Here is a 115,343-nt window from a genome sequence, read left to right on the forward strand (position 1 = left end):
CGGGGCTACGTCCAGCGACGGCGCGCGATCTCGGCGGCCGACGTCGACGAGATGGAGGACCACCTCCGCGGCCAGGTCAACGACCTGACCGCGAGCGGGCTCGACGACGACGAGGCGTTCCTCGTCGCGGTCAAGCGCATGGGCAACCTCGACGAGGTGTCGCGTGAGTTCGCCCGCGAGCACTCCGAACGGCTCTGGAAGCAGCTCGTGCTGGTCCCGGAGGAGCCCGGCGAGGGCGGACGCTGGCGTGAGCTAGGCGTCGTCCTGGCCCTCGCGATCACCGCCGGCATCTGGGTCAAGATCCTGCTCGACACCGCGGGGGACAACGAGCTGGTGCTCGTGCGCAACGGGGTCTTCGCCGTCCTGCCGTTCCTCGCGGGCTACTTCGTGTGGAAGCGCCGCGTCCCGTGGCGGATCGCGGCGACCCTGCTGGCCATCACCGCGGCGCTCGCGCTGGTGGTGAACCTCTACCCGTTCGAGTCGGGGCCCTTCGACGAACCCGGCATGACCATGTTCCTCGCCATCAGCCACACCCCGGTGGTGCTCTGGCTGCTCCTGGGGGTCGTGTACTCGGGCGGCGCATGGCGGTCGAGCGCACGGCGGATGGACTTCGTCCGGTTCACCGGCGAGCTACTGATCTACCTTGTGCTGATCATGCTCGGCGGCGGCCTGCTCATCGGCCTCACGTTCGGCTCGCTCGACCTGGTCGGCGTGGACTTCGAACCGTTCCTGGGCGACTGGCTCCTGCCGTTCGCGATACCGGGCGCGCTGCTGGTCGGTGCCTGGCTCGTCGAGGCCAAGAAGAACGTCGTCGAGAACATCGCGCCGGTGCTCACCCGCGTGTTCACGCCCTTGACGATCGTGATGCTGCTGGCCATCTTCGTCGCGCTGGTTGTCAACGGCCCGCTCACCTCGGTGGACCGGGACCTGCTGATCCTGATGGACGCGATCCTGGTGCTCGTCCTGTTCCTGCTCCTGTACTCCATCTCGGCCCGCGACCCGCTGGCCCCACCCGGAGTCTTCGACTGGATGCAGCTCGTGCTGCTCGGCGCGGCGCTAGCGGTCGACGCCGTGGCGTTGGTCGCGATGCTCACTCGCATCGCCGAGTTCGGGTTCACCGCGAACAAGGTCGCCGCGCTCGGCCTCAACCTTGTGCTTCTTGTGCACCTGGTCTGGGCTGCCTGGCTCGCCACCGGCTTTGTGCGCGGCCAGCGCTCGTTCGGCGCGATCGAGCGCTGGCAGACCCAGTACCTGCCGGTCTACGCCGCGTGGGCGGCGATAGTCGTGGTCGCGTTCGGCCCGATCTTCGGCTTCGTGTAGACGAGCCGCCCGTCGGGGCCGACGCCGCATCCCTGTCGGGGAACGGCTACGTCAGCGGGGTGTGTTGCGCAGCGTAGACATCGTCTACTCAGCGCAACACACCCCGCTCGCGTGATCTCTCCCCGGACCCGCCTTTTGCCCCGGGCCGGCACTCAGCGTGCTTCGGGGTACGTCTCCTTCAGCACACGCGCCAGATGGCGCACGATCTCCCGCGGGCCCGACTTCGCGGTGCGTTGTTCGACGTCGCTGTTGTAGTTCGTGTTGGTGTTCACGCCGTAGGTGAGCACCCGGCCGTCTGCGGTCCGGATGTTCTCGATGCCCGCCACCTCGATGCCGTGCCGCCGCGTGAACTCGAGATACTGGGCGACCACCGGGTCGTCGTAGCCCTCGCGCTCCGAGAACAGCAGAGCTGGAACCCGCCGCGTTCGGTGTCACCGCGCACGGCGTAGACCATCTCGCCGCCGACGATCTCCACGCCGGCGGCACGCAGCGCGGTGAGCTGCTCCACCTTGCTCATCTCTATCTCGAGCACGCGGCGGCCGTTGACCGTGCGGCGGCCGTAGGCCTCCAGCCACGACAGCACGGCGCGCGAGTAGTCCTTGGACAGGCCGTGGTCGCGGGTATGGCTGCTCGCTGAGATGCGGGACCAGAAGATCCCCTCGGGAGGCGCCTCGTCGAGATCGAGGACACCGTCCGTCAGCACCCACTCCACGTAGCTCAGGCCCTCGGCCTCCCTATGGGACGCATCGATCCTCGCACGCAAACAGCGGCGGCCGAGTGTGCCGTCCGGCACTTGATCGGCCGCCGCTGTCCCTGGCTCGCCAGGCGTGCGATGCGTTCCGGGGACTACCGGCCGTCGGCCCCGGCCGTCCGGGCGGGCTCAGCCTGTTCGGACGGTCCAGCAGGCCCACCCGGCTCGTTCGGCTCCGCCTCGTCGGCGGCCTGCTCCGGTGCCGCGTCGACCTGCGCGAGCGACCGCCGCGCCCCGGGGACGGCGAGGATCGCGGCCAGCACGCCGACCAGCAGCACGCCGGCCAGGATCAGGAGGGACTCCACGGAGAACCGGTCGGCCAGCGGGCCGAACACGACCATGGACAGCGGCATGGCCACCGACATGACGATCCCGACGAAGCCGAACACCCGGCCCTGCATCTCGGGCTCGACCCGCTCCTGGATGATCGTGAACGCCGGCGTGTTCAGGGTGGCGAAGGTGATGCCGATCAGCAGCCCGAGCGCGAAGAACACCCACATGTTCGTCGACAGGCCCAGGCCGGCGACGAGCACACCCGTGGTGATGACCGAGCCCACCATGAGCCGCACCCGGCGCTTGATCTTGGGCCCGACGGTGGCCATGACGATGCCGCCCAGCAGCATCCCGGCTCCCCAGAAGAGCTCGTTGGCGGTCAGCTTCCACACCTCCTCGCCGAACGTGCGGGTGACCATGAGCGGGGTGAGGAAGCTCGGCGCCCCGACGAGGAACATCACCAGCGCGAACAGCGAGACCAGCCACTTGATGGGGCCGTTGGAGCCGATGTACCGCACGCCTGCCGCGAGGTCGCCGAAGTAGCTGACGGGCTCGGTCGACCGCACGAGCCGCGGCACCGCGACCAGCGCGAGCATCCCCACACCGAGCAGAGCGGTCACCACGTCCACGAAGAACACGGTGACTATGTCGAAGGACGCGTAGATGACGGCGGCCAGGGCCGGGGCGAGCAGCATCATTGCCGACTGGATGGTCTGGAACATCCCGTTGACCCGCATCAGCTGATCCGCGGGTGCGATCTGCGGGATCATCGCGCTCACAGCAGGCGTCTGGATGCCCGCGAAGACGGACCGCACGGCGAGTGCGGCGTAGATGACCCAGAGCGAGTCGACACCGCTGAGCATGAGCAGCGCCAGGCCGAGCGTGGCCAGGGCGATGACGGTGTCCGAGCCCATGATCAGGAACTTGCGGTGGTGCCGGTCGGCCCACACCCCGCCGAAGATCGACACGAACGCCTGCGGCAGCATGCCGAACACGATGCTCAGCATCAGCACCGAGCCGGACCGTGTCTCGATCGTCAGGTGCCACATGACCGCGTACATCACCACCATGGACCCGAACAGGGAGATCGTCTGGCCGGCCAGGAACAGCCCGACGTTGCGCTTCCAGTGGGCTGTGTCGACGTCGCTCATGACTCGATCCTCCCCGACGAGGCGGCGGTACGCAGAGCCTTTTTGGTATCCATGCAACGTTCGACGACGACGCGCCCCGGAACTCATCTGTGGATATCCGCGCGAGCCCACCACCGCCGTCGGGCAGACTATGACCCGGGGGAACTCACTACGAAGACCCCCACCCCAAACTCACTAAGGAGCAACAACGGTGACCCACATCCTCGACGAGCTGCAATGGCGGGGCCTGGTGGCACAGTCCACCGACGAGGCCGCGCTGCGTTCTGCACTGTCGGAGGGCACCGTGAGCTATTACGTGGGCTTTGACCCCACCGCGCCGTCGCTGCACATCGGCAACCTGGTGCAGGTCCTCACCGCCCGGCGACTGCAGGAGGCCGGCCACCGGGCGCACCTCCTGGTCGGTGGCGCGACGGGCCTCATCGGCGACCCCCGCGACTCGGGGGAGCGCACGCTCAACTCGCCCGAGCTCGTCGCGGGCTGGGTGGAGCGCATCCGCGCCCAGATCGAGCCGCACCTGTCGTTCGACGGCGACAACCCCGCGCGCATGGTGAACAACCTGGACTGGACCGCCCCGATGACGGCGATCGAGTTCCTGCGCGACATCGGCAAGCACTTCCGCCTCGGCACCATGCTGTCCAAGGACATCGTGGCGCGGCGGCTCGCCTCCGACGAGGGCATCAGCTTCACCGAGTTCAGCTACCAGGTGCTGCAGGGCATGGACTACCGCGAGCTGTACCGGCTGCACGGTGTCACCCTGCAGCTCGGCGGTAACGACCAGTGGGGCAACCTGCTGGCCGGCGTCGAGCTGATCCGCAAGGCCGAGGGCGTGCAGGCCCACGCCCTCACTACACCGCTGATCACCAAGGCGGACGGCACCAAGTTCGGCAAGTCCGAGGGCGGTTCCATCTGGCTCGACCCGGAGATGACCAGTCCGTACGCCTTCTACCAGTTCTGGCTCAACCAGGCCGACGCCGACGTCGTGAACTACCTCAAGGTGTTCACGTTCCGCTCGCGCGACGAGATCGCGGAGCTCGAACGCGAGGTCGCCGAACGGCCCTTCGCACGTGAAGCCCAGAAGGCGCTCGCGGGCGACGTCACGACCCTCGTCCACGGCGCCGCCGCGACGGAGGCCGTGATCGAGGCCAGCCAGGCGCTCTTCGGCCGGGGCGAGCTTGTCGGCCTGGACGAGAGGACCCTGGCGGGTGCCGTCGGTGAGCTGCCGCGGGTCACGGCCAAGGCCGGGGACCTGATCGTCGACCTGTTCGCCGGCTCGGGGATCGTCGCGTCCAAGGGCGAGGCACGCCGCGCGCTCAAGGAAGGCGGCGCCTACGTGAACAACGTCAAGGTCACGGCCGAGGACCAGGCTCTGACGACCGAGGACCTGCTGCACGGCAGGTTCGCGGTGCTGCGCCGCGGCAAGAAGACGCTGGCGGTCGCGGCGGCGGAGTAGCTCCAGCCGCAAGGTGGTACGAGGGCGGGTCGGGCTCCTGGATGGAGCCCGACCCGCCCTTGCGTCGCCTTCTGAGCCCTTTGTGCGAGATCTTGCCCGAATCCGGGCAAAAAGTTGCTCCTCGCGCCGCACATGAGTCAGTCTCTCCGGCATGACGACGCCAGCCGACCTCGTCGCCCACGTAGCGGCGACCACCGGGCTCACACCCGCCGAGGCGGCGCGCGTCATCGGTGACGTCGTGGCATACCTCGACACTCCGGTGGAGGAGGTCGTGCGACGTCGGCACGCCGAGCTGAAGACCCACGGGGCGAAGAACCCGGAGATCTTCGCGCGTATCGCCGCCGAGCTGGAGCACCGGGTCGTCGCCGCGCCGCGGCTCAGCGAGCGGCAGCTGCGCCGCATGATCTACGGCTGAGCCAGCGCCGGCGTCCGAACGCAGCAACATCTCGAAGAAACTCTCGAAGGAGCGACACCATGTGCGGAATCGTCGGTTACGTCGGCGGCCAGAACGCCGCCCCCTTGCTCGTGGAGGCGCTGGGCCGGCTGGAGCACCGGGGGTACGACTCGGCAGGTGTCGCCGTCGTCGGCTCCCGGATGCGGGTGACCAAGCGGGCCGGACGGGTGCGTGACCTCGCGGAGGTCCTGCCCAAGCGGATGACCGGTCACGTCGGCATCGGCCACACTCGGTGGGCCACGCACGGCCCCGCTACCGACGCGAATGCCCACCCGCACACCGACACGAGCGGCGACGTAGCGGTGGTGCACAACGGCATAGTCGACAACGCCGCAGCGCTGCGCGCGCGCCTCGCCGACCAGGGCGTCCCGCTCGTCAGCGACACCGACACCGAGGTGTTCGCCCATCTCATCGCCCTGTCCGACGCCGACACGCTGGAGGGCAAGGTCGTCGACGCCCTGGACGCCGTGGAGGGCACCTACGGGCTGGCCGTGGTCCACGCCGACTTTCCGGACCGGATGGTCGTCGCCCGCAACGGCAGCCCGCTGCTGGTAGGTGTGGGGGACAAGGAGATGTTCGTCGCCTCCGACCTGGCGGCCCTCGTACGCCACACCACCACCGTCGCGCACCTGGCCGATGGCGAGCTGGCAACCGTCACGGCCTCGGGCTTCACGACGTTCCGCCGCGACCTGACGCGCACCCAGACCACCGCCCGCGAGGTCGACGTCGACCCCAGTGCCTACGAGCACGGCCCGATCAACGGCCGGCCGCGCATGTACACCGAGATGCTCGAACAGCCGGCCAGTGTGGAGCGCGCACTGCGTGGGCGGCTGGACGAACGCTTCGCCACGGCGCACCTGGGCGGGCTCGAGATGGACGCCCGCGAGCTGCGGGCCGTCCGCCGGGTCAAGATCCTCGGCTGCGGGTCCGCGTACTACGTGGGACAGATGGGCGCATCGCTCATCGAGGAGCTCGCCCGCATCCCCGCCGACGCCGAGGCCGCCAGCGAATTCCGCTACCGCGGGCCGGTCATCGAGCCGGACACCCTGTACGTGGCGGTGAGCCAGTCCGGCGAGACCATCGACACGCTCCTGGCGGTGGAGGAGATCCGGCGCAAGGGTGGCCGCGTCATCGGACTGGTCAACGTCGTCGGCTCCGCGATCGCCCGGGCCTGCGAGGGGGGCATCTACCTGCACGCGGGACCCGAGATCGCTGTCGCCTCCACCAAGGCGCTCACCACCATGTTCGTGGGCTTCGCGCTCCTCGCCCTCCAGCTCGGTCGGGTGCGCGACCTCTCCGTGGCCGACGGGCGCCGGCTCGTGGCCGGTCTGCAGGCCCTGCCCGCACAGATCGAGCAGGTGCTCGACGGCGAGGAGCGGATCGCGCAGGCCGCCAAGGCGCTCGCGGCAGCTGAGAGCCTGTTCTTCGTGGGCAGGGTCCGGGGATTCCCGGTAGCGCGTGAGGGCGCGCAGAAGTTCAAGGAGATCAGCTACCGGCACGCCGAGGCCTACCAGATGTCCGAGCTGAAGCACGGGCCGCTGGCCCTCATCTCACCTGAGGTACCCACCGTGGCGATCGTGCCCGACGACGAGCTGACCGACCGCAACGTGGCCGCTCTCCACGAGATCAACGCCCGTGGCGGACCGCTCGTGGTCGTGACGCACGCCGGTGTCGACCTGGGGGAGCTGCGGGTGGAGCGGATCGACGTCCCCCGCAGCGAGCGGGAGCTTGACCCACTGCTCCTCACGGTGCCGCTGCAGCTGCTGGCCTACCACGCGGCTCTCGCGCTAGGACACGACGTCGACAAGCCGCGGAACCTGGCGAAGTCGGTCACCGTGGAGTGATGCCGGAGCTGGCGGGGGCGACCTGGGCAACCTGCGCGCGACCCCGTGTCTGAGCGCCCGCGGGCCGGTTCACAGCCGGATTTTGCGTGTGCGCCAGTGGCTGTGTACTGTTCCCGTTGTTCGCCCGGCAGGGAGATACGGACAGGGAGCGCGAAAGCGTGACTGGCCGGTCCCGGGGCGGAAACCAACTCAGATCTGACAGTGGCCTCGTGCGCTCCAGAACTGGGGAGGGCTTGCCGGACAGGCACCCCGTTGAAGGATCCTGACCAGGGTTCTTGCACCGGGGAGCGTGGTAGGGTAAGTTACAGAGGTTGCCTCCGAGCGAAGATCATGCGGTTCACACCGCGATCGACGGGGAGGCGTCCCTACCTCTGCAGATCGTCGGAGTTCATTCTCCTGACGGTGGCGAAAATGGGAACCAGAATTCACTCGGATTACCGAAGAATTCTCCCGGCCGACTGGCTGGCGAGGATTTGGAAAAGTCCGAATGGCCCTGGTAAGTTTGCGGAGCTGCCCCGGGCAGAGAAGCGATCGAATGGTTGCGACTCTGGCGGTGTGCGTCGGTTGTTTGAGAACTCAACAGTGTGCTTGATAGTCAATGCCAATGTTTTATGCCCTGTGTGGGTGTGGCTTTGCTGACTTTTCGGTTGGTGGAGTGACGCTTGTAGGGGTTTTGTTTGGTTGGACTGAATCTAGCCAGGTTTAGTCTGGTCGGTATCATTGTTCATGCCTCGTCTTTGGGTGGGGTGTGGATGTTTCTCTTTTACGGAGAGTTTGATCCTGGCTCAGGACGAACGCTGGTGGCGTGCTTAACACATGCAAGTCGAACGGTGAAGCTCAGCTTGCTGGGTGGATCAGTGGCGAACGGGTGAGTAACACGTGAGCAACCTGCCCCCTACTTCGGGATAAGCCTTGGAAACGAGGTCTAATACCGGATATGAACACTTGCCGCATGGTGGGTGTTGGAAAGTTTTTCGGTGGGGGATGGGCTCGCGGCCTATCAGCTTGTTGGTGGGGTAATGGCCTACCAAGGCGTCGACGGGTAGCCGGCCTGAGAGGGCGACCGGCCACACTGGGACTGAGACACGGCCCAGACTCCTACGGGAGGCAGCAGTGGGGAATATTGCACAATGGGCGAAAGCCTGATGCAGCGACGCCACGTGAGGGATGACGGCCTTCGGGTTGTAAACCTCTTTCAGCAGGGAAGAAGCGAGAGTGACGGTACCTGCAGAAGAAGCGCCGGCTAACTACGTGCCAGCAGCCGCGGTAATACGTAGGGCGCAAGCGTTGTCCGGAATTATTGGGCGTAAAGAGCTCGTAGGCGGTCTGTCGCGTCTGGTGTGAAATCCCATGGCTCAACTGTGGGCTTGCATCGGGTACGGGCAGACTAGAGTGCTGTAGGGGAGACTGGAATTCCTGGTGTAGCGGTGGAATGCGCAGATATCAGGAGGAACACCGATGGCGAAGGCAGGTCTCTGGGCAGTTACTGACGCTGAGGAGCGAAAGCATGGGGAGCGAACAGGATTAGATACCCTGGTAGTCCATGCCGTAAACGTTGGGCACTAGGTGTGGGGCGGGTTCCACTCGTTCTGTGCCGTAGCTAACGCATTAAGTGCCCCGCCTGGGGAGTACGGCCGCAAGGCTAAAACTCAAAGGAATTGACGGGGGCCCGCACAAGCGGCGGAGCATGCGGATTAATTCGATGCAACGCGAAGAACCTTACCAAGGCTTGACATGTACGAGAACGCGTCAGAGATGACGAACTCTTTGGACACTCGTACACAGGTGGTGCATGGTTGTCGTCAGCTCGTGTCGTGAGATGTTGGGTTAAGTCCCGCAACGAGCGCAACCCTTATCCTATGTTGCCAGCGGGTTATGCCGGGGACTCATGGGAGACTGCCGGGGTCAACTCGGAGGAAGGTGGGGATGACGTCAAATCATCATGCCCCTTATGTCTTGGGCTTCACGCATGCTACAATGGCCGGTACAGAGGGCTGCGATACCGTGAGGTGGAGCGAATCCCAAAAAGCCGGTCTCAGTTCGGATCGGGGTCTGCAACTCGACCCCGTGAAGTCGGAGTCGCTAGTAATCGCAGATCAGCAACGCTGCGGTGAATACGTTCCCGGGCCTTGTACACACCGCCCGTCAAGTCACGAAAGTTGGTAACACCCGAAGCTCACGGCCCAACCCGCAAGGGAGGGAGTGGTCGAAGGTGGGACTGGCGATTGGGACTAAGTCGTAACAAGGTAGCCGTACCGGAAGGTGCGGCTGGATCACCTCCTTTCTAAGGAGCTCATCTCCATCAGGCCCCCGGACACCGGGGGACGCCAACCGCTGCCAGGTCTTCGGACTGACAGGTCTTCGGATCTGGGTGGCATGGTGCTGGTGGCAGAGGCCAGGCCCAGGCCGTACGCGTCTGGGGTGGTTGCTCATGGGTGGAACATTGACGAAGAGTCCCTGTCCGGGGTGCTCGACGCTAGTACGCCCCTTGTGGGTTGGAACGCGCAGGGTCGCCGGGTAGGGCTTGCCAAGCACACTGTTGGGTCCTGAGACAACCGGCCCGCTTCCCTGACTGTCCCTCGTGGATGGTGTGGGGGGTGTGTGGGTGTTTCTGGATTGAGGTACGGGTCACTGGGTCGTACGCAGATCAGCCGGCTTGCCGGTGTTGGTGTGTGCGGGTTGCTTGGTGGGTTCGTCCGTTGCTTGAGAACTGCATAGTGGACGCGAGCATCTTTGATTTTTTCCAAGACTGCGACCGTGATGTGTGACCATGGATCTCCCAGGTTTCCTGGGTGGGTTTGTGGTTGTTGTCATGGTTTGTTTCTTGGTTTCTGTGATTGTTGGTTTGTTGAAGTTTTTTAGGGCACATTGGTGGATGCCTTGGCACTAGGAGCCGAAGAAGGACGTTGTAGCCTGCGATAATCCTCGGGGAGTTGGCAGACGAGCTGTGATCCGAGGGTCTCCGAATGGGGGAACCCAGCCGAAGTCATGTTCGGTTACCCGCGCCTGAATGTATAGGGTGTGTGGAGGGAACGTCGGGAAGTGAAACATCTCAGTACCGACAGGAAGAGATATTCCGTGAGTAGTGGCGAGCGAAAGCGGATGAGGCCAAACCGTATGCGTGTCAAGCTGTCAGGCGTTGCGTGTGCGGGGTTGTGGGACCTTCTGGGAGAATCTGACAGTTCTTCAGCCAGTAAGAAAGTCGTGTCATAGTCGAACCGGGTTGAATACCGGACCGTAGTGGGTGGGAGTCCCGTAGACGAAATGGTGCGGCCTGGTGGAGGGGATCCCAAGTAGCACGGGGCCCGTGAAATCTCGTGTGAATCTGGCAAGACCACTTGCTAAGCCTAAATACTACCTAGTGACCGATAGCGGACAAGTACCGTGAGGGAAAGGTGAAAAGTACCCCGGGAGGGGAGTGAAATAGTACCTGAAACCGTGTGCCTACAATCCGTCGGAGCCTTCTTAGCAGGGGTGACGGCGTGCCTTTTGAAGAATGAGCCTGCGAGTTAGTGCTCGGTGGCGAGGTTAACCCGTGTGGGGTATCCGTAGCGAAAGCGAGTCCGAATAGGGCGTCCATAGTCGCCGGGTCTAGACCCGAAGCGAAGTGATCTAGCCATGGGCAGGTTGAAGCGCCGGTAAGACGGCGTGGAGGACCGAACCCACCAGGGTTGAAAACCTGGGGGATGACCTGTGGTTAGGGGTGAAAGGCCAATCAAACTTCGTGATAGCTGGTTCTCCCCGAAATGCATTTAGGTGCAGCGTCGCGTGTTTCTTGCCGGAGGTAGAGCTACTGGATGGCTAATGGGCCTCACCAGGTTACTGACGTCAGCCAAACTCCGAATGCCGGTAAGTGCAAGCGCGGCAGTGAGACTGCGGGGGATAAGCTCCGTGGTCGAGAGGGAAACAGCCCAGATCACCGGCTAAGGCCCCTAAGCGTGTGCTCAGTGGGAAAGGATGTGGAGTTGCACAGACAACCAGGAGGTTGGCTTAGAAGCAGCCACCCTTGAAAGAGTGCGTAATAGCTCACTGGTCAAGTGATTCCGCGCCGACAATGTAGCGGGGCTCAAGCACACCGCCGAAGCCGTGGCACTCATACGTTAGCCCAGCATGCATCCTTGTGGTGTGTGTTCAGGTGTGTGGGTGGGTAGGGGAGCGTCGTGTGGGCAGTGAAGTCGCAGGGTGACCTAGCGGTGGAGCCTACACGAGTGAGAATGCAGGCATGAGTAGCGAATGACGGGTGTGAATCCCGTCCGCCGAATGACCAAGGGTTCCAGGGCCAGGTTCATCCGCCCTGGGTAAGTCGGGACCTAAGGCGAGGCCGACAGGCGTAGTCGATGGACAAGGAGTTGATATTCTCCTACCGGCGAAGTACCGCCCATACCGAGCCCGGTGATACTAACCACCCCAACCTCACACCGTCACCTTCGGGTGACATCGTGAGTAAGGCGTGGGACCTGATCCGGTAGTAGGTAAGCGTGTTAACAGGGGTGACGCAGGAAGGTAGCCAGGCGTGGCGATGGTTGTCCATGTCCAAGGTCGTAGCCCGTTCCATAGGTAAATCCGTGGAACACATAGGGTGAGAGCTGATAGAGACCACTTTGGTGGGAATCTGGTGATCCTATGCTGCCTAGAAAAGCCTCGACGCGAGGGACTAGCCGCCCGTACCCTAAACCGACTCAGGTGGTCAGGTAGAGAATACTAAGGCGATCGAGTGAATCGTGGTTAAGGAACTCGGCAAAATGCCCCCGTAACTTCGGGAGAAGGGGGGCCTGAACTGTTAACCCACTTGCTGGGGGACGCGGGGAGGGCCGCAGAGACCAGGGAGAAGCGACTGTTTACTAAAAACACAGGTCCGTGCGAAGTCGCAAGACGATGTATACGGACTGACGCCTGCCCGGTGCTGGAAGGTTAAGAGGACGAGTCAGCCCTTGGGCGAAGCTCAGAATTTAAGCCCCAGTAAACGGCGGTGGTAACTATAACCATCCTAAGGTAGCGAAATTCCTTGTCGGGTAAGTTCCGACCTGCACGAATGGCGTAACGACTTCTCCGCTGTCTCAACCGCGAACTCGGCGAAATTGCACTACGAGTAAAGATGCTCGTTACGCGCAGCAGGACGGAAAGACCCCGGGACCTTTACTATAGCTTGGTATTGGTGTTCGGTGCGGTTTGTGTAGGATAGGTGGGAGACTGTGAAGTCCGGGCGCCAGCTCGGGTGGAGTCATTGTTGAAATACCACTCTGATCGCTTCGGATGTCTAACCTCGGACCATGATCTGGTTCAGGGACAGTGCCTGGTGGGTAGTTTAACTGGGGCGGTTGCCTCCTAAAATGTAACGGAGGCGCTCAAAGGTTCCCTCAGCCTGGTTGGTAATCAGGTATCGAGTGCAAGTGCACAAGGGAGCTTGACTGTGAGACCGACAGGTCGAGCAGGGACGAAAGTCGGAACTAGTGATCCGGCGGTGGCTTGTGGAAGCGCCGTCGCTCAACGGATAAAAGGTACCCCGGGGATAACAGGCTGATCTTGCCCAAGAGTCCATATCGACGGCATGGTTTGGCACCTCGATGTCGGCTCGTCGCATCCTGGGGCTGGAGTAGGTCCCAAGGGTTGGGCTGTTCGCCCATTAAAGCGGTACGCGAGCTGGGTTTAGAACGTCGTGAGACAGTTCGGTCCCTATCCGCTGCGCGCGCAGGAAACTTGAGAAGGGCTGTCCCTAGTACGAGAGGACCGGGACGGACGAACCTCTGGTGTGCCAGTTGTTCCGCCAGGAGCATGGCTGGTTGGCTACGTTCGGAAGGGATAACCGCTGAAAGCATCTAAGCGGGAAGCCTGCTTCGAGATGAGGTTTCCATACACCCTTGTGGTGTGAGAGGCACCCAGCAGACCACTGGGTTGATAGGCCGGATGTGGAAGCAGGGACTAAAGACCTGTGGAGCTGACCGGTACTAACTGCCAACAACTTCAACACCACCCAACACGGGTAATAATCATCAAATGTTTTGCGACGCGTCCACTATGCGGTTCCCGAGTCACGGGCACCACCCCCACCCCGCCACAACCCCCTTCTCGAAGGGGCGCCTGGTGAGGGCAAAAAGGGGTTGCCTTGTTCTCGATAGCGTTACGGTGGTCTTAGCGTAGGGGAAACGCCCGGTCCCATTCCGAACCCGGAAGCTTAGCCCTACAGCGCCGATGGTACTGCCTTGGAGACGGGGTGGGAGAGTAGGACGCCGCCGGACAACCATTCCCGTAAGGGGGTGGGAGGCTCTTCTCTTGCGATCGTGTGATCGCTCGAGAAGAGACTCCCACCCCCTTACGGCATTTCTACCCTGAGTCGGTCCCCTCGCCGGCCGCTTCGGGTGCCCCGTGCTTCCGCCTTGTGGAATGCTGCTTCCGTCGGTCGGTAGGTCCGGCGTTCCGACGGGGAGGGTGACGTGGCAGAGCCTGGCGTGCAATCGGTCGAGCGTGCGCTCGACCTGCTCGAGATTCTGGCCGACGTCGGCGGTGATGCCGGCCTGAGTGAGCTCTCGGAACAGTCCGGGCTGCCGCTGCCGACCATTCACCGGCTGATGCGCACTCTTGTCGCCCGCGGCTACGCGAGGCGCCTTCCCTCGCGACGTTACGCGTTGGGTGCGCGGATGATCCGCCTGGGTGAGGCGGCCGGCCGCCACCTCGGGGCCGGCGCCGCCGGCACCTGACACGGCTCGCGCGCGAGCTGGGCGAGACGGCGAACCTTGCCATGCTCGACGGAGAGATGGCGGTGTACGTGGCGCAGGCGTCGTCGTCGCACTCCATGCGGATGTTTACCGAGGTGGGGCGGCGCGTGCACCTGCACAGCACGGGTGTGGGCAAGGCGCTCCTGGGAGAGCTTCCCGACGCGGCGGTGCGTGACATCGTGACGCGCGCGGGCCTCGCGCCCGCAACCGATAGGACCCTCACCGACGTCGACGCCCTGCTGGCAGCCCTGAGCGAGATTCGCGAGCGCGGCTATGCCGTGGACGACGGCGAGCAGGAGATCGGGGTGCGGTGCTTCGCCGTCGCAGTGCCGGGGGCTCCCGTGCCGACCGCCTTGTCCGTCTCGGGTCCGGCCGCGCGGGTCTCGTTCGAGTTCGGTGACCGAGCCGTGCCGGTGCTCCACGAGGTGGCCCGCGCGGTCGCGGCGGAGCTGTCCGGGACCTGAGGGCCGCGTTGACCCGGCGACGTCGGGCACATAGTGTTTCCACTAGGAAGTATTTGGTTTCCGTATCGTGGAATATGAGCGAACGGGATCTAGACCAGCTCAACCGAGGGAAGACACGTGGACACTCCAGACGGCCTCACTATCAACGGTGACATCGCGGCGCGCGCGGAGGAGGTGCTCACCCCGCAGGCGCTAGAGCTGATCGTCGCTCTCCACCGGGCTCTGGACGACCGCCGGCTCGAGCTCCTCGACGCGCGACGGCGCAGGGTCGCGGACCTCGCGGTGGGCGGCACGCTCGACTTCCTGCCCGAGACCAAGCACATCCGCGACGACCCGACCTGGCGTGTCGCCCCGCCGGCGCCCGGCATCGTGGACCGGCGCTGCGAGATCACCGGCCCCACGGACCGGAAGATGACGATCAACGCCCTGAACTCGGGCGCGAAGGCGTGGCTCGCGGACCACGAGGACGCGAACACCCCGCAGTGGAGCGCCGTCGTCGGCGGGCAGATCAACCTGCTCGACGCGATCAACCGCACCATCGACTTCACGGGTGAGAACGGTAAGCAGTACGCCCTGAAGCCGGACGAGGAGCTGGCGACGATCATCGTGCGCCCCCGCGGCTGGCACCTGCCGGAGAAGCACATCCTGGTGGACGGCCGCGCGGTGTCGGGCAGCCTGGTGGACTTTGCGCTCTACCTGGCCACCGCCGGTCTGCGGCAGATCGAGAAGGGGCAGGGGCCTTACTTCTACCTGCCCAAGATGGAGTCGCACCTCGAGGCGCGGCTCTGGAACGACGCGTTCGTGCTGGCCCAGGACCTGCTCGGGATCCCGCAGGGCACCATCCGCGCCACCGTCCTGATCGAGACCTACCCCGCGGCGTTCGAGATGGAGGAGATCCTCTACGAGCTGCGGGACCACAGCTCAGGCCTGAACGCCGGCCGCTGGGACTTCATGTTCTCGGTGATCAAGTCGTTCCGGACGCGCGGCACCGAGTTCATGCTGCCCGACCGCAACGCCGTCACCATGACCGTGCCATTCATGCGCGCCTACACCGAGCTGCTGGTCAAGACCTGCCACACCCGCGGCGCGCACGCGATCGGCGGCATGGCCGCGTTCATCCCGAGCCGGGACGAGGCGGTCAACGAGGCGGCGTTCACCAAGGTGCGGGACGACAAGACCCGCGAGGCGAACGACGGGTTCGACGGGTCCTGGGTGGCGCACCCCGGGATGGTCGAGCTCTGCAAGGAGGTCTTCACGTCGGTGCTGGGTGACAAGCCGAACCAGATCGACCGTACCCGTTCGGAGGTGCAGGTCACCGCGGCGCAGCTGCTCGACGTCGCCGCCACGCCCGGGGACGTGACCGAGGCCGGGCTGCGGAACAACATCTCGGTGGGCATCCAGTACCTCAAGGCGTGGCTGGGCGGGCTCGGCGCCGTCGCGATCTTCAACCTCATGGAGGACGCCGCGACCGCTGAGATCTCCCGGTCCCAGGTGTGGCAGTGGCTGCACAACGACGTGACGCTCGCCGACACCGGCCGCCAGGTCACGCGCGAGCTGATCGACCAGATCGTCGAGGAGGAGATCGCCAAGCTGCCCGGCGAAGCGGCAGACTACGCGGAGGCGAAGCAGACGTTCCTCGAGGTGGCGGTGGCCGACGAATACGCGGACTTCCTGACGCTGCCCGCGTACGAACGTATGCCCTGACCTGTGTCGTTGAGTGCTGGATGTTCGCCCCAGGGACGTCCCCGGAGGGCGAACATCCAGCACTCAAGGTGAGACTGGACGCAACGAGGAGGTTGCCTCATGGCCGCTAGCGTCCGGACGCCGCTGAACAGCGTGATCAGTGAGCTTGTCGACCTGCTCGGGGGTGAGCAGGTGATCACGGACTGGCAGCGGCGTCGTACCTATGAGTGCGACGGGCTTTCGGTCTATCGGGTGGTTCCGGGCGTGGTGGTCCTGGCCCGCGGGCCGGACGACGTCGCGGCGGTCGTGCGAGCCTGTGCGCGGCACACCGTGCCGTTCGTCGCGCGCGGGTCGGGCACCGGGCTGTCGGGCGGGGCGCTGCCGCATGCCGAGGGGGTGCTCGTGGTCATGTCGCAGATGCGGGCGATCCGGGAGGTGGACGTCGCGGACCAGCGCGCCGTCGTCGACCCAGGGGTGATCAACCTGCAGCTCACCGCCGCTACCAGCCCGGACGGGTACTACTTCGCGCCCGACCCGTCGAGCCAGTCGGTGTGCTCGATCGGCGGGAACGTCGCCGAGAACTCGGGCGGCGCGCACTGCCTCAAGTACGGGTTCACCACCAACCACGTCACTGGTCTCGACCTGGTGACACCGAGCGGTGAACAGGTCGAGATCGGCGGCAAGGCGCCGGACGCGCCCGGGTACGACCTGCTCGGCGCGCTGGTCGGCAGCGAGGGCACGCTCGGCATCGTCACCGCGGCCACGGTGCGCCTCACGCGCCTTCCGCAGGAGGTCCGGACGCTTCTGGCCGCCTTTCATTCCATGGACGACGCCGGGGCGGCCACCTCCGCGATCATCACCGCCGGGGTGATCCCCGCCGCCATCGAGATGATGGACGCCCTGGCGATCGAGGCCGCGGAGGCGGCCGTGCACTGCAACTACCCGGCCGGTGCCGGCGCGGTGCTCGTGGTCGAGCTGGACGGTCCGTCGCCCGACGTCGCGGGGGAGTTCGACGACGTGGTGCGGCTGTGCGAGGCCGCAGGAGCGTTCGAGGTGCGGGTGGCGGCCGACGACGAAGAGCGCGCCCTGATCTGGAAGGGCCGCAAGTCCGCGTTCGCGGCGGTGGGCCGGATCAGCCCGGACTACATAGTGCAGGACGGCGTGATCCCGCGGACGGCGCTGCCGCTGGTGCTGCGGCAGATCGCCGAGCTCGGTGAGAGCGCGGGCTTGCGGGTCGCGAACGTGTTCCACGCCGGCGACGGCAACCTGCACCCGCTGGTGTTGTTCGACGGCGCGGTCGAGGGCGCCGTCGAACGCGCCGAGGCCGTGGCGGGCGGGATCCTCGACCTGTGCCTGGAGCACGGCGGCTCCATCACGGGCGAGCACGGGGTCGGCGCCGACAAGGCCAACCACATGCCGCGCATGTTCACCGCCGACGACCTCGACACCATGCAGGCCGTGCGCTGCGCGTTCGACCCGGACGGCATCGCCAACCCGGGCAAGGTGTTCCCCACGCCCCGCCTGTGCGGGGAACAGCCCGGCAGACACAAGGGCGCGCACCCACTGGCGGAGTCCGGTGTGGCGGAGATCTTCTGATGGCGGACCTGCAGCGGCTCGCGGACGCACTCAAGGAGGACGACGGCGAGGTCTGGGAGGCCGGCCCTCGGGACGTCGTGGACGGGGTGCGCGCGACGGCGGTCGCGCGGCCGGCGTCGGTGGACGGGGTGGGCGCCGTGCTGCGCGAGGCAACCGCCCAGGGACTGGTGACCGTGGCGCGCGGGGCCGGGACGGCCCTCGACTGGGGTGCGCCGCCCGAGCGGGTCGACCTCATCCTGGACACCACCGGCCTGGACCGGCTCGTGGAGCACAGCGCGGGCGACCTCGTGGTCGTGGCTGAGGCCGGGCTGCCGGTCGCCGCCCTGTCGGGGACCGTGCGGGCCGCCGCGCAGGAGCTGGTGGTGGACCTGCCGCCGGAGCGGCTGGCGGGCGGCTCCACCGTGGGCGGCGCGCTGTCTACGGGCGCGTCCGGTCCGCGGCGCCTGCAGCGCGGCGGGATCCGGGACCTGGTGCTCGGCGCCACGGTGGTGCTCGCGGACGGCACCATCGCCTCGTCGGGCGGCAAGGTGGTCAAGAACGTAGCCGGCTACGACCTGGCCAAGCTGCTGACCGGCGCTTACGGCACTCTCGGGATCGTGGTGCGGGCCGCGTTCCGGCTGCACCCGGCCCGGCCGGACCGGGCGTTCGTCGTCGCGACGGGTCCGCTGGCCGACGTCGCCGCGCGGGCCCGCGACGTGGTCGCCTCGCAGCTGGCGCCCGCAGCGGTCGAGATCGACCGGCCCTCCGGGAGTGATGACGCCGAGGTGGCCGTGCTGCTGGAGGGCACGGGGAGCGCCGTCGGGCAGCGGGCTGCCGCGGCGGCCGAGGTGCTGGGCGGGCGGGTCCAGGCCGAGGCGCCCGAGTGGTGGGGGGCGCTGCCGGGGGACCCTGCTGGCTCCGGGGGTTCGGGCGGTTCGTCCGGAGCGGGCGACGCCGTCGGACCGGTAGGGACCCTTGCCAAGGCGACCGCCACGCTTACCGGGGTGGCCGACCTGCTGGTTGCCGCGCGCGACGCCGAGCAGCGGTACGGCGTCGGCGTGGCGTTGCGAGGTACCGCCGCCGGAGTGCTGCACCTAGTGGTGACGGGTACACCCGAGGCGACCGCGTCCGCCGTCGGGCATCTGCGGGGAGCCGCGCCCAGCCCGCGGGACGGGACCGTGACCGTGCTGCGCGCGTCGCGCGACGTGCGTGCCGTGCTGGACGCATGGGGGTCGGTGGGCGGGCTCGACCTGATGCGCGCGGTCAAGCGACAGCTCGATCCCGGGCGTAATCTCGCGCCCGGCCGATTTGTGGGAGGCATCTGATGACCGAGGCGAAGCCGGACGTGCTCGGTGCGTTCGACGAGCATCATCCGCCCGCCCGCGAGCTGATCGACGACTGCGTGCACTGCGGGTTCTGCCTGCCGGCCTGCCCCACGTACTCGCTGTGGGGCGAGGAGATGGACTCGCCGCGCGGGCGGATCTACCTGATGAAGGAGGGGCTCGAGGGCGAGCCCATGTCGCCGGCGCTGGTCCAGCACGTCGACGCGTGCCTCGGGTGCATGGCGTGCGTGACGGCATGCCCGTCGGGCGTGCAGTACGACAAGCTGGTCGAGGCGACCCGGCAGCAGGTCGAGCGGCGCGGCGCCGAGCACCGCACGCGCGGGCAGCGGCTGCTGCGGTCGGCGATCTTCGCGCTGTTCCCGCGGCCCGAGCGGCTGCGGCGCGTGCTGCCGATGCTCGCGCTGTACCAGCGCAGCGGGCTGTCCCGGCTGGTCCGGCCCGTGCTGGCCCGGCTCTCGCCGACCCTGGCGACGATGGAGGCCATCGCGCCGCCCGTGGGTCCGCGCATCCCGGTGCCGGCGCTCGTGCCGGCCGTCGGTGCAAAGCGGATGACGGTTGGGCTGCTGCTGGGCTGCGTGCAGCGGGAGTTCTACCCGGGGGTCAACGCGGCGACGGCGCGGGTGCTGGCTGCGGAGGGCTGTGACGTCGTCGTACCGCCCGATCAGGGGTGCTGCGGTGCGCTGTCCGTGCATGCGGGGCGCGAGGCCGAGGGGCTCGACTACGCGCGGGCGCTCATCGACACGTTCGCCGACGCCGGTGTGGAGCTGATCGTGGCCAACTCGGCCGGGTGCGGGTCCACGATGAAGGACTACGCGGACCTGCTGGCCGACGACCCTGACTACGCGGAGCGGGCGGCTGCCTTTGCAGCGAAGACCCGCGACATCTCGGAGGTGCTGGCGGAGCTCGAGCCAGTGGCGCCGCGGCATCCGCTGCCGATGACGGTCGCCTACCACGACGCCTGCCACCTGCGGCACGCGCAGGGTGTGAAGGCGCAGCCGCGCGCTGTGCTCGCGACCATCCCGGGGCTGGTGGTCAAGGAGATCGCCGACGGCGACATGTGCTGCGGGTCGGCCGGCATCTACAACCTGACCAACCCGGAGCCCGCGCGGGAGCTGGGGGACCGGAAGGCCGTGAACGTGGCGGCTACCGGGGCTTCGCTGCTCGTGACGTCCAACCCGGGGTGCCTGCTGCAAATTACGGATGCGTTGCGGAGGCAGGGGCGCGAGATGCCGACGGCGCATATGGTGCTCGTTCTGGATGCGTCGTTGCGTGGTGCTGGGCCGGGGGAGCTGCTGGGCTAGTTGCTGGGCTCGGCCTGACGAACTGGAGCCACCATGGACAGCCTCGGCGTCCTCGCCCTGCTCGCACTCCTCCCGATCCTCGTCGTAGGAACCCTGCTGCTCGGGTTTCGCTGGCCCGCCCGGACGGCGATGCCCGTCGGCCTGGCGGTGGTCGTGGTCGTCGCCCTGTTCGCGTGGAAGATGTCGCTGGTTGCCATCGGCGCGTCCGTCGTGCAGGGCCTGCTGATCGCTGTCGGCCTGCTCTGGATCATCTTCGGCGCGCTGCTCATGCTGGAGACCCTGACCAAGAGCGGCGCACTGCAGACGATCCGCGCAGGCTTCACCACCATCAGCCCCGACCGGCGGGTGCAGGTGATCATCATCGCCTGGCTGTTCGGTTCGTTCATCGAGGGTGCGGCCGGGTTCGGCACACCGGCCGCCGTCGTCGCGCCACTGCTGTTGGCGCTCGGCTTTCCCGCCGCTGCCGCCGTCATGGCGGGCCTCATCATCCAGTCCACCCCGGTGAGCTTTGGCGCGGTCGGCACGCCGATGCTGACCGGGCTGGGGACGGGGCTGGCGGACACCTCGGGCGCGCTGGCTCCCGAGGTCCAGGCGCGGGCCGACGTGCTGGGGCTGGACCACCTGGGCTTCATCGCCCACACCGCGACACAGGTAGCGACCATCCACGCGATCGTCGGCATCCTGGTGCCGCTCATCCTGGTCACCCTCATGTGCGGGTTCTACGGCGAGAAGCGGTCCTTCCGGGCGGGCCTGGCGGTGGCGCCGTTCGCGATCTACGCCGCGCTCGCGATGATCGTGCCGTACGTGACCGTGGCCTACGTGCTGGGCCCGGAGTTCCCGTCGATGCTCGGCGGGTTCCTCGGGCTGGTGCTTGTGATGTTCACGTCCTCGAAGGGCTTCCTCATGCCCAAGGACGTCTGGGACTTCCCGCCCCGCGAGCGCTGGAGCGACCGCTGGATGGGCACGGTCGACCCGACGAAGGAAGCCGCGACGCTGACCCGCAGCATGTCGATGGTGCGGGCCTGGTCGCCGTACGTGATCGTGGCGGCGCTGCTGCTCATCACCCGGACCATCCCGGCGGTCAAGGAGTTCCTCACGGGCCCCGCGGTGATCGAGGTGTCGAACATCTTCGGCACCGGGATCAGCCAGAACATGGACCTCCTGTACTCGCCGGGCGCGATCTTCCTGCTCGCGTGCCTCGTCACCTACGTGCTGCACGGCATGAAGCGCGAACAGATCAGGGAGTCGTGGAAGGTGGCCGGCGGGCAGCTCGGCGGGGCGGCGTTCGCACTGCTGTGCGCGGTGCCGCTGGTGCGCATCTTCATCAACTCCGGACCCGACTTCAACGCCGCGGGGCTCGACTCGATGCCGATCACACTCGCTCAGGAAGCCGCCGACCTGGCCGGGCAGGGCTGGCCGATCGTGTCGCCGTTCATCGGTGCGCTCGGTGCGTTCGTGGCCGGCTCGAACACGGTGTCCAACATGATGTTCGCGCTGTTCCAGTTCAACACCGGGCTCGGCATCGGGGCGGCGTCGCCGGAGACGGTGGCCGCGCTGCAGGCCGTCGGTGGCGCCGCGGGCAACATGGTGGCCGTGCACAACGTGGTCGCCGCCGCAGCGACCGTGGGCCTGCTCGGGCGTGAGGGTGACCTGATCCGCAAGACGATCCTGCCGATGACCTACTACTGCCTCGCGGCCGGCGGGATCGGCTACCTGTGGATCTTCGGGTTCGGGCTCAACGCGGGGTTGATCCTGCTGCTGGCCCTGGTGGTGACGCTCGTCGTCTCGGGTGTGTGGATGCTGCGCAAGACCGATGCCTACAACCCGGAGGTGGCGCCGGTGCGGGTGTGATGGGACTAAGGGTGCCGGCGCGGCACATCGGGCGGCCCTGGCCGCGCACGTCACAGCCCTTCGACCCCAGGGGATGGCTGCCCGCATGGGAGAATGTTCGGGCATCTGTCATCGAAGGGAACACCGTGAACGAAACGCCCCGTGACCAGGGGAACGACCGCGGCGGCGAACGCCGCGGCGAACGCAAGGGCGGCAATCGCAGCGAGGGCCATGGGCCGCGCCGCGACGACCGCGGCGGGGAGCGCGGTGGTGACCGGGGACGCCGGACGGACGGCGCCCGTGGCAGTGAAAGCCCTCGGCGCGACGACGACCGCCCGCGCCGGACATACGAGGACCGCGGAGCTGCTGGTCCGCGTCGTGATGACCGTGGAACCGCTGGTCCGCGTCGTGATGACCGGGGTGCCGGAGACCGTTCGCCCCGTCGCGACGACGACCGGCCCCGCAGCACGTATGGGGACCGCGACAACCGGGGTGGCCGCGACGACCGCGGCGCGCGCCCCGACCGCCCGTACCGCGGGAACGACGGCGGTCGGCCGAGCCGACCGTACGAGTCCCGGGACAGCCGGGGCGGCGAGCGCCCCGCGCGTCGGGACGACGACCGTCCCGCGCGTCGCGATGACGCTCCCCGTCGTTCGTTCGGTGATCGGGACGACCGTCCCCGTCGCAGCTTCGAGGAACGCGGTGGGAACAGCCCGGCGCGCCGGGATGACGACCGTCCGCGTCGTTCGTTCGGTGATCGGGACGAGCGCCCGCGCCGCAGCTTTGAGGACCGTGGCGGGAACGCTCCGGCACGCCGGGACGATGGTCCCGCGCGCCGTTCGTTCGAGGACCGTGGTGCCGAGCGTCCGCGTCGTTCGTTCGGCGACCGGGATGACCGCGGTGCCCAGGACAGCCGCGGTCGGGACGACCGTCCGCGTCGTTCCTTCGAGGACCGCGGTGCTGACCGTCCGCGCAACGACGACCGGGGCAGCGGCCGTCCGGTGCGCCGGGACGATGACCGTCCCGCCCGCCGCGACGACGGTCCCCGTCGTTCCTTCGGTGACCGGGACGACCGTCCGCGTCGCTCCTTTGAGGACCGCGGTGGGAACAGCCCGGCACGCAGCGGCGACGACCGCCCGCGCCGTTCGTTCGGTGATCGCGACGACCGTGGTGCTCGGGACAGCCGTGGCGGCAACGACCGTGGTGCTCGGCCGTTCCGCGGGAACGACACCGACCGGCCGCGCCGTGACGACCGGGGTGCCGGTGCTGGTGGTCCGCGCGGGGACAGCCGCGGCAGTGGCGGTCCTCGTCGGGACGACCGTGGTGCTGGTCCACGCGGAGACAGCCGCGGAACCGGCGGACCTCGCCGTGATGACCGGGGTACCGGCGGTCCCCGTCGGGACGACCGTGGCCCCAGCGGTCCGCGTCGTTCGTTCGGTGACCGCGACGACCGGCCGCGTCCGGACAAGCGGGAAGAGCGCGAGGAGCGCGCTCCCCGGGCTCCGGATCCGGAGATCGCCGAGGACGTCTCGTTCAGCCAGCTCGACCGCGACGTGCGTTCGCGCCTGCGCGGGCTGACCAAGGACCACGCCGAGTTCGTCGGGATGCACCTGGTGATGGCCGGCCGGATGCTCGACGTCGACCCGGAGCGCGCTTACGAGCACGCCATGGCGGCGGTACGCGGCGCGGGCCGGATCGACATCGTGCACGAGGCGGCAGGCCTGGCCGCGTACCACACCAACCGCTTCGCGGAGGCGCTGCGCGAGCTGCGCACGGTGCGCCGGCTGAACGGTTCGTCGGAGCACCTGCCGATCATGGCCGACGCCGAACGCGGCCTCGGCCGCCCGGAGCGTGCTCTGGCGCTCGCCGCGTCTGACGAGGCCGCGTCGCTCGACGCGACCGGACGCGTCGAGCTCGCGATCGTCGCGAGCGGCGCCCGTTCCGACCTGGGCGAGCACGACGCCGCCCTGGCAGTGCTCGACAAGATCGCAGCCGAGGACGCCAAGGGTGATCTCGGGCTGCGGGTCGTGCAGGCGCGCGCCGTGGCACTCGAGGTCGCGGGCCGGGACGACGAGGCGGCAGCCTTGCTGGCGTCCGTCGACAGCAAGGCCCTCGAGCGGGCCATCGGCGCGAACGCTCCGGACGAGGACATCACCGTCTTCGACGTCGAGGACGACGCGGCGCTCGCCGAAGAGGAGTACGTCGCCGACCACCCCGAGGAGTTCGCGAAGGACGAGCCTGCTGAGGACGGGGACGAGGACGACGAGTCGGAGGGTTCGGACAGCGAGCCGGAGGACTCGGACGACGAGGACTCGGGTGAGGTCTCGGACGACGACTCCGACGATGAAGGTGACGACGAGGACGGCGAGGACGGCGACTCGCCCGATTCCCCGGACTCCGCCGACTCGGCTGACTCCGCAGATTCGGCTGATTCGGCTGATTCGGCCGACTCCGCTGACTCGCCCGACGAGCTGGACGATGACGAGTCCGACGAGTCTGACGACGACTCCGACGAGCCGGACGACACCGACGAGTCCGTCTCCGACGAGCCGAAGGTCGACGAGTCAGACGACGGCGTGCCCAACGACGGCGTGCCCAACGACCAGGACGAGCCCGAGGCGGACGCCGTCGACGAGCCGAGCGACCCCGATTCGGACGTAGAGCCTCCGGACTCGGAGCCTGCGGACGAGCCGACCGAGGCGCCTGCCGAGGTCAGCGAGCACGGCCCGGATGTCGACGAGGCGGCCGCCGTACCCGAGGTGAGCACCACCGAGGGTGAGCCGGAAGCCGAGGGCGACCGGTCCGACGTCGGGCAGGAGAAGGCGTGATCGCGAGCGCCGGGCTGCTGGCGAGCGACGTCCCGCTCGCCGCGGCCTACGATCTCGCGCTCGTCGACCTGGACGGGGTGGCGTACAAGGGGCACCTGCCGATCGACCACGCGTCGGCGAGCCTGGCGGCGGCGCGGTCGGGCGGGATGCGCCTGCTGTTCGTGACCAACAATGCGTCGCGCGAGCCGGAGGAGGTCGCGAGCCAGCTCACAGGCCTGGACATCCCGACGGACCCGGACGAGGTGATGACCGCCGCGCAGGCGTGTGCCGCGCTCCTCACCACACGGTTGGACCCGGGTGCGAAGGTGCTCGTCGTGGGTGGCAAGGGCCTGGTGACGGCGGTGCGTTCGGCGGGCTTCACCGTGGTGGAGTCGGCGGACGACAAGCCGGACGCCGTCGCGCAGGGCTACACGCCGGAGCTGGGCTGGACGCAGCTCGCCGAGGCCGCGTACGCCGTGGAGGGTGGCGCGTGGCATGTGGCGAGCAACCTGGACCTGTCGCTGCCGACGGCGCGCGGGTTCGCGCCGGGGAACGGCGCGCTGGTGGGTGCCGTGGTGTCGGCGACGGGGATCACGCCGGACAGTGCCGGCAAGCCGTCGCCCACGATGTACCGGCTGGCGATCGAGCGGGTCGGGGCGAGCCGGCCGCTGGTGATCGGGGACCGGCTGGACACGGATCTGGGCGGTGCCCGCGAGGGCGGCTACCCGGGTCTGCACGTGCTGACCGGCGTCTCGACGGCGCGCGACGCCGTGCTTGCCGTTGCGGGACAGCGCCCGACGTTCGTGGGTGCGGACCTGCGTGCGCTGCTCGAACCGCATCCGGTGCCGGTCCTGGCCGACGGCTGGCACGTGTGCAACGGCGCTGCGGCGCAGGTGGCCGACGGCGGGCTACGGCTCGACGGTTCCGGGATCGACCTGGTTCGCGCGGCGTGCGCCGCGTCCTGGGCCGCCGTTGACGCGGGGGAGACCCTGGATCCGACGTCGGTCCCGGCCCTGTCCGCCTGAGGTGCGGGCCCCTGGCCGCGGCGGGCTGGGTCGGGGGCAGTGTGACCGTAGGTAGGTACTTTCCGGGCCGCCCCGACAGAACCCTGCCGGTTTCTCCAGGGTTCTGTCGGAGGCGGCAGGTACCGTGTTTTCAGCAGGCCGACGGCCCGCAGCGGCGGGCGGTAGGTGGCCGACGAGCACGGACGAGCACAGTGGAGCGTTGACGCACGATGGACGAGTTCTACGAGATCGAGGAACCCGCGAGTGGCCCGGCTGACCCCGAGTCGGGTGTCCGGCATGCGCTCGACGCGCTCGACGGGCTCGACGACCTGCCCCCGGCCGAGCACGTCGCGCGGTTCGAGGCCGTCCATGACGCTCTGCGGGTGCACCTGAGCGGTGACGCCTGACGGTGGTGACGATGACTGCGAGCACCCGGGTGGACGCGGAGCTGGTCCGCCGTGGGCTGGCCCGTTCGCGGCGGCACGCCGCTGAGCTCGTCGCGTCCGGTCGCGTGGCGGTGGCTGGCCGGGTGGTGGCCAAGCCGTCGTCGGCGGTGTCGGACGGCGAGGAGGTGTCCGTCGCGCCCGGCCCCGACCCGGAGCATGAGTTTGCCTCGCGCGCTGCCCTCAAGCTGGCCGGTGCGCTGGACGCCCTGGCCCGCGTGCCGGGCGGGCCGGTGGTCGAGGGCGCGTTCTGCGCGGATCTCGGGGCGTCGACGGGTGGCTTCACGGACGTGCTGCTACGCCGGGGTGCTGCCCACGTGATCGCGGTCGACGTGGGGCACGACCAGCTTGTGCCCGCGCTGCGCGGCGACGACCGGGTGACGGTCGTCGAGGGCTTCAACGTTCGTGACCTGACCCCGGGTGACCTCGCCCGGCTCCCGGATCTTGTTGTTGCCGACCTCTCGTTCATCTCCCTGACCGTGGTGCTGCCCGCGGTGGCGGGTGTGCTGCGCCCGGGCGCGCAGGCGCTGCTGATGGTCAAGCCGCAGTTCGAGGTCGGGCGCGAGCGACTGGGCAGCGGCGGCGTGGTGCGCGACTCGGCGCTGCACGCTGAGGCGGTGACGACGGTGGTGCGCGCGGCGGAGCGCCTGGGCCTGCGGGTGCGCGCGGTGGTGCCGAGCCCGCTGCCGGGGCCGAGCGGCAACCGCGAGTTCTTCGTGTGGCTGACGCCCGGCGCCGGCGCACCGTCGGTCGGTGCGCACGAGCAGGCGCTCGCGGACGCCGTCGCCGCCGCGGTGGCCTGGGACCCCACGCAGGGCGAGCCCGCGGACCGGCCTGGCCACCCGCCCGAGCCGCCGGCCGTCGTCGTGCAGGAACCGCAGCGCACTGCGGTGCAGGAACCGCAGAGCACCGAGTTGGACAACGGGCATAGCGGCGGGCAGTACACCGAGCAGATCAACGAGCACAAGGAGCGGCAACCGTGACCCGGCACGTCCTGATCGTGACCCATGGCGGACGCCCCCAGGCGGTCGCGGCGCTGGCGGAGGCCCTGCGCGAGCTGAAGGCGGCGGGCTTCGAGTACACGCTGCACGACGACGCGCTGGCCGAGGAATTCGGCGACCACATGGCGGCCAAGCGGGTCGCGGAGGGTGTGCACAACGCCGAGGCCGTGATGGTGCTCGGCGGCGACGGCACGATCCTGCGCGCCGCGGAGCTGACCCGCGGCACGGACGTGCCGCTGCTCGGCGTCAACCTGGGGCACGTCGGCTTTCTCGCCGAGTCGGAGCGGGAGGATCTGCGTGCCGCCGTGCAGCGGCTGGCCGCCCGCGACTACACGGTCGAGGAGCGCGCCACGGTCGAGGTGGCGGTCCACCTGCCCGGCACGGCGGAGCCCGTTGTGGGCTGGGCACTCAACGAGGCCACGGTCGAGAAGGCCACGCGTGACCGCATGCTCGAGGTGGCGATCGGGGTGGACGGCCGTCCGCTGCTGTCGTTCGGCTGCGACGGGGTGGTGATGTCGACTGCGACTGGCTCGACGGCGCACGCCTTCTCCGGGGGTGGCCCCGTGATCTGGCCCGACGTCGACGCCGTGCTCATGGTGCCGCTGTCGGCGCACGCGCTGTTCGCGCGGCCGCTCGTGATCGGCCCGCGGTCGCACTACACGGTCGACGTGCTGCCCCAGTCGACGGTCGAGGGAGTGCTGACCTGCGACGGGCGGCGGGAGATCAGGCTGCCCCGCGGTTCTCGCGTGGTGGTGCGCCAGGGCGGTACGGTGCGGCTCGCGCGACTGTCGAACGCGCCGTTCGGGGACCGCCTCGTGTCCAAGTTCAATCTGCCCGTATCGGGCTGGCGGGACCGTGTCGGGTCGGGGCATCCAGCTGCGCAGGATGTACGTTCTGACCCAGCCGACACCACACCAGAGAATTAAGGAGTCAGGTGCTCGAGGAGATCGCTATCGAGAACCTGGGCGTCATCCGCTCGGCCCGGGTACCCCTGTCGGACGGCCTGACCGTCATCACGGGTGAGACCGGAGCGGGCAAGACGATGGTGCTCACGGGGCTGAACCTGCTGATGGGGGCCAAGGCGGACCCGCAGTCGGTGCGCCCGGGTGCGTCGTCGGCGGCGGTCGAGGGCCGGGTGCGGGTCTCCGGTCGCGACGCCGTGCTGGACCGGGTCGACGAGGCGGGCGGCGAGGTGGAGGACGACGGGACCATCGTGATCCTGCGCACCATCGCCGACGGCCGCTCGCGTGCCCACCTGGGCGGCCGCGCCGTGCCGCAGGGTGTGCTCGCCGAGATCGCCGAGGACCTGTTCACCGTGCACGGCCAGTCCGACCAGCTGCGGCTGCGCACGTCGGCCAAGCAGCGCGACGCCCTGGACACGTTCGTCGGACCGGCTCACCAGCGGGTGCTGGCCGGCTACCGCGCGTCGTGGGGCGAACGCGGCGGTCTGCTGGCCGAGATCGCGGACCTGGAGGCGCGCAGCGCCGAACGGTCACGGGAGGTGGAGCTGCTGCGCATCGGCCTCGAAGAGATCGAGCGGGTCGACCCGGTGCCGGGTGAGGACGCCGAGCTGCTGGCCCTGATCGAGCGGCTCTCCAACGCGGAGGGGCTGCGTACCGCGGCCACCGAGGCGCACGAGGCGGTGGCCGGCGAGGACGCCGACGGCGCACGGGAGAACGCGATAGCGCTCGTGGAGCGGGCGCGGCGTGCCCTGGACTCCGCCGCGCAGTCCGACGCAGCGCTCGGTGTGCTCGCCACCCGGTTCGCCGAGGTGGGCTACCTGCTGTCCGACGTCGCTACCGACGTCGCGGCGTACGTGGACGACCTGCAGGCGGACCCGGCCGGGCTGGAGACGGCACACAACCGCATGGCGGAGCTGAACGCCCTGACCCGCTCCTACGGCGAGACCATCGACGACGTGCTGCAGTGGGCCAGCGACGCGGGCCTGCGCCTGCTCGACCTGGACGACGGCGGAGACCGCCTCGTCTCGATGCGCGACCGTGTGGCGGAGCTGGACGGCGAGCTGTCCCGGCTGGCGGAGATCCTCACCGCCGAGCGCACCCGCGGGGCGTCCCAGCTGGCCGACGCCGTGACCAACGAGCTGCACGGCCTTGCGATGGCCGGCGCTCACCTCGTGGTCTCGGTCGAACGGCTCGACCAGCCGGGCCCGTTCGGCGCGGACCAGGTCACGTTCCTGCTCGTGCCGCACCCGGGCGCGCCGGAGCGGCCGCTCGGCAAGGGCGCGTCCGGCGGTGAGCTCTCGCGCGTGATGCTCGCGCTCGAGGTCGCCCTGGCGACGTCGGGCGGCGCGGCGGCGGCCCGCACCGCCGACACCCCGCGCAGCACGTTCGTGTTCGACGAGGTCGACGCCGGTGTCGGCGGGCGGGCCGCCGTCGAGGTGGGCCGCCGGCTGGCGCAGCTGGGCCGCAGCACGCAGGTGGTAGTGGTGACGCACCTGGCCCAGGTCGCGGCGTTCGCGGACGCCCACCTCGTGGTCACCAAGAGCTCCGACGGCGACGACGGGTCCGCCGACGGCGAGGACGGCATGATCACGGTGACCGGCGTGCGCGAGGTCACTGCGGACGCCCGGGTCCGCGAGCTGGCGCGCATGCTGTCCGGCCAGGACGACTCGGAGACCGCCCGTACCCACGCGCTGGAGCTCCTGGAGTCCTCGGTCGTGGGACGATAGACGGGATGAAACTGATCTCCCGACCCGAGAAGCGCGCCGAGAGGGGCGCGGCGAAGGCTGCCGCAGCGCAGTCCCTGGCGCTCACGCCGGCCGTTGCGCACGGCCCTGCCCGGATCGGGGCGCGCACCAAGGAGCTCACGTCCAGGCTCAACCACGGCGACGTCGCCGTGATCGACCACGTGGACATCGACCGGGTCGCCGCGGACGCGCTCGTGTCCGCAGCGCCGGTCGCGGTGCTGAACGCCGCCCCGTCCACCTCCGGCCGGTACCCGAACACGGGCCCGAACATCCTGGTCGACGCCGGGATCCTCCTGGTGGACGACCTCGGTCCGTCGGTCATGACGATCGACGAGCACTCCGACATCGAGATCGTGGGCGGCGAGATCGTCGTCGACGGCGTGGTCGTGGCCAAGGGCACGTTCCAGACGCCGGCGACGGTGGCCGAGAACATGGCCGCCGCGCGCGAGGGGCTGTCCGCCGAGATCGAGCGGTTCGCCGAGAACACCATGACGTACCTGCGCCGCGAGCGGGACCTCCTGCTCGACGGCGTGGGTGTGCCCGACATCCGCACCCCCATCGACGGCAGGCACGTGCTGATCGTGGTGCGCGGCTACCACTACCGGGAGGACCTGGCGCAGCTGCGGTCCTACATCCGGGAGAACTCGCCGGTGCTGATCGGTGTGGACGGCGGCGCGGACGCGATCATCGACGCCGGCTGGCAGCCCGACATGATCGTGGGCGACATGGACTCCGTGTCCGACCGCGCGCTGGCCTGCGGCGCGGAGATCGTGGTGCACGCCTACCGCGACGGCAAGGCGCCCGGGCTGGAACGCGTCAAGGCGCTCGGCGTGGACCCCGTCGTCTTTCCCGCCACCGGGACCAGCGAGGACATCACGATGCTGCTGGCCGACGACAAGGGCGCCGAGCTCATCGTCGCCGTCGGCACCCACGCCACGCTCGTGGAGTTCCTCGACAAGGGGCGCTCGGGCATGGCCTCGACCTTCCTCACCCGGCTGCGGGTCGGTGGCAAGCTCGTGGACGCCAAGGGTGTGTCGCGGCTGTACCGTACTCGGATCTCGAACACCCAGCTCACGCTGCTGTCGGGCGCGGGCGTCGCGGCGGTGCTCGCGGCACTCGCCTCGACATCGGCCGGGCAGACCTTCTTCGGACTGATCGGGGCGCGCTTCGACGACGTCGTGTCCTGGATCAGCAACCTGTTCGGCGGCTGAGGGCTTCAGGACGCTCCTGGACCTTCCTGCCGCCCCGACCTGATGCCGGGCTCTCACTGCCCGGGACATGCTTAAGGACTCCTCCGTACCGTGATCGACTTCCGATACCACCTCGTCTCGCTCATCTCTGTCTTCCTCGCCCTCGCCGTCGGCATCATCCTCGGTGCCGGGCCCCTGCAGGGCGCGATCGGGGAGACGCTGACGGAACAGGTGGACGCGCTGCGTGCCGAGCGCACCGATCTGCGCACCGAGCTGGACGCCACGCAGAGCGCGCTCGACGGCGACGAGCTCTACATCGAGGCCGTGGGCACGGGGTTGGTGACCGGGTCGCTCGAGGGCACCCGTGTCGCAGTCGTGCAGCTCGGTGAGGTCTCGGCCGACGTGCACGACGGCGTGATGAGCCAGCTCGGCACCGCCGGCGCGACGATAGTGGCCGAGCCCACCCTCACGGAGGCCTGGAACGACCCCGACGAGGAGTCGTTACGCGAGACCGTCGCCGAGGGCCTGCGCGCCAACCTCGGCGCGGCCGCACCCGAGGGCGACGACGCGAACACCGTGCTCGGCGCCGCGCTCGCCGTTGCGCTCACGGGTAGCGACGGCGGCACCGGCCGCAGCTCGCAGGCCATCGACCTCGCGGAGCAGCTGGAGCGGATCGGCTACATCGAGGCGGGCGACGAGGAGCAGACCGAGGCCGCGCAGGCGCTGGTGCTGCTCGTGGGCCCGGCCGGGCAGCCGCAGGAGACGGCCGCCGGCGCGACCGAGGAGGCCGAACCGACCCCCGACGTATGGACCGGCGTGGCGCGCGCCGCCCAGGAGGTCTCCGGCGCGGCTGTGCTCGCCGGACCGACCGACAACCCCGGCGACGCCGTACAGGCGGTGCGGGACGACGACGAGATCGCCGCCGAGGTGACCACCGTCAGCGGCATCGACCGGCTCCTGGGCCGGATCAACGTGCCGCTCGCGGTCGCGGCCCGGCTGACCGGCGTCGTGGGCCAGTACGGCGTCGAGGAAGACGCGACAGCGGTGCTCCCGCCCGTCGACTAGGCAGGGCCGCGACCCGGAGCACGGACCCGAAGAACCGACACAGACCGAGGGGTAATCATGGGTGCAGGCAGGTTCATCGCCGCGGGCATCGTCGCAGGAGCCGTCACGGTGCTCGCGCGCCGCAAGCTCGACCAGAAGGTCGCCGAGGGCGCCCTGGGCGGCGCCAAGACGTGGACCCGGACCAATCACCGCGGCGAGCCGATCAGCCTGCTGGAGGGCCCGGCGGTCGCCGCGGGCCTGGTGGCCGGCGCGGCGGTCGGCGGCGGCAACGCCCCGGGCGCGACGGCGTTCGCCACGGCCGCCGCGGGCGCCTTCGGCCTGGTCGACGACCTCACCGAGGACACCTCGGAGCGCACCAAGGGCCTCAAGGGTCACCTCGGCGCGCTGCTGGAGGGCCGCCTGACCACCGGCGGGCTCAAGGTGCTCGGCATCTCCGGCTCCGCGCTCCTGGCAGCGGCCGTGGGCACGCGTCGCACGGGCAGCGCCTTCGGCCACCTGGTCGACGTCGGCCTCAACGGCGCGCTCATCGCCGGGACCGCGAACCTGGTCAACCTCTTCGACCTGCGCCCGGGCCGGGCGCTCAAGGTCGGCGCGGCGGCGAGCCTGCCGTTCGCGCTCGGCGGCGCGGGCGCCACCGGGGCCGTGCTGGGCGCCGCGGCCGCGGCCGCCCCCGGCGACCTGGGGGAGCAGGACATGCTGGGCGACGGCGGCGCCAACGCCCTCGGCGCGCTGGTCGGCAGCCAGATCGCGTTCGGCGCGCCCCGCGCGGTGCGGTGGGCGGCGCTCGCGGGCGTCGTCGGGCTCATGCTGGCCTCGGAGAAGGTCAGCTTCTCGAAGGTCATCGCCGGGAACGAATGGCTGAACAAGGTAGACATGCTCGGCCGGCGACCGGCCGCGGACCAGGCAGACCCGGCAGACCACGCAGACCAGGCGGCCGAGCCCGCCGCGGTGCCGGACCCGGCCCCGGTCAGCTCGCCGAGCGGGGTGCGCTCGACACCCGCCTCCGAGCCCATGGCCTCCCCGGGCGCGTGAACCGCGTCGGAACCCTGGCGAGCGCGGCGCTGCTCGTCACTGTCGTCACCCTTGCCAGCCGTGTGGTCGGCTTCGGCCGTTGGCTCGGGCAGGGCGCCTGGCTCGGGTCCGACGGCGTCGGGACGGTCTTCAACTCCGCCAACCAGCTGCCCAACCTGCTGTTCGAGGTGGCCGCCGGTGGTGCGCTAGCGGGCGCCGTCGTGCCGCTGCTGGCCGGGCCGCTGGCGCGCGCCGCCTTCACCGCGGACGGCACTGCCGCCTCGAAGGAGCAGACGTCGCGGATCGCCTCCGCGCTGCTGGGCTGGACGCTGGTCGTGCTGGTGCCGCTGGCCGCCCTCATGGCGCTGCTCGCGCGCCCGATCATCGGCCTGACCGGACTGACCGACCCGGTGCACGTGGACGTCGCCACGGGCTTCCTGCGGGTCTTCGCCGTCCAGGTGCCCCTCTACGGCCTCGCGGTCGTGCTGGGCGGCATCCTGCAGGCGCACAAGCGGTTCTTCTGGCCCACGTTCGCGCCGCTCGTCTCCAGCCTCGTGGTCATCGTGGTCTACGCGGTCTTCGGCGCGCTCGCGCACGGCGACCAGCAGGACGTCGCCGCGCTGTCGGCCCGGGCGCTGGACTGGCTCGCGTGGGGCACCACGGTCGGCGTCCTGTTCCTGGCGCTGCCGCTCATCGTGCCCGTGTGGCGCACCGGGCTGCGGCTGCGGCCCACCCTGCGGTTCCCCGACGGCGAGGGGCCGCGCGCGGCACGCCTGGCGTTCGCGGGCGTCGGCGCCCTGGTCGCCCAGCAGCTGTCGGTCTTCCTGACGCTGCGCGCGGCCAACGCGGCGGGCGGCGACGGCACGCTGTCGGTCTACCTGTACGCCCAGCAGGTCTACCTGCTGCCCTACGCGGTGCTGGCATTCCCCATCGCGACCAGCGCGTTCCCGCACTTCGCGGAGCACGCGTCGGCCGGCCGCACGGACGAGCTGCGCGCGCTGGTCGCGCGCACCACCCGCACCCTGCTGCTCGTGACGACCCTCGGTGTGGCCGCGCTGATCGCCGCGGCCCCGTTCGTGGAGCGGGTCTTCGACCTCATCGTGCTCGGGGACGCCCCCGGCCTGGCCGCCGGGCTCGTCTTCATGGCCCCGGGCCTGATCGGGTTCGCGCTGATCCTGCACCTGTCGCGGGTGCTGTACGCCGTCGACCACGGGCGGGCCGCCGTGATCGCCACCGCCAGCGGGTGGGGCGTGTCCGCGATCGGCGCGGCGCTCGTGCCGCTGCTGTTCGCCGGCGGTGGGGCCGGGGCGGGCTGCGCCGGGCCGCTGTGCTCGGGTTTTCCGCTGCGGACCGAGGTCATGGCGGTGCTCGGGGCGGTCGGCACGGTGGGTATGGTCGTGGCCGGGATCGGGCTGCTCCTGGCTGTCCGCAGGCACCTCGGCCCCGACGCGCTGGGCGGGGTCTGGCGGGCGCTCGGTGTGCTGGTCCTGGCGGGCGCCGTCGGCGCCGTCGTCGGGCTCGGGGCGTTCGCCCGGCTGTACTTGCCAGTGGGCTTCCTGTGGTCCTCGACCGGGCAGCCGGTCCGCGCGCCCGAGATCGAGTTCGACGGCGGCCGGTTCGCCGCCGACCTCGGCCTCGGCCTCGCCGCCGGGCTGCTGGCCGCGCTCGTCGCGCTCGTGGTCGCCGTGCTGCTCGACGGCGACCTGCGCGCCGCCGTCGGGCCGCGGCTGCGGAATCTCGGGAGGAAGTTCTCCCGAAGCGCCTGATCTACCGAGCGCAACTGCCCCCGCAGGGGCAGACTCGACCGGAACGTACCGACAAACCCCGAGTGAATTTCGGGTGTGCTCGTGGTTACACCACGAGCGCGCCGTACCTCGGATAGGATGGAGTTCCGTGGTCGAACACCGAAGCAATCTCCAGTCCCGTCATCGGTCCGGCGGCTCTACGCCGACCAAGCACATCTTCGTCACCGGTGGTGTGGCGTCCTCACTCGGCAAGGGGCTGACGGCGTCGTCACTCGGCCGCCTGCTCCGCTCGCGCGGCCTGCGCGTCACCATGCAGAAGCTGGATCCGTACCTCAACGTGGATCCCGGCACCATGAACCCGTTCCAGCACGGCGAGGTCTTCGTCACCGAGGACGGTGCCGAGACCGACCTGGACATCGGGCACTACGAGCGCTTCCTCGACATCGAGCTGCCCGCCTCGTCCAACGTGACGACCGGCCAGGTGTACTCGCGGGTCATCGCCAAGGAGCGCCGCGGTGAGTACCTGGGCGACACCGTGCAGGTCATCCCGCACATCACCGACGAGATCAAGTTCCGGATGCGCGAGCAGGCCTCCGATGACGTCGACGTGATCATCACCGAGATCGGTGGCACCGTCGGCGACATCGAGTCGCAGCCCTTCCTGGAGTCCGCGCGCCAGGTGCGGCACGAGCTCGGCCGCGACCACGTGTTCTTCCTGCACGTCTCGCTGGTGCCGTACATCGGCCCGTCCGGCGAGCTCAAGACGAAGCCGACCCAGCACTCCGTGGCCGCGCTGCGCACGGTCGGCATCCAGCCGGACGCGATAGTGCTGCGCTCCGACCGCGTGGTGCCGCAGGGCATCAAGAACAAGATCGCGCTCATGTGCGACGTCGACAACGAGGCAGTGATCAACTGCGCCGACGCGCCGTCGATCTACGACATCCCGCGGGTCATCCACTCCGAGGGCCTGGACGCCTACGTGGTGCGCCGCCTCGGCATGCCGTTCCACGACGTCGACTGGGACGGCTGGAGCCGGCTCCTGGAGCGCGTGCACGAGCCGGAGCACAGCGTCGAGGTCGCGCTGGTCGGCAAGTACATCGACCTGCCCGACGCGTACCTGTCGGTGACGGAGGCGCTGCGCGCCGGTGGCTTCGCGAACGACGCCAAGGTGTCGATCCGCTGGGTAGCGGCCGACGACTGCCAGACGCCGGAGGGCGCCCGGTCGTCCCTCGAAGGCGTCGACGCCGTGCTGGTGCCCGGCGGGTTCGGCGTGCGCGGCATCGACGGCAAGGTCGGGGCGCTGCAGTGGGCGCGCGAGAACCTGGTGCCGACCCTCGGGATCTGCCTCGGCCTGCAGTCGATGGTCATCGAGTACGCGCGCAACGTGCTGGGCTGGACGGACGCGTCGTCCACCGAGTTCCACCCGACCAGCAGCCACCCCGTCGTGGCGACCATGGTCGAGCAGAAGGCGATAGTCGACGGCGACGGCGACCTCGGCGGCACCATGCGCCTGGGCGCCTACCCGGCGCAGCTGACCGCCGGCTCCGTGGTGGCCAAGGCGTACGGCGGCGAGCGGGTGTCCGAGCGGCACCGGCACCGCTACGAGGTGAACAACGCCTACCGCGCCGAGCTGGAGGAGGCGGGCCTGCTGATCTCCGGCACGTCGCCCGACTCGTCGCTCGTCGAGTTCGTCGAGCTCCAGGCCGACCTGCACCCGTACTACGTAGCCACGCAGGCGCACCCCGAGTTCAAGTCGCGGCCCACGCGCGCACACCCGCTGTTCGCGGGCCTGATCGCGGCCGCGCTCGAGAAGCGCGCCTGATGGTCACCGACGAGGTCACGGACGTCATCGACCCGCGTCCCACCCGGCGCCTCGACGTCCCCTTCCAGGGCCTGATCGTGGACATGGTCTCCGACGAGGTCGACCTGGGTGAGGCCGGCGGCATCGTGCGCCGCGAGTACGTGGACCACCCGGGCGCGGTGGTAGTGGTGGCGCTGGACGACGACGGCGCCGTGCTGCTTCTGCGCCAGTACCGGCACCCGGTCGGAGCCTTCCTCTGGGAGGCGCCCGCCGGCCTGCTCGACCTGGACGGCGAGGAGCCGCACATCGCGGCGGCCCGCGAGCTGGCCGAGGAAGCGGACGTGCACGCCGGCTCCTGGGACGTGCTGCTGGACCTGCTGCCCACCCCGGGCGGCAGCAACGAGGCCATCCGCATCTACCTGGCGCGGGACCTCACCCCCGTGCCCGACGGCGAGCGGCACACCCGCGAGGCCGAGGAGGCCGACATGGTGGTGGTGCCGGTGCCGCTGGAGGAGGCGGCCGCGATGGCGCTCGCGGGCCGGCTGCACAATGCTGCGACGGTCTCGGGTGTGCTCGCGGCGGCGATCGGTCAGGCCTCGGACTGGGCGACGCTGCGCCCCGTCGACAGTCCCTGGGAGTTCCGCAAGAGCTGACTTCGGTCGGTTGCCCGATCGCGTTCGCGACTTCGGTCCCTTGCTCTGACATCGGTCGGTTGATTGACCGATGTCAGAGCAACTGACCGAAGTCATGGGCACTCCCGTGCGAGCGACCGAAGTCGCAGGTAGTGCCGAGCGGCGAGTGTCGGTGGGTGGCGCTAGCGTGTGCCCCTACAGCGACATGTCGGACATGTCCCAGGGAGGGCGCTCGCGATGACTGGCACCGAGGCTAAGAGCGAGACCAAGACCGAGCCGGTGGGTTCGGGGACTACGTCGCGCCGGCGGATGCCGGCCTGGCTCGCCGGGATCATCGGCTTCCTGGTCGGGCTGGCGCTTGCCGCCGGGGCGGTGGTGGGTGTGCTGTCGGTGCTGCGCGACGACTTCCGGGACGCGTTCTGGCAGGTGCTGCGTGAGGGGCTCAATCCGTTCACGACCAGCGAGGTCGACCGGTCGGAGACCCCGGTGCTGCTCAGCATGCGGGACCTGGCGCGGTTCGTGGCGAGCGAGGCGCAGTACGAGGTGCTCGTCGACCTGGAGACGGACGTCAGGTACCTGCCCGACTGGCTGGCGGGGGAGCGCACGGTGCTCGCCGTGAACGGCTCGGTCGAGGCGTACGTGGACTTCACGGGCCTCACCGAGGACGCGATCAGCATCTCGGACGACGGCGCCACGGTGTCCGTCACCCTGCCGGAGCCGGAGCTCGCCGAGCCCCGCATCGACTTCGACGCCAGCCGCGCGCTCACGGAGGACCGCGGACTGGTCGACCGGGTCGGCGACTTCTTCGACACCGACACCGATGCCCGGCAGGAGGCGCTGGCCGCGGCGCAGGAGCAGATCTCGGCGGCCGCGGCGGATTCTGACCTGGACGAACGCGCCCGGACCAACACCGTCAACACCCTTGAGGCGATGTTGTCCTCGTTGGGATACGACCAGGTGGAGGTCGAGTTCAGGTAAGCGGCGAAGTTCGCTTACCAGGCGTGTCATAACGAAGTCACAGGGCTGCGCTATTCTCCCCGCGTGACCAGCGAACCCGACATGCTTCCCAACGTATCGTCCCTACCCGCCTGGCTTGTCCCGTCGGTCTACCTCAACTGGTCCGAGGACTGGTTGGGTGAGGCGGTCGCCATCGCGAGCCGCAGCCACGAGCACCGCCTGCCCGGCGGGGCGGACGGCCCGCAGCGCGGCGACGTCGTCGTCACCGTCGTGGGCTCCGAACCGGGCATCGTCGCCGCGGTCGAGCTCATGGGCGCCAGCCAGGGCGAGGACTGGGTCAGTGACGAGGTGTTCGGCCCGGACAAGCCTGTGGTCTGGGACGACCTCTTCAACGGCGCCGCGGCCTACGCGCGGTCCTCCGGCTGGCTGCCGCAGGAGCACGCGCGCCTGGTGCTCGACGGCATCGCCCACCAGTACAAGCACGGCGCCACCGGCACGCTCGACGCGGGCAACTGCGAGACCGACGAGCTGTCGCCCAACCTGCACGTCCTGCGCCTGCTGGGACACAAGCAGGTGGCTGGCGCCGACCTGCGCCGCGAGGAGCGCTGCGCCACGTGCGAGCGGTTCGTCGACGTCATGCAGCTCCACCCGCACGACGACGGCGCCCACGCCGGCGAGACCGGCGAGCGGCCGCTGGCCGAGCTCATCCAGCAGACCTTCCTGCTGTGCGTGCCGTGCCACGCGCTGCTGCACCCGCACGCGGTGCAGTCGCAGCGGGCGCTGATGCGCCCGTCGTGCCCGTCGTGCGGTCAGCGCGGCGCCACCAAGCGCATCGTGTGGGGCCAGGAGACCAACGACAGCATGAAGCTGGAGCCGGACGTCGTGTACGGCGGCTTCGACACCCCGGTCCCGACGCCGGACTGGTACTGCCCCGAGTGCCACGCCAACTTCTCCGCGGGTGCGGTGGCGCAGCGCACGCTGGGCGACCTGCCGGAGCCCGGGCCGGTGCCCGTACCCGTGCCGGTTGGTGCCGGCCCGGTGGGCACGCCCCCGGACGGCGAGGACCTCTGGGTCCCGGAGGTCTGAGCTTCTCCGCATAGCTGGACGATGTCCGCTTCCACCCAGCGATCAGGCCCGAAACCATCGAGAGTTTCGGGCCTGATCGCTAGGTAGAGCGGACATTCGTCTGCGCGCGGTAGCGTCCCCCGGTGTGGAGACATCATGAGTAGGGATGCCGTTGTTGTCGGGGCCGGGATCGCTGGGCTGACCGCGGCCAACGCGTTGCTGCGCTGCGGGTGGGACGTGCGGGTGCTGGAGCGCTCGCCCGAGCCGCGCACCACGGGCGCGGGCATCGTGCTGATGGCCAACGCGCTGCGCGGCCTCGACGCGGCCGGAGTGGGCGACGCGGTGCGAGCCGTCGGGCAGCGGGCATTTCCCGGCACGTTGCGTAACGGCGCCGGACGTGCGCTGGTGCGGGTCTCGCCGGAGGAGATCGCGGCCCGGCTCGGCACCGTGGCCATCGCCTTCCACCGGCCCCGGCTCCAGGACGCGTTGCTGGACGCGCTCGGCGCCGTCGTCACCTACGGCGCCCCGGTGCTCGCGGTCGATCCGGGCGACGACGCCCGGCCCGCCACGCTCACCCTGGAGGACGGCTCCACCCTCACGGCAGACCTGGTGGTTGCCGCCGACGGCGTCCGGTCGCGGCTGCGCGCCGCCGTCGCCCCGGAGGCCGCGGAGCCGGTCTACGTCGGGTCCACGACCTGGCTCGCCGTGCTCGACAACCCCGGGATCACCGAGATGTCCCAGACCTGGGGGCCGGGCGGTGAGGTCGGCCTGATCGCGCTCGGCGACGGTCAGCTGTACTGGTACGCGACGCAGGTCGGGCCCGCGGGCCGGCCCACGGGCGACCCGGTCGCCGACCTGGCCGCGGCCCAGACGGCGTTCGCCGGCTGGCACGACCCGATCCCGGCGGTGCTGGCCGCGACGCCGCCCGAGCGGGTGCAGCAGCTCGACCTCTACGGGTTCCCCGCGCCGATCCCGCGGATGGTGCGCGGCCGGGTCGCGCTGGCCGGCGACGCCGCGCACGCCATGCCGCCGAACGTGGGCCAGGGCGGCGGGCAGGGCATCGAGGACGCAGTGGTCCTGGCGGCGTCGGTCTCGGGTGCGGACTCCGTGGTCGAGGGTCTGGCTGCCTACGACCGGGTCCGCCGCCCTCGGACCGCCGGCGTGCTGCGTGCGGCCTGGGCGAGCGCCCGGTTCGGCGAGCAGCTGGCCAACCCGGCGCTCGTCGGGCTGCGCAACGCGGCGCTGACCGTGGTTCCGGGACGGGTCATGCTGGGCGCCATGTCGCGCTTCACCAACTGGACGCCGCCCCTGCTGCCGGCGGCCCGGTGAGCGACAACCGCCCAACTGACTAGCCGTACCGACTCTGCCGAATCAGTTCCACGGTCGGACCACCCAACTGACTAGCCGTACCGACTCTGCCGAGTCAGTTCCATGGTCGGACCACCCTCCTGACTCGGCCCAGATACTCGGCCGAGTCAGTTGCGTGGTCCCGTGTCAGCGACACCGCCTAGAGTGGCGCGCATGCTCCACGTCACCTCCGCGCAGGGGCCCGGAGTGCTCCAGGACCCGCATGCGGTGGCGGTGCTCGGCCCGGTCGCCGTGCTGTCCGACGCCGGTCCGGTCGCCCCGCGCGGCACCCGCGCCGCCGCGCTGGTCGCGCTGCTGGCGCTGGCCGCGCCCCGTGCGGTGCCGGTCTCGGCCCTGATCGACGCGCTGTGGGCGGACGACCTGCCCGCAAACCCGCGTGCCGCACTCCAGAGCCTCGTCTCGCGGCTGCGGTCGTTGGGTCCGGACGTGGTGCGATCCACGCCAGCCGGGTACGCGCTCGGCGGCCCGAGCGACCTGGACCACGCCCGAGCGGCGTTGGTGCGGGCGAGGGAGCTGTTGGATTCCGGGTCCGAGCCGCGGGACGGCGCAAATGCGGCTGTCCCGCTCGCCGCTGAGGCATCCGCCCCGCTCGACGCCGTCAAGGCGTCGGTCCCGCTCGACGCCGCTGAGGCGGCCGCCCTGCTCGACGCCGCCCTCGCGCTGTGGCGCGGCGAACCCGGCGACGGGCTGGACGACGCCGCACCGGGCATCACGGCCGACCTCCAGGAGACCGCCGGGCGGCTGCACGGTGAGCTGACCGGCCTGCGCCGTCGGGCCGCCCTCGCAGTGGGGGACCACACGACGGTGACCAGCCTCGCGACCGAGGCCCTGGCCGCGAACCCCCTCGACGAGGACGCGGCACGTGACCTCATGACCGCCCTCGCCCAGGCGGGGCGACCGGAGGAGGCCGTGCGGGTCTACGGGCGGCTGCGGCACGCCCTGGTCGCCGAGCTGGGCACCGACCCCGCGCCCGACCTGGTGGCACTGCACGCGCGGATCGCCCAGGCTGCTCTGCCCCCGCAGTCCCCGGACGGCGCATCCGGTACCGACCGACCGGCCGACGTCGGGCAAACAAGCCCCGGCCGACCAGGCACCGGCCGCTTCGTGCGCGGCCTGCGCGCCGCCACCACGCCGCTGATCGGGCGTGCGGACGACGTGCGCGCCGTCGTCGGGGAGCTCGCCCGGCACCGGGCCGTGACGATCCTCGGCGCGGGCGGCCTCGGCAAGACCCGCCTGGCCCAGGAGGTGGCGCGCACGGTCGCCGAGGATCGGGCGACGGCGTCCGGCCCGCTCGGTGGGCTGTCGATAGCGGTCGCCGAGCTGGCGGGTGTGCGTACCGACGACGACGTCGCGCTGGCCATCGCCGACGCCCTCGGTGTCTCGTCGGCGGCAGGCTCCGCACGGCTCTCCGACCGCGTGCTGGCCGGCGACCTGCACGACCGCATCGTGGAGCGCGCCCGGACCGCCCGGACCCTCCTGCTGCTGGACAACTGCGAGCACGTGGCCGACGGCGCCGCCCGCTGGGCGGACGTCCTGCTCTCCGCCGCACCCGGGCTCCGGATCCTGGCCACCAGCCGCGCCCCACTGCAGGTCCCGGCAGAGCAGGTGTACCCGCTGCCCCCGCTGGCCTCCCGGCACGCAGCGCACGCGGCGCACGGCGCGCACCCGGCGCGCACACCCGACGCGGGGAGCACGCGCGGCCCGGCCGTCGAGCTGTTCCGCCAGCGGGCGCTCGCGGCCCGCCCTGCCGCCCAGCTGCCCGACGACGTCGTCGCCCGCCTCTGCGACCGGCTCGACGGCCTGCCGCTCGCGATCGAGCTGGCCGCCGCCCGCGTGCGCACGCTTTCCGTGGAGGAGATCGAGCGACACCTCGACGCACGGTTCGCCCTGCTGCGCGGCGGCGACCGGACCGTACCCGACCGGCACCGCACGCTGGAGGCGGTGATCGAGTGGAGCTGGAACCTGCTGGAGCGCTCGCAGCAAGAGCTCTGGCGCCGCGTGTCCGTGCTGCCCGACGGGCTCTCCGCCCAGGCGGCGGCCGCGCTGGGGCGGCTCGGGAGCGCCGCCGCGCCGCCGGGCGGCGACGCCCCGCTCGACGTGCTCGACGACATCGACGGGCTGGTGGTGCAGTCCCTGCTCGTCGTCGAGCAGCGCGTCGAGAACGGCGGCCCCGCACCCGTGCGCTACCGCATGCTGGAGACCGTGCGCGAGTTCGGCCTGCTGCGTCTCGCGGAGGCGGGCGAGGAGGACGCCGTCCGCGATGCGCTGCTCGACTGGGCCAAGGCCGTCTCCCGGCACTCCACCGCCCGGATGCTCGGGCACGATCAGGTCGCCGTGCTCGCCGACCTGCGCCGCGAGCACGAGAACCTGCTGTTCGCCCTCCGCACGGCGGGGCGCTCCGGGCGTCCGGACGTCGTGGTCCACGGGTACGTGGCCCTCGGCGGGGCGTGGACCCTGCGGGGTGCGGAGGAGCGCGCGGCCGACCTGGCACCCGCCGTGCTCGACGCCGTCACCGGCCGGGTGGTCCCGCCCGCCGACGCCGACGCCACCGCCCTGGCGCTCGCCTACGCGGCAGCGACCACCGCGTTCTCCGGGTCGGCGGCGAACCTGCGCGCGCTGGGCCGGCTGCGGCGCGTGCTGCGCGACCATGGGGACGCGGTCAGCTACCGGACCCGCGCGGTCGCGAGCATGCTGCTGGCCCCCACACTGGAGACCGTCGCAGAGCTCAGCGAGTCGGCCGACCCGCTCGTCGCGTTCCTCAGCCACCTCGCCGCCTCCCAGGAGGCGGAGAACGCGGGGCGGCTCGACGAGGCCCTGGCCGACGCGGAGCACGCCTTCCACGTGGCCCAGGGCATCGGCGACGTCGCCTGTCCCGCCGGGGCCGCCATGATCCTCGCGGGCGTGGCGAGCGAGGTCGGCGACACCCGGACGGCTTCCCGCTGGTCGGGTCTCGCCCGCGCCGGGCTGACGGCGCTCGCCGCCGACGGGGCGCTGCGGCAGCTCGACTGGGTCGACCTCAACGCCGCCCTCGACCGCGGTGACCTGGCGGAGGCCGCGCGGGTCTGCGAGCGCCTCGACCAGGCGGGTTCGCATGCTGACGAGTCCGACCGTGGCGGCGCCGAGTCGCTGGCGGTCGCCGGGGTGGGACGCGCCGAGATCGCCTTCGCGCGCGGCGAGGTGGCAGAGGCGCTGGCCCGGTACGAGGGGGCGGTCGGCGTCTTCGCCGGCCGGCCGGGTGTGCGTGCGGGGGAGGCCGTGGGCCAGGGGTACGACGTCGGGGTGTGGATCGCTGCGGAGCCCGGACAGGACCCGGACCCGTCGGCGCCCTGGGCGGTGATCCTGGGGGCGGCGTGGGCGGTGCGGCTCGTCGGCGCGGGGCAGGACGTGCGGGCCGGTCAGGTGGCCGACGTCGTGCGGCGTCGGGCCGTGCGGCTGTACCGGGACTGGATGCGGAACATCGCCGACCACCCGGTGCTCGGCACCGTGTGCCTCGGGGTGGGGGCGGTGCTGGCCCTGGGCGAGCCGCAGCCCGGCGTCGGGCGGCCGGAGCCGGAGCGCGGCCTGGAGCTGCTGGCGCTGGCGGAGGTGATGGGCTCCCGGCAGGACCTGCAGGCGTTGCGCCGCGAGCCGGTCTTCGCGGCTGCGGCCGAGCGGTTCGGGGCTGCGGCGGTGGCGGATGCGCGGGCCGGGGCGGCCGCCGTCGACCGCACGATCCTGGCCGAGCACGTGCTGACGACGCTGGAGCGCCTGGACCGGTAGTCCAGGCGCTCCGAGGTGTGGCGGGGGTGCGTCAGGCCTTGCGCAGGTAGCTGCGGACGGCGATCGGGGCGAAGACCGCCACGACTATCGCCGCGCTGAGCAGCGTCCAGCCGACGTCGGCGGTGACCACACCCTCGTTCGCGAGGGAGCGCACGGCGGACACGAGGTGGGACACCGGGTTGACGTTGACGAACGCCTGCATCCAGCCCGGCAGGGTGTCGACGGAGACGAAGGCGTTGGACAGGAACGTCAGCGGGAACAGGACCATGAACGAGACGCCCTGCACAAACGTGGCCGAGCGGGCGATCACGCCGATGTAGGCGAAGATCCAGCTCAGCGCCCATGCGCAGACGACGACCAGCAGCCCGGCGAGCACAACGCCGCCGAACCCGCCGCCGGGACGCCAGCCCATGACGAGGCCGGTGAGGAACGTGATGGTCGTCGCGACGAGGTACCGCACCGTGTCGGCGAGCAGGGCGCCGGCGAGCGGCGCGATGCGGGCGATCGGCAGGGAGCGGAACCGGTCGAACACCCCCTTGTCCATGTCCTCGCGGAGCTGGACGCCGGTGACCACGGAGGCCGTGATGACGGTCTGCGCCAGGATGCCGGGGATGATCAGCGGCAGGTAGGCGCCGACGCTGCCGGAGACGGCGCCGCCGAACAGGTAGGTGAACATCAGCGTGAAGATGATGGGCTGGATGGTCACGTCGATGAGCTGCTCCGGTGTGTGCCGGACCTTGAGCAGGCCGCGGTAGGCCATCGTGACGGACTGCGAGACGGTGGCGGCGAGGCCGATCCGGTCGGGCTGGATGGTCGTCGTGTGGGCCACGGGGCTGAATGTGGCGGTGGTCATGCGGTCACCTTCTCGGTGTGGTTCTGGGTGCTGCCGGGGGCGGCGGGGGCGTCGTCGGACGCCGGGCGCCCGGTGAGACTCAGGAAGACCTCGTCCAGGGTCGGCTTGTCGAGGCTGACCGACGAGATCGGCACGTCGGCGTCGCGGAACCGGACCAGCAGGTCGGCGACGGCCTCGGCGTGGGGGACCGGCACCGTGATGCGCAGTCCTTCGGGGGCGACTGCGCCCGCGGCGCCGAACACCTGCTGCACGAGGCTGAGTGCGGTGCCGAGGTCGCTCGGCTCGGCGATGCCGACCTGGAGGGACTGGGCGCCGACGGTGGCCTTGAGCTCGTCGGCGGTGCCCTCGGCGACGACCTGGCCGCGGTCGATGACGGCGATGCGGTCGGCGAGCTGGTCGGCCTCGTCGAGGTACTGGGTGGTGAGCAGCACGGTGGAGCCGTCGGCGACCAGGCGGCGGATCGTGTCCCACATCTGGTTACGGGTGCGGGGGTCGAGGCCAGTGGTGGGCTCGTCCAGGAAGATGAGCGGCGGCCGGGCGATCAGGCTCGCGGCCAGGTCGAGCCGGCGGCGCATGCCGCCGGAGTAGTTGCGCAGGGGTCGCTTGGCGGCCTCGGTCAGGGAGAACTCCTCCAGGAGCTCCGCGGACTTGGCCCGCGCGGCGCGGGGGGACAGACCGAGCAGGCGCCCGAAGACGACCAGGTTCTCGGTGGCGCTCAGCGTCTCGTCGACCGACGCGTACTGGCCGGTCACTCCGATCAGGGAGCGGACGGCGGCGCCTTCGCGGGCCACGTCGTGGCCGAAGATCCGCGCCTCGCCGGCGTCGGGCCGCAGCAGCGTGGCGAGCATGCGGATGGTAGTGGTCTTTCCGGCACCGTTCGGTCCGAGCACCCCGTAGACGGTGCCGGTGCGGACGGTGAGGTCGACGCCGTCCACGGCACGGTTGTCGCCGAAGATCTTGACGAGGCCCTGTGCCTCGATCGCGTTCGTGTTCATGGCCCCAGCGTGCGCGGGGCTGCTCGCACGGGACTGTCAGGGCGCTGTCACGGGGCATGCACCCGTGACGGGCTCAGCGCAACCGAGCTCAGCGCAGCCGCGTCGTCAGCCACACGCGGGTGGTGCCCGCGATCAGCACGGCGGCGCCGATCATGTGCAGCCCCACGAGCAGCTCGGGCAGGTCGGTGAAGTACTGCACGTACCCGATCAGGCCCTGCGCCAGCGTGATGCCGAGCAGGATCAGCGCGGCCCGCCGCACCGGGGTCGGGCCGCGGCGCACGGCGACCAGGTAGACGACCAGGACCGCCAGGAACGCCCACACCGCCGTCGCGTGCAGCCTGGTCAGCAGCGCCGGGTCGATGGCGATCCGGTAGCCCACCTCGGCGTCGCCGCTGTGCGGGCCGGCGCTGGTGGTGAGCACACCGAGAATCACGACGACGGCGGTCAGGCCGGCCAGCGCCCAGGCCAGGCCGCGGACGCGCGGCGTCACGACAAGGGTCGGGGACTGGTCGCCCTCGCCATGCCGGTGCAGCACGTAGAGGGACGCGGCCACCAGAGCGCCCGAGACGCCGAAGTGCAGGGAGACCCAGCCCGGGTGCAGGTCCAGCAGCACCACCACACCGCCGATCACGGCCTGCGCCAGCACACCCACGATCGGCACCAGGCCGAGCATCCGGTACGACCGCGACCGGCTGAGGTCCGTGCACACCGCGATCGCGAGCAGGATCGCGATGACCGACAGCACACCCGTCAGCGTGCGGTTCCCGAACTCGATGTACGGGTGCAGGGTCGTCGCCTCGTGGAACTGCGGCGTGAAGCTCCCCGGCTCGCACTGCGGCCACGTGGAGCAGCCCAGGCCCGACTCGGTCAGGCGCACGGCGCCACCGGTCCCGATGATGCCGATCTGGCCCACCAGGTTCGCGACGAGGATCGCGCGGGTCCAGTGGCGGAAGCGGTCGACACGTCCGGCGAGCGCGGCGAACCAGGAGGTAGGTGCGGCGGTTGCGGTCACGGCTCCACGCTAGTGCCCGACGACGGCGTCGCACGCCGTGCGAGGCCCTGACCGGGTGTGATCCTTGCCCGGGTGCCGCCCCGGGCGCCGCCCCCGGGCGCCGTCCCCGGCACCGCACAGACGTCAGGCGCTCAGGCCACCGAGGTGACCTGAGCGCCTGACGTCTGCTTAGACCGGCTGGATCGTCAGTAGCCGATGATGCTCAGCAGCCGGTTGGGCGAACCGGTGCCGGGGTTGGTCACGACGCCCGTCGTCGCGGCGTTGTTCAGTGCCGTGCCGACCTGGGCCGGAGTGAATCCGGGGTTGGCGGTGAGCACGAGCGCCGCGGCGCCCGCCACGTGCGGCGTGGCCATCGAGGTACCGCTGATGGTGTTGCTGGCGGTGGTGCTGGTGTACCAGGCCGACGTGATGGCGCTGCCCGGAGCGAAGATGTCCACGCAGGTGCCGATGTTCGAGTACGAGGCACGGGCGTCCGTGTTCGTGGTGGCACCGACCGTGATCGCCGTCGGGGTCGAGGCAGGCGAACGGGTGCAGGCGTTGGTGCCCGTCTCGTTGCCGGCGGCGACCGCGTAGGTGACACCGTCCGCGACGGACCTGGTGACGGCGTCGTTCAGGGCCTGCGAGAACCCGCCACCGAGCGACATGTTGGCCACGGCCGGCTGGCCGGCGGCGTGGTCGGCGGTCACCCAGTCGATACCGGCGATCACACCAGCGTTGGTGCCGCCCCCGGTGCAGCCGAGCACGCGGACCGCGACGAGGGTGACGTTCTTGGCGACGCCGTAGGACGTTCCGCCCACGGTGCCCGCGACGTGCGTGCCGTGTCCGTTGCAGTCCGTGGCGTTGGCGTCGTTGTCCACGGTGTCTCGGCCGTGGACCGCGCGGCCGCCGAAGTCCTGGTGCGTGGTCAGGATGCCCGTGTCGATGATGTACGCCCGCACCCCGGTGCCCGTGCCCGTGTACGTGTACGAGTTGTTGAGCGGCAGCGCCCGCTGGTCGATGCGGTCCAGGCCCCAGGAGGGCACCGGTGCCTGCGTGGCGCTCGCCGTCACGACCCGGTCCTGCTCGACGTACGCGACCGACGGGTCGGCTTCGAGCCGCTTGGCCTCGGCCGCGGACATCGTCGCCGAGAACCCGCGCACCGCGTTGGTGTACGAGTGCTCGACCTCGCCGCCGTACTCCTGCACGAGGCTGCTGGCCGCGCTCCGGACCTGCGTCTTGGCCACGTCGTCGTTGTTGAGCACGACGATGTACGAGTCCTCGACTGCTGCGCCGGCGACCGGCGCGGGTGCCTGCGCCAGCGGCGCCGACGCCATCGCCGCTGTGGCTGGTGCCGCCGCGAGGATGATTGCGATACCGGTGCCGACGATCAGTCGACGGCGGTTGCTGTGGATGGTCACGCTGCCCCCCTGGGGTATGGGTTTGTAGGTGACCCGAACCCTAAATCGGCAATTTAGACCCGCATACCCTACAAAAAGGTAATACTCTCCTCATATGGTGGTTTGGGTAGGTGTTTACCCGAATGGGCCCAAGTGTCTGTGCGGCGCCGGACCGTAGACGTATCAACCCCTCAGGCCACTGAAAGCGGCCTGAGGGGTTGACCTGCGCGAAGGCTGCCGACCCTCAGAGACCGCTGACGTTCAGCAGCAGGTTCGGCGAGCCGGCACCCACGTCGGTCACGACGTCGGACAGGGCCGCACCCGTCAGGGTGTCGCTGACCTCGGCCGGTGTGGCAGCGGGGTTGGCGCTGAGCACGAGCGCCGCGGCACCCGTGACGTGCGGCGTGGCCATCGAGGTGCCGCTGTAGGTGCCGGTCGCGGTGTTGCTCGTGTACCAGGCCGACGTGATGTCGCTGCCCGGCGCGAAGATGTCCAGGCAGGTGCCGATGTTCGAGTACGAAGCGCGGGCGTCCGTGTTCGTGGTGGCACCGACCGTCATCGCCGTCGGGGTGGAGGCGGGCGAGACCTCGCAGGCGTCTGCGCCGCTGCCGTTGCCGGCGGCCAGCGCGAAGGTGACGCCGTCGGCGACGGCCGCCGACACGGCGTCGTTCAGGGCCTGCGAGAACCCGCCACCGAGCGACATGTTGGCCACTGCCGGCTCGCCGGCGGCGTGGTCGGCGGTCACCCAGTCGACGCCGGCGATGACGCCGTCGTAGGTGCCCGAGCCGGCGCAGTCCAGGACGCGGACCGCGACGAGCGAGACGTCCTTGGCGACGCCGTAGGCCGAGCCGCCGACGGTGCCCGCTACGTGCGTGCCGTGCCCCATGCAGTCCGTGGCGTCGTCGTCACCATCGACTGTGTCGGTGCCGCTGACCGCGCGACCGCCGAAGTCCTCGTGCGTCGTCAGGATGCCCGTGTCGAGGATGTACGCCGTCACCCCGGCGCCCGAGCTCGTGTACGTGTACGAGTTGTCGAGCGGCAGGCCCTCCTGGTCGATCCGGTCCAGGCCCCAGGACGGGACGGGCGTCTGCGTGTCCGCCGCCGTCATCACGCGGTTCTGCTCCACGTAGGCGACCGACGGGTCGGCCGCGAGCTGCTCGGCGTCGGCCGCGGACATCGTCGCGGAGAAGCCACGTACCGCGTTGGTGTACGAGCGGTCCACCTCGCCGCCGTACTCCTGCACGAGGCTGCTGGCCGTGCTCCTGACCTCTGCCTTGGCGACGTCGGCGTCCTTGAGGACCACGATGTAAGAGTCCTCGACGACCGCTCCGGCGACCGGCGCGGCGGCCGGGGCCCCGTTCGGCGGCGTCGATGCCATGGCCGCAGCGGCTGGGGCCGCGGCAAGAAGGATAACGATTCCGACGCCGACGACGAGCCGACGGGGGTTGCTGGGTGTGGAAGTCACGCTGCCTCCTGGGTATAGGTGAAATGAACACTAAATGGCTTCATTTCACCCGACAACCCTACGAACCGGGCATACCGTTCGCGTATGGGCCTGGCTTCAGTGCCAGCGGAAGAGCCGCGCCGCGCCGGCGCCCAGCGCCGCGGTCCAGGCCAGCAGGACCACCACGGAGAACGGCGGGACCGCGCCGTACAGCAGGGCCCCGCGCATCGCCTCGCCCAGCGCGCCGGACGGCAGGAGCACGGCGGCGTGCGCCAGCGGCCCCGCGAGCTGCGCGGCGGGCAGGAGCACACCACCGCCCACGGTGAGCAGCACAAGCACCAGGTTTGCCACGGCGAGCACACCCTCGGCGCGCAGGGTCCCGGCCAGCAGCAGCGCCAGGGCGGTGAACGCGGCGGTGCCCAGCAGTCCGGCGCCGACGACGGCGGGCAGCGCACCCACCTCCGGCCGCCACCCCAGGGCCAGCGCGACTCCGGAGATGACCACCACCTGCACCACCTCGACGGCGAGCACACCGAGCACCTTGCCGGCCAGCAGCCCGCCACGGCCCAGCGGCGTGGTCGCCATGAGGCGCAGCACGCCGTTGCGCCGGTCGAACGCGGTGGCGATCGCCTGGGACGTGAACGCCGTCGACATGACGGCGAGCGCGAGCACCCCCGGGGTCACGAAGTCCACGCGGGTCAGCCCCTGCGTGTCCAGGTCGATGAACGAGGTGCGCACTAGGGCGAACAGCACCAGCACGGGCAGCACTATCGTCACGAGCAGCTGCTCGCCGTTGCGCAGGATCGCGCGCGTCTCGAACGAGGTCTGCGCGAGGATCCGGCGGACGACGGGCGCGGCGGCGGGCTCGGTCCCCACACTCATCGCAGGTTCCTCCCGGTGAGGTCGAGGAAGACGTCCTCGAGCGTGCGGCGGCCGGTGGTGACCGACCGAGCCAGCACACCGCGGCCCGCGAGCCACCCGGTAACCGTTGCGAGCGCCACGGGGTCAACGGCCCCGGTCAGGGTGTAGACCCCGGTCTCGCCCTCAGCGACCACCCACCCCTCCCCGAGGGGAAGGGCTGCGCGCAGGCTCGTCAGGTCCAGGCCCGGGGTGGCCTCGATGCGGATCGAGCCGGGACCCGTGCCGGCCTCGGTCAGCTCGCGGACGGTGCCGGACGCGATGGTGCGGCCGTGGTCCACGATGTGCACGTGGTCGGCGAGGTCGGCGGCCTCGTCCATCAGGTGGGTGGTGAGCACGATGGCGACGCCGTCTGCGCGCAGCTCGCGCACGAGGTCCCACACGGCGCGCCGGCTCTGCGGGTCCATCCCGGCGCTGGGCTCGTCGAGGAACACGACGTCGGGCCGCCCGACGACGGCGGCGGCCAGCGCGACCCGCTGGCGCTGCCCGCCCGACAGGCGGCGCACGGTGGTGCGGGCGAAGCCGTGCAGCCCCAGGCGTTCGGCGAGCTCGTCCACGGGCCGCGGCGCGGCGTACATGGCGGCGACGTGCCGCAGCAGCTCCAGCGCGCGCACCCCGGTGGGCAGCCCGCCGTCCTGCAGCATCACGCCGACGCGGGGGCGTAGGAGACGCGCGTCGGCGACGGGGTCGAGGCCCAGCACGCGCACGGTGCCGCCGTCGGGGGAACGCAGGCCCTCGCAGCACTCGACGGTGGTCGTCTTGCCCGCTCCGTTGGGGCCGAGGACGGCCGTGACCGCGCCCCGGCGGGCGATCAGGTCCAGGCCGTCCACGACGGCGCGGCCGTCGTAGTTCTTGACCAGGCCGCGCACCTCCACGGCAACCTCGGTCCCGGCACCGGCAGAACCGGCGTCGGCGCGAGCGGGACGGGCTGTGGCGGCGCTCGCGACGGCCGCCGGAGCGGGGTCTATCGCAGGCGCGTCGGACAAGGGCACCGCACAATCGTAGGCGGCGGCAGAACGACCGGCGTCGCGCTACGTGACCTGGGTGTGGACCGACCGTGTGAGATGTGTCGCGATCGGCGCGAACTGAGGGTCGCCTTCCTTGCGCATCTCGAATTAGGGAACAAGGATGTTCTCAAAAGCATTGGCGTCTGTGAGGACGCGCACACCTGGGTGAAGTCTGCCCGGACCGACGTGAGGGGAGGTGACCAGCATGAGCGCACCGACACAGGTGACAGTGGGCCACGTGGCGAGCCACGAGACCGACGGCACCACCCGCCGGCGAGTGCTCGAGCTGGTTGCGTCCCGCGGCCCGGTCACGGCCGGAGCGCTGGCCGCCGTCCTGGAGCTGACGGCCCCGGCCGTGCGTCGGCACCTGACCCTCCTGGAGGAGGACGGCCAGATCGCCGTCCACGAGGCCACGCCGTCGGGCACTCCCCGGCGCGGGCGTCCCGCCCGCAGCTACGTCGCCACGAGCGGCGGCCAGTCCGAGCTGGAGGGCGGCTACCAGGAGATCGCGCGGCAGGTCCTGCGCTTCCTCCGGGAGACGGGCGGCAGCGAGGCCGTGATGGGCTTCGCCAAGGACCGGTTCGACGCCGTGGCCCGCAGCTACGCGCCGCACCTCACCGCCGACTCCGCCGAGGGCCGGGCCGCCCAGCTCGTCCAGCTTTTGTCGGCCGACGGCTACGCCGCCTCCGTGCGGCCCGTGCCGGCGCCGCTGACCGGGCCCACGGCCGGGGTCGTGGCGCCCGCGGTCCAGCTCTGCCAGGGGCACTGCCCGGTCCAGCACGTGGCCGAGGAGTTCCCCGAGCTGTGCGAGCAGGAGGCTCGCGCATTCAGCGAGCTGCTTGGCTCGCACGTCCAGCGGCTCGCGACCATCGCGGGCGGCGCGCACGCTTGCACCACGAACATCCCAGTGAACCTCCCCGTGAACATGTCCGCGCACCTCCCCGCGAACATTCCCGCGACCCCCACCGAAGGAAAGTGATGAGCGCAGAAACGCAAGCGCCAGAGCAGCGCTCCGACGATGAGATCATCGCCAGCATCGGCTCTTACGAGTACGGCTGGCACGACAGCGACGCCGCGGGCATGTCCGCGCAGCGAGGTCTCAGCGAGGCGGTGGTGCGCAACATCTCGGCTCTGAAGAACGAGCCCGAGTGGATGCTGAACCAGCGGCTCAAGGCCCTGCGCCTCTTCGGCAAGAAGCCGATGCCGAGCTGGGGCTCCGACCTGTCGGGCATCCACTTCGACAAGATCAAGTACTTCGTGCGCTCCACGGAGAAGCAGGCCACGTCGTGGGAGGACCTCCCGGACGACATCAAGAACACGTACGACCGGCTCGGCATCCCCGAGGCCGAGAAGCAGCGCCTCGTCGCGGGCGTCGCCGCCCAGTACGAGTCCGAGGTCGTCTACCACCAGATCCGTGAGGACCTGGAGGAGCAGGGCGTCATCTTCGTCGACACCGACACGGGCCTGCGCGACTACCCGGAGCTGTTCCAGGAGTACTTCGGCACGGTCATCCCGTCGGGCGACAACAAGTTCGCCGCGCTGAACTCGGCAGTCTGGTCGGGCGGCTCGTTCGTCTACGTGCCGCCGGGTGTGCACGTCGAGATCCCGCTGCAGGCCTACTTCCGGATCAACACCGAGAACATGGGCCAGTTCGAGCGCACGCTGATCATCGCCGACGAGGGCTCCTACGTGCACTACGTCGAGGGCTGCACGGCGCCGATCTACACGTCGGACTCCCTGCACTCCGCGGTCGTCGAGATCATCGTCAAGAAGAACGCCCGCGTTCGCTACACGACGATCCAGAACTGGTCGAACAACGTGTACAACCTGGTCACCAAGCGCGCCACGGCCGCTGAAGGCGCCCAGATGGAGTGGGTCGACGGCAACATCGGCTCGAAGGTCACCATGAAGTACCCGGCGATCTACCTGCTGGGCGAGCACGCCCGCGGTGAGACGCTGTCCATCGCCTTCGCGGGCGAGGGCCAGCACCAGGACGCCGGCGCCAAGATGGTGCACGCCGCGCCCAACACGGTCTCGTCGATCGTGAGCAAGTCCGTGGCGCGCGGCGGCGGCCGCACGTCATACCGCGGCCTGGTGCAGGTGCTCGAGGGCGCCAAGCACTCCGCGTCCAACGTCCTGTGCGACGCGCTGCTGGTGGACCAGATCTCCCGCAGCGACACCTACCCGTACGTCGACGTCCGTGAGGACGACGTCTCCATGGGTCACGAGGCCACGGTCTCGCGGGTGAGCGAGGACCAGCTGTTCTACCTCATGTCCCGGGGCATGGAAGAGACCGAGGCCATGGCCATGATCGTGCGCGGGTTCGTCGAGCCCATCGCGCGCGAGCTGCCCATGGAGTACGCACTCGAGCTCAACCGCCTCATCGAGCTGCAGATGGAAGGGTCCGTCGGCTGACATGACTCTCACGACCGATCACTCGCGCGCTGTTGCCGACGGCGCCCACACGCACGGCGTCGTCAAGCCCCAGGGCTCACGAGCCGAGCGCCTCACGTCCTTCGACCTGGCGGACATCCCGATCCCCAACGGCCGCGAGGAGGAGTGGCGCTTCTCCCCGGCCGATCGCCTCCAGCCGCTGTTCCAGGCTGAGCTGGGCACCTCGGGCGTCACGGTCCAGGTGACCCCCGCCCCCGAGGTGACCGTCGAGACCGTCGGGCGCGACGACGCCCGCCTCGGCACCGCCGGCAAGCCCGGCGACCGCACCGCCGTCACCGCGTGGAACGCTTTCGAGCAGGCCACCATCGTGACGGTGCCCAAGGAGGCGGTGGCCTCCGAGGTCACCTCCGTGCGCCTGACCGGCGTGTCCAAGGAGGCGACGGCGGCCCACGTGCTCGTGCGTGCCGAGCGGCACTCCGAGGCCGTCGTGGTCATCGACCACGCGGGCGCCGGCCTGCTCACCGAGACCGTCGAGATCGTCGTCGAGGACGGCGCGCACCTCACCGTCGTCAGCGTCCAGGACTGGGCCGACGGCGCAGTGCACGCCTCCTCGCACCGGGCCCGCATCGGGCGCGACGCGAAGCTCAAGCACGTCGTGGTGACGTTCGGCGGCGACGTCGTGCGCATCACGCCGGACGCCGAGTTCACGGCGACCGGCGGCGACGTCGAGATGGTGGGCCTGTACTTCGCGGACACCGACCAGCACCAGGAGCACCGCCTCTTCGTGGACCACGCGGTGCCGGACTGCAAGTCCCGCGTGACCTACAAGGGCGCGCTCCAGGGCTCCGGCGCGCACACGGTGTGGGTGGGTGACGTCCTGATCCGGGCGAACGCCGAGAACACCGACACCTACGAGCTCAACCGCAACCTGGTCCTGACGGACGGCGCGCGTGCGGACTCGGTGCCGAACCTCGAGATCGAGACCGGCGAGATCGCCGGCGCCGGCCACGCCAGCGCCACCGGCCGGTTCGACGACGAGCAGCTCTTCTACCTCAAGTCCCGGGGCATCAGCGAGATGGAGGCCCGCCGTCTGGTCGTGCGCGGCTTCTTCGCCGAGCTCATCCACCAGATCGGCGTCCCGTCCGTCGAGGAGCGCCTGCTCGCCTCGATCGAGGCCGAGCTGGAGAAGTCGATGAGCGTCATCACCGGGGCGCCGCCGGTAGTGCCCGCCGAGGCCGAGGTGGCTCCGAGCGCATGACCGCACAGCTGGCCTGTATGACCGACGACCTGGGACCGGAGGAGGCGATGCTCGTGGAGCTCGACGGCGCCGACGGCGCCCCGGTCCCGGTCGCCGTCGCACGCGATGCGGACGGCAACTTCCACGCCATCTCCGACATCTGCTCGCACGGCGCAGTCTCGCTGTCCGACGGCGAGGTGGAGGGCTGTCTTGTCGAGTGCTGGCTGCACGGCTCCCAGTTCGACCTGCGGACCGGTCAGCCCGTCCAGCTTCCGGCGGTGCGCCCTGTGCCCGTCTACCCGGTGACCGTCGACGGCGAGCGGGTGCTCGTCGACATCGACGTCACCGTCCCCGTTTCTTGATTCATTGACTTTCGCAAGCTAACCCTGGAGCAACCGATATGCCCACCCTCGAGATCCGCGACCTGCACGTCAGCGTCGAGACCAAGGAAGGCCCCAAGCCGATCCTGCGCGGCGTCGACCTGACGATCGCCAGCGGCGAGACCCACGCGATCATGGGCCCCAACGGCTCGGGCAAGTCCACCCTCGCGTCGGCCCTGGCCGGCCACCCCAAGTACACCGTCACGTCGGGCACCGCCACGCTCGACGGCGAGGACCTCCTGGCGATGAAGGTCGACGAGCGCGCTCGCGCCGGCCTGTTCCTCGCCATGCAGTACCCGGTCGAGGTCGCCGGCGTTTCGGTCGCGAACTTCCTCCGCACCGCCAAGACCGCCATCTCCGGCGAGGCCCCGAAGCTCCGCACCTGGGGCAAGGAGGTCAAGGACGCGATGGAGAACCTCCGCATGGACCCGGCCTTCGCCGAGCGTTCCGTGAACGAGGGCTTCTCCGGTGGTGAGAAGAAGCGCCACGAGATCCTGCAGATGGAGCTCTTCAAGCCCCGCTTCGCCATCCTCGACGAGACCGACTCCGGCCTCGACGTCGACGCGCTGCGCATCGTGTCGGAGGGCGTGAACCGGGCCAAGGAGACCAGCGACATCGGGATCCTGCTCATCACGCACTACACGCGCATCCTGCGCTACATCAAGCCCGACTTCGTGCACGTCTTCGTCGACGGCCGGATCGCGGAGGAGGGCGGCTCCGAGCTGGCCGACCGCCTCGAGGAAGAAGGCTACGACCGGTACCTCACCGCGAACAAGCCGGTCTCGGCCTGATCCACTGATCCATCGCGAGGGGACATCATGACCACCACCACCGTGCGCCCGGGCGGTTTCGCCGCGGGTGACGCCGCCGCCGGACCGTCGACGGCCGCGCTCTCCACGACCGAGCTCGCCGCCGTCCGGGCGGACTTCCCGCTGCTCGAGCGCACGGTGCGGGGCGGTCAACCCCTCGTGTACCTGGACTCCGCCGCCACGTCCCAGAAACCGCAGGTGGTGCTCGACACCGAGGTGGACTTCTACGAGCAGCGCAACGCCGCGGTCCACCGCGGTGCGCACCAGCTCGCCGAGGAGGCCACCGAGGCGTTCGAGCAGGCCCGCGCGGCGGTCGCCGCGTTTGTCGGTGCCGACGACGGCGAGATCGTCTGGCAGCCGGGCGCCACCGCCGCGATCAACGTCGTGGCGTACGCCTTCTCCAACGCGTCCCTGGGGCGCGGGGGAGAGGCCGCCGCACGGTTCCGGCTCGCACCCGGCGACGAGATAGTCGTCACGGAGGCAGAGCACCACGCGAATCTCGTCCCGTGGCAGGAGCTGTGCGCCCGCACGGGCGCCACCCTGCGCTGGATCCCGGTGGCCGACGACGGCCGGCTCGACCTGTCGACCCTTGACCAGATCGTCACCGAGCGCACCAAGGTGCTGGCCTTCGGGCACGTCTCCAACGTGACCGGCGCGGTGGCCCCCGTGGCCACGCTGGTCGCGGCGGCCCGGCGCGTCGGGGCCCTCACGGTGCTCGACGCGTGCCAGTCCGTGCCGAACATGCCCGTGAACTTCCACGAGCTCGGCGTCGACTTCGCCGCGTTCAGCGGCCACAAGATGCTCGGCCCCACCGGTGTCGGCGCGCTCTACGGGCGCCGGGAGCTGCTGGAGGCCATGCCGCCCACCGTCACCGGCGGGTCCATGGTCGAGGTAGTGACCATGGAGGCCACCACGTACGCGCCGCCCCCGCAGCGCTTCGAGGCCGGCACCCAGATGGTCGCCCAGGCCGTCGGCATGGGCTGCGCGGCCCAGTACCTCGGGGAGCTCGGCATGGCCGGCGTCGCCCGGCACGAGTCCGAGCTCGCGGCGGAGATGCTCAAGATCGCCGACATCCCGGGGGTCCGGGTGATCGGCCCGCTCGACACGGCCGACCGGCTGGCAGTGGTCTCGTTCGTGGTCGAGGGCGTGCACGCGCACGACGTCGGGCAGGTGCTCGACGACAAGGGGATCGCCGTCCGCGTGGGCCACCACTGCGCACAGCCGCTGCACCGCCGGTTCGGCGTCGCCGCGACAGCCCGCGCCTCGGCGTCGGTCTACACGACGGTCGAAGAGGTTGTGGCGTTCCGGGAAGCGTTGGCGGGGGTCCGCGCGTTCTTCGGAGCAGAGTAGTAACTTCGGCAGGGCTGAGTTCGGAAAGAGGCAGCGGCGTGAGCACGCTCGAGCAGATGTACCAGCAGGTGATCCTGGACCACGCGAAGCGTCCCGTGGGCCGTGGGCTCGTCGACCTCGCGTCGACCGACCACGGGCACCTCGCAGGGGAGTCGCACCAGGTGAACCCGACCTGCGGCGACGAGGTGACCCTCCGGGTCGACGTCACGCCCGACGGCGAAGTGGCGGGCGTCTCGTGGGAGGGGCAGGGCTGCTCCATCTCCCAGGCGTCGGTCTCCGTCATGACCTCGCTGGTCGAGGGCGCGCCGCTGACCGAGGTCGCGCGGCTGGACCGCCTGTTCCACGACCTGATGTCGTCCCGCGGCAAGGGCCTGGACGACGACGCGGAGGACGCCCTCGGCGACGCGACCGCCTTCACCGGTGTGTCGCAGTACCCCGCGAGAATCAAGTGCGCGCTGCTCGGCTGGGCGGCGCTCAAGGACTCGCTGGCGCGCAGCGGCGCGCTGGCAACGAGCTGAGGAGAGACCCATGACCGAGGCGAGTACCGACGTCGAGCAGGAAGTCGCGGCCGCTCCCGCTGAGGGAGCGAGCTCTTCGCCCACCACCGTGGTGGACGTCGAAGAGGGGATGCGCGACGTGATCGACCCCGAGCTGGGCATCAACGTCGTGGACCTGGGCCTGATCTACGGCATCCAGGTGGACCAGAACAACCACGCGACCATTGATATGACGCTCACGTCGGCGGCCTGCCCGCTGACGGACGTGATCGAGGACCAGACCGCGCAGGCGCTCGAAGGCCTGGTGGACGGGTTCCGCGTGAACTGGGTCTGGATGCCGCCGTGGGGTCCGGAGAAGATCACGACCGACGGCAAGGAGCAGCTGCGGATGCTCGGGTTCAACGTCTGAGGATCTAAGAGGTCGGTCGGCGGGATCCTGAACTGGGTAAACGCCGTCTGACCGGGTGGGGTGAGCCGCTGGGCGGATCACCCCACCCAGGCCTGGTCAGCCGATGAAGGCGACCCCGACGGGTGGAGTGAGCAGCGGCGCCAGCACCTTCGCGCGACCGGTGTCCAGGTTGACGTCGACCAGCAGCGACAGGCCGAGAAGCCCGCCGGTCCGCACCGCGGCCACGGCACGGTAGTCCTTCGCGTCGTAGTCGCCGGCCCGGGCAGCGCCATCGATGTCGAACCCGTTGGTCGCCACGACGTTCAGGCCGAGGCGGCCGACGGGGAACAGCTGTCCGGTGTTCGGTGACACGACCGGTGTCGCGCCGGGGACGCTGCCCTGCAACACGAGCGTGTCCGTGCGGGAGTCCAGGCCGTACAGCGCGGTCGAGGTGGCCCCCGCGACGCTGTTCGTGTAGCCGGACGCGGCGACCTCCGGCCTGCCGCCGCCGGTGGCGTAGGCCAGGGTGCTGTCGACCGCAGCCACCGCGCCTGTGTCGGGGTGGAGCCGCAGGTTCTGGCCGGTGTCTGTGACGAGCCGGATCCGGTCGACGGTCGGGTTGAAGTCCAGGCCGACGGCCCGCCCGGTGAGCGCTACCGGCGCGCCGACCTTCGTGGCCTTCCCCGACTTGGCGTCCACCGTGTACAGCTGACCGGACGCGCCGATGACGTACACCGTGCCGTTGGCCGGCCGCACGTCCATGCCGACCAGCCGGTCGTGGTGCGCGAGACCGGTGATCCGGACCCGGTGCTCGACGACCACCGGCTGGTTTCCGTTGTGCCGGCTCAGCACGCCGTTCGAGCCGAGTACCAACAGGTCACTGCGGTTCTGGTGCGTCGATGCGGATGCCTCCGCCGCGGACGCGTCCGCCGCGGATGCCGCCGGCGCGGCCAGCGCACCGGCGGCCAGCACGGCGGCGACCACGATTCCGATTCGTCTCATCACGAGTTCCTTCCATTCTTCGGGTGGGACGTCTGGGGTTACGTCCGCGACCCCGCAGGCGTTCATCGCGCGATGACGAGGGCACACACCGCCGCGTTCACCTTGGTAGACACCGCATCTGAATGCGGGACGCGGATTGTCCGTATACCCTCGCGTGACACTCGCGACCGACGGCCGGGCGGACCGGAACCGGGCACCCGTGGTGAGGAGCGTGATGGACCTGCCCGGGAAGCGGGAGGAATCGTTCGACGTGGTGAGCGCCTACGACGGTCACGGCAGGGAGCTGTACGCGTTCGCGCTCGCCGCGTTGGGTGACCGGTCCCAGGCAGAGGAGTGTGTCCAGGACACGTTCGTCCGGGCGTGGCGCGCGCGAGAGACCTATCGGCCGGACCTGGCGTCGGTGCGGACCTGGCTGTTCGCGATCGCGCGGAACCTCGTGACCGACACGCTTCGAGCGCGGCAGCGCCGGCCGCGAACGGTCGAGGCGATCGCGGGCGAAGATCGCGCCGACCCTGCTGACCATGTCGGGGCTAGCCTGGACCGGCTGCTGGTGGCGGAGGCGCTGATCCAGCTGTCTGTGGAGCACCGCCAGGTGATCGTCGAGGTGCAACTCAACGGCAGGTCCTATGAGGACCTGGCGAGGATCACGCGCGTCCCGGTGACCACGCTGCGGACCAGGATGTACTACGGGCTGCGGTCCCTGCGAACAGCCCTGAAGGAGGTGGGCGAGACCCATGCCTGACGAGCAGAGTCCCTCCCATGGACGAGAGCGCGCCCGCGAGCTGTTAGAGCTCGGTGCCCACCGTGAGCTCGACGACGCCGAACAGGACGAGCTGATCCGGCTCCTGCACGATCATCCAGGCGTCGAGTACGACGACTTCACCGCGGAACTGGGGTCGCTCAGCTCGCTCGGCCGGCTGGACGACGCGCTGCCGTCACCGGCTCTGCGCGAGCGGATCACCACCGCGACCGGGTTCGACACCGCCCCCCCGATGCAGCCGCGCCGCTGGTCTCGTCCCCTCCTCGCCGCGGCCGCCGTCGCATTGATCGCTCTCGGAGCGGCCGGCAACGCCGTGGTCGGCACACTGCTCGAGGACGAACCTCCGAGCGGGCCACCGGGCACGCTCGGGGTGGTCGAGGCGATCGACTTCACCGGCGAGCCGTCCGGGGTCGAGGTCGATGCCTCCGTCGTCGCGCACACCTGGGGCACCGAGACGCGCATTGACGTCGACGGGTTGCCGGAAGGCGAGACCTTCACTGTCGTGGTGCTCGGGTCCGACGGTGCCGAGTTCGCATCGGGCACGTTCATCGGGTCGGCCGTTCCGGTCCGGTGCGCGATGAACGCCGCAGTGCTGCGTACCGACGTCGCCACAGTCGAGATCCGCGATGCGGCCGGGCACATCGTGATGTCGTCGGACCTGTCGCCGGCCGCGGCATGACGACGTCTGAGGCTCCGCACGCGACGGTGCCCCCGGAACCCACTGGGTTCCGGGGGCACCGTGCGTTGGTCAGCTGAACTGCAGGCTGTTGAGGTTCCAGCCGCCGTTGTCCTGGTAGACCGTCAGGGTCTGCACCCCGGCCGGCAGTGTCACCTGGGTGGTGACGGTCGTCCAGGTCTGCCAGCCGCCGGTCGCCGGGAGGCTGACGTTGCCGCTCAGGTTGGTACCGGATGCACTGACCAGGTGAAGTGCATTCGTCACCGCAGACGGCGCCGCGACGCGGAGCGCCACGGTGTACGTCCTGGCCGTGGCGACGTTGACGGTGTAGTGGAACCACTGCCCGGTGCTGGTCCAGCCCAGGTTGTGGCCGCCACCGGTGTCCGACGTGGTCTCGAGGTCGACGCCGTCGGCCCGGTAGCCGTTCGCATTACCGTTGATCGAGTTCACGCTGTACGCGACACCCTGGCCGCCGGTGTTGTAGTTCTCCGCCTGCACGGTGCCGGGGACCGCGGCGGGCGTGCCGCCGAACGGACCTTCGACCGGGGTGCCCGTCTGCCAGCTGTTGCCGCTGAGCGATGCGGCGAACCCACCCGAGTTGTTGATGTACGGCGTCCCGCCGCCGTTCACGGTGTTGCCGGTGATCGTCGCGGACCCGGAGGGAGCGGGGTAGAACGCCGGTGAGATGACGATGCCGTTGCGCCAGGGCGAGGTGACGGTGTTGTTCTGCAGCAGGGTGTTGGTCGAGGTGGAGAAGCCGATCCCGTCGTACACCGAGTTGAGGATGGTGTTGTTGGTCGCGGTGACCCGGTCGACCACACCGACGTTCTGCCCGTCACCGCCGTTCCCGATGTGGAACGCCGGCTGCCCCTGGCTGTAAGCATTCCCACCGGACCGGACCACGGTGTTGCCGGTGACGGTGGTCGAGAACAGGTCGTTGCCGTTGACACCGAACCGTCCCGCACCCAGACCGATGTAGCGAGCAGTGTCGGAGACGTAGTTGTTCTCGACCCGATGGCCGCTGCCGCCGTAGATGCCGATGCCCTTGCCGCCCCAGGGAGCGATCGACGTATTGTTCGTCACCACCGCGTTCGCCATCGGGGTGTAGTAGACCCGGGTGCCGTCGAAGTCGTTGTAGTTGACGGAGTTGACCGCCAGGGCGTCGTCACCGGTGCCGCGGACGAAGTTGTTGGTCATGGCCAGGTTGTTGCCGACGGAGTTGCCCATCGAGACGTTGTTGATGTTGGCGCCGTCGGCCCAGATCGTCGTGAGGCGGTTGTTCCGGATGGTGCCGCCGGTGCCGGAGGCCCAGAAGCCGGACATCGTGTGCTGGGTCCAGATCCCCTCGGCCAACCAGTTCGTCCCGGTGATGTCCATCGAGCCGCCGGCGCCGTCGAGCGTAACGCGGCTCGTCGCGTTGGAGTCGACGTGCAGGTTCCGGATCGTGGTCGAGGTCAGCCCCCACAGCGGGGGCAGTGGAGTGCTGTTCGGGAGCGGGACATCGCGGTAGATCGTGCTGTGCCAGGAGCCCGCTCCCGCGATGGTGATGCCCTGCGCGAGCAGCCCCTGGGTGCCCTTCACGTAGAACGTGCCGGCCGGGATCCACAGCACCCTGCCCTGCGACTGCGCCTGGTTGATGCAGTTCTGGATGGCTGCCCGGCTGTCCACCGAGGACGGAGAGGCTGCACCGTTGGTCGGCGTGTTGTCCGCGACTGCGCCGCACTCGGTGATGGAGAGCGAGCCTGCAGGCTGGGCGAGCGGAGCCGGCGCGTTCTCCACGTCGACGACGTCGATGTCGTAGAAGGCGGCCGAGTTCCCCGAGTCCTTGCGCAGCATGAACGTGCTGCCGGCGGCGATCGGCGTACCGGTGATGAAGGTGTGCGTCTCGTCGAAGAACGCGCGCGGGTTGCCGTTGGAGGGGTTCTGGTTGTTGCCGTTGTAGTTGTCGTTGCCCTCGTAGAGCCAGGTCTGCCGCGAGTTGACGTTGAGGGTCTGGCGCAGGCCGCCGTTGACGTACAGGTTCAGCGTGCTGGTCTGACCGCCACCGCTGCTGGTGTCGGGGATGCTCACCCGGACGGTGATCGCGTTGATCGGGCCGCCGGTGTTGTTGGTCCACTGCACACTCTGACCGGTGCCCGTGAGGCGGGCATAGGCGTGACCGGAGGCCTCCAGTGCAGCACTCGAGTACTGGGTCGTCGGAGCTGCGGTCAGCGACACCGACGTCGCGCCACCCCCGAGCGAACCGGCTTCGGCTTCGTACGATGTGAACGGGACCGTCGCGGCGGTGACAGCGATGTCATCGGCTGCGGCTGGAATACCGAGCACGGCAGCGATCGGGATGGCGAGGGCGGTGGCACATGCGGCGCCGACGAGTCGGCGAAGTGAGACAGAAGAGTGCATGTCTTCCTCTCTGGCCGCGCAGGGTCGGGCACGGGCTGTGCCGAGGGTTGGCGACTACGCGGACCACGATGTCCGAAAATTGCAATCATGTGTTGATAAGTTTCGGTTGCACCGGATGAAATTGAACCGCCAATGCCATCAAGCCGTCAAGATGCGCAGTCTAGGTAGATCGCACACCCCGCGTCCCGTTTTGTCGGATATGCCTTCCCTTGGGTCCATGGCTTGTGGTGGCATGGCGTCGTGATCACAAACCCGGCTGTGGGCGACTCTGTCGCGACTGCGTCAAGGTCGTGGGCCGGTCGGTCGGCGACGCGCTTGCACGACCCCGCGGACCTCCCGCTGCTCGCCGAGGTGCTCTCGGCGCCCGATGCCGAGCCGGCCTGGTCCGGGCTGCGGATGCAGTGGGGCGATGTCGCACCGGTCTGCCTGGGGACGAGGGAGCGTGCCTGGTTGGTGACCAGCTACCAGGTCATCGCCTCCCTGGCGCGGGACTCCAGCATGGTCACGACCGATACCACCGCCTGGAACGGTGATCCGGAGGGGCTCCCGGCGTTTCTTCGGCCGGCGTTCCGGTCTCGGGACTGGCAGATGGTCGAGACGAGCACCGGCCCCGAGCATGCGCGCCTTCGCGCCCCGTTGGACGAGGTCCTGGCCGCTGTCGACGCGGCTGAGATCGGCCGGGTCGCGCAGGCCGTGTGCGAGGAGATGGTTGCCCGGCTGCGTGACCTAGCCCGCGCCGAACCCGGCCGTGAGATCGACCTGATGCGTGAGTACGTCGAGCCCGTGGCGAGGCTCGGGTTCGGCACGCTCCTGGGCCTGGACGCAGAGATTGGCCGGCAGCTCTTCGAGCTCAGCGCCGATCCGGCAGCGGGCCAGGGCGACGCGAGCCTGGGCGAGCTGAGCTTCCTGATCGGCGGTCAGACGATGCGTGACGCGGGAGGTGGCGTGACGCCTGCAGGCCTGCTCGCCGGGCACCGCGACTACGACGGCCGTGAGGCGGTCCTGGGCATGCTGTCCCTGGTCTCCGGCGCGAGCGCGGGCCTGCAGGCATGGCTGGGGCAGGCCCTGCATCTGGCCCTGACCGACCCGAAGTTCGCCCGGCGGTTGGCTGGCGGGCGCCTCGCGATCGACGAGGCGCTCGAGGAGGTCCTGTGGGACGCCTCCCCGGTGAGCGTGCTCGCCCCGCGCTTCGCGCTCAAGGAAGGCCACCTGTTCGGCGAGGCCAGCTGGATCGAGCGCGGTGACGCGGTACTCCTTGCGGTCGGGGCTGCAGCCTGCGACCCGGAGATCCGCGGCACGGGGTCGTGGGACAAGTTCGGCAACCGGGCCCACCTGGCCTGGGGCGCCGGCTCGCACCGGTGCCCGGCGTCCGGGCAGGCGCGGCTGATCGTCCGCACCGCCGTCGAGACGCTGCTGCGCCAGGTCGAACCCGTCCTGGCCACCAGCGACCGCCAGCCCAGATGGGCGCCCGACCTGCGGTTCCGTCGCCCGGAGTCGCTGCCCGTCACACTCGGCACAGACGTAGTGACCACTGACAGAGGAGAGTTGTGAGCAGCACCCCACGCACCACCCGAGTCCTGAATGCTGCCCTGACCCCGTTCATCAAGGGTCACCGGGACCCCGCCAGGTCCTGGGCACAGGCGGTCGCGCAGGTAGAGAAGAAGGCAGGCACCAAGGACCGCCCGTTTGCCACCGACCTCGGCAGGATCCTCGATGGAGCGGCAGAGATCCCGGGGCTGTCGCCGCTGGGCTGGTTCCTCATCTTCAACGAGGTCAAGGGGAAGTACGTCAATCGGCTGCGGGTCAACCGTGTGTTGTCCGAGCACCCGCAGGTTGCTGACGAAGCGATCACAGCGCCGGTGTTCGTGTGCGGCCTGCCGCGCACCGCGACGACTCTGGCCCACCGGATCCTTGCGGAGTCGCCCGACCATCGTGGCCCGTTGACGTGGGAGCTGCAGCACACGGCTCTGCAGGACCCGCAGGGGGCGCGGAAGGTGATCAGGCAGCTCGAGCAGGCCCTCTCCCTGATGGAGCTGGTCGCTCCCGGCCTCCAGCAGAAGCACCCGACCTACATCGACCGGCCGGAGGAGTCGGTGCTCTTCTTCGCGCACGGGATCCACTGGCCGCTTCAGCGCGGGCCGATGCCGTCCTACAGTGCGTGGCTCGCCGACCACGATGTGCGGTCGGAGTACGAGTACCTGAAGCTTGGGCTCCAGGTGCTCCAGCACGGGCGCGAGCCCAAGCGGTGGGTGCTGAAATACCCCGGGCACCTGGGCGACATGGACACGATCAGGCACGTGTTCCCGGACGCCACGTTCGTGTGGACCCACCGCGACCCCGTCACGGTCATCGGCTCGTTCGCCAGTCTCCTGGAGACCCTGCATGCCATGGGCCAGCACGAGGTGGACCCCGAAGTGATCGGACGATCCGTGCTGGACCATATGGTCACCCAGGTCCAGCGCGGCCTCGAGATGCGCATGATCATGCCGCCGTCCTCGATCGTGGACGTGCCGTACCACAAGCTCAGCGCCGACCCGTTCACGGAGGTCCCTCGGCTGTACTCGGCGATCGGGGCGAGGTGGACCACCCGCGACCAGGAGCACCTGGCCGAGGTGATCGCCAAGCCCAAAGGCACTCCCTCTCACCGGTACGACCTGTCCCGCTACGTGGACCGCGCCGAGGTCGAGGCGGCGTTCGCGCCGTACAACCGCATGCTGGACCGCCTCGACCTGCGAGACGCGGCCCCGGCCGTCGAGCTGTGAGTCCCAAGGTTGGTAGTCCCAAGTCTGGGACTAATCTCAACGTAGTGGAGGCGTTGCCGCCGGAACCGTAACCCGTCACGCCCCACGACCGCTGACCGGGTACCGCACAGGGAGGGTCGAGATGACGACGACGGACCAGGGCTTCACCGATCCCGCGCTCGCTGCGCGGCTCAGCGACGCGCAGTGGGACAAGCTCCTCTCCCGCGCCGAGCCGCGCGACGTCGTGCGAGGGGACTATGTCTTCCGGGCCGGCGACCGCGACTACCCCATGATCCTGGTCGAGTCGGGTGAGATCGAGATCGTGCGCGACGCCCTGCGGTGGACCGGAGAGGAGGTCCTGGCCGCGATGGGTCCCCGGTCGTTCGCTGGCGAGCTGGGGCTCCTCAACGGCCAGAGTGCTTTCCTTTCGGCGCGAGCGACCGGACCTGGCCGGGTCTGGTGTCTCGCTCGCCCCGACCTACGTCGGGTCATGGCCGAGGAGGACGAGCTCGGCGACCTCATCCTGCATGCGCTGTGGGCACGGCGAGAGCTGCTGCGGCGGGGCTCGGCCGCGATGACGCTCAAGTTCGTCGGACCGGAGACCTCCGGCGAGTTCCTCGCGCTGCGCCGGTTTGCCGAGCGGCTCGACCTCGTGCACACGGCCGTGCCGCTCCCGCTGGACGGTTCGGCAGCTCATCCGGTGCACGCCTACCCGGCCGAGGACCTTCCGATCGCTTTTGTCCAGGGCGAGCCGATCGCACGCGCGACTCCCGGTGTGCTCGCCGAACGTCTCGGGCTGAGCTACGAGCCGGGCGACGAGGCAGTCGTGGACCTCGTGGTGATCGGTGGGGGACCGGCAGGGCTCGCCGCTTCGATCTATGCGGCGTCCGAAGGGCTGAGCACGTTGCTGCTTGAGGCGATCGCTCCGGGCGGCCAGGCGGCGTCCACGTCCCGGATCGAAAACTTCCTCGGGTTCCCTTTCGGTGTGAGCGGAGGAGATCTCATCGGGCAGGCCACGCTGCAGGCCATCAAGTTTGGCGTGCGCGTCTACGCGCCGTGCCAGACTGCCGCGCTCGCGTCGGCCGGCGACGAGCTCGAGGTGACTCTCACCGACGGCCGGACCATCCGTGCGCGCACGGCGATCGTCGCTTCGGGCGCGGCGTACCGGCGGCTGCACCTCGACCACTGGGAGGAGTTCGAGGGTTCCGGCATCCACTACGCGGCGACACCGCTGGAGCTCAAGCAGGTGACCGAGTCTCCAGTGGTCGTGGTGGGCGGGGCGAACTCAGCGGGTCAGGCCGCGCTGTACCTCGCGGCCAACGGCTGTCCCGTGCACCTCGTCGTACGGGGCAGCGACCTAGGGGCGCGGATGTCGTCGTACCTCGTCGACCGGCTCGCGGAGGACTCACGCATCCAGGTCCACCGGGAGTCGAACATCCTCGCGCTGGACGGGGACCAACACCTGGAGTCGGTCTCGATCGACACCGCCGGTCAGGTCGCGGCGCGGGGCCTGTTCTGCTTCATCGGCGCCGAGCCGGCGACGTCCTGGCTACCGGCGCTCGACCGCGACCAAGCGGGCTTCATCCGCACCGGCACCGACGTCACACCTGCGGCCCTGGAGGGGTGGCTGCCGCTGGGGCGCGGCCCGCTCCCGTTCGAGACCTCGGTTCCGCGGGTCTTCGCCGCGGGTGACGTCCGCCGCGGATCCATGAAGCGCGTGGCCGCGGCGGTCGGCGAGGGGTCGAGCGCGGTCGCTTCGGTCCACCGGGTACTGGGAGCGCCGGTCGCGTGAGCCACGGATATCAGGGTGAGCCGCGGTCGATCGAAGCCGAGACCCCCGCCATCGTGGAGGAAGTCCTCGTCGGTGAACCGGTGAGCATCGTCGACTACCTCGCCATGCCCGAGAGCGACGACATCGACTTCGAGCTCGAGCGTCTGGGCGTGACCACTCGCGCCGCCGGAACGTAGGTGGCAAGGCCCTGGTCAGGCGGCAGGGCGAACACGCGTTTGTCGCTGGCCTGCTGCGGCTCCCTGTCCTGTTCGCCGAGACCGCGCAACTCTCGCTCAACGAACGCGGAACTGAGCCGTTCAGGAAGGGGAACGAGTGGAGCACCTGCTGACGCGGACGCTCGACCACGGTGCGGTCGACCGCCTCGACCGCCTCGACGGCCCGGAGGGCGGGGGAAGAACTGTTGTCCTACAGCGGTGTCAGCGCAGAGGCCTTTCATGAGTTCATCGCGATCGACCGCGTGCGGGAATGCATACACCTGGTCGTCGCTTCGGACGATTGACCAATGGCCAAGCCGACCGGCGAACTACTAGGTCAGGTCCACATGACACGTCTCAAGGTCTAGGTCATGACGTCGACGGCCCTGCTCGAGCAATGACGAGACCGCGAATATAACGGTGAGCCGTGAGGCCTTCGTCGCTACGCTCCGATGACCGGACCGAGGAGCACACGACATGATCGACCTGGACAAGCTGGACGCCGTAGCGCTGGAGCGGTCGTTCAGCGGCGTCGTGACGATCGACGTCGGTGATCGCAGGGTCCTGGAGCGCTCCTACCGGCTGGCCCATCGCGCCCTGCAGGTGCCGAACACCCCGACCACACGGTTCGCGATGGCGAGCGGCAGCAAGAGCTTCACGGCACTGGCGATCATGCAGCAGGTCGTGGCCGGGACCCTGCGGCTGCAGGACCCGGTGCGTCAGTATCTCGGTGACGATCTGCCGTTGATCGACGACGGTGTCACGATCGAGCACCTCTTGACCCATACCTCGGGGATCGGCGACTACCTCGACGAGGACGCCGACTGGGATCGCGCGGACCATGTGCTGCCCGTTCCCGTGCACACGCTCGAGACGGCCGAGTCGTTCGTCCCGATCCTGGGCGGCTTCCCCAGCAAGCACGCGCCCGGTGCGCGGTTCACGTACTGCAACGGCGGGTACATCGTGCTGGCGATCGTGCTGGAGCGGGTCACGGGGCGGCAGTTCCAGGACGTCGTGGACACCGACGTGATCCAGCCCGCGGGGCTGGCGAGCACGGCGTACCTGCGATCCGACGAGCTGCCCGGGGACGCCGCGCTGGGCTACCTGCATCCGGAGGGCGATCGCAGCAACGTGCTGCACCTGCCGGTGCGTGGCAACGGCGACGGCGGCGCCTACACGAGCGCGGCCGACCTGCACCGGTTCTGGCAAGCGCTGCATGCCGGCGCGATAGTGCCCCTCGACGTGGTCGCCGAGGTGACCCGTCCGCGGTCGGAGGTGCCGGAGGAGGACCTGCGGTACGGCCTCGGGTTCTGGCTCCACCCGGACGACCCCGCGGTCGTGCTGGGTGGCTTCGACGCGGGTGTCGCCCTCCGCTCGACGCACGATCCCGCGACCGGTACGACGGCGACCGTGTTCAGCAACTGCACGTTCGGGTCGGGAGCCGTCGTCGAGCTGCTCCAGGAGTCCTGGCCAGAGGTGCTGGCTCCGGCGTGACGAGGTGCCCCTGGAACCCAGCGGGCTCCAGGGGCACCAGCGGCGTTGTCGCCGAGGCTCAGCTCCCGCCGCCGATCACCGTGATCTCGACGGTCGTCCAGTCGCGGGTGCCCTCGCTGTCCGTCGCGATCAGCCGGGCGGTGTACCGGCCAGGCTCCTCGTAGGCGTGCGTGACGGCGGTCCCCTCCGCCGTCGTCCCGTCACCGAGGTCCCACTGGTAGGAGACGATGTCGCGCCCCTCCGGGGCGACCGCGGAGCCCGACAGGTCGATCGGGAGCCCCACCCAGCCGACCGGGCGGTCGGCCTCGGCCGTCACGACCGGGGCGGTGTCGTCGGCTATGCCGCGGCCGTGGAAGACGAGCCAGTCGAGACCGAGGTCGGCACCGTCGGCCGGCTCGCGCTTGCTCGTCACGACGAGGTACAGGGTGGTGGCACCCTCCTCGTCCTCGACGTCGATGGTGGGCGAGACGACCTGCCCCGCACCGGTGGCCTTGGCGACCTTGACCTGACCGAGCTTGCGTCCGGTCGGGCTGCCGGCCCGCACCTCGACGGTCGTGTCGGCAGCGCCGCGGACGGCGCCGATCGTCAGGGCGTCGATCCCGCGCAGGTCGACGGGGCCGAATCCGATCCAGTCGCCGTGGTCGGCGTCGGTCACGAGCCGGCCGCCCCGGGCGTCGGCGCCGTCGACCACGGTGACGCCCGAGCTCTCGGAGTAGAACTCGGCCTCCTTGTCGCGCACCTGCAGGCGGTTGATGTCCTGGCCGGCCAGTGCCGGGACGCCGTCGGCGCCGAGGTCCTGGTAGCCCGCCCCGAGCACGGGGTAGACGTTCTGGCCAACCCCGTGGTCCGCCGGGTCGAGGAACACCGACCCGGTGCACCCGGTGTAGTTGTCCAGGGGATGCGAGTGGCCGTCGTGACCCAGCTGGGTGTTCACCGCGACCTCCGCGCAGTCGATGGTGCCCGCCTCGGTGGTGCCGTCCTCGGCGTCGGCCACGTCGACGGAGTACGGGACGGTGTCGCCGAGCTCGGCGAAACCTCCGTGGAACGGCGCCCCGAAGGAGACTTCTGGCCGGGTGTTGCCGACGGTGATCTTCTGCACGGAGACGCCGGTGAACTCGTCGCTGTCCGTGACCGTCAGGCGGGCGCTGAACTGGCCGCGGTCGGTGTAGGTGTGCACGGGGTTGGCCTCGGTGGAGTCGACGACACCGTCGTTCTCGAAGTCCCACGCGTAGGTGATCTCCAGCCCGTCGGGGCTCTCGCTGGTGTCGCCGGTGAAGGCGACGGTCAGTGGTTCCGAGCCGGAGTCGACGTCGGCGGCGAACCGGGAGATGGGCCGTCGGCCGTCGGCCGCGTAGTCGACGCGGTAGATGCCCGCATCGGTGTTGGTGCTACCGCGGCCGGCGCCTGATCCGCGGCCGAAGTCGATGATGTAGAGCGAGCCGTCGGGGCCGAACTCGGCCTCGAACGGGGCGACGAACGTCTCGCCCGCGAGGAACGGGTCGATCGAGGCGAGAGCGCCGGTCTCGTCCAGCGAGAGCACCTTGTAGTAGTTGCGGGCGTACTCGGAGACGAACCAGTGCCCGTCGAAGCTTTCGGGGAACTTCGTCTTGACGTCCAGCTCCGGGTCGTAGCGGTAGACCGGCCCACCCATCGGGGCGGCCCCGCCCGAGCCGAGCTCGGGGAACTCCTCGGAAGGTCCGTAGCCGTACCAGACGAGCGGTTCCTGTGACGGCGGGAGCTCGCGCAGGCCCGTGTTGTTCGGGGACTCGTTGACCGGGTTGGCGCAGTCGAACGCCGCCCCGGAGGCTCCGGTGGCGAAGTCGTAGTCGATGTACGCCTGGTTGTCGGCGTGGCAGTACGGCCAGCCGTGGTTGCCCGGCTCGGTCATCCGGATGAACTCGACCTGGCCGTCGGGACCACGCAGCGGGTTGGCCACGCGGGCGTCAGGCCCGTAGTCCCCGATGAGCACCGCACCGGTCCCGGGGTCGACGGTGATCCGGAACGGGTTGCGGAAGCCCATCCCGTAGATCTCCGGACGGGTCCCCTCGGTGCCCGGCGCGAACAGGTTGCCCGCCGGGATCGAGTAGGTGCCGTCGTCCTCGGGGGTGATCCGCAGGACCTTGCCGCGCAGGTCGTTCGTGTTGGCGGACGTGCCCTGCGCGTCCCAGCCGCGGCGGCCGGGACGCTCGTCGATCGGGGTGTAACCCTGCTGGTCGAACGGGTCGGAGTTGTCACCGGTGGCCACGTACAGGTCGCCGTCGGGCCCCATCGCGAGCGAGCCGGCCATGTGGGAGTTGGCGCGGCCCTCGCCGCGCCAGATGGTGAAGTCGAGCAGACGTTCCTCCGACGCCGGGTCGATGATGCTGTCCGGCCCCATCGTGAACCGCGAGAGGTTCATCTTCGCGACGTCGGGGTCGCTCCAGAGCAGGTACAGCCACCCGTTCTCGGCGAAGTTGTTGTCCAGGGTGATCCCCAGGAGTCCGTCGGACTGCGTGAGCAGGTTGAGGGAGTAGTCCAGGTCCAGGGCCGTGGTCTGGCGGAGCGTGTCCTGGTCCAGCACGACCACCTGGCCGGTGCGCTGGATGTAGATGACCCGGCCGTCGTCTGCCACATCCAGCTCGAACGGGTCGCGGAGTCCCTCGGTGACCAGCGGGACCTTGTCGAACGCGGTGGCCTCGGCGTGGTCGGAGCCGGCCGGGACGTCATGTGCCGTGGCGGCCGTGGAGGCGGGGACCAGGGCGCCGAGCACGACGACCAGAGCGGTCGTCGCGCCCAGGGCCCGGCGGTGCAGTGCGGACATCAGAACTCCCTCGTGCTGGGTCGGATGTTTCTGGGCAGACGTGCCCCGCGCTCCGGAGAGGAGAGGCGGGCGAGCTCAGTAGCGCAGCTCGGCGAGGTAGCCGAGGCTGTTGCACGCGGAGGTCACGCCGTCCGGGGAGGGCTGGTCGTGCTCGGTGAAGCCGTACCGGACACCGGCGAGCGACTTGGCGGCAAAGATCTCGGCGAAGTTGATGGTGCCCTCGCCGACGTCCGCGAAGGAGCCGTCCGCCGCCATGTCCTTGAGGTGCAGCAGCTCGAACCGGCCCGGGTACCGCTCGAACAGGTCGACGGCCGAGATGCCCGCGCTCGCGGCCCAGTACACGTCGAGCTCCATGGCGACGAACGCCGGGTTGGTCTCGCGGACCAGGACGTCGTAGCCGGTGACCCCGTTCTCGGCGGTCCCGAACTCGAACCCGTGGTTGTGGTAGGCGACCCGGATGCCCTCGGCGGCGAGCCGCTCGCCCACCTCGTTGAGGATCGCGGCGATCCGGGAGTAGTCCGCCAGGGTCCAGTCGCCGGACCCCGAGATGCGCACGTACCGTGCCCCGATCGCATGGGCCTCCGAGACGACCAGGTCGAGGTCGTTCTGGAGGTTCGACAGGCTCACGCCGAGCGAGGGCACATCGAACCCCGCCTCCTCGGTGAGCGGCGCCAGCTCCGCAGCGGAGTAGCCGTAGAAGTTGCCGGCGCTGCCCGAGGGCTCGATGTTCTGGAAGCCGCAGGCCGCGAGTGCCGAGAGCGTTCCTTCGGCGTCGGTGGGCATGGTCGCGCGGACCGTGTAGCCCACCAGGCCGATCCTGGACAGGTCGACGGACCGCCTGCCGGTGACCGGGTGCGGGCTACCGACCTTCGAGACGGCGGCGGCGTGGACGATCTTCCAGCGCTCACGGCTGGTAAGGACTCGCTCGCGCACGAGGGCACTGGTCTCGGAGACGACCGTCCTGAGGAACGCGGCGTGCGTCCGGAACGGCGCGTCCGCCATGATCTTGTCCAGCACGGTGCAGCCGTCATCGGTCTCGTGGTTCGGCACGCCGGAGTCGGCGTCGGCGCCGAACCAGACGGTGGCCTCGCTCGTGTAGCCGTACGCGCACCCCACGGTCCCGGCCGCTGCCGGAGGAAGGGTCAGGAGCGGCAGGGACAGCACGGCGGCCACCGCGGCGGCGAGCCACCGTGTCACATGGTGTCTTGAGGTGCTTGCGGTGCGTTGCATCAGATGAACCTCTCCATCGAGGACCTTGCCTGCGCGGGACCGTGCACGGACGCCGGAGGCGTGGGCATGCCCCGTCACTATGCGGTCCGGGGTGACGCCGGACAACGAGTTGCCACTTGTTGCCCCTGTGCGACGGCGAACGGCGTGCGTGCGGCCGGTCGTCCGCGAGCGTCAGCCCCGACGGGCGGTCGAGCCCCGTTCGACGAGCTTCGCGGGGAGCAGCGCGGGCGTCGACAGACCGAGCGACGAGGTACGCACCTGGTTCAGGAGTCGCTGGACGGCGAACGTCCCGAAGTGGCGCAGCGGAGCGGCGACCGTCGTCAGCGGCGGGGTGCAGAAGTCGGAGCCGAAGATGTTGTCGAACCCGACGACGCTCATGTCGCGAGGCACCTCGACCCCCAGCCGCGTCAGCCCGCGCATCGCGCCGATCGCGACGAGGTCGTTGTAGGCGATGGTCGCGGTCGCGGAGTGCGTGGTGAGGGCTTGGGCGGCGGAGAGCCCGCCGGCAAGCGTCGGGGCGAACGGGCCCAGACGCCGCCCTCTCAGCCCGAGCTCCTGGGTTGCCTCGCGGAAGGCGCGCCAACGCATCCCGTCCGCCCAGGACGCCTCGGGGCCCGCGAGGTACGTCAGTACCGAGTGCCCGAGGCCCGCCAGGTGCGCCACGGCACGCCGCATCCCCTGCGCGTTGTCGGTGATGACGCTCGGGACGTCCGTGATGACGCGGTTCATCACGACCGTCGGCCGCTGTTTGGCAACGGCCCGGATCGACGAGTCCGAGAGCCGGGACGTGGCCAGGACGACGCCCTCCACCAGGGGCAGGGTCCGTTCCAGGGACTGGCGTTCCGCCTCGTCCGACTCGTGGGCGTCCGCCACCAGGAGGGTGTACCCCGAGTCGACGGCGGTCTTCGCGGCGCTGCGGATGATCTCGAAGAAGAACGGGTTGGTCAGGTCGGAAACGATGATCGCCAGCAGCGCGGTCTTGCCGGACGGCAGCGGTCGGACGACGGGGTTCACCCGGTAACCGAGCTCCTGCGCGATGCGGTGGATGCGCTCCGCCGTCGCCGTGTTGACGCGCCCCGGCCGGGAGAACGCCCGCGAGACCGTCGAGGGAGCGACACCTGCCGCCTTTGCGACGTCGTAGATGGTCGGGTTGGAGCGGGAACTCTCGGTTTCGCCCATGCGCCCGGAGCGTAGATCGCCCGGGTGCGGCGCGGCAACCGTTTGCCGTAGAACGGGCGGAACGCGGTGTATCCCTACCTGCCTGGCAAGTGGTGGCAACTCCTTGACGGCCCTGGGGCCGCGCTCTCGAATGAGCACCATGACCATGGGCGCACGGGGTACAGGGACGGGCTCGCTGCCGGGGGAGGGGCGGGCGGAGACGGTCCCGCTGGTCGACGCGGTGGGGGAGGAGACGGTCCAGGTCGAGGCGGCGGAGGGTGAGCTGAGGCGCCTCGGCCTCGCGGACGTCCGCGTACGGCACCACGGTGAGCTGGCCCGGCTCGAGGCGCCGCGCGCCGACCTCGCGAGCATCGCGACCGAGCCCTTGCGCGGGGAGGTGCTGCGCGCGGTGCGCTCCGCCGGCTTCCGGGCCGTCGCGATCGATCTCGACGCCGCCACCGGCCTGGACGACGCCTGATCCGGCCGGCGTGGCAACAAGTGGCAACTCGTTGTCCGACCCCGGTGGGCCCCCTAGTGTCCCTGGCGTAGCGCACGACAACACGCCCCGGCCGAACCACTCGGCTGGTCGGCGCACCTCGACGGAGAGGTAGTTCGATGCACCACGAAGCTGGGAGACCGTCGTTCGGGAGCCGCGCGCTCGTGCTGCTCGCGGAGTCGTGGCGACCGGCCGCGGTGCTGCTCGCGCTGTTCGTGGCGTGGTGGTTCGTGGCCTGGCGAGAGCTCGTGCCGGCCTATCTGGTGCCCGCACCCGGCGCGGTGGCCCAGACGATGGTCGCGGACTGGGCGATGCTGCTCGAGCACACGTGGGTGACCACCCTGGAGACGATCGTCGGGTTTGTGCTCGCGGCCGCGATCGGCGTGGCGACGGCGGTGCTCCTCGTCTACTCCAGGACGGCGGAGAAGTCCCTCTATCCGCTCATCCTCTTCGCCCAGGTCATCCCCAAGATCGCCATCGCGCCGATCCTCGTGGTCTGGTTCGGGTTCGGGATGACGCCGAAGATCGTCCTGGCCGTGCTCATCGCCTTCTTCCCGGTGGTGGTCTCCGCCGTCGCGGGGCTGCGCTCCGTCGACCCCGAGCTGCTGGAGATGTCCGCGACCATGGGCGCCTCCCGGTGGAAGACGTTCCGCAAGATCCGCTTCCCCGGGGCCCTCCCGCAGCTCATGTCGGGCCTGAAGGTAGCGGTCACGCTGGCGGTCGTCGGCGCCGTCGTCGGCGAGTTCGTGGGTGCCGACCGCGGTCTCGGGTACGTGCTGCTGCTCGCCAGCGGCAACCTCGACGCGCCCCTGCTGTTCGCCGACCTGATCCTCATGTCGCTCATCGGCGTGGTCCTCTTCGTCCTGGTCGAGCTGCTCGAACGCCTCCTCATCCCATGGCACGCCTCGCGGCGCGGCAACCTCGCGCTCGCGACCGTGTGACGCGCCGGACCGACAGAAACGACTCCCGCGCCCTCGCCGTCCGCGAAGCGCAACGACCAGAAGGGCTCTACCCATGCGTGGTGGCAAGTTCGGAATGTCGATAGTCGTGGCAGGCGTCGCGTTGGCAACGGTCTCGGCCTGCGGGCAGGCCGGCGGCGAGCAGTCGGCCGACGGCCTGACCGAGGTCACGGTGACCCTCAACTGGGTCCCGTACGGCGAGCACGCGCCGTTCTACTACGGCGTCGAGCAAGGGATCTTCGAGGAAGCCGGCATCGACCTGACGATCCAGCCGGGCAACGGCTCCGGGAACACCGTCCAGCAGGTTGCGCAGCGCAACACCGACTTCGGGTGGGCGGACACCCCGCCCCTGGCGAACGGGATCGCCTCGGGCATGCCGATGCGCAGCGTCGGCGTCTTCTTGCAGACCGGCCCCAGCTCGGTCGAGTTCTTCGACGACCAGGGCATCACCGAGCCCGCCGACCTCGTGGGCAAGACGGTCGCCGGCACCCCGGGCGATGCCATGTACGGCACCTTTCCGGCGTGGCTGGAGCTCAACGGGGTCGACCCGGCGGACGTGAGCGTGGTCAACGTCGACGCCGCGGGCAAGATCGCCGCGCTGATCGAGGGCAGGGTCGACGCGATCCAGGGCTTCCACCACGACCAGGCACCGACGATCGAGAACCAGACCGGCAGGGAGGTGTCCGCCCTCCCGTTCTCGGACTTCGGCATGAACCTGCTCGGCACCGGCCTGCTGGCGCACGAGGCGACCATCGAGAGCGACCCGGAGCTGGTCCAGGCGATGCTGAGGGCGACGTCCGAGTCCTTCCTTGCGGCGTCGGAGGACCCGGAGGCCGCCGTCGCAGCGATGGCCGCCAACGCAGAGCAGGCGCCGGAGGAGAGCGTGCTGGCGGCCCAGCTCGAGGCGACGATCGGCCTCCTCAACCTGGCCGAGGCCCCGGCTCCTGGCGTCAACACCGAGCAGCAGTGGACCGACACGCTCGCGTTCCTGAGCGAGAACACGCAGTTCGAGGGCACCTCGGAGCCCGGCGACTACTGGGACGCGACCTTCGGGGCGGACCTGTGACCGTGACGAGCGCGCAGGGGGAGTCCGTCCAGACGTCCGACGCCGGGCCCATCATCGAGGTCACGCACCTCACGCGGCGCTTCGTCTCGAAGCGTTCGGAGACCGTAGCGCTCGACGACGTCTCGCTGGCCGTGCAGCCCGGCGAGTTCGTCACCGTCGCGGGACCGTCCGGCTGTGGCAAGTCGACGCTGCTGAAGGTGATCGCGGGGCTGACCCGTGCCACCGAGGGTGACGTGCGCCTGTACGGGCAGCGGGTCACCGGTCCGCAGCGCGACATCGGGTTCGCCTTCCAGCGCTCGGCCCTGCTCGAATGGCGTGGCGTGCGCAAGAACATCCTGCTCCAGGCCGAGATGCGCGGGATGGACCGGCGTCTTGCCCAGGAGCGCGCGGACCACCTCATCGAGCTGACCGGCCTCACGGGATTCGAGAAGGCCCTTCCGCACGAGCTGTCCGGCGGCATGCAGCAGCGCGTCGCGCTGTGCCGTGCGCTGCTGCACGAGCCCCGGGTGCTCCTCATGGACGAACCGTTCGGCGCGCTCGACGCGCTCACGCGCGAGCAGATGAACATCGAGATGAACCGGATCTGGCGGGACACCGGGACCACCGTCGTGCTGGTGACCCACTCCGTGCCGGAGGCGGTGTACCTGGGCAGCCGGATCGTCGTCATGAGCCCGCGTCCCGGCCGGATCCTGGAGACGCTCGAACCGGGCCTGCCGGACCGTCGTGCGTACGGCGCGACGCTCGCCGACCCCCGGTTCACCGCGGCGGCCGAGCGACTGCGCGAGCTCCTCGGCGCGAGCCATGCACCCGAGTGACCTGCGCCGGAGTGCTGAGGCCCGGCAGTGACGGCGCACCCGCTCGGGGTGGGGATCGTCGGTATGGGCGGCATCGGGAGGATGCACGCGAAGGCGCTGGGTGAGCTGGCGGGCCGGGCACGTCTCGTCGCGTCCAGCGGCGGGAGGGCCGAGGACCTCATGGGCGGGCCTGTGGAGCGTCTCGATCCCGCCGAGGTCATCGCTCACCCCGACGTCGACGTGGTCGCGATCTGCACCCCGAGCGGGACGCACGCGGCGCTCGCGCTGGCAGCTCTGAAGGCCGGCCGGCACGTCGTCGTCGAGAAGCCGCTCGCACTGGACGTCGACGACGCGCTGCGCGTCGCGCGTGCCGCCCGTGAGCGCGGGCTGACGGTCTCGATGATTTCCCAGCGGCGCCTGGAGACCGAGCACGTGGCGCTCAAGAAGGCCATCGACGACGGGGCGCTGGGCGAGCTGCGGCTGGCGACGACCCACGTGCACTGGCACCGCGACGACGACTACTACCGTGCCGCGCCCTGGCGCTCCACGGCGGAGCAGGGCGGCGGATCCTTGATGAACCAGGGCGTGCACAGCGTGGACCTGCTGCGCTGGCTGTGCGGTCCGGTCGAATCGGTGACAGCGCAGTCCGGCACGCTCGCGCACACGATCGCGGCCGAGGACACAACGGTGGCGACGCTCCGGTTCGCGTCCGGTGCGCTGGGTGTGGTGACCACGACGACGGCGACGCCGCCGGGGTTCCCGGCGACGATCTCCGTGTTCGGCTCGCGGGGGTCGGTCGAGCTCGGCCAGGGTGAGGTGCGGCGCTGGGACGTGCCGGGGGTGGCTGAGCCGGGGACGGGCAGCATCCCAAGCGGCGCGGCCGAGCCGCTCAGGATCGGGCACGCGGGACACCTGGCGCAGTGGACCCGGATCATCGACGCTCTCCAGACGTCCTCGCCGGTACCGGTCGGCGTAGACGACGCCCTGGAGACGGTCCGGCTGCTGTGCGCGATCGAGCTGGCCGCCGCGACCGGGGTGGTCGTACGGCCGGCGGAGCTGGGCCAGCTTGATCGGCGCCGCCGACGCTGATGCCGGGCCTCAGCCGGCGTCGAACCGCTCCTCGCCCTCCTTGTCGGGGTTGTCCTCGGGATGCTCGCCGGGTATCGCGTTCTCGTCCGCGGGATCTGTTGCCTCGTCCGAGGCGGGGTCCGTTGCCCGAACGGCTTCTGCCTGACGCTCGGCCAGCTCAGCAAACTCGGCGTCGTCCCGCGGTGTGTCGTTCTCACTCATGCTGATTCCTCCGGAGCCCGATGGCGGCCGCACAGCCGTGCGACTGCTTTCGACGCTACTGGGACCGCGCTGCACTCGCACCCAGGCTCGGGAGCCCCCGGCGAGATCTGCCGGTCTACAGCTTGCGCAGGCGCTCTACCAGCGGGCCGGCGGCCTCAGCGAGGAAGCGGTCCTGGTTGTGCTCGCCCACCTGGACGATCGCGAGGTCTGTGAACCCGGCGTCCAGGAACGGGCGGGCGCTCTCGGCGAGCTTGTCGAGGTCTGGCCCGCAGGCGATCGCCGACGCCACGTCCTCCGGCCGTACGAACTGCGAGGCCGCTGTGAATCCGGCTGGTGTCGGCAGGTCCGCGTTCACGGACCAGCCACCGCCGAACCAGCGAAACTGCTCGTGCGCTCGCTCGATCGCGGCCTCCTCGTCCGGGTCCCAGCACACCGGCACCTGGCCGTACGCCCGGGAGCTTCCCGGGTGTACACCGGACCACTCGCGCACGAGGTCGCCGTCGGGCTGCACCTGGACCAGGTGGTCCGCGAGCGGTGCGAACCGCTCGACCCCGTGCTCGCCGGACACTGCGATGCCGATCTCGACCCCGGCGTCCGGCACGTCCCAGAGGCGTGCAGAGTCGACACGGAAGTAGTCGCCCTCCCAGGTGACCAGCTCGCCGGTGAGGAGCTCGCGGATGATGTGCGCCGCCTCCTCGAGCATGTCCTGCCGCACGGCGATGCTGGGCCAGCCCTCGCCGATGACGTGCTCGTTCAGGTTCTCGCCGGAACCGAGTCCGAGGGTGAACCGGCCGTCGGCGAGGAGCTGGAGGGTCGCCGCCTGCTGTGCAACGACGGCCGGGTGGTACCGCATCGTCGGGCAGGTCACGAAGGTCATCAGCTCGACCCGGCTCGTGGCTTGCGCCACGGCGCCCAGCAGCACCCAGGCGTTGGGTGCATGGCCCTGCTCCGTGAGCCAAGGGGAGTAGTGGTCGCTCGATACCTCGAAGTCGAAGCCGACGTCCTCGGCTGCCACGGCGTGCCGGACCAGCTCTCGCGGTCCGCTCTGCTCGGTCATGAGCGTGTACCCGATGCGCATGGACTTGCTCCCTTCCTCGCGGTTCGTTCACGACCATAGGCAGGGTCGTGGCCCACTCGCCTTCCGGGACCGGCGGACCCGAACGGGTCGTCTTTCGGGTCAGGTCATGCACCGCCCACACGATCGCTTTCGTTCGGAAAGGCCCCGATGAATTGACGCTGCGGTAGCCGGTGGTCGAGCGTTTCCGCCACCAGGAGCCCTTCAATGGGGAAGGGCTCTGGAGTCAGAGAGGACTCCGAAATGCGCATCCTGAAGACCTTCGCCGCAGTGCTGGCGGCGACCATCGTCCTGGTGCCGGCCGCACCCGCCGTAGCGGCCGACCCGATCAGTCTGACCAGTGGTTTTTACGTCAATCCCAACTCGCTGCCCGCCCTCTGGGCCCGCAACAACTCCGGTGATGCCCGAGCGGCCCGGATCCAGGCTTCGATCGGGTCCAAGCCGATCGCCCGCTGGTTCGGCAACGACGCCGCGATCGCTACCACCGTGGCCAACTACACCGGAGCGGCGGACGGGCAGGACAAGCTGCCGGTCCTGGTCGCCTACAACATCCCGGACCGGGACATCTGCGCGGGCCACTCCGGTGGTGGTGCGGGCAGCGCCGGCGCGTACCGGACCTGGATCTCCAGCTTTGCGGCCGGGATCGGCAGCAAGCCGGCGGTGGTGATCATCGAGCCGGACGCGCTGAACGGCATGGACTGCATGACGCAGGCGCAGAAGGACGAACGGCTCGCCATGTTGCTCTATGCGACCCAGATGTTCCAGCAGAAGGCACCGAACACCTACGCCTACCTTGACGCCGGGAACTCGGGCTGGACCAACGCGTCCACGATCGCCTACCGGCTGAACCAGGCCGGTATCGGCAACATTCGCGGCTTCTCGGTGAACGTCTCGAACTTCTACACGACCAACGAGTCGATCAGCTACGCGAGCTCGGTCAACAGCTACCTCGGTACGACGAAGCCGTTCGTGATCGACACCAGCCGCAACGGCAACGGCCACGGCGATGGCTGGTGCAACCCGGCCGGCCGCAGGCTCGGCGTGACCGCACAGACCGGCGGCGGCGCCGAGATGCGCTTGTGGGTCAAGACCCCCGGCGTCTCCGACGGCCCGTGCGGAACCGCCCCGTCCGTCCCGGCCGGCACCTTCGATCCCGGTCTTGCCGTCCGGCTGATCGACGGTTCATAACCCACGGTCGGCCCCTTCCGCGGACTCCTGGGACGCGGAAGGGGCCCGGTTGCGAGTGGTATGTGCCGCCGTACGTTGGGGCGATGCGATCCTCCTGGTACTCCGACGCCGTCATCTACCAGCTCGATCCACGCCTCTTTGCCGACTCGAACGAAGACGGCTGGGGCGACCTGCGCGGCATCACCGAGCGTCTGCACTACGTGCGCGGGCTCGGTGCCACGTGCGTGTGGATGTTGCCCTTCTACGCCTCGCCCTTCCGCGACGGCGGATACGACGTCGCGGACCACCTCGCCGTCGACCCACGCCTGGGCGACCTGGCCGACATGGCCCACCTGCTCGAGGCCGCCGAGGACCTCGGCCTGCACGTCCTGGTCGAGCTCATCGCCCAGCACACCTCCGACCAGCACCGCTGGTTCCAGGAGGCGCGGCAGGACCGGAACTCGCCGTATCGCGACTACTACATCTGGGCCGACGAGCCGAACAGTGACATCAAGCCGATGTTCCCCGACGTCGAGCCCAAGACCTGGACCTGGGACGACGAGGCGCAACAGTTCTACCGGCACGCCTTCTACGCGCACGAGCCGGACCTGGCGCTCGACAACCCGCGCGTCCGGGACGAGCTGTACCGCATCGTCGCGTTCTGGCTGCGCCTGGGCGTCTCGGGCTTCCGGGTGGACGCCATGCCGATGATGCTCGAGCGGGCCCGCGCCGCCCGACCGGACACCGACGGCCAGTGGCTCGTGCGCGACATGCGCGCCGCCGTGTCCGGGCAACGCACGGGGGCCGTGCTGCTCGGCGAGGTGGACGAGGCACCGGCCGAGGCCGCCCAGTACTTCGGGTCCGACGGCCAGGGCATGACGATGCTGCTCGACTTCTGGACGAACAACCACCTCTTCCTCGCCCTGGCCCGCGGCCAGGCCGAGCCGCTGGAGCGGGCGCTGCGCAATCAGCCAGCCCCACCGGACGGCGCGACGTACGCGCACTGGCTGCGCAACAACGACGAGCTGAACCTGGTCCGGCTCGCGGAGGACGAGCGCACGGAGGTGCTCGATGCCTTCGCTCCCGAGGACTCGATGCGGGTCTACGGCCGCGGCATCCGGCGGCGCCTGGCCCCCATGCTCGACGGCGACCCGCGCCGCATCGCCCTGGCGCACGCCGTGATGCTCTCCCTGCCCGGGCCGCCGGTGCTGCGGTACGGCGACGAGATCGGGATGGGCGACAACCTCGATCGGCTGGAGCGCGAGGCTGTCCGTACGCCGATGCAGTGGTCGACGACGCCGTCGGCGGGCTTCTCGAACGCCGCACCGGAGAAGTTCCAGGCGCCCGTGGTCACCGGTCCCTACGGCCCCGAGCACGTGAGCGTGGACGAGCAGAACGTGCGCGACGGTTCGCTGCTGCACCGGGTGGGCGCCCTGGTGCGTGCCCGGCTGGGGTTGAGCGAGCTCGGCCGGGTCCGCCCGGAACCGTGGGACCTGGGCGTCCCGTCCGTCCTGGCGCTGCGCTACCAGGTCGCGGAGTCCAGCGTGCTCCTGCTGGCCAACCTGGCCGACGAGGATGTGGTCGCCAGCCTGCCCGCCGACGAGGTCTTGACCCTCGATGCGGGGCTCGCGCGCTACGTCGACGTGCACGTGGACCAGGACTACGCCCCCATCGAGGCCGACGGGCGCATCCCGATCGCCGGGTACGGCTACCGGTGGCTGCGGCGCACGATCGACGGCGACGCGGTCGGCAACTCGGCAGTCGAAACGGCCGGTGAGCCTGTCGACGGGACCTCCGGCAGCGCCTCCGACAGCAAGGACAACGCATGACCGCCATCGGTTTCCACGTCTCCCACGAGCAGCTCCACCCGACCGAGGGCCTGCGCGTGTCCCGGCTCGCTCAGGACGCCGGCTTCGACGCCGCGATGTGCTCCGACCACCTGGCCCCGTGGAGCGAGCGGCAGGGCGAGTCGGGCTTCACGTGGTCCTGGCTCGGGGCCGCGCTCGCCACTACCGACCTGTCGTTCGGCACGGTGTGCGCGCCCGGTCAGCGCTACCACCCCGTGATCGTGGCGCAGGCGATCGCGACGCTCGGGGCGATGTACCCGGGCCGGTTCTGGGTTGCGCTCGGCTCCGGCGAATACCTCAACGAGCACGTGACCGGAGACCCCTGGCCGGCAAAGGCCGAGCGTGACGCTCGCCTGGTGGAGTGCGTCGAGGTGATCCGGGCGCTGCTGCGCGGCGAGGAGGTCGACCACACCGGCCGGGTCGTCGCGCGCCAGGCGCGGCTGTGGACGCTGCCAGAGGTTTTGCCCGCGCTGATCGGTCCGGCACTGACCCCCGCAACGGCTGGCCGCCATGCCGCCTGGGCGGACGGCCTCATCACCGTGAACAAGCCGGTGGAGGAGGTGCGGCAGGTCATCGATGCCTACCGGGAGGCGGGCGGTGCGGGAGAGGTCGCCCTGCAAGTGCATATCGCGTGGGCCCCGACGTCGGCGGAGGCCGAGGCCGTCGCGATCGACCAGTGGAGCACGATCACCGGCCCGCCCCACGTGACCGAGGACACCCCCACGACAGCCGCGTTCGACGCGCTCGGCCGCAACGTCGGGATCGCGGATGTGCGCCGCGCCGTCCTGGTGTCCGCCGACCTCGGTGAGATCACCGCGCGGTTGGCCGAGCTGCGCGATGCAGGCGCCGACCGCCTCTACCTGCACCAGGTGGGCCGGCAACAGGACGCGTTCATCGAGACCTTCGCCGAACACGTCCTGCCTGCGCTGAGAGGCGAGTGAGTCTCGACGGCGTCAGGCTGGTCGGGTACGCAAGCGATCGACCGGTTCAGGCCGCCGTCTCGGCTGCCGGTCCCGTGACATGGCGAAACTCTGCTGGATTCGGTTCCCGAGATCCGGGCACCGAGGAACGAAGGGAAAGCTGATGAGCGCAGGCGACAAGGTCCAGAACGCGGCGGAGAAGGGCCTCGGCAAGGCGAAGGAAGCCGTCGGGGAGGCGACCGACAACGAGCGGCTCGCAGCCGAGGGCCGGGCCGAGCAGGCCGAGGCAGACCTCAAGGACGCGGGGGAGAAGGTCAAGGACGCGGCGCAGGACGCCAAGGACGCGGCCAAGGATGCGTTCGGGAGGTAACCCCGACCGCGGGTGAGGCCGCACCCGGCGGCCTCACCCGGGGGGCCGGGTAAGCCAGCAGGCTCAGAAGACCGGCTTGCCGCCGGTCACGCCCAGCACCGTCCCGGAGACATAGGACGCCGTCACTGGTGACGCCAGGAACACGAACGCCGGCGCCACCTCGGCGGGCTGGCCGGCCCGGCCCAAGGGAGTGTCCGCGCCGAACGACGTGATCTTTTCCTCGGTCTGGGTAGCCGGCTGCAACGGCGTCCAGATCGGGCCCGGCGCCACCGCGTTCACGCGGATCCCCCGCGGACCCAGTTCCGCGGCGAGGTTCACCGTGAGGTTGTTGATCGCGGCCTTCGTAGCCGCGTAGTCGAGCAAGGTGGTCGACGGCTGGAACGCCTGGATCGACGAGTTGTTGATGATCGACCCGCCGTCGCCGATGTGTTCGAGCGCCGCCTGCGTCACCCAGAAGAGCGCGTACAGGTTGGTCTTGAGCACGCGGTCCAGGTCGGCGGTCGTCACGTCCGCGATCGACTCACGCCGCGCCATCTGATAGCCCGCGTTGTTGACCAGCACGTCCAGGCCGCCCAGCTCGCCTGCCGCCCGGTGCGCGACGCCGCGTGCGGTGGCCTCGTCCTGCAGATCGCCGGGGAGAAGGACGCACTGGCGCCCTGCCGCGCGCACCCACTGGGCCGTCGTTGTGGCGTCCTGCTCCTCCTCGGGGAGATAGGACACGGCGACGTCGGCCCCTTCGCGCGCGAAGGCGATGGCCACCGCACGACCGATGCCGGAGTCGCCACCGGTCACCAGAGCCTTGTAGCCGACGAGCTTCTCGCTGCCGACGTAGCTCTCCTCGCCGTGGTCCGGTGTCGGGGTCATCTGCTCGGTCGAACCGGGCGGTTCCTGCTGCTGCGGGGGAAAAGACTGGTCCTGGTTCATGTGCCCTCCGTGGTCGGGATAATTCACCATGGGGCAGCCTCAGGTGACTCGCATGCGCGACCGGACGGTGCGTCCGCTCGCCCTCCGGTCGGACGGGTCTTGGGTCAGGCGACCTGGTCGCCCGGCAGCGTGGCAGACGGCGGTTCCTGCCGGTCTACCGGACGGATGGTGCCCAGGGCGTGCGCCAGCGTGTCCTGGACGACGTCCTCCACGGCGTGGGTCTGCAGGTTGGCGTCGAACCGCAGCGCGGCCATGACCTGGTCGGCCATCACCCGCACAGGGATGTGAGCCTCGCAGGCGGCGTCGAGCAGCACCTGAGCGGCTTGGTCGTCGTCGACGCGCCGGGCAACGACGATCACGCTCTTGGCGCGCTCGATCATCGTCTCGCCGACGAGGACGGGACTCACCGTGCGTTCTGACTGACCCTGGTTGCGACCAAGGTTGTCGCCCACCAACGGGGCCGGCACGGAACGACCGGCATCGGCTTCGGTGCCGGGGTCGGGATGGGTGAGTGTCATACGAGCCTCCAGGCCGTCCGGACCTGGAGCCGTTTCATGACTCCGTCTTTTGCATAATAGTACGAATCAGACTCTATGGACAGCCCTTGGCGGGCGCGACCCGATCAGGCGGCGCACTCCGTGCAGATCATCTGACCGCTCTTCTCGTAAGCCAGCTGGCTGCGGTGGTGCACGAGGAAGCAGCTCGGACAGGTGAACTCGTCCGCCTGTCGCGGCAGCACACGTACCGCTAGCTCCTCGCCGGACAGATCGGCGCCCGGGAGCTCAAAGCCCTCGGCCGCTTCGGTCTCGTCCTGATCCACAACGCCCGAGGACTTGTCAGATCGATGCGCCTGCAGCTCCTGGATCGAGTCCTGCTCGACATCCTCATCAGTCTTACGCGGGGCGTCGTAGTCAGTTGCCATGTGGTGTTCTCCGTCAGTGATCGGGCCATCAGAGAGCTTGCAGTGCCCACCTTCGCGTGTGGTTCGCTCACTCGCACGCCGAGCGTGCGACGGCACACGGCGCCGCTGTGCCCGTCATCATGGATCCGCGGGTCCTACGGGCTCGTCATTCATCGGCTCGTCGAGCGAGAAGGTCAGGCGCCGTTCGAGCACCTCCTCCGCGACGGACAGCAGGCTCGTCGAGCGTGCGAAGGCATGTGCCCGGATCACCGCGAGCGCATCATCAGGGCTGACCCGGAGCTGGGCCAGGACCATGCCGGTGGCCTGATGCAGCAGAGCTCTCTCTGACCAGTCCAGTGAGTCGTCATCCCCGAGCAAGGATGCCCCGACCGTGTCGGCGAGGAACTGCAGGTCCTCCGCGCTACGGGCTGGTGGATCAGCCGACACGTAGAGGCTGAGCACTCCGACGACCCGGCTCCGTGCGCGCATGGGCACCGCGTAGAGCGTCACGTCGTCCCCGACCGATTCGGCCAGCTGAGAAAAGACGGGGTACTCATCGACCGCTCCTTCGATCACCAGCCCGTCGATGCGCAGGACGATCAGCCGGTCCTCGGCCAACGCCCTGTTTACCGGGCCCTCACCCAGGATCTCCTGAAGTGGTTCGAGCTGTTCGAACATCCCTGGAGTGCTGATGGCCAGGCGTTCTCCCGGCTCGGCCGAGACGGTGAAGGCCCCGCCCTGTGCCTGGAGCGTGTCGACGCAGGCCTCGCAGAGCCGCATCGCCGATGGGCGGTCGGTGTTGCCCTTGGCGAGGGCGCGCGCGAGAGCGTGCGACAGCTCTGACGGATCCAACAGTCGCTCACCTCCCCCTGGTGCCGAACGAGTCGGGTCCTCACGGAACGGCGGGGACCATCCTGCTTCAGTGGTCACGCGCTCGGGTGCCCTTCGCGACGGCGTGGTCATCGTGTGCACGAAGCCGCCCGCTCGCAAGACGTCTCCAGCCGGCTGACCGCTTTGCCCAGGTTTCGCCCCTAGAGTTCTGGTGTGCGAGTGCTGCTGGTGGATGATGACGAGCCGATCGTCATGTCGTTGAAGCGCGGGCTGGTCCGGTACGGGTACGAGGTCGAGTGGCTGGCTACCGGGGCCCAGGCACTGCGGGCCGGCCCGGCCGACGTCGTACTGCTGGACCTGGGGCTGCCGGACCTGGACGGGCTGGACGTGTGCCGGTCGTTGCGGGCGCGGAGCGACGTACCGATCATCGTCATCAGCGCGCGCAGCGAGCTGGCCGACCGGGTGGCCGGCCTGGAGCTCGGGGCCGACGACTACATCTCCAAGCCGTTCGGGGTGCGCGAGGTGATCGCCCGGATCAGGGCGGTGATGCGACGGGTCAACCCCGAGCACGGGTCCGACGACGCCGGGCACTACGGCAGGGTCACCGTCGACCGGAGAGCGGCGCGCGTGTTCCTCGACGGGATCGAGGTGCCGCTGACCCGGAAGGAGTACGGGCTCCTCGCCTTCCTGAGCCAGCAACCGGGCGCTCTCGTGACCCGGGAACAGATCATGGACGCGGTCTGGGACGCGAACTGGTTCGGCTCCACGAAGACCCTCGACGTGCACGTCTCCGTGCTGCGGCGGAAGTTCGCGGGCGCGCTGACCATCAGTGCCGTGCGGGGCGTCGGGTTTCGTCTGGTCGTCGACGGGGCCGGGTCATGATCCGGCGCTTATGGGCACTGCTCGCCGTCCGGGCCCTCGCGGTGACGGCGGCGCCGGGCGTGGTGGTGACCAGGCGCGACGAGCGCCTGGAGACCTTGATCGCTGCCCAGCGGGCATTCATCGCGGACGCCTCTCACCAGCTGCGGACGCCGTTGACGGCGCTCCGGTTGTCGCTGGACAACATCGCCGAGGGCGTCGACGACCCGGTGGTCCGGGACGACGTCGAACGAGCGACCCGGGAGGTCGTCCGGATGAGCCGCCTGATCGACGGGCTTCTTGTGCTCGCCCGCGCCGACGCCCGGACCGCCAGCGCCGAGCCGGTGCTGCTGGCGGACGAGATCGAGCAGCGGCTCGCATTCTGGCGCCTGCAGGGTGCTGAGCACGAGGTCCGGTTCCGGCTGACCGGAGCATGGGACGCCGAGCCGGTGGTCCTGGCGGGCCCCGGGCATGTCGAGCAGATCCTCGACAACGTGCTCTCCAACGCGCTGGCGGTCTCGCCCGACGGCGCAACCGTCACGGTAGACGTGCAGGTCGGCGGCGACGTCGTCGTGCTCGAGGTGCGTGACGAAGGACCAGGCATGACCGCTGCCGAGAAGGCACGAGCGTTCGACCGGTTCTGGCGCGGGCCCGGCCGTACCGGCCCGGCAGGCTCCGGGCTCGGCCTCGCGATCGTCCACCAGCTCGTCACCGATGCCGGTGGGGTCGTCGTGCTCGACGACGCCCCCACCGGCGGCCTGGTCGTGCGGGTCAGCTGGCGGGCAGCAGCGAGGAGTGGTGGTTGACGATCAGCCACTCGCTGCCGTGCTTCTCGTACACGAAGGTGTAGCGCGCGTCCGCGTAGGTCACCGTGCCGTCGTCGGCCGTGAAGGTGAACGTGTACAGGCCGGTGTCGATCGCCGTGGTCGGGGTGAGCACGTTGATGACGGAAAGGGTCCGCTCCCCGCTCGGGTTCCGGGCGAGGAACTCCTCGAAGTAGTCCACGATCCCGGCGCGGTCCGTCCGGACCTCGGCCGAGAGCGTGGGCAGCAGCACCGCGTCCGGGGCGTAGATGTCGGCCAGTGCCTCCGGGTCACCGGCCTCGACCAGGGTGTTCCACCGGTCGAAGAGCGCGCTGATCTGGGCCTCGGTCGGCACGGTGTGGGACTGCACGGTGCTGGCCTGCACGGTGCTGGTGGTGCTTGCGTTCCACGGGGTGGCCGTGGCCACGGCCGGTGCGCCGAACGCGATGGCCGCTATGGCGGCTCCGGCGACGACGGCCGAAAGCTTCTTCATGGGTGTCTCCCTGGACTGATGGACATTCCGGAGACTTCACCCTTGCAACCAGCGGGTTAGCGGACTGTCAGCACAGCTCAAGCCGGGGGACAAGGCTGACTCTCGGCGGCGCGGCGTCGCGAGACGGACCGGCCGAGCAGGACGAGCAGACCGGCCATCACGACTCCGGTGACTGCGACCCCGACGCGGGCCGGGTCGCTGGTCGGATGGATGATCCCCAGCACCACCTGGTGTGCCAGGACGGCACCAGCGGCCAGCGCGAGACGGTGGCGATCGTCGAACCCCGGCCTGCGCGACCACCGCCAGGTACAGATCGCGCCGAGGGTCACCGCCACCAGGAACACGACCAGGGCGCCCGCGAGCATCGGTCGGGACGCCGCCAGCAGCCCGAGGTGTCCGCCCAGGCCCAGCACACCGAGCGCGACACAGGTGAGCAGGCCCGCGAACCCGAACAAGACCGCCGGGCGCGGCGGTCCGGCCGTGGCGGCCGTCGCATTTGTGCCGATCGACGGCCAGACGAGCATCCCCGCGACGATGCAGGCGGCGATGGCGACGAGCGACGCGACCAGCAGCGGCGTCGGCAGCGCGAACAGCGGGTCCAGCGAGAACACGGTGGCGAAGCGGATCAGGGCGAAGCCCAGCAGGAACACCACCGCAGCCACGATGAGACCAGGCGTCCTCAGCCAGGGTGTGCCCCGACGCGAAGGGAAGCACAGATCCACCAGGACGATCGGGACCGTCACGCTGAACAGCGCATGGTTGACGAGCTGGAAGAGCGTGTAGACGCCGTTGACGCCGAACGCGACCCCGCCCCACCGGGGCCCGATGGCCTCGTAGATCGACGGGCTGAAGAAGCTGCCCAGCGCCAGCCCCTCCTCCACGGTCGCATAGGCCAGACCGAGCAGGACGACGGCGAGATACCCACCGCCGCGCCGGACGACCACCTCGCGAACGAGCAGCGCACCACCCCCGTAGACCGGGACCAGCACCAGGAAGGCGAAGATCCCCGACGGGACGAAGGCAGTCCCGATGGAGGCTTCGGCGATGAACGGCGCGAGCACGAACAGGACCAGCGGCGGCAGCAGGCGGGGGACAGCTTGTGGTGTGGACATCATCAGCTTCCTCACGGGAGGACCGGACAATCGGATCTGTCCTACCGTGACACCACGCAACGCGGTCAACAGCCCCTGGAGGCACCCTTTGACCATTGGTGAAGCACCTGGCGACCTTCGTGAACCCCGCACCCCCGCGCACTGGGAGCCCATCTCGCGGTGGGCGCTCGCGGTGCTTGCGGGCGCTGCCCTGATCGGTGCCGTGCTCTCCGTCGCGGCGGTGCCCGCCGAGGCGGGCTGGACGGCGGCCGCGGCGGCCCTTCAGCTCCTCGTGACCGGCGCCGGGCTCTTCCTCAGGGGCCGCCCCTTGATCTGGGCGATCATGATCGGCATCGTCATGCTGGTCACCAGCGGTCTCGGTGGTGGCATGGTCGACCTGGCCGCGAGCGGGGCGATGCCGTGGGGCACGGTGGCCGTCACGCTCGGTGCCGCGAACCTGGTGCGGCGCGCCGGCGACTGGTGGACCATGCTCGCCGGCAGCATCGCGCTCGGCGCCGGTTCGCTGGGCACGATCTGGGTAGCGGTGGAACGGGGCTTCCCGCCCGCGGCCATGGCCCTGGCGGCCAGCGTGCCGTACCTGGCGGGCGTCCTCATCGCGTCCCGGGCCCAGCTTCGGGAGGCTCGTGAGGATCGGCAGCGTGCGCGTGTACGCGATCCCGGTCCGGAGCCGCTCCTCGCCGCCGCTCGACGGGCACTGGCCGTGGTGGTGCTGCGGGCCGACGACCTCGTGACCGGTTCCGGGCCGGCCGCGCAACGGCGCGTTGCGGCCGAAGTTCGCGAGGTGGCCCGCGCCGGCCTTGCCGGCACGCACGGACCCGGCACCGTCGTTCGTATCGAGTTCGTTGATCCCGAACAGGCGTCACCGACGGTACCCGCCCCCTCCGTACCGCCGACCGAACAGGAGCCCGACCTCAACGACCGTGAGCGTGAGGTGCTGAGGATGCTGGCCACGGGGTCGACGAACCAGGCGATCGCGCGGAGCATCTACCTCAGCGAGGCATCGGTCAAGCAGCAGGTGTCCAGGCTCATGCGGCGGTTCGACGCGGACAACAGGACGCAGCTCGCCCTGCGGGCCAGCCAGTGGTTTCCCCCGGACTGACGATGCGCGAGCGGCGCGAAAAGCTTTGCGTGCGCCGCAGTCCGGATGCTGGGGTGGCCCGGTGACCAAGCGTGACGAGACGGCGGATGTCCGACCGCAGACCCTTGCCTGGGTGAGCCGGCACCTGGAGGTCGGCGAACGGATCATCGCGGCCGAGGCGCTGCACGGCGGCATCACCGCCGAGATGCGGAGGCTGACGATCGGCACGGGGGAGGGCGGCACCCGCAGCCTGGTCCTGCGGACCTTCGTCGACGTGGACAACGCCGAGGACTGGCTCGACAGGGAGGCCGGTGCCCTCACCCTGCTCCCGGGGACCGGCGTGCCGGCCCCTGAGCTGGTCGCGGTTGATCCGACCGCCGCGCACTGCGAGTATCCGTCCCTCCTCATGACACACCTGGCGGGCCTGCCGGTCCTCGACGACGGGGGACTGGAGACGCGCGTGAATCTGCTGGCCCGGCAGCTCGTGGCGATCCACGACGTGCGACCCGCCGAGCGGCCCCGGGACTATGTGGCGCTGACGACCGCCGACACCGTCGTGACTCCCGAGGGCGCCGACGCCGCGGTCTGGGCCGCGGCGATCGACGTGATCCGGGAGCCCGCTCCGCCCTGGGCGGGGCGGTTCCTGCACCGGGACTTCCAGCCCGGCAACGTGCTGTTCGATGGGTCATCCCCGGGGGCGGGCGCCCGGATCACCGGCGTCGTCGACTGGGCGGGCACCTCCTGGGGCCCCGCGGACCTCGACGTGGCGCACTGCGCCACCAATCTCGCGCTGCTGCACGGCCCGGCGTGGGGTCCGCGGTTCGCCGAGGCCTACGAGGAGGCCGGCGGGGTGCTGGCCGCGGCCGCGAGCGAGCGGCTGTACTGGCAGGTGCGGGACGCGCTGGCGGCCTCGGAGGAGGTGCAGCAGGTGTCGCAGCCATGGCGGGAGGCCGGGCGAACGGACCTGACGACACGGGTCGTGGCGGGGCGGCTGGACGCCTACGTCACTGCCCTGATGGGCGTCCAGCGCACCAGCACGTTGTAGCTCAGGACGAGGATCACGGAGGCGACCGATTCCTGACCGTCAGAGTCGAGCGGTCTCCGGCGACACCGCCAGGCGGGTGTTCCACGGGTCGGCGAAGCGCAGCGTGTCGCCGTCGTCGGCGGTGGGGACGCGGTGGAAGCGCAGGCGGTCGGCGAGGGCCTCGACGTCGGCCCGGGTCGGGACGAGGATCCGGACGTCGCCGAGGCCGAGGGACGCGGCGCGCGGCCCGGCACCGGCGCTGCGCCAGGTGTTCATGCCGATGTGGTGGTGGTAGCCACCGGCCGAGACGAACAGGGCGGAGTCCATCTGCGCGGTGATGTCGAACCCGAGCGTGTCGACGTAGAACCGGCGCGCGGACGCGAGGTCGCCGACCTGCAGGTGCACGTGCCCGATCGCGGCGGAGGCGCCGTCGTCGGGCGCCTCAGGGGTGTACCAGCGCTGCAGGAACTGGTTCGGGTCGAGGGGCTCGATGCCCATCGCGACCGTCCCGTCCGGGTGCACGGACCACTCCTCGCGGGGGCGGTCGCGGTACAGCTCCACGCCGTTGCCCTCGGGATCGGTGAAGTAGAACGCCTCGCTCACCAGGTGGTCGGCGCTGCCGGTGAAGGTCTGCGGCACGCGCTGGGCCATGGAGGCGAGCGATGCGGCCAGCCGCCGCTCGTCCTCGAAGACGATGGCGGTGTGATAGAGCCCGGCACCGCGCGGATCAGCGCCCGGCAGGTCCCGCTCCTGGCGGAGCACCATGATCGGCACGCCGCCGCGGCCCAGTGTGGCGGTGGCGCCGGACTGGCCGAGGACGTCGAGCGTGACCGCGTCCCGGTAGTACGCGGTCATGGCGTCGAGGTCGTGCACGAGCAGCTCGACGGTGTTCATCCGAGTGCCGTCGGGCGCCGCTCCCGCAGTGGCGACGCTGTCCGGACGCCACGCGGGGGCGGCCGCTCTCACGCCCAGACCTCGAACCCGATCCAGGCGGCCACGACGGCCAGCACCAGCAGCACGACGTTCGGGGCCAGGGCCTTGGCCTCACCTCGGACGACGTGCGTGATGATCGCGCCGACCTGCACCAGCGCGAGCCCGACTCCCGCCAGCGGCGCGAGAACGGGCGCGACCTGCACGAGCGGCGGCACGATCAGCCCGATCGCGCCGAGCACCTCCAGCAGTCCGATCAGCTTGACGACGGGTCCAGGGAAGTCACCGGCCCAGGCCATGCCGGACTCGGTGAGCTTGGCCTGCGGGCTGAGGATCTTCATTCCCCCTGCGAACAGGTAGGCCAGGGCGAGCAGCCCGGCGATGATCCAGTAGGCGATCAGCATGGTGTGCGTCCGTTCGAATGTGGTTGTCCCAACAAGTATTGTGCCGAGTCTGCACCCGTTTAGTTGTTGCGTCAACCAAAGCGTAGGGTGGAGCTCGTGAAGCGACGCGTACCCCGGATGAACGACAAGGAGTCACAGGCCTGGCTGGGCCTGGTCACCGTGTTCCAGCTCCTGCCGTCCGCGCTCGACCGGCAGCTTCAGCGCGACTCCGGGCTGACGCACTTCGAGTTCGCGGTGCTGTCCACCCTTCAGCTCACCTCGGAGCCGGCGATGCGCATGACCGCGCTCGCCCAGGCGACCGATGCCACGCTGCCGCGCCTGTCCCACGTCTGCGGGCGCCTGGAGAAGCGCGGTCTCGTCGAACGCTTCCCCTGCCCCGCGGACGGCCGCGCCACCAACGTGCGCATCACGGGCGACGGGCGGCGGGAGCTGATCCGCGCCGTCCCCGGCCACATCGCGACGGCGCGACGGCTTGTCATCGACGCGCTCACGCCGGACCAGCTCGACGCGCTGACCGAGATCACCGGCACGATCGCCGCGAGGCTCGCAGACGAGTCGGGCGACCCGCCCCGGGTCTGAGCGGAAAACCGGTCCGGCGAAGAGCTCGGCGCGTGCCGGTCCGCGTCAGTGCGCGACCTCGACCTCGGCCTCCGCCGGCTCCGTGTCGTCGAGGTGCTCCTCGGCCCAGAGGCGGATCGCCGCCAGCGGGCCGACCAGAGTGTGACCGAGGGCCGTGAGCTCGTACTCGACGTGTAGGGGGACCGCCGGGTAGACCGTGCGGTCGATGATGCCGTGCGACTCCAGGCGGCGGAGGGTCGACGTGAGCACCTTCGGCGTCACGCCCCCGAGGCGCCGCTGGATCGCACCGAACCGCACCGGACCCTGTTCCAGCGCGCCGATGGTGAGGGTCGACCACTTGTTGGCGATGAGGTCGAGGACGTCCCGGCAGGGGCACAGCGCGCCGTACACGTCGTGATCGTCATGTGCGCCCGTGCGGCAGGGGAAGGTCATCTCACACCATGCTATCTATTAGATACTAGAGGCTCTTGCGGGAAACTATGGCTGCAATCGTAGCCTGCTCTCGACGCCGCAAGAGCGGTGCCGAGGAACGTAGACCACAGGAGTCTCACCATGGCCGCACTGGCCCAGATCTCACCGACCACCATCTCTCGTCACGCAGCAGTCGAGGCCATCGAGGCCGCCCTGCGCGGGGCGGCGGACGGTGGGGTGCCCTTCACCATCTCCGTCCTGGACGCGGGCGGGCACCTCGTCGCTCTCGTCCGTGAGGACGGCGCCGCGCTGGCGTCCATCGAGACGAGCCAGGCCAAGGCGCGCACCGCCCTGTACTTCGCCCAGCCCACCGCTGATCTCCAGGCCGCGGTGCAGCCTGGTGCGCCGCTCTTCACCATCGAGACCTCGGTGACCTCGCAGCTTGCGTTCGTCGGGGGCGGCATCCCGGTCGTCGACGCGAACGGCACCGTGATCGGCGCGGTCGGTGCGGGTGGCGCGAGCCCGCAGCAGGACCACGACATCGCCGCGACGGTTGTCGGCAAGCTGCAGGGGTCGACGGCGCGATGACAACTATGCGTGCGGTCGCCGCGGGCGGCCCGGACCACAAGCTGGTCGACGTCGAGCTGCCGATGCCCAGCCTCCGCGCGCACGACCTCCTCGTGCGCGTGGCGGCGGTCTCGGTCAATCCGGCCGACGTGAAGATCGCCGCCCGCGCCGCGGGAAAGCCGCGGATCCTCGGGTTCGACGCCGTCGGCACCGTGGTGGAGGTAGGCAGCGCCGCAACCGGCTTCGCGGCCGGTGACGAGGTCTACTACGCGGGCGACATCACCCGGCAGGGGGCGAACGCGGAGTTCCAGGCCATCGACGCGAGGCTGGTCGGACACAAGCCCGCCCAGCTCTCGGTGGCGGAGGCGGCCGCGATGCCGCTGACCACGATCACCGCGTGGGAGTCGCTGTTCACCCACCTCGCCGCCACCCCGGACACGACGGGTTCGCTCGTTGTGGTCGGTGCGGCCGGGGGCGTCGGCTCCGTGCTCATCCAGCTCGCGAAGCTGCGTACGGCGCTGCACGTCATCGGCACGTCCTCCCGCCAGGAGTCCAGCGACTGGGTCACCACGATGGGCGCCGACGTCGTCGTCGACCATCGTTCCCTGGCGAAGTCCGTCAAGGCCGTTGCCCCCGAGGGTGTGGACGCGCTCTTCTCGTCCTACTCGACCGGCAACATCCAGGACTTCGCGGAGATCGTGAAGCCCTTCGGGCACATCGTGGCCATCGACGACGGCAAGCTGGACCTCGGTCCGCTCAAGTCGAAGAGCATCGCCTGGCACTGGGAGCTGATGTTCACCCACGCGATGTACAGCACGCCCGACATGGCGTCGCAGGGTCAGCTGCTGAACGAGGCCGCTGACCTCTTCGACGCCGGGTCGCTGCGCACGACCCTGACCACCGAGCTCGACGACTTCAGCGCCGCTGGGATCCAGCACGCGCACGATCTCGTCGCCTCGGGCCGGACGATCGGCAAGGTCGTGGTGCGGCGCTGACCCCGCCCACCGGGACGGCGTAACGCGGTGTCCTGGGTTCAAGGCCCGACCGGTCTTGAACCCAGGACACCGGTTTGTCCGACGACGTCCGGTGGCCGCCGGTGCAGGGCTCAGCCGGCCCGGGTGAGCCGGAAGGTCTGCGCCGCGGCGCCGGTGCAGGGCTGCTGCGTGAACCCGGTCCCGTCAGTCCCGGTCGCCGCGCCGAGGGTCAGGCACAGGTTGCTGTGCCGGGCGGTGAAGGTGAACGCGCCGCCCGCCGTCGTCGTCGGACGCCACTGCTGGTTGGTGCCGCCCACATAGCTCCAGAGATGGATCGCGGCTCCGCTGCCGACGGCCCCCGGGCCGCCGGCGACGTCCCAGACCCTGGCGGCGTGCTGGTTGGTCACCCGGTAGTAGCCGTCAGTGGTGGGGGTGAACTGCCAGCGCTGGTTGGCCTGGGTGGTGGGTCCGCAGGTCCACTGCTGCACGCCGGTGCCGTCGGTGGTGCCCCAGCCGGCGCCGTCGAGGCACTTGCTGCTCACCGAGGAGGTGACCTGGTACCAGGCCGCCGGGTCCGGGTCGGTCGGGGGAGTGGTGGTCGTCTGCGGGTCCCAGGTGTACGTGGCCACAGCCCGGCCGGGCAGCGTGTGGGTCACGGAGCGGCCCTCGTCGGTGATGGAGAACGTACGGCTGCCGGACGAGGCGTTCACGACGTACGCGACGCGGGTCCCGTTCGGGTTCTGGAAGACGACGTTCTGGAGCCCGCCGGAGCCCTCGCTGGTGGAGCCGATGCGGCGGGCGCCGGCGTCGACGAACTTGCTGAGCTGACCCAGCACGTAGAACTCGGCGTTGCGGGTGACCGTGCTGCCGTTGATCTCGACGACACCGTTGCACCGGGTGGTGCAGTGGCCCTGGTGCGGCCCGCCGTTCTGGTTGAGCGCGAGGTTCCAGTTGATGACCGTCTCGCCGCCGTTGCGCATGTTGCGCACCACGAGGTTCTCCGCGTGCCAGATCAGCGTGTCGCCGAACGTGGAGGCAGCGTTGGCGCTGTCGGTGCCGGAGCACTCCGTGAAGTAGACACGTTTGCCGGCGTTGATCACCTGGGCCTGCGCCTCGGGGGAGCCGCCGTAGCAGTGGAAGGCCGCGCCGACGATGCGGGAGATGCCCGCGGTGCCGTTGAACACCTCGATCGGGTAGCCGGGCTGGTCCCAGTTGTGGTCGTAGGCGAAGATCTGCGTGCCCAGGCCCGCGCTGGTCAGCGCGGGGTCAAGCACCCGGAAGAACGCCGCCTGCTGGGCGGCGGACATGCTCATCGAGGGGTAGCTCGTGGCGAAGAGGGGCTCGTTCTGGACCGTGAGGTCGCTGAGCGTCACGCCCTGCGCCGCGTACGCCTGGATCGTCCGCACCAGGTAGGTGGCGTACTCGTCGTACATGTCGGTGCGCAGGCTGCCGCCGTTCAGCGAGTTGCTGGTCTTCATCCAGGCCGGCGGGGACCAGGGGCTGCCCATGAACCGGATGCCCGGGTTGATAGCGCGCGCCTGCTGCAGCACCGGCAGGATCTCCTGCTGGTCGCGGGCGATGCTGAACTGCCCCTGCGTGTCCTCGTAGGTGTAGAAGCCGCCGGAGTTGAAGTCCGTGCTGCCGAGCGGCTGGCGCAGGTAGTTCAGGCCGATGCCGTCGCCGGAGCGGGAGAACAGCGACTGCAGCATGCTGTTGCGGGTGGCGGCGGGCAGGTCGTTGATCAGGGCGGCGGACGCCTCGGTGACCGACGCGCCGGCGCCGGTGAAGCGCTGCAAGACCTGGGCCGGGTTCACCTGGATGTTGGTGGCCTGCGGGGTGGAGTTGAAGGCCAGCTCTCCGCCGTCGGTCAGCCTGCGGCTGCCGTCGGCGGTGGTCACCCAGACGTGCGCGCTGGTCGGGGCGGCGGCGGCCGGGCCGGCGGCCAGACCGATGCCCACGACGCCGACGGCCAGGACGCTCAGCGCGGCGAGCGACGTCCGGATGGACCCTGTGCGGGTTGTGCGCGACATTGCGACTCCCTCGATGGGTAGGTTTTTGCGGGAGCCTACTCCTACCTACCGAGTACTCGGTAGGTAGGGGATTCCCGTAACGCGCGTCCGGTGGCCTCCCGGTCGCGCGATGCGGTGCACCCAGGTCCGTAGACTCGCTCGGATGACACGAGAAGCCGGCGGAACCAGGGTGCGGCGTCCTCCCGCGGAGCGGCGGGCGGAGATCCTGCGCATCGCCATGGAGACGTTCGCCGACCGCGGCTACCAGAGCGCGTCGCTGGCCGAGATCGCGGACCGGGTCGGGCTGACCCAGGCCGGCGTGCTGCACTACTTCTCGTCCAAGGCCGGCCTGCTCACCGGGGTGCTGGACCTGCGCGACTCCACGGACATCGAGGAGCTCGGCAACGAGCGGCCCCAGGGCCTGGCGTTCCTGCGCCACCTGGTCGAGACCACGCGGCGCAACGCCGAGCGGGAGGGGATCGTGCGGCTCTACACCGTGCTCGCGGCGGAGAGCGTGACCGCCGAGCACCCCGCACAGGACTACTTCCGCGACCGCTACCAGGGGCTGCTCACCCTCGTGGTCGAGGCGCTCGACGAGGCGCAGGCGCAGGGCGAGGTGGGGCCCGACGTCGACCCCGGGACCACCGCCCGGGTGATCGTCGCGATCATGGACGGGCTGCAGCTCCAATGGCTGCTCGAGCCCGGTTCCGTCGACATGGCGAAGGCGACCGAGGCCGCGATCGTCAGGCTGATCGGCCGGGATCTGCCGCCGACGACGCGGCCGTTCCCGCTGTCGCCCGCTCCCTGACCATCCGCTCCTCCCGGAGCGCCACCTCCAGCGCCACGAAGGCCAGCACGTCCAGGAGCAGGCCGAACGCCGCAGCCCAGCGCACCGCCCGGAACACCAGGAGCTGGGTGAACAGGAGGCTGACGAGCACCGCCCGGCGCACCCAGACCGCGCCGCGCAGGTGGTTGCGTCGGCCGACGACGACACCCACGGCCAGCAGCACGACGGACGCTCCGACGGCGGCGAGGATCGCGAGACCGGTCCACTGCGGCAGCCCGGGCATCAGCCCGAGCGCGACCCGGACGCCCACCGTCGCCTCGGCCGCACCCACGAGCACGAGAGCCCCGATCACCAGCCAGGCCGCCCAGGCCCGGTCCACGAGCGCGTCGAGGGCGCCAACCACGCGGCGGACAAGGGCGCGGACCGGGTCGGGTACGTCCGCGTCGTCGTCGGGCACGGCGTCGACCAGGTCGGTGACCAGCTCGGCACCGGGCTCGCCGGCGCCCTTGGCGGCCAGTGCTCGCGCCTCCTCGCGGGCGGCCGGGGTGAACCCGCCGGCCAGGCCCGCGGCGAGGCGGTCGGCCGCCACGGCGAGGTACTCGGCCGGGTGGTGCGCCCGGCGGCCGTGCAGCCCCTCGACGATCAGCACGAGCACCACGGTGACGAAATAGATGATCGCGGCGGTGGGCGCGTAGAAGTAGTCGTTGTCGGCCGTGACGAACTTGCCGACCTCGTCGATGAACAGCCCGAAGCCGACGCCGCCGAGGATCGCGCCGAGCGACCGTGGCGCCGGGCCCACGTACGACAGCAGCAGCACGATCGCCAGCGCCATCAGCAGCCCGCCCCACAGCACGTGGGCGAGGTGCAGCTCGCCCCCGCCGATCTGCGGGTAGCCCGTCGCGACCAGGTAGGCCCGCGTGGCCAGCACGGTCACGACGCTCGCCACGAGGAACGTCACCAGGTGCCGCACGGCCGAGGTGTCGCGTGGCGCCCCGAGCCGCAGGAGGTGGCCGCGGCGGGCCAGGCCGCCCGGTCCGGTGGTCCGCTCGTTCGTCATACCGTCTCCCAACACGTCGGCCCGCCGGAGGGCGGGTGCCGGAAGCTGACTGAGGTCAGCAACCGGTCACCCGTCCCCAAGTATCACCGCCCGGGGCACCGCCCGTCAGTGACGCCGCGTCGCAGGCTCCGTCGGGTCGCTCAGTCCTTGAAGAACAGCCGGTCGGGGGAGTCGACCAGGATGCGCTGCCGGTCGGCCTCGTCCGGCGCCCAGTCGGCCAGCAGGTCGAGCAGCTCGCCGGTGTCGCGGCTGCCGTCGGGAAGGTGCGGCCAGTCGGAGCCCCACACGAGCCGGTCGGGGCGGGTGGTGACCAGCGCGCGGCCCAGCTCGTGGACCGACGACAGCGGCTTGTCCTTGGCGATGCGGTACGGCCCGGACAGCTTGATCCAGGCGCTGCCCTGGCGCAGCACGTTCAGGAGCCGCTCCGTGTCGGCGGAGGTGAGGCCGTCGGACGCCTTCATGTAGCCCATGTGGTCGATGACGAACGGCTCCTCGAAGTCCGCGAGGAACGGCAGCAGGTCCCGCACGACGGTGCCGGGTGTGTAGAACTGCAGGTGCCACCCGCGCGGCCGGGTCAGCTTCGCCATCCGCTGCACGTAGTCGACGATCTCGCCGATCGGCAGGTCCTGCCGGGCGAACAGGTCGAGCCTGATGGCTCGCACACCCAGCTCGTGGTACCGATCGAGCTCCGCCTCCGTGACGTCGTCGGGCACACGCACCACGGCCCGGCACCGGTCCGGTCCGAGCCGGCGCAGCACGTCGAGCGTGAGCGAGTTGTCGTTGCCGTAGAAGGTCGGCTGGACGAGCACCATCCGTTCGATCCCGAGGAACTCGGTGACCTCCAGGTACTGGTCGAGCGTGCCGTCGGGGAACGTGTACTGCGGGTCCGGGACGTGCGGGTAGCCCTGCTCGAACACGTGGAAGTGCGCGTCGCAGCTGCCCGGCGGGAGCGTGTAGCGCGGCTTGGTGTTCGAGTCGGCGGGCCGCATGGGCGTGATCTGCGCGGGCGTGAAGTTCGCTGGTTTGGAGGTCATCGTGTGGTCAGCTCCCGGTGTGCGGCGGTGAGGGTCTCGACACGGGCGCGTGCCGCGGAGTGCAGCAGGTCGGTGTCCATGCCGGTGAGGTACAGCGGGGCGGCGCCGAGCGCGGCGAGCGACTCGAACAGGGCCGGGTCGGCGATGCCGCCGAGCTGGAGCGGGATCCCGTGGTTCCGGCAGGCCTCGGCGAGGGCCGCTACCGCTTCCCGGACCAGCAGGTGGCCGTACTGCCCGTGGATCCCGAGCTCCGCGGTGAGGTCGTTGGCGCCGATCGCGAGCATGTCGACGCCGTCGACCCCGGCGATCTCGTCGGCGGCGGCGACCCCCGCCGGGGTCTCGATCAGGATCTGGGTGATGGTGGCGCGGTCCAGGGCCGGGTTCAGCGTGCTGGCGGGGGTCGGCGTCATGCCCAGCTGCGGCACCGTCGCCAGCTGCGACCGCTGGCCCCTCGGCGCGAAGCGGGACGCCCGCGCGATGGTGCGCGCCTCGTCGGGCGTCTCGATCCGGGGCGCGACGATGCCGTGCGCCCCGGCGTCGAGCAGCCGGCCGATAGCCCCGTACTCCCGTTCCGGCACCCGGACGAACGGGGTGAGGCCCAGGTCGCCCGCGGCGGAGCACAGCGCCGCTGCGGTGTCGAGCGACATGGTGGAGTGCTCCAGGTCGACCATGATCGCGTGGTGCCCGGTCGACTTGGCGATGCGGCAGATGTCGGTGGTGCGTGAGTGCCGGATCCCCAGCATGAAGGTGGGTTGTCCCTCGTGCAGGCGCTCGAGGAACGGGTTTGTCGTCATGAAGTTGGTGCCTCCTGAATCGCTGGGTGCGCGGCGGGCTCGTCCGCCGACTCCTCTTCCTCGGGCTCCGGCGCCGGGCCGGAGCCGAAGAACATGGATGCGATGTCCGGCCGCGCGAGCAGGTCGCCGGCCGGCTCGGCCAGCAGCACCCGGCCGCGCTCCATGACGACGCCGTCCGTGGCCAGCCGGAGCCCCCACCGCACGTTCTGCTCGACCATGAGCACCGTGGCGCCCAGCGCGTGGATTGCCTGGGTGGTCTCGAACACCGTCTCGCAGGTTTTCGGGTCCAGCCCCAGCGTCGGCTCGTCCAGGAGCACGAGGCGCGGCTCGGTCATCAGCGCCCGCGCGAACTCGACGATCCGCCGCTGGCCGCCGGATAGGTCGGCCGCCTTGTCGTGTGCCCGCTCGGTGATGATCGGGAACGTCTCCGCCAGCTCGGCCATCCGTCGCTTCAGCCGGCGCTTGTCGCGGCGGATGAGGTAACCACCGAGCAGCATGTTGTCCCGGATGGTCAGCTGGCCGAACAGGCCGTCCTGCTGCGGCACCTGCACCACGCCCGCTGCGATGACCGCCGCCGGGTCGCGGCCATGGATCGCCAGGTCGCCGAGCATGATCTTGCCGGCCCTCGGGCGCAGCAGGCCGCTGATGGTGCGCAGCACCGTCGACTTGCCGGCGCCGTTGGGCCCGACGATGCACGTGATGCTCCCCGGGCGGACCTCGAGCTCGACACCCTGCAGGACGTCGCCGCCGCCGTAGCCGGCGTAGACCGACTCGACGCGGATCATCGGTTCGCTCCGATGATCTCGGGGCCCGAGGCCAGGTCGTCGCCGAGGTAGGCCTCCAGCACCGCGGGATCCGCGCTGACCTCGCTCGGGAGCCCGTCCGCGAGCACCGCGCCCCGTGCCAGCACCACCGCATGGTCGGCGAGCGACAGGACGAAGTGCATGTCGTGCTCGATGATCATGAAGGTCCTTCCCGATTCGTTGAGCGCGCGGATCAGCGTCGAGAGCCGCCTGCGCAGGGTCGGGTTGATCCCGGCGGCCGGCTCGTCGAGCAGGATCACGTCGGGGTCGAGCATCAGCAGCTGCGCCAGCTCGACGAGCTTGCGCTGCCCGTAGGACAGGTCGCCGGCCCGTGCGCCGAGATATTCGCCCAGGCCCACGAACTCGAGCAGCTCGGCGGCCCTGGCTGCCTCGGCACCGGAGACGGCGCCGCGGACCAGGTTGGCGAACCGGAACTCCCCGGTCGCCGCCGCGACGTTCTCCAGCACCGTGAGGCTCTCGAACAGCCGGGGCAGCTGGTAGGAGCGGCCGATCCCGGCGTGCGCCCGCCCGACCCGGCTGAGCGTGGTGATCGGGCGCCCGGCCAGGGACACCGACCCGGACGTGACCGGGTAGGTGCCGTCGATGGCGTTGAAGAGCGTCGTCTTCCCCGACCCGTTGGGGCCGATCAGCGCCGTGATCGAACCCTGCGGTACGGCCAGGGAGACCCCGTTGAGCGCGGTGACCCCGCCGAAGCGCATGGTCACGTCCGAGACCTGCAGGAGGTCCGCCTTCGGCCCGGTGCTGGCGGCGGCGCCGGACCTGGCCGGGGCCGGCGGCACCGGGAGGTCCTCGAGCCGGACGCCGGTGGGGCTCGGCGCGCTCCCGCGCCGCCACCGTTCGACCAGGTTCGTCACGGCAGGCAGGATCCCCTTGGGCAGCAGCAGGACCACGGCCAGCAGCAAGCCGCCGAACAGGATCAGCCGGATGGCGCCTGCGTCGGCGCCGCCGAGGGTCGTGTTGGTGAGCTCGGACAGCAGCACCACCAGGAACGAGCCGAGGATCGGCCCCCACACCGTGCCCCGGCCGCCGATCAGTGCGGCCAGCACCACCTGCATGCTCAGCACGATGTCGAACATGGTGCTGACCGACAGGGTGGAGACGTAGTAGCCGTACACGGCGCCGGCCATGCCGACCAGCACGGCGCTGGCCATGAACGCGATGCCCTTGTACACGGGCGTGCGCACACCGACGCCCGCCGCCTTGTCCTCGTCGTCCCGGATGGCCATCAGGCCCAGGCCGAGCTTGGACCGACGGATCAACACGGTCATGCCCACGCTGAGCAGGACCAGCGCGAGCAGCGCGTAGTAGAACGGCCAGTTCTGGAAGCGGATGTCCCAGGACGGCAGCGGCATGAGGAAGCCCTGGCTGCCGCCGGTCACGTCCGACATGTTGCGGGTGATCTGGCCGAGGAGCTCGAGCGTCGCGTAGGACACGATGACAAACGCCGCGCCGCGCGTCTTGCGGGTCGCCAGGCCCAGCAGCAGCGCGACGAGCGCGGCCGCGATGCCGCCCACCGGTGCCAGGAGGAACGGGGAGACGTCCAGGTACCCGGCCAGGACACCGGCGGTGTAGCCGCCGACGCCGATGAAGGCGCTGTGGCCGAGGCTGACGTACCCGGTGTAGCCGCCCATGATGTTCCACCCGGACGCGGTCACCGCGACCATGAACGTGAGGATCATCAGGTTGTGGACGTACGTGTCCGGGGTGAACAGCGGGATCAGCGCGACGAGCAGGATCAGGACGCCGATGACTACCCGTCGGATCGGGAACCTAGCGCTCTTCTCGCGAGCCGGGGCCGGGGCCGGAGCCGGGACCACAGCCGTGGCCGGCGCCGTCATGCCGTCACCGCGTCAGAGCGCACGCGACCGCCGAGCAGGCCCTGGGGCCGCACCAGCAGGATCACGATGATCAGGATGTAGGGCACCGCCGTCGCCCACCTGGCATCCAGGTACGACGCCGTCAGGGCCTCGCTCACCCCGAGGATGGCGGCGCCGAGCGCCGCACCCTGGAAGCTGCCGAGACCCCCGAGGATCACGACGCAGAGGATCCTGCCGATCCAGATGTAGTGGGACTCCGGCACGAACTGGTAGAGCACCGACAGGGCGCCGCCGGCGAAGCCGGTGGTCGCGGCGCCGATGGCGAACATCGACGCCATGGTGCGCTCCACGTTGATGCCGACCAGCTTCGCGCTGTCGCGGTCGGCCGAGCAGGCTCGGATCGCGCGGCCCAGGAACGTGCCACGCAGGAGCGCCCAGAGCGCGGCCAGCATGGCGATCGCGCCGAGGCTGGCATACAGCTGCGCCTGCGGCACCACCAGCGAACCGATCTCGAACGACGAGGTGAAGTACGACGGCGTCGCGGCGTGCCCGTCAGCGCCCCAGATGAGCGCCATCACGCCACCCGCGGCGACCGCGAACCCGAACGTGGCCACCAGGGTCAGCTCCCAGTCGATGCGCTGGACCCGCGCGACGACCGTCTTGTAGAGCACCCAGCCGATCCCGGCCATCGCCGGGCTGAGGCACAGGCCGATGAGGAGCGGGTCGATGCCGGTCAGGTCCCAGATCCACCAGGTCAGGAACGCGGCCACCACGATCATCGCGCCGTGCGCCAGGTTGATGATCTTCATGACGCCGAAGACCAGCGTGAACCCGGACGCCATGAGCGCGTACACGCCGCCCGCGAGCAGCCCGAGAATGAGTGTCTGTACCAGAAGAGTCATGGCCGGCCTCCCTTGCCCGGTCCGGGGCTGGTCCCGGCGCCCGTCCGGGCGCTCACTGCCAGCTCGGCTTCGTGTAGAGCGGCTCGGCCGTCGAGCGGTCCGCGGGGGCCACGACTTCCAGCTCACCCGACTGGAACTGCGCGAGCAGCAGCTCACCCTGCGGGCGGCCGGCGGCGTCCCAGCTCAGGGGCCCGACGATCGTGTCGACGGTGTTCGCGTGCAGCCAGTCGGCCATCTCGGCCTGATCCAGGTTGCCGGCCCCCTCGACGGCGGCCTGCAGCACCTGGCCCGCCGTGTAGGAGTTGGCGGCGTCCTCGTCGGGCGCGTAGCCGTACTCCTCGGTGTAGCCCGCCACGAAGTCCGGGTTACCGCCGAACTCCGTCTCGGTGCTGTACGCGATCGAGGTGAAGATCCCCTCGGTGTTGGCCTCGCCGATCGCCTGCGCGTAGTTCGGCGACGTCGGAGCGTTCTGCTGGTAGAGCATGTCCGGCGAGAAGCCGACCCGCTGCAGGGAACGGACCAGGGAGACGCCGTCGCTGGTGACCGGGCCGTGAACGATGACGTCGGGGTCGGCCTGCCGGATCGCGTTGGCGATCGTGTCGAAGTTCGACGTGTCCGGCGCGTAGGTCTGGTCGTAGACGGTCTCGACCCCGAGCTCAGCCAGGCGCTCGCCGAAGATCTCCGCCGCCTGCGTGGTGTTGGGGTCGTCCTGCTGCACCAGGGCGACGGTCTCGGGCCGGTCCTCCTCGGGCATCTGCTCGATCAGATCGACGAACTGGTTGGGCAGGCCCTGCGTCGTCGTCGGCTGGGCGAAGAACAGGTAGTTGAAGTCGCGGGCGAAGATCTCGTCCGCGCCGCCGGACGGCTGGATGTAGACGTACCCGTAGCGCTCGGCGACCGGCGCGACGGCGAGGTTGAGGTCCGAGGAGAACGTACCCAGCAGCAGGTCCACCTGGTCCTGCGAGATGAGCCGGTTGTAGTCCGAGATGGCGGTCTGCTGGTCGAACCCGTCGTCCAGGACCGTCAGCTCGACCTGGCGCCCGAGCAGCCCGCCGTTGGCGTTGACCTGGTCGGCCCAGTACTGGTAGCCCTCCATGCCGGGCTTCGCCCGGTCGGCGGCCGGGCCGCTGAGCGGCAGCGACATGCCGATCTGGATGGGTTCGTCGGTGGTTTCCTCGGCTTCCGACGGCGCGGACAGCCCGCAGCCGGAGGCGATCAGGACGGACGCGGCAGCGACGCCTACGAGCGCGCGTCGGGTCCGGTAGGCGGTGGCACGTGGTCGAGCGACTTTGCTCATTACAGCGCTCCTCATTTGGTCAGTCTGATGGTCAGTCGGGTCTTGCGGTCAGTCAGGAGGTGGAGCTCCTGCGTGGACCGCAGGGTTTTCGGCCTGCAGAGCCGGGTAGGGCTCGCCGTCCAGGCCGGGCACCGTTACCGCCTCGGGCCGGTTGGCGTTCTGCACGAGCTGTGCGCTCGCGTAGTCGGTGACGGCACCGGACAGCAGCTGGCGGGGATCCTCCAGGACCACCCTGAGCCGCGTGGTCAGGGCCAGCCAGTCGGTCGGTCCGCTGACGGCGGGCATCTGGTGGACCGAGCGGGTGTCAGGCGTCAGCTCGGTCAGGTTGCGGGCCTCCGGCTTGAACCGGGGGTAGCCGGCGAACATCGGCTCGCCCAGGGCGGACATGGCGGTCATCGACGACCACAGCCGCCGGTAGTCGTGCTCCAGCGCCTGGACCGCTTCGGTGTTGCCGCCGTCGTGCATCGGGAACACCGGGGCGTGCGGGGCGATCAGCAGCCGCTCGCTCGGCAGGCGTCCCCGCGACGCGGCCAGGATGACCCCGGCGACGGAGTTGCTGTCCAGCGTCACGCCGGCCGTCGGCCGGCCCTGGCGCCCGGCGATCACGACCATGGCGCGTTCCCACGGCAGATCGAGGCCGTCGAACCAGGAGATGAGCCGGTGCCCCAGGTCCATGCCGGTGAGGAAGAAGGTCGCGACCATCACCCGGTTGAACGGAACCGGTAGGCCCTCGGCGGGCCCTTCCAGGTAGTCCGCTCGCAGCCGCTCGGCCGTGAGGTAGCTCTCGTCGGCGAGCGACCGCTCCAGGAAGCGCTCGGTCAACCGGCACGCGTAGTCGACCATCGCGGCGATGCTCTCTGCCCGGCCGACGAACGAGGGGGCTGCGATCTCGTCCCGCCACAGCGCGACGGAGTTCGCCTCGCGGGTGGCACGCGTGGCGTCGAGGAGCTCCTGCGCGTCGGCCCGCCAGACGCCGTCGGGACCGTGCTCCCTCAGCCACGCCAGCGTCGCGAGGGCCGGGCCGAGGTGGGAGATCGCGGCGGTCTCCTTGAAGCCGCGGTTGGAGAGCCGATAGCCCTCGATCGTCGGCGGCGCGCCGCCGCCGGGGTAGAGCGCGATGTCGAAGCCGGTGGCCACGATCAGCGGGTCGCCGGCCGCGGCTCGCCCGGCCGTCTGCCCGAAGTGGGCACCGATGCTCGTGGCCGAGCCCGTGTATGCCTGGAAGAGGCGGATGAACTCGGCGTTCTCGGAGTAGGGCATGTCAGCTCACCGCCGAACCGGTCGAGAGCGAGTACAGGACGGTCTCGGTGGCGAACCGGACCTCGGCCGACAGCGAGTTCGAGACCAGGAACCGCAGCTCGCCAGGGGTCTCGTCGGACGGGACCAGCGCCACGTCGGTGCCGCCCGAGGTCGGGAACTCGGCGACCACCACCAGGTCGCCGTCGAGCCACTCGTAGACCTGCGAGACCAGGGTGGGGTTGGGGGCGGCCGGGGTGCCGGTGATGAAGTTGATCCGGATGACGAACAGGCGGTCCTCGTGCTCGACCACCAGGAGCTCCCGGGCGCCCGACCCGGCGAGCTCGTGCACCTTGGTGAACTGCTCGCCGTCCCACTTCGTCAGGACCGGCGGCTCCTCGATCCCGGCCACCAGCAGGTAGTGGTGACCGTCGCGCGTGAAGTCGGCGAAGGCTCGGCCGGTCCGCTCCCGGAGGTCCTGGTGCGCCTCGTACTTGGCCCCGTCCCAGCGGTAGAGCACGCTTGAGCCGAGGTGGTCCGCGTGCGCCACGAAGAAGTTGCCGCCGACCTGGAATGGGTGCCAGTTGTAGGCCCACCGGGACGGCACGTCCTGGAACTCGGCGAACCGCTCGCCGTCCCACTCGTAGATCTTCGAGGGCCGGTTGGGCCCCGGGATGTGCGGCAGGTCGAGGCCCTGGGCGAGCCCCAGGAAGTGCCGGCCGTCGACGGTCCAGTGGCGCCACTGCTTGGCCGCGAAGGACTCGATCGCCTGGAACTCGGTGAACGCCCCGTCGATCCACTCGAAGATCTGGGACAGGATCGTGTACTGGTACGGGCCCGCACCGGTCCGGATGCTCGCCACGGCGAGGAAGGCGCGGTCGCCGATGGTGAAGAACTCCGCGTCCTCGCCGCCGGGCCCGGGGAGCGCCCAGTACGGTTCGTACCGGCCGTCCACCAACCGCAGCAGGAGGAGGTCGGTGTCGCTGTTGCCGGCGTTCATCCCGGCGGCCGCGCCGGGGACGTCGAGGGCGAGCTGGGGGATCGCGACGAGATCCAGCCCGCCGACCTGGAACACCTCGACGGCGCGAGCTCCGGAGGTGGGAACTCGCTGCAGCTCTGTAAGGGCAACCTTGACCATGCGAGTACTCAACTCGACTGGCGGTGCGCCGGGCAAGTAACCTGCGTTGACGAATAAGTACATCCACCGTTAGCAGAGGTGACGCATGCTCGATGTGGACAAGCTGGTTGCGCTGCGCGCCGTCGCTACCCACGGCTCGATCGCCGCGGCCGGCCGCGAGCTCGGTTACACCCGTTCGGCGATCTCGCAGCAGCTGACCGCCCTTGAGCGCGCGGCCGGCACGGCACTGCTGATCCGTGGCGCGAAAAAAGTGACGGTCACTCCCGTTGGGCGACGCCTGATCGAGCACACCGAGCGCATCCTGGCCGAGCTGCGCGCCGCCGACGCCGTGCTGCGCCAGGAGGCCGGGGAGGTGTCCGGCGAGCTGCGGGTCGGGGTGCCGTTCGGGGAGGGGCCGCCGGTCATGAGCGGTGCCCTCAAGGGCGTGCGGGCCCGCTACCCGCTCCTGCAGATCACGCTCGCGGCGACGACGGACGCGGACGGCGCCGAGGAGATCCGGCGCGGCAACCTGGACGTCGTGATCCTGTCGCGGTTCGGCGCGACGCCCGGACCCGCGGGGACCGGGCTGCGTCAGTGGGAGCTCGGGCACGACGCGCTGCGGCTGTGCGTGCCCCAGGGGCACCGGCTCGCGGGCGCGGAGACCTGCACGGTCGCCGACCTGCGCGACGACCCGTGGGTGGTCAGCCCGAGGACGCCGCTGGGGCAGCTCACCCTGAACATGTGTGCCGTCGCGGGCTTCCGGCCCACGATCGCGGCGACGGTCGACGACATGGCGGCGGCCCTCGGCCTGGTTGACGTGGGCTGGGGAGTGACCATCGCACCCGAGCTCACGTCGTCGGTCCGTGAGAGCACGCTGAGCCGGATCCCGCTGCCCGGGGTCTGGGCCTTCCGGCACACCGTCCTGCTGGCGAGGGACGGCGAGGAGGAGTCCCCGGCGATAGCCGCCGTCATCGCCGCGGTGCACGAGACGAGCGCCAGGTTCGGCTACACCACGTGAGCCGGCGGGTACGGCACTGAGCGGGCGGGCGCGCCCCAGCCGGGCCGTTCAGCTTCCCGGCTGGAAGGCCTGGACGTCGAGCAGCTCATCGTCCGGGTTGGCGCACGCGGTGAGCGTGATCTGGTCGCTGTGCACGAACAGGGAACGCGTCTCCCCGGGCGGGTAGACGCGGAACCCGTCGGCCGGCGCCTGTTCGCAGTCCTCGTCGTAGTTCTGGGCGTTCGCCACGGAGACGACGGCCTGCGCGGCGGAACCCGGGTCGAGCAGCACCGAGCCATGGGGGCTCGACCGATCGAGCGTGGCCGCGGCGCCGATCTGGGTGCCGTTGTCGTCCCCGACGAAGGACACACCGGGCCAGCCCTGCAGGACGCACGGGGTCGAGGCCTCGTTGGTCAGCACTATCGCTACCTCGTTGCGCCCGGCTGATGCGCCGCCCTCCACCGCCTCCAGGGCGCCCGCGAGGTCGGGGGTCAGGCACCGTGCGGTCCCTGTGTCGGAATCCGAATCAGCGGGTGGGCTCGACGTCGCGCCGGTGTTCGCCGCGCCGGTGTCCGCCGAGCCGTCGGACGCCGGGGCTGTACCGTCCGGGGCTGACGGGCTCGGTGTGGCGCTGGTGGTCGACGTCGCGGTGGTCGACGTGACGGCGGGTTCGCCGCCGCCCGTGCACCCCGCGGTCATGAGCAGCGCGGCGAATCCCGCAGCACCACACGCGGTGAGGACGAACTTTCGCTTGATCATGTGCACCTTCCTGTGGCCGACCGACTCCTGAGCGGAGCAGCGGTCAAAGCGTCTCACAATGTTGCCCGAGTCAACTACAAGTGGATGCGGTGCGACCCGCCGGGGCAGTAGCGTCTGTCCCATGCGTCTGGGCGTCCTCGACATCGGTTCCAACACGGGACACCTCCTGGTGGTGGACGCCCACGGTGGCGCGGCGCCGCTGCCGGCGTCGTCGTACAAGGAGCCGTTGCGGCTCGCCGAGCACCTGGACGGCCAGGGCGCCGTCAGCCAGGCCGGCGTCGACGCCCTCGTGGAGTTCACCGCGCAGGCCGTGCGGATCGCGGACGAACGGGGCTGCGCCGAGATGCTGGCGTTCGCCACGTCTGCCGTCCGGGATTCGGTGAACTCCGAGACGGTCCTCAAGACCGTGCACGAGCGCACCGGGGTGCGGCTGGCGGTGCTCAGCGGCGAGGACGAGGCCCGCCTGACGTTCCTTGCGGTGCGGCGCTGGTTCGGCTGGTCGGCCGGCCGCCTGGCCGTGTTCGACATCGGCGGCGGCTCGCTGGAGATCGCGGGTGGGTCCGACGAGGCGCCCGACGCCGCGTGGTCGCTCCCGCTCGGGGCCGCGCGGCTCGCCCGCACGCACTTCGACGTAATGCCCGACGCCGGTGCGCTGCGCGCACTGCGCCGCGAGCTGCACACCGAGATCGCGCGGAACGCCGGGAGCCTGCTGCGCGCCGGCCGGCCCGACCGGGCCGCCGCGACCTCCAAGACCTTCCGGTCGCTGGCCCGGATCTGCGGCGCCGCCCCGGCGGCCGAGGGGCTGCTGGTGCGCCGGGTGCTGTCGCTGGAGGTGCTGCGCGAACGGATGGACGAGCTGACCCGCACGGCTCCCGAGGACCTGGCCCGGCTGCCCGGCGTCTCACCGAGCCGGGCGCACCAGATCGTCCCGGGAGCGCTCGTCGCCGAGGCCTGCATGGACGTCTTTGACCTGACCGAGCTCGAGATCTGCCCCTGGGCGCTGCGTGAGGGCGTGATCCTCGAGCGCATCGACCAGCTGCCGCACCTCGCCGTCGGCTGACGTCTGCAACGCCCCATCGGGGGCGGATACTGGCGATATGCCGGTTGCTGCATTGAACCCCATCGAGCGCCTGCGGGCCCGGGTGGGTGACGCGCTGTTCATGCGGGTCGCCGGGCCGGGCGGATACGAGCAGCGCGACCGGATCCACCTCACCCCCGGCCCGCGGTGGTTCGCCCCGGACAGCCCCATCCGCCGGGTGCACGGCGACTCGGCGACGTTCGTCGGTGGGCTGCGGGCGCTGCTGCTGCAGTCGCTGCACCCGCTCGCGATGGCGGGTGTGGCCGGTCACTCCGGCTACCGCGGTGATCCGTGGGGGCGCCTCGCTCGCACCTCGACGTTCCTCGGCTACACGACGTTCGCGACCGAGGAGCACGCCCAGGAGATGATCGACCGGGTGCGTGCGGTGCACGAGCGGGTGCGGGGCCGGACCCCCGACGGCCGTCCGTACCGGGCGAGCGACCCGCACCTGCTCACCTGGGTGCACGTCGCGGAGGCGGACTCGTTCCTGGCCGCCCACCAGCGGTACGGCGAGAAGCCGCTCACCGCGGGCGAGACGGACGAGTACGTCGCCCAGTCCGGCCGGGTCGCCCGCGCGCTCGGTGCGCAGGACGTGCCGACGACGGTCGCCGAGCTGGCCGACCGCATCGAGTCCTACCGCGGTGAGCTGGGGGCCACCCCGGCGGCCCTCGACACCGCGAGCTTCCTGTTGCGGGAGCCGCCGCTGCCCCGACCCGCGCGCGCCCCGTACCGGCTGCTCGCGGCCGGGTCGGTGGCGCTGCTGCCCTCCTGGGCGCGTGACGAGCTCGGGGTCGATACCTGGTTCAGCCGGACGCTTGGCGGGCCCGCCGGATCAGTCGCGGTCCGGGCCGTGCGCTGGGGCATGGACTCAGTCGCGCGCGAGGGCCGCCGTTGGTGACCGTGCCGCGCGTCGGGCCACGCGACGTCAGGCCCCGTTGTGTCAGCGCTCCGCGAGCCCGAGCACCCGCCGGGCGTTGTCCCCGTAGAGCCCGGGCAGCAGGTCGGCGGGCAGGTCCGCGCCGGAGATCTGCCACCTGCCCTGCGGCGGGATCTCCTCGCCCGGCGCGTAGTCGAAGTACTCGTCGTCGGTCTCCAGGAAGCGGAAGTGGACCTCGAGCTGTTCGCGCGACAGCGGGTAGGCGTCCGTGCCGAACAGCACACGGTCCGGGAAGCGCTCCACGAGCCGGCGGAACCGCCGGGGCTGGCGGCCCAGCTCGCCGAGCCGGCCAGCGATGTCGACGACCAGGTTGGGCGCCGCGCGCAGGAGCCGCTCGACGTGGTCCAGGTCCTCGGCGACGCAGCCGACGTGCGCCCCGATGTACCGGGTGCCGGGTGTCGCCACGAGCAGGCGCTCGAACGCGGCCAGGAGCTCGTCGAAGGTCGGGTAGTGGTCCCGGTCGGCGAACGACCAGTCGGGCTGGCCGGCGAGCTCGTCGAACCGCTCGTTGTGCACGTCCAACGGGTCGAAGAACGCCTTCGGGTCGGCGACGTGGACCAGGGCCGGTAGCCCGAGCTCGCCCGCCAGCGCGAGCACCCCGACGACGCGCGGATCGTCCGGGAGCACCAGCTCGCCGTCGGGCCCGGTGACGGTGAGACCGACGTTCTTCCACACCTTGATGCCGCGCGCCCCGCGTGCGGCGCTGTCCCGTAGCTGGTCCTGGATCTCGCGCTCCCCGCCCGGGCGGCGCAGGAGGGTCCAGTCGACCTGGCAGAACGTGAGGAAGCGGCCCGGGTGGGCCCGGTCGTACCGGTCGAGGTTGGCCTCCAGCTCGGCGCCCCACAGCCCGTCGAGGTTGACGACGGCCTCGATGCCGGCGTCGTCCATCATCGCGAGCAGCGCCGGTACGTCGGGCGCGCACCAGTCGGTGGTGAGCCAGCGCCCGAGGTGGTTGTGCACGTCGATCACACTCGCCGCGGCGCGGGCGACCCGCGTGACGGGGAGGGAGACCTGCGCTCGTGGCGCCCAGTCGACGAGCCGGAGGTCCGGCACCTCCGTGGTGACGGGGTGGGTGGACCCCAGGGGATCGGGTGCGTGGCTCATGGCGCGATTCAATCAGTCGGACTGATCGAATCCGCAAGTCCTGGTGACTCGTGCGCACCGGTCGAGCACGATGGGCACGTGAGCATCAGCACCGTCACCGAACGTGA

General features: G+C 70.3%; 99 protein-coding genes, 3 rRNA genes and 1 pseudogene (2 of these 103 only partly in view). 65 read left to right on the forward strand and 38 right to left on the reverse strand.

Features of this window, described 5'->3' with window-relative positions:
• On the forward strand, nt 1–1,320 hold the 3' portion of the coding sequence (locus AB1046_RS01995) for a permease prefix domain 1-containing protein (protein ID WP_369372114.1). 78 nt of this gene lie to the left of the window's left edge; only the last 1,320 of its 1,398 coding nucleotides appear in the window; its start codon lies off the left edge, out of view; it ends in the stop codon at nt 1,318–1,320.
• Between the two features lie 152 nt (nt 1,321–1,472).
• Here AB1046_RS01995 and AB1046_RS02000 read toward each other — a convergent pair whose 3' ends face one another.
• Both AB1046_RS02000 and AB1046_RS02005 read right to left on the reverse strand, forming a co-directional pair.
• Nucleotides 1,473–1,691 (reverse strand): hypothetical protein, encoded by a 219-nt coding sequence (locus AB1046_RS02000; protein ID WP_369372115.1) that lies wholly within the window; start codon nt 1,689–1,691, stop codon nt 1,473–1,475.
• Nucleotides 1,692–2,166: 475 nt separating this feature from the next.
• The gene (locus AB1046_RS02005) at nt 2,167–3,495 is read right to left on the reverse strand and encodes an MFS transporter (protein WP_369372116.1); all 1,329 of its coding nucleotides are present in this window, start codon (nt 3,493–3,495) and stop codon (nt 2,167–2,169) included.
• A gap of 190 nt (nt 3,496–3,685) precedes the next feature.
• Here AB1046_RS02005 and tyrS point away from each other — a divergent pair, with 190 nt between their 5' ends.
• The 12 genes and pseudogenes from tyrS (at nt 3,686) to AB1046_RS02065 (ending at nt 22,173) form a co-directional block, all read left to right on the forward strand.
• Nucleotides 3,686–4,945: a tyrosine--tRNA ligase gene (gene tyrS, locus AB1046_RS02010; protein ID WP_369372117.1), complete on the forward strand. Its 1,260-nt coding sequence runs from the start codon at nt 3,686–3,688 to the stop codon at nt 4,943–4,945.
• Between the two features lie 151 nt (nt 4,946–5,096).
• Nucleotides 5,097–5,360: a hypothetical protein gene (locus AB1046_RS02015; protein ID WP_369372118.1), complete on the forward strand. Its 264-nt coding sequence runs from the start codon at nt 5,097–5,099 to the stop codon at nt 5,358–5,360.
• 59 nt (nt 5,361–5,419) lie between these two features.
• Complete coding sequence (glmS, locus tag AB1046_RS02020; RefSeq protein ID WP_369372119.1) at nt 5,420–7,243, forward strand: glutamine--fructose-6-phosphate transaminase (isomerizing); 1,824 nt, start codon at nt 5,420–5,422, stop codon at nt 7,241–7,243.
• A gap of 762 nt (nt 7,244–8,005) precedes the next feature.
• A 16S ribosomal RNA gene (locus tag AB1046_RS02025) occupies nt 8,006–9,527 on the forward strand.
• Between the two features lie 563 nt (nt 9,528–10,090).
• A 23S ribosomal RNA gene (locus AB1046_RS02030) occupies nt 10,091–13,211 on the forward strand.
• 151 nt (nt 13,212–13,362) lie between these two features.
• Nucleotides 13,363–13,479, forward strand: a 5S ribosomal RNA gene (gene rrf / locus AB1046_RS02035).
• The 16S, 23S and 5S rRNA genes sit together here, the layout of an rRNA operon.
• A gap of 210 nt (nt 13,480–13,689) precedes the next feature.
• A pseudogene (locus AB1046_RS02040) lies at nt 13,690–14,420 on the forward strand (IclR family transcriptional regulator).
• A gap of 117 nt (nt 14,421–14,537) precedes the next feature.
• Nucleotides 14,538–16,124, forward strand: a complete 1,587-nt coding sequence (aceB, locus tag AB1046_RS02045; RefSeq protein ID WP_369372120.1) for a malate synthase A — start codon at nt 14,538–14,540, stop codon at nt 16,122–16,124.
• 99 nt (nt 16,125–16,223) lie between these two features.
• Nucleotides 16,224–17,699 carry an FAD-linked oxidase C-terminal domain-containing protein gene (locus AB1046_RS02050; protein WP_369372121.1) on the forward strand — a complete coding sequence of 492 codons (1,476 nt, stop codon included), beginning with the start codon at nt 16,224–16,226 and terminating at the stop codon, nt 17,697–17,699.
• Complete coding sequence (locus AB1046_RS02055) at nt 17,699–19,003, forward strand: FAD-binding oxidoreductase (RefSeq protein ID WP_369372122.1); 1,305 nt, start codon at nt 17,699–17,701, stop codon at nt 19,001–19,003. Before AB1046_RS02050 ends, AB1046_RS02055 begins: the two co-directional genes overlap by 1 nt.
• Entirely contained in the window at nt 19,003–20,322 is a 1,320-nt protein-coding gene (gene glcF / locus AB1046_RS02060; RefSeq protein WP_369372123.1) for a glycolate oxidase subunit GlcF, read from the forward strand. The genes AB1046_RS02055 and glcF overlap by 1 nt, the downstream gene beginning before the upstream one ends.
• A 33-nt stretch (nt 20,323–20,355) precedes the next feature.
• Complete coding sequence (locus AB1046_RS02065; RefSeq protein WP_369372124.1) at nt 20,356–22,173, forward strand: L-lactate permease; 1,818 nt, start codon at nt 20,356–20,358, stop codon at nt 22,171–22,173.
• A 50-nt stretch (nt 22,174–22,223) separates the two neighbouring features.
• On the opposite strand, the gene AB1046_RS02070 is transcribed toward AB1046_RS02065, so the two are convergent.
• Nucleotides 22,224–23,741 carry a hypothetical protein gene (locus AB1046_RS02070; protein WP_369372125.1) on the reverse strand — a complete coding sequence of 506 codons (1,518 nt, stop codon included), beginning with the start codon at nt 23,739–23,741 and terminating at the stop codon, nt 22,224–22,226.
• Here AB1046_RS02070 and AB1046_RS02075 point away from each other — a divergent pair.
• The 16 genes from AB1046_RS02075 (at nt 23,706) to AB1046_RS02150 (ending at nt 44,707) form a co-directional block, all read left to right on the forward strand.
• Nucleotides 23,706–24,980 carry a hypothetical protein gene (locus AB1046_RS02075; protein ID WP_369372126.1) on the forward strand — a complete coding sequence of 425 codons (1,275 nt, stop codon included), beginning with the start codon at nt 23,706–23,708 and terminating at the stop codon, nt 24,978–24,980. The genes AB1046_RS02070 and AB1046_RS02075 overlap by 36 nt on opposite strands.
• Nucleotides 24,980–25,984 (forward strand): HAD-IIA family hydrolase, encoded by a 1,005-nt coding sequence (locus AB1046_RS02080; protein ID WP_369375550.1) that lies wholly within the window; start codon nt 24,980–24,982, stop codon nt 25,982–25,984. Before AB1046_RS02075 ends, AB1046_RS02080 begins: the two co-directional genes overlap by 1 nt.
• A gap of 209 nt (nt 25,985–26,193) precedes the next feature.
• Nucleotides 26,194–26,370 carry a hypothetical protein gene (locus AB1046_RS02085; RefSeq protein ID WP_369372127.1) on the forward strand — a complete coding sequence of 59 codons (177 nt, stop codon included), beginning with the start codon at nt 26,194–26,196 and terminating at the stop codon, nt 26,368–26,370.
• Nucleotides 26,371–26,381: 11 nt separating this feature from the next.
• On the forward strand, nt 26,382–27,389 hold the full coding sequence (locus tag AB1046_RS02090) for a TlyA family RNA methyltransferase (RefSeq protein WP_369372128.1): 1,008 nt from the start codon (nt 26,382–26,384) through the stop codon (nt 27,387–27,389).
• The gene (locus AB1046_RS02095; RefSeq protein WP_369372129.1) at nt 27,386–28,333 is read left to right on the forward strand and encodes an NAD kinase; all 948 of its coding nucleotides are present in this window, start codon (nt 27,386–27,388) and stop codon (nt 28,331–28,333) included. The genes AB1046_RS02090 and AB1046_RS02095 overlap by 4 nt, the downstream gene beginning before the upstream one ends.
• A gap of 8 nt (nt 28,334–28,341) precedes the next feature.
• Nucleotides 28,342–30,096 (forward strand): DNA repair protein RecN, encoded by a 1,755-nt coding sequence (gene recN / locus AB1046_RS02100; RefSeq protein ID WP_369372130.1) that lies wholly within the window; start codon nt 28,342–28,344, stop codon nt 30,094–30,096.
• Nucleotides 30,097–30,101: 5 nt separating this feature from the next.
• Nucleotides 30,102–31,325, forward strand: a complete 1,224-nt coding sequence (steA, locus tag AB1046_RS02105) for a putative cytokinetic ring protein SteA (RefSeq protein ID WP_369372131.1) — start codon at nt 30,102–30,104, stop codon at nt 31,323–31,325.
• Between the two features lie 90 nt (nt 31,326–31,415).
• Nucleotides 31,416–32,369, forward strand: coding sequence for a copper transporter (locus AB1046_RS02110; RefSeq protein ID WP_369372132.1), 954 nt, complete (start codon nt 31,416–31,418; stop codon nt 32,367–32,369).
• Between the two features lie 57 nt (nt 32,370–32,426).
• The gene (locus tag AB1046_RS02115; protein WP_369372133.1) at nt 32,427–33,401 is read left to right on the forward strand and encodes a hypothetical protein; all 975 of its coding nucleotides are present in this window, start codon (nt 32,427–32,429) and stop codon (nt 33,399–33,401) included.
• Nucleotides 33,398–35,146, forward strand: coding sequence for a murein biosynthesis integral membrane protein MurJ (murJ, locus tag AB1046_RS02120; protein WP_369372134.1), 1,749 nt, complete (start codon nt 33,398–33,400; stop codon nt 35,144–35,146). The genes AB1046_RS02115 and murJ overlap by 4 nt, the downstream gene beginning before the upstream one ends.
• 127 nt (nt 35,147–35,273) lie before the next feature.
• On the forward strand, nt 35,274–36,947 hold the full coding sequence (locus AB1046_RS02125) for a CTP synthase (RefSeq protein ID WP_369372135.1): 1,674 nt from the start codon (nt 35,274–35,276) through the stop codon (nt 36,945–36,947).
• Nucleotides 36,947–37,579: an NUDIX domain-containing protein gene (locus AB1046_RS02130; protein ID WP_369372136.1), complete on the forward strand. Its 633-nt coding sequence runs from the start codon at nt 36,947–36,949 to the stop codon at nt 37,577–37,579. Before AB1046_RS02125 ends, AB1046_RS02130 begins: the two co-directional genes overlap by 1 nt.
• 216 nt (nt 37,580–37,795) lie before the next feature.
• Entirely contained in the window at nt 37,796–38,536 is a 741-nt protein-coding gene (locus AB1046_RS02135) for a DUF4230 domain-containing protein (RefSeq protein ID WP_369372137.1), read from the forward strand.
• A gap of 63 nt (nt 38,537–38,599) precedes the next feature.
• Complete coding sequence (locus AB1046_RS02140; protein ID WP_369372138.1) at nt 38,600–39,601, forward strand: hypothetical protein; 1,002 nt, start codon at nt 38,600–38,602, stop codon at nt 39,599–39,601.
• A gap of 135 nt (nt 39,602–39,736) precedes the next feature.
• Nucleotides 39,737–40,909, forward strand: a complete 1,173-nt coding sequence (locus tag AB1046_RS02145; RefSeq protein ID WP_369372139.1) for an FAD-dependent oxidoreductase — start codon at nt 39,737–39,739, stop codon at nt 40,907–40,909.
• A gap of 192 nt (nt 40,910–41,101) precedes the next feature.
• A complete protein-coding gene (locus AB1046_RS02150; RefSeq protein ID WP_369372140.1) occupies nt 41,102–44,707 on the forward strand; it encodes a BTAD domain-containing putative transcriptional regulator in 3,606 nt (1,201 codons plus the stop codon).
• Between the two features lie 31 nt (nt 44,708–44,738).
• Here the strand turns inward: AB1046_RS02150 and AB1046_RS02155 are convergent, their stop codons facing one another.
• The 7 genes from AB1046_RS02155 to AB1046_RS02185 all read right to left on the reverse strand — a co-directional run bounded on the left by AB1046_RS02155 (nt 44,739) and on the right by AB1046_RS02185 (nt 52,180).
• Entirely contained in the window at nt 44,739–45,560 is an 822-nt protein-coding gene (locus AB1046_RS02155) for an ABC transporter permease (RefSeq protein ID WP_369372141.1), read from the reverse strand.
• A complete protein-coding gene (locus tag AB1046_RS02160; protein ID WP_369372142.1) occupies nt 45,557–46,555 on the reverse strand; it encodes an ATP-binding cassette domain-containing protein in 999 nt (332 codons plus the stop codon). The genes AB1046_RS02155 and AB1046_RS02160 overlap by 4 nt, the downstream gene beginning before the upstream one ends.
• Nucleotides 46,556–46,643: 88 nt before the next feature.
• A complete protein-coding gene (locus AB1046_RS02165; RefSeq protein WP_369372143.1) occupies nt 46,644–47,567 on the reverse strand; it encodes a heme A synthase in 924 nt (307 codons plus the stop codon).
• A gap of 185 nt (nt 47,568–47,752) precedes the next feature.
• On the reverse strand, nt 47,753–48,964 hold the full coding sequence (locus AB1046_RS02170; protein WP_369372144.1) for a S8 family peptidase: 1,212 nt from the start codon (nt 48,962–48,964) through the stop codon (nt 47,753–47,755).
• A gap of 223 nt (nt 48,965–49,187) precedes the next feature.
• The gene (locus tag AB1046_RS02175) at nt 49,188–50,408 is read right to left on the reverse strand and encodes a S8 family peptidase (protein WP_369372145.1); all 1,221 of its coding nucleotides are present in this window, start codon (nt 50,406–50,408) and stop codon (nt 49,188–49,190) included.
• 96 nt (nt 50,409–50,504) lie between these two features.
• Nucleotides 50,505–51,269: an ABC transporter permease gene (locus AB1046_RS02180; RefSeq protein WP_369372146.1), complete on the reverse strand. Its 765-nt coding sequence runs from the start codon at nt 51,267–51,269 to the stop codon at nt 50,505–50,507.
• Nucleotides 51,266–52,180, reverse strand: coding sequence for an ABC transporter ATP-binding protein (locus AB1046_RS02185; RefSeq protein WP_369375552.1), 915 nt, complete (start codon nt 52,178–52,180; stop codon nt 51,266–51,268). The genes AB1046_RS02180 and AB1046_RS02185 overlap by 4 nt, the downstream gene beginning before the upstream one ends.
• Before the next feature lie 337 nt (nt 52,181–52,517).
• Here AB1046_RS02185 and AB1046_RS02190 point away from each other — a divergent pair, with 337 nt between their 5' ends.
• From AB1046_RS02190 to AB1046_RS02225, 8 genes are read left to right on the forward strand one after another with little or no spacing between them, the layout of a single operon-like run.
• On the forward strand, nt 52,518–53,291 hold the full coding sequence (locus AB1046_RS02190) for a helix-turn-helix transcriptional regulator (RefSeq protein WP_369372147.1): 774 nt from the start codon (nt 52,518–52,520) through the stop codon (nt 53,289–53,291).
• The gene (gene sufB / locus AB1046_RS02195) at nt 53,291–54,727 is read left to right on the forward strand and encodes a Fe-S cluster assembly protein SufB (RefSeq protein ID WP_369372148.1); all 1,437 of its coding nucleotides are present in this window, start codon (nt 53,291–53,293) and stop codon (nt 54,725–54,727) included. Before AB1046_RS02190 ends, sufB begins: the two co-directional genes overlap by 1 nt.
• Nucleotide 54,728: 1 nt before the next feature.
• Complete coding sequence (sufD, locus tag AB1046_RS02200; RefSeq protein ID WP_369372149.1) at nt 54,729–55,964, forward strand: Fe-S cluster assembly protein SufD; 1,236 nt, start codon at nt 54,729–54,731, stop codon at nt 55,962–55,964.
• Complete coding sequence (locus AB1046_RS02205; RefSeq protein WP_369372150.1) at nt 55,961–56,305, forward strand: non-heme iron oxygenase ferredoxin subunit; 345 nt, start codon at nt 55,961–55,963, stop codon at nt 56,303–56,305. Before sufD ends, AB1046_RS02205 begins: the two co-directional genes overlap by 4 nt.
• Nucleotides 56,306–56,343: 38 nt before the next feature.
• Nucleotides 56,344–57,114, forward strand: coding sequence for a Fe-S cluster assembly ATPase SufC (sufC, locus tag AB1046_RS02210; protein WP_369372151.1), 771 nt, complete (start codon nt 56,344–56,346; stop codon nt 57,112–57,114).
• A 27-nt stretch (nt 57,115–57,141) separates the two neighbouring features.
• Nucleotides 57,142–58,482 (forward strand): cysteine desulfurase, encoded by a 1,341-nt coding sequence (locus AB1046_RS02215; RefSeq protein WP_369372152.1) that lies wholly within the window; start codon nt 57,142–57,144, stop codon nt 58,480–58,482.
• 38 nt (nt 58,483–58,520) lie between these two features.
• Nucleotides 58,521–59,000 carry a Fe-S cluster assembly sulfur transfer protein SufU gene (sufU, locus tag AB1046_RS02220; RefSeq protein ID WP_369372153.1) on the forward strand — a complete coding sequence of 160 codons (480 nt, stop codon included), beginning with the start codon at nt 58,521–58,523 and terminating at the stop codon, nt 58,998–59,000.
• 10 nt (nt 59,001–59,010) lie between these two features.
• Nucleotides 59,011–59,388, forward strand: coding sequence for a metal-sulfur cluster assembly factor (locus tag AB1046_RS02225; RefSeq protein WP_369372154.1), 378 nt, complete (start codon nt 59,011–59,013; stop codon nt 59,386–59,388).
• A 96-nt stretch (nt 59,389–59,484) separates the two neighbouring features.
• Here AB1046_RS02225 and AB1046_RS02230 read toward each other — a convergent pair whose 3' ends face one another.
• Nucleotides 59,485–60,369, reverse strand: a complete 885-nt coding sequence (locus tag AB1046_RS02230; protein WP_369372155.1) for a DUF4394 domain-containing protein — start codon at nt 60,367–60,369, stop codon at nt 59,485–59,487.
• A 154-nt stretch (nt 60,370–60,523) separates the two neighbouring features.
• Between AB1046_RS02230 and AB1046_RS02235 the strand changes: the two genes are divergently transcribed.
• Both AB1046_RS02235 and AB1046_RS02240 read left to right on the forward strand, forming a co-directional pair.
• Nucleotides 60,524–61,111 carry a sigma-70 family RNA polymerase sigma factor gene (locus AB1046_RS02235; protein ID WP_369372156.1) on the forward strand — a complete coding sequence of 196 codons (588 nt, stop codon included), beginning with the start codon at nt 60,524–60,526 and terminating at the stop codon, nt 61,109–61,111.
• Nucleotides 61,104–61,808: a hypothetical protein gene (locus AB1046_RS02240; RefSeq protein WP_369372157.1), complete on the forward strand. Its 705-nt coding sequence runs from the start codon at nt 61,104–61,106 to the stop codon at nt 61,806–61,808. Before AB1046_RS02235 ends, AB1046_RS02240 begins: the two co-directional genes overlap by 8 nt.
• A gap of 69 nt (nt 61,809–61,877) precedes the next feature.
• Here the strand turns inward: AB1046_RS02240 and AB1046_RS02245 are convergent, their stop codons facing one another.
• Nucleotides 61,878–64,205: a carbohydrate-binding protein gene (locus AB1046_RS02245; RefSeq protein WP_369372158.1), complete on the reverse strand. Its 2,328-nt coding sequence runs from the start codon at nt 64,203–64,205 to the stop codon at nt 61,878–61,880.
• Nucleotides 64,206–64,520: 315 nt separating this feature from the next.
• On the opposite strand from AB1046_RS02245, the gene AB1046_RS02250 reads away from it, so the two are divergent.
• The 5 genes from AB1046_RS02250 to AB1046_RS02270 all read left to right on the forward strand — a co-directional run bounded on the left by AB1046_RS02250 (nt 64,521) and on the right by AB1046_RS02270 (nt 70,426).
• Entirely contained in the window at nt 64,521–65,756 is a 1,236-nt protein-coding gene (locus AB1046_RS02250; RefSeq protein WP_369372159.1) for a hypothetical protein, read from the forward strand.
• Nucleotides 65,753–66,967: a sulfotransferase gene (locus tag AB1046_RS02255; protein ID WP_369372160.1), complete on the forward strand. Its 1,215-nt coding sequence runs from the start codon at nt 65,753–65,755 to the stop codon at nt 66,965–66,967. The genes AB1046_RS02250 and AB1046_RS02255 overlap by 4 nt, the downstream gene beginning before the upstream one ends.
• Nucleotides 66,968–67,088: 121 nt before the next feature.
• Complete coding sequence (locus tag AB1046_RS02260) at nt 67,089–68,738, forward strand: FAD-dependent oxidoreductase (protein WP_369372161.1); 1,650 nt, start codon at nt 67,089–67,091, stop codon at nt 68,736–68,738.
• On the forward strand, nt 68,735–68,914 hold the full coding sequence (locus AB1046_RS02265; protein WP_369372162.1) for a hypothetical protein: 180 nt from the start codon (nt 68,735–68,737) through the stop codon (nt 68,912–68,914). The genes AB1046_RS02260 and AB1046_RS02265 overlap by 4 nt, the downstream gene beginning before the upstream one ends.
• Before the next feature lie 495 nt (nt 68,915–69,409).
• Nucleotides 69,410–70,426 (forward strand): serine hydrolase domain-containing protein, encoded by a 1,017-nt coding sequence (locus AB1046_RS02270; protein ID WP_369372163.1) that lies wholly within the window; start codon nt 69,410–69,412, stop codon nt 70,424–70,426.
• 58 nt (nt 70,427–70,484) lie between these two features.
• Here the strand turns inward: AB1046_RS02270 and AB1046_RS02275 are convergent, their stop codons facing one another.
• The 3 genes from AB1046_RS02275 to AB1046_RS02285 form a co-directional block, all read right to left on the reverse strand.
• On the reverse strand, nt 70,485–73,226 hold the full coding sequence (locus AB1046_RS02275; RefSeq protein ID WP_369372164.1) for a PKD domain-containing protein: 2,742 nt from the start codon (nt 73,224–73,226) through the stop codon (nt 70,485–70,487).
• A gap of 75 nt (nt 73,227–73,301) precedes the next feature.
• Nucleotides 73,302–74,456: a sugar phosphate isomerase/epimerase family protein gene (locus AB1046_RS02280; RefSeq protein WP_369372165.1), complete on the reverse strand. Its 1,155-nt coding sequence runs from the start codon at nt 74,454–74,456 to the stop codon at nt 73,302–73,304.
• Nucleotides 74,457–74,627: 171 nt separating this feature from the next.
• The gene (locus tag AB1046_RS02285) at nt 74,628–75,635 is read right to left on the reverse strand and encodes a LacI family DNA-binding transcriptional regulator (protein ID WP_369372166.1); all 1,008 of its coding nucleotides are present in this window, start codon (nt 75,633–75,635) and stop codon (nt 74,628–74,630) included.
• 139 nt (nt 75,636–75,774) lie between these two features.
• Between AB1046_RS02285 and AB1046_RS02290 the strand changes: the two genes are divergently transcribed.
• The 5 genes from AB1046_RS02290 (at nt 75,775) to AB1046_RS02310 (ending at nt 80,018) form a co-directional block, all read left to right on the forward strand.
• Nucleotides 75,775–76,092 carry a hypothetical protein gene (locus tag AB1046_RS02290; protein ID WP_369372167.1) on the forward strand — a complete coding sequence of 106 codons (318 nt, stop codon included), beginning with the start codon at nt 75,775–75,777 and terminating at the stop codon, nt 76,090–76,092.
• Between the two features lie 137 nt (nt 76,093–76,229).
• Nucleotides 76,230–77,051, forward strand: coding sequence for an ABC transporter permease (locus AB1046_RS02295; protein WP_369372168.1), 822 nt, complete (start codon nt 76,230–76,232; stop codon nt 77,049–77,051).
• A 73-nt stretch (nt 77,052–77,124) separates the two neighbouring features.
• Complete coding sequence (locus tag AB1046_RS02300; protein ID WP_369372169.1) at nt 77,125–78,135, forward strand: ABC transporter substrate-binding protein; 1,011 nt, start codon at nt 77,125–77,127, stop codon at nt 78,133–78,135.
• Nucleotides 78,132–78,950, forward strand: coding sequence for an ABC transporter ATP-binding protein (locus AB1046_RS02305; protein ID WP_369372170.1), 819 nt, complete (start codon nt 78,132–78,134; stop codon nt 78,948–78,950). The genes AB1046_RS02300 and AB1046_RS02305 overlap by 4 nt, the downstream gene beginning before the upstream one ends.
• Before the next feature lie 27 nt (nt 78,951–78,977).
• Nucleotides 78,978–80,018 (forward strand): Gfo/Idh/MocA family protein, encoded by a 1,041-nt coding sequence (locus tag AB1046_RS02310; RefSeq protein ID WP_369372171.1) that lies wholly within the window; start codon nt 78,978–78,980, stop codon nt 80,016–80,018.
• Between the two features lie 9 nt (nt 80,019–80,027).
• Here the strand turns inward: AB1046_RS02310 and AB1046_RS02315 are convergent, their stop codons facing one another.
• Complete coding sequence (locus AB1046_RS02315) at nt 80,028–80,219, reverse strand: hypothetical protein (RefSeq protein ID WP_369372172.1); 192 nt, start codon at nt 80,217–80,219, stop codon at nt 80,028–80,030.
• Nucleotides 80,220–80,334: 115 nt separating this feature from the next.
• Nucleotides 80,335–81,297: an LLM class F420-dependent oxidoreductase gene (locus tag AB1046_RS02320; protein ID WP_369372173.1), complete on the reverse strand. Its 963-nt coding sequence runs from the start codon at nt 81,295–81,297 to the stop codon at nt 80,335–80,337.
• Between the two features lie 240 nt (nt 81,298–81,537).
• Between AB1046_RS02320 and AB1046_RS02325 the strand changes: the two genes are divergently transcribed.
• The 4 genes from AB1046_RS02325 (at nt 81,538) to AB1046_RS02340 (ending at nt 85,598) form a co-directional block, all read left to right on the forward strand.
• On the forward strand, nt 81,538–82,482 hold the full coding sequence (locus AB1046_RS02325) for a glycoside hydrolase family 6 protein (protein ID WP_369372174.1): 945 nt from the start codon (nt 81,538–81,540) through the stop codon (nt 82,480–82,482).
• A gap of 83 nt (nt 82,483–82,565) precedes the next feature.
• Nucleotides 82,566–84,290: an alpha-amylase family protein gene (locus AB1046_RS02330; protein WP_369372175.1), complete on the forward strand. Its 1,725-nt coding sequence runs from the start codon at nt 82,566–82,568 to the stop codon at nt 84,288–84,290.
• A complete protein-coding gene (locus AB1046_RS02335) occupies nt 84,287–85,249 on the forward strand; it encodes a TIGR03885 family FMN-dependent LLM class oxidoreductase (protein ID WP_369372176.1) in 963 nt (320 codons plus the stop codon). Before AB1046_RS02330 ends, AB1046_RS02335 begins: the two co-directional genes overlap by 4 nt.
• Before the next feature lie 142 nt (nt 85,250–85,391).
• The gene (locus tag AB1046_RS02340) at nt 85,392–85,598 is read left to right on the forward strand and encodes a CsbD family protein (protein WP_369372177.1); all 207 of its coding nucleotides are present in this window, start codon (nt 85,392–85,394) and stop codon (nt 85,596–85,598) included.
• Between the two features lie 63 nt (nt 85,599–85,661).
• Here the strand turns inward: AB1046_RS02340 and AB1046_RS02345 are convergent, their stop codons facing one another.
• The 4 genes from AB1046_RS02345 to AB1046_RS02360 form a co-directional block, all read right to left on the reverse strand.
• The gene (locus tag AB1046_RS02345; protein WP_369372178.1) at nt 85,662–86,522 is read right to left on the reverse strand and encodes an SDR family oxidoreductase; all 861 of its coding nucleotides are present in this window, start codon (nt 86,520–86,522) and stop codon (nt 85,662–85,664) included.
• Nucleotides 86,523–86,626: 104 nt separating this feature from the next.
• On the reverse strand, nt 86,627–87,040 hold the full coding sequence (locus tag AB1046_RS02350) for an ANTAR domain-containing protein (protein ID WP_369372179.1): 414 nt from the start codon (nt 87,038–87,040) through the stop codon (nt 86,627–86,629).
• Nucleotides 87,041–87,144: 104 nt separating this feature from the next.
• Nucleotides 87,145–87,444 (reverse strand): DUF4193 domain-containing protein, encoded by a 300-nt coding sequence (locus AB1046_RS02355; protein ID WP_369372180.1) that lies wholly within the window; start codon nt 87,442–87,444, stop codon nt 87,145–87,147.
• Between the two features lie 117 nt (nt 87,445–87,561).
• On the reverse strand, nt 87,562–88,275 hold the full coding sequence (locus tag AB1046_RS02360) for a GAF and ANTAR domain-containing protein (RefSeq protein WP_369372181.1): 714 nt from the start codon (nt 88,273–88,275) through the stop codon (nt 87,562–87,564).
• 192 nt (nt 88,276–88,467) lie between these two features.
• Here AB1046_RS02360 and AB1046_RS02365 point away from each other — a divergent pair, with 192 nt between their 5' ends.
• Together AB1046_RS02365 and AB1046_RS02370 are read left to right on the forward strand one after the other, a co-directional pair.
• Nucleotides 88,468–89,136, forward strand: a complete 669-nt coding sequence (locus AB1046_RS02365) for a response regulator transcription factor (RefSeq protein ID WP_369372182.1) — start codon at nt 88,468–88,470, stop codon at nt 89,134–89,136.
• Nucleotides 89,133–89,918: a sensor histidine kinase gene (locus tag AB1046_RS02370; protein WP_369372183.1), complete on the forward strand. Its 786-nt coding sequence runs from the start codon at nt 89,133–89,135 to the stop codon at nt 89,916–89,918. Before AB1046_RS02365 ends, AB1046_RS02370 begins: the two co-directional genes overlap by 4 nt.
• On the opposite strand, the gene AB1046_RS02375 is transcribed toward AB1046_RS02370, so the two are convergent.
• Complete coding sequence (locus AB1046_RS02375) at nt 89,884–90,408, reverse strand: SgcJ/EcaC family oxidoreductase (RefSeq protein WP_369372184.1); 525 nt, start codon at nt 90,406–90,408, stop codon at nt 89,884–89,886. The genes AB1046_RS02370 and AB1046_RS02375 overlap by 35 nt on opposite strands.
• A 77-nt stretch (nt 90,409–90,485) precedes the next feature.
• Nucleotides 90,486–91,520, reverse strand: coding sequence for a hypothetical protein (locus AB1046_RS02380; RefSeq protein WP_369372185.1), 1,035 nt, complete (start codon nt 91,518–91,520; stop codon nt 90,486–90,488).
• An 88-nt stretch (nt 91,521–91,608) separates the two neighbouring features.
• Here AB1046_RS02380 and AB1046_RS02385 point away from each other — a divergent pair, with 88 nt between their 5' ends.
• Together AB1046_RS02385 and AB1046_RS02390 are read left to right on the forward strand one after the other, a co-directional pair.
• The gene (locus AB1046_RS02385; RefSeq protein WP_369372186.1) at nt 91,609–92,619 is read left to right on the forward strand and encodes a response regulator transcription factor; all 1,011 of its coding nucleotides are present in this window, start codon (nt 91,609–91,611) and stop codon (nt 92,617–92,619) included.
• Between the two features lie 61 nt (nt 92,620–92,680).
• Nucleotides 92,681–93,643 (forward strand): phosphotransferase family protein, encoded by a 963-nt coding sequence (locus tag AB1046_RS02390; protein WP_369372187.1) that lies wholly within the window; start codon nt 92,681–92,683, stop codon nt 93,641–93,643.
• 39 nt (nt 93,644–93,682) lie between these two features.
• On the opposite strand, the gene AB1046_RS02395 is transcribed toward AB1046_RS02390, so the two are convergent.
• Nucleotides 93,683–94,588, reverse strand: coding sequence for a VOC family protein (locus tag AB1046_RS02395; RefSeq protein ID WP_369372188.1), 906 nt, complete (start codon nt 94,586–94,588; stop codon nt 93,683–93,685).
• A complete protein-coding gene (locus AB1046_RS02400; protein WP_369372190.1) occupies nt 94,585–94,956 on the reverse strand; it encodes a DoxX family protein in 372 nt (123 codons plus the stop codon). Before AB1046_RS02400 ends, AB1046_RS02395 begins: the two co-directional genes overlap by 4 nt.
• 96 nt (nt 94,957–95,052) lie before the next feature.
• On the opposite strand from AB1046_RS02400, the gene AB1046_RS02405 reads away from it, so the two are divergent.
• On the forward strand, nt 95,053–95,535 hold the full coding sequence (locus tag AB1046_RS02405) for a MarR family winged helix-turn-helix transcriptional regulator (protein ID WP_369372192.1): 483 nt from the start codon (nt 95,053–95,055) through the stop codon (nt 95,533–95,535).
• A 45-nt stretch (nt 95,536–95,580) separates the two neighbouring features.
• On the opposite strand, the gene AB1046_RS02410 is transcribed toward AB1046_RS02405, so the two are convergent.
• Nucleotides 95,581–95,967: a winged helix-turn-helix transcriptional regulator gene (locus AB1046_RS02410; RefSeq protein ID WP_369372193.1), complete on the reverse strand. Its 387-nt coding sequence runs from the start codon at nt 95,965–95,967 to the stop codon at nt 95,581–95,583.
• 120 nt (nt 95,968–96,087) lie between these two features.
• Here AB1046_RS02410 and AB1046_RS02415 point away from each other — a divergent pair, with 120 nt between their 5' ends.
• Complete coding sequence (locus AB1046_RS02415) at nt 96,088–96,534, forward strand: heme-binding protein (RefSeq protein WP_369372194.1); 447 nt, start codon at nt 96,088–96,090, stop codon at nt 96,532–96,534.
• Entirely contained in the window at nt 96,531–97,508 is a 978-nt protein-coding gene (locus AB1046_RS02420; RefSeq protein ID WP_369372196.1) for a zinc-binding alcohol dehydrogenase family protein, read from the forward strand. The genes AB1046_RS02415 and AB1046_RS02420 overlap by 4 nt, the downstream gene beginning before the upstream one ends.
• 110 nt (nt 97,509–97,618) lie before the next feature.
• Here the strand turns inward: AB1046_RS02420 and AB1046_RS02425 are convergent, their stop codons facing one another.
• Complete coding sequence (locus AB1046_RS02425) at nt 97,619–99,517, reverse strand: RICIN domain-containing protein (protein WP_369372197.1); 1,899 nt, start codon at nt 99,515–99,517, stop codon at nt 97,619–97,621.
• A 142-nt stretch (nt 99,518–99,659) separates the two neighbouring features.
• On the opposite strand from AB1046_RS02425, the gene AB1046_RS02430 reads away from it, so the two are divergent.
• Entirely contained in the window at nt 99,660–100,304 is a 645-nt protein-coding gene (locus AB1046_RS02430) for a TetR family transcriptional regulator (protein WP_369372198.1), read from the forward strand.
• Here the strand turns inward: AB1046_RS02430 and AB1046_RS02435 are convergent.
• The 9 genes from AB1046_RS02435 to AB1046_RS02475 form a co-directional block, all read right to left on the reverse strand.
• Nucleotides 100,240–101,340 carry a hypothetical protein gene (locus AB1046_RS02435; RefSeq protein ID WP_369372199.1) on the reverse strand — a complete coding sequence of 367 codons (1,101 nt, stop codon included), beginning with the start codon at nt 101,338–101,340 and terminating at the stop codon, nt 100,240–100,242. The two genes, AB1046_RS02430 and AB1046_RS02435, sit on opposite strands and share 65 nt — an antisense overlap.
• 140 nt (nt 101,341–101,480) lie before the next feature.
• Nucleotides 101,481–102,374, reverse strand: coding sequence for an amidohydrolase family protein (locus tag AB1046_RS02440; protein ID WP_369372200.1), 894 nt, complete (start codon nt 102,372–102,374; stop codon nt 101,481–101,483).
• Nucleotides 102,371–103,168, reverse strand: coding sequence for an HpcH/HpaI aldolase/citrate lyase family protein (locus AB1046_RS02445; RefSeq protein ID WP_369372202.1), 798 nt, complete (start codon nt 103,166–103,168; stop codon nt 102,371–102,373). The genes AB1046_RS02440 and AB1046_RS02445 overlap by 4 nt, the downstream gene beginning before the upstream one ends.
• A complete protein-coding gene (locus AB1046_RS02450; protein WP_369372203.1) occupies nt 103,165–103,953 on the reverse strand; it encodes an ABC transporter ATP-binding protein in 789 nt (262 codons plus the stop codon). The genes AB1046_RS02445 and AB1046_RS02450 overlap by 4 nt, the downstream gene beginning before the upstream one ends.
• Nucleotides 103,950–105,830 (reverse strand): branched-chain amino acid ABC transporter ATP-binding protein/permease, encoded by a 1,881-nt coding sequence (locus AB1046_RS02455; RefSeq protein ID WP_369372204.1) that lies wholly within the window; start codon nt 105,828–105,830, stop codon nt 103,950–103,952. The genes AB1046_RS02450 and AB1046_RS02455 overlap by 4 nt, the downstream gene beginning before the upstream one ends.
• Nucleotides 105,827–106,711 (reverse strand): branched-chain amino acid ABC transporter permease, encoded by an 885-nt coding sequence (locus AB1046_RS02460; RefSeq protein ID WP_369372205.1) that lies wholly within the window; start codon nt 106,709–106,711, stop codon nt 105,827–105,829. Before AB1046_RS02460 ends, AB1046_RS02455 begins: the two co-directional genes overlap by 4 nt.
• A 52-nt stretch (nt 106,712–106,763) precedes the next feature.
• Nucleotides 106,764–108,008 carry an amino acid ABC transporter substrate-binding protein gene (locus AB1046_RS02465; RefSeq protein ID WP_369372206.1) on the reverse strand — a complete coding sequence of 415 codons (1,245 nt, stop codon included), beginning with the start codon at nt 108,006–108,008 and terminating at the stop codon, nt 106,764–106,766.
• Nucleotides 108,009–108,056: 48 nt separating this feature from the next.
• Nucleotides 108,057–109,268 (reverse strand): DUF5624 domain-containing protein, encoded by a 1,212-nt coding sequence (locus AB1046_RS02470; protein ID WP_369372207.1) that lies wholly within the window; start codon nt 109,266–109,268, stop codon nt 108,057–108,059.
• A gap of 1 nt (nt 109,269) precedes the next feature.
• Nucleotides 109,270–110,382 carry a hypothetical protein gene (locus AB1046_RS02475; protein ID WP_369372208.1) on the reverse strand — a complete coding sequence of 371 codons (1,113 nt, stop codon included), beginning with the start codon at nt 110,380–110,382 and terminating at the stop codon, nt 109,270–109,272.
• An 85-nt stretch (nt 110,383–110,467) separates the two neighbouring features.
• Here AB1046_RS02475 and AB1046_RS02480 point away from each other — a divergent pair, with 85 nt between their 5' ends.
• On the forward strand, nt 110,468–111,379 hold the full coding sequence (locus AB1046_RS02480; RefSeq protein ID WP_369372209.1) for a LysR family transcriptional regulator: 912 nt from the start codon (nt 110,468–110,470) through the stop codon (nt 111,377–111,379).
• A 48-nt stretch (nt 111,380–111,427) separates the two neighbouring features.
• Here AB1046_RS02480 and AB1046_RS02485 read toward each other — a convergent pair whose 3' ends face one another.
• Nucleotides 111,428–112,117 (reverse strand): DUF4232 domain-containing protein, encoded by a 690-nt coding sequence (locus AB1046_RS02485; RefSeq protein WP_369372210.1) that lies wholly within the window; start codon nt 112,115–112,117, stop codon nt 111,428–111,430.
• A 121-nt stretch (nt 112,118–112,238) separates the two neighbouring features.
• Between AB1046_RS02485 and AB1046_RS02490 the strand changes: the two genes are divergently transcribed.
• Both AB1046_RS02490 and AB1046_RS02495 read left to right on the forward strand, forming a co-directional pair.
• A complete protein-coding gene (locus AB1046_RS02490) occupies nt 112,239–113,177 on the forward strand; it encodes a Ppx/GppA family phosphatase (protein WP_369372211.1) in 939 nt (312 codons plus the stop codon).
• Between the two features lie 52 nt (nt 113,178–113,229).
• Nucleotides 113,230–114,093 (forward strand): oxygenase MpaB family protein, encoded by an 864-nt coding sequence (locus tag AB1046_RS02495; protein WP_369372212.1) that lies wholly within the window; start codon nt 113,230–113,232, stop codon nt 114,091–114,093.
• A 42-nt stretch (nt 114,094–114,135) separates the two neighbouring features.
• On the opposite strand, the gene AB1046_RS02500 is transcribed toward AB1046_RS02495, so the two are convergent.
• Entirely contained in the window at nt 114,136–115,236 is a 1,101-nt protein-coding gene (locus AB1046_RS02500) for an amidohydrolase family protein (RefSeq protein ID WP_369372214.1), read from the reverse strand.
• 78 nt (nt 115,237–115,314) lie between these two features.
• On the opposite strand from AB1046_RS02500, the gene AB1046_RS02505 reads away from it, so the two are divergent.
• A protein-coding gene (locus tag AB1046_RS02505) for an SIS domain-containing protein (RefSeq protein ID WP_369372215.1) crosses the window boundary here: on the forward strand, nt 115,315–115,343 show its beginning. The gene runs 859 nt beyond the window's last position; the window shows 29 of its 888 coding nt (coding positions 1–29); it begins with the start codon at nt 115,315–115,317; its stop codon lies beyond the right edge, outside the window.

The sequence above is a fragment of the Promicromonospora sp. Populi genome (genome assembly GCF_041081105.1).
Taxonomy (GTDB): Bacteria; Actinomycetota; Actinomycetes; order Actinomycetales; family Cellulomonadaceae; genus Promicromonospora.

Bases quoted from the DNA above. Each gene is read 5' to 3' on its own strand.
- AB1046_RS02420 (WP_369372196.1), top strand. From the start codon at position 96,531: ATGACAACTATGCGTGCGGTCGCCGCGGGCGGCCCGGACCACAAGCTG.
- AB1046_RS02425 (WP_369372197.1), bottom strand. From the start codon at position 99,517: ATGTCGCGCACAACCCGCACAGGGTCCATCCGGACGTCGCTCGCCGCG.
- AB1046_RS02280 (WP_369372165.1), bottom strand. From the start codon at position 74,456: ATGCAACGCACCGCAAGCACCTCAAGACACCATGTGACACGGTGGCTC.
- AB1046_RS02435 (WP_369372199.1), bottom strand. From the start codon at position 101,340: ATGACGAACGAGCGGACCACCGGACCGGGCGGCCTGGCCCGCCGCGGC.
- AB1046_RS02065 (WP_369372124.1), top strand. From the start codon at position 20,356: ATGGACAGCCTCGGCGTCCTCGCCCTGCTCGCACTCCTCCCGATCCTC.
- AB1046_RS02260 (WP_369372161.1), top strand. From the start codon at position 67,089: ATGACGACGACGGACCAGGGCTTCACCGATCCCGCGCTCGCTGCGCGG.
- AB1046_RS02345 (WP_369372178.1), bottom strand. From the start codon at position 86,522: ATGAACCAGGACCAGTCTTTTCCCCCGCAGCAGCAGGAACCGCCCGGT.
- steA (WP_369372131.1), top strand. From the start codon at position 30,102: ATGAAACTGATCTCCCGACCCGAGAAGCGCGCCGAGAGGGGCGCGGCG.
- AB1046_RS02145 (WP_369372139.1), top strand. From the start codon at position 39,737: ATGAGTAGGGATGCCGTTGTTGTCGGGGCCGGGATCGCTGGGCTGACC.
- AB1046_RS02245 (WP_369372158.1), bottom strand. From the start codon at position 64,205: ATGCACTCTTCTGTCTCACTTCGCCGACTCGTCGGCGCCGCATGTGCC.
- AB1046_RS02240 (WP_369372157.1), top strand. From the start codon at position 61,104: ATGCCTGACGAGCAGAGTCCCTCCCATGGACGAGAGCGCGCCCGCGAG.
- sufC (WP_369372151.1), top strand. From the start codon at position 56,344: ATGCCCACCCTCGAGATCCGCGACCTGCACGTCAGCGTCGAGACCAAG.
- sufD (WP_369372149.1), top strand. From the start codon at position 54,729: ATGACTCTCACGACCGATCACTCGCGCGCTGTTGCCGACGGCGCCCAC.
- AB1046_RS02225 (WP_369372154.1), top strand. From the start codon at position 59,011: ATGACCGAGGCGAGTACCGACGTCGAGCAGGAAGTCGCGGCCGCTCCC.
- AB1046_RS02150 (WP_369372140.1), top strand. From the start codon at position 41,102: ATGCTCCACGTCACCTCCGCGCAGGGGCCCGGAGTGCTCCAGGACCCG.
- AB1046_RS02340 (WP_369372177.1), top strand. From the start codon at position 85,392: ATGAGCGCAGGCGACAAGGTCCAGAACGCGGCGGAGAAGGGCCTCGGC.
- AB1046_RS02475 (WP_369372208.1), bottom strand. From the start codon at position 110,382: ATGGTCAAGGTTGCCCTTACAGAGCTGCAGCGAGTTCCCACCTCCGGA.
- AB1046_RS02445 (WP_369372202.1), bottom strand. From the start codon at position 103,168: ATGACGACAAACCCGTTCCTCGAGCGCCTGCACGAGGGACAACCCACC.
- AB1046_RS02370 (WP_369372183.1), top strand. From the start codon at position 89,133: ATGATCCGGCGCTTATGGGCACTGCTCGCCGTCCGGGCCCTCGCGGTG.
- AB1046_RS02050 (WP_369372121.1), top strand. From the start codon at position 16,224: ATGGCCGCTAGCGTCCGGACGCCGCTGAACAGCGTGATCAGTGAGCTT.
- AB1046_RS02330 (WP_369372175.1), top strand. From the start codon at position 82,566: ATGCGATCCTCCTGGTACTCCGACGCCGTCATCTACCAGCTCGATCCA.
- AB1046_RS02315 (WP_369372172.1), bottom strand. From the start codon at position 80,219: ATGAGTGAGAACGACACACCGCGGGACGACGCCGAGTTTGCTGAGCTG.
- AB1046_RS02485 (WP_369372210.1), bottom strand. From the start codon at position 112,117: ATGATCAAGCGAAAGTTCGTCCTCACCGCGTGTGGTGCTGCGGGATTC.
- AB1046_RS02400 (WP_369372190.1), bottom strand. From the start codon at position 94,956: ATGCTGATCGCCTACTGGATCATCGCCGGGCTGCTCGCCCTGGCCTAC.
- glmS (WP_369372119.1), top strand. From the start codon at position 5,420: ATGTGCGGAATCGTCGGTTACGTCGGCGGCCAGAACGCCGCCCCCTTG.
- AB1046_RS02215 (WP_369372152.1), top strand. From the start codon at position 57,142: ATGACCACCACCACCGTGCGCCCGGGCGGTTTCGCCGCGGGTGACGCC.
- AB1046_RS02325 (WP_369372174.1), top strand. From the start codon at position 81,538: ATGCGCATCCTGAAGACCTTCGCCGCAGTGCTGGCGGCGACCATCGTC.
- AB1046_RS02055 (WP_369372122.1), top strand. From the start codon at position 17,699: ATGGCGGACCTGCAGCGGCTCGCGGACGCACTCAAGGAGGACGACGGC.
- AB1046_RS02455 (WP_369372204.1), bottom strand. From the start codon at position 105,830: ATGACGGCGCCGGCCACGGCTGTGGTCCCGGCTCCGGCCCCGGCCCCG.
- AB1046_RS02470 (WP_369372207.1), bottom strand. From the start codon at position 109,268: ATGCCCTACTCCGAGAACGCCGAGTTCATCCGCCTCTTCCAGGCATAC.
- AB1046_RS02450 (WP_369372203.1), bottom strand. From the start codon at position 103,953: ATGATCCGCGTCGAGTCGGTCTACGCCGGCTACGGCGGCGGCGACGTC.
- AB1046_RS02230 (WP_369372155.1), bottom strand. From the start codon at position 60,369: ATGAGACGAATCGGAATCGTGGTCGCCGCCGTGCTGGCCGCCGGTGCG.
- AB1046_RS02270 (WP_369372163.1), top strand. From the start codon at position 69,410: ATGATCGACCTGGACAAGCTGGACGCCGTAGCGCTGGAGCGGTCGTTC.
- AB1046_RS02130 (WP_369372136.1), top strand. From the start codon at position 36,947: ATGGTCACCGACGAGGTCACGGACGTCATCGACCCGCGTCCCACCCGG.
- AB1046_RS02480 (WP_369372209.1), top strand. From the start codon at position 110,468: ATGCTCGATGTGGACAAGCTGGTTGCGCTGCGCGCCGTCGCTACCCAC.
- AB1046_RS02295 (WP_369372168.1), top strand. From the start codon at position 76,230: ATGCACCACGAAGCTGGGAGACCGTCGTTCGGGAGCCGCGCGCTCGTG.
- AB1046_RS02415 (WP_369372194.1), top strand. From the start codon at position 96,088: ATGGCCGCACTGGCCCAGATCTCACCGACCACCATCTCTCGTCACGCA.
- AB1046_RS02155 (WP_369372141.1), bottom strand. From the start codon at position 45,560: ATGACCACCGCCACATTCAGCCCCGTGGCCCACACGACGACCATCCAG.
- AB1046_RS02290 (WP_369372167.1), top strand. From the start codon at position 75,775: ATGACCATGGGCGCACGGGGTACAGGGACGGGCTCGCTGCCGGGGGAG.
- AB1046_RS02015 (WP_369372118.1), top strand. From the start codon at position 5,097: ATGACGACGCCAGCCGACCTCGTCGCCCACGTAGCGGCGACCACCGGG.
- AB1046_RS02335 (WP_369372176.1), top strand. From the start codon at position 84,287: ATGACCGCCATCGGTTTCCACGTCTCCCACGAGCAGCTCCACCCGACC.
- AB1046_RS02375 (WP_369372184.1), bottom strand. From the start codon at position 90,408: ATGAAGAAGCTTTCGGCCGTCGTCGCCGGAGCCGCCATAGCGGCCATC.
- AB1046_RS02320 (WP_369372173.1), bottom strand. From the start codon at position 81,297: ATGCGCATCGGGTACACGCTCATGACCGAGCAGAGCGGACCGCGAGAG.
- AB1046_RS02160 (WP_369372142.1), bottom strand. From the start codon at position 46,555: ATGAACACGAACGCGATCGAGGCACAGGGCCTCGTCAAGATCTTCGGC.
- AB1046_RS02350 (WP_369372179.1), bottom strand. From the start codon at position 87,040: ATGACACTCACCCATCCCGACCCCGGCACCGAAGCCGATGCCGGTCGT.
- AB1046_RS02440 (WP_369372200.1), bottom strand. From the start codon at position 102,374: ATGACCTCCAAACCAGCGAACTTCACGCCCGCGCAGATCACGCCCATG.
- AB1046_RS02135 (WP_369372137.1), top strand. From the start codon at position 37,796: ATGACTGGCACCGAGGCTAAGAGCGAGACCAAGACCGAGCCGGTGGGT.
- AB1046_RS02085 (WP_369372127.1), top strand. From the start codon at position 26,194: ATGGACGAGTTCTACGAGATCGAGGAACCCGCGAGTGGCCCGGCTGAC.
- AB1046_RS02355 (WP_369372180.1), bottom strand. From the start codon at position 87,444: ATGGCAACTGACTACGACGCCCCGCGTAAGACTGATGAGGATGTCGAG.
- sufB (WP_369372148.1), top strand. From the start codon at position 53,291: ATGAGCGCAGAAACGCAAGCGCCAGAGCAGCGCTCCGACGATGAGATC.
- AB1046_RS02490 (WP_369372211.1), top strand. From the start codon at position 112,239: ATGCGTCTGGGCGTCCTCGACATCGGTTCCAACACGGGACACCTCCTG.
- AB1046_RS02285 (WP_369372166.1), bottom strand. From the start codon at position 75,635: ATGGGCGAAACCGAGAGTTCCCGCTCCAACCCGACCATCTACGACGTC.
- AB1046_RS02460 (WP_369372205.1), bottom strand. From the start codon at position 106,711: ATGACTCTTCTGGTACAGACACTCATTCTCGGGCTGCTCGCGGGCGGC.
- AB1046_RS02190 (WP_369372147.1), top strand. From the start codon at position 52,518: ATGAGCGCACCGACACAGGTGACAGTGGGCCACGTGGCGAGCCACGAG.
- AB1046_RS02005 (WP_369372116.1), bottom strand. From the start codon at position 3,495: ATGAGCGACGTCGACACAGCCCACTGGAAGCGCAACGTCGGGCTGTTC.
- AB1046_RS02465 (WP_369372206.1), bottom strand. From the start codon at position 108,008: ATGAGCAAAGTCGCTCGACCACGTGCCACCGCCTACCGGACCCGACGC.
- AB1046_RS02380 (WP_369372185.1), bottom strand. From the start codon at position 91,520: ATGTCCACACCACAAGCTGTCCCCCGCCTGCTGCCGCCGCTGGTCCTG.
- AB1046_RS02500 (WP_369372214.1), bottom strand. From the start codon at position 115,236: ATGAGCCACGCACCCGATCCCCTGGGGTCCACCCACCCCGTCACCACG.
- AB1046_RS02430 (WP_369372198.1), top strand. From the start codon at position 99,660: ATGACACGAGAAGCCGGCGGAACCAGGGTGCGGCGTCCTCCCGCGGAG.
- AB1046_RS02180 (WP_369372146.1), bottom strand. From the start codon at position 51,269: ATGAGTGTGGGGACCGAGCCCGCCGCCGCGCCCGTCGTCCGCCGGATC.
- AB1046_RS02275 (WP_369372164.1), bottom strand. From the start codon at position 73,226: ATGTCCGCACTGCACCGCCGGGCCCTGGGCGCGACGACCGCTCTGGTC.
- glcF (WP_369372123.1), top strand. From the start codon at position 19,003: ATGACCGAGGCGAAGCCGGACGTGCTCGGTGCGTTCGACGAGCATCAT.
- AB1046_RS02300 (WP_369372169.1), top strand. From the start codon at position 77,125: ATGCGTGGTGGCAAGTTCGGAATGTCGATAGTCGTGGCAGGCGTCGCG.
- AB1046_RS02410 (WP_369372193.1), bottom strand. From the start codon at position 95,967: ATGACCTTCCCCTGCCGCACGGGCGCACATGACGATCACGACGTGTAC.
- AB1046_RS02115 (WP_369372133.1), top strand. From the start codon at position 32,427: ATGGGTGCAGGCAGGTTCATCGCCGCGGGCATCGTCGCAGGAGCCGTC.
- AB1046_RS02090 (WP_369372128.1), top strand. From the start codon at position 26,382: ATGACTGCGAGCACCCGGGTGGACGCGGAGCTGGTCCGCCGTGGGCTG.
- AB1046_RS02205 (WP_369372150.1), top strand. From the start codon at position 55,961: ATGACCGCACAGCTGGCCTGTATGACCGACGACCTGGGACCGGAGGAG.